This window comes from Saccharicrinis carchari (genome assembly GCF_900182605.1).
GTDB lineage: Bacteria > Bacteroidota > Bacteroidia > Bacteroidales > Marinilabiliaceae > Saccharicrinis > Saccharicrinis carchari.
On sequence record NZ_FXTB01000010.1, the window covers coordinates 57672 to 157048 of the forward strand.

82 protein-coding genes, 11 tRNA genes and 1 other RNA gene (1 of these 94 only partly in view) are annotated in these 99377 nt (G+C 40.1%); 53 read left to right on the top strand and 41 right to left on the bottom strand.

The genetic code is table 11. From position 1 onward, the window contains the following. The 3 genes in view from FN809_RS15065 to FN809_RS15075 are tightly spaced (at most 38 nt apart) and all read left to right on the top strand, a layout consistent with a single transcriptional unit that may run on beyond the window. Nucleotides 1-1554, top strand: partial view of a TonB-dependent receptor gene (locus tag FN809_RS15065; RefSeq protein ID WP_142534367.1) — the 3' portion only. The gene continues 1206 nt to the left of window position 1, outside the view; the window shows 1554 of its 2760 coding nt (coding positions 1207-2760); the start codon falls outside the window, past its left edge; the stop codon is at nucleotides 1552-1554. A gap of 38 nt (nucleotides 1555-1592) precedes the next feature. After that, the gene (locus FN809_RS15070) at nucleotides 1593-2759 is read left to right on the top strand and encodes a DUF4876 domain-containing protein (protein WP_142534368.1); all 1167 of its coding nucleotides are present in this window, start codon (nucleotides 1593-1595) and stop codon (nucleotides 2757-2759) included. A 10-nt stretch (nucleotides 2760-2769) separates the two neighbouring features. Further along, nucleotides 2770-4338 (top strand): DUF6850 family outer membrane beta-barrel protein, encoded by a 1569-nt coding sequence (locus tag FN809_RS15075; RefSeq protein WP_142534369.1) that lies wholly within the window; start codon nucleotides 2770-2772, stop codon nucleotides 4336-4338. Between the two features lie 16 nt (nucleotides 4339-4354). On the opposite strand, the gene FN809_RS15080 is transcribed toward FN809_RS15075, so the two are convergent. Further along, nucleotides 4355-4783 carry a hypothetical protein gene (locus FN809_RS15080; RefSeq protein WP_142534370.1) on the bottom strand — a complete coding sequence of 143 codons (429 nt, stop codon included), beginning with the start codon at nucleotides 4781-4783 and terminating at the stop codon, nucleotides 4355-4357. Nucleotides 4784-5134: 351 nt separating this feature from the next. On the opposite strand from FN809_RS15080, the gene FN809_RS15085 reads away from it, so the two are divergent. Next, on the top strand, nucleotides 5135-6049 hold the full coding sequence (locus FN809_RS15085) for a T9SS type A sorting domain-containing protein (protein WP_142534371.1): 915 nt from the start codon (nucleotides 5135-5137) through the stop codon (nucleotides 6047-6049). A 44-nt stretch (nucleotides 6050-6093) separates the two neighbouring features. On the opposite strand, the gene FN809_RS15090 is transcribed toward FN809_RS15085, so the two are convergent. Further along, nucleotides 6094-7770, bottom strand: coding sequence for an RluA family pseudouridine synthase (locus FN809_RS15090; protein WP_246095612.1), 1677 nt, complete (start codon nucleotides 7768-7770; stop codon nucleotides 6094-6096). A 302-nt stretch (nucleotides 7771-8072) separates the two neighbouring features. On the opposite strand from FN809_RS15090, the gene FN809_RS15095 reads away from it, so the two are divergent. The 3 genes from FN809_RS15095 to FN809_RS15105 all read left to right on the top strand — a co-directional run bounded on the left by FN809_RS15095 (nucleotide 8073) and on the right by FN809_RS15105 (nucleotide 10348). After that, nucleotides 8073-8291, top strand: a complete 219-nt coding sequence (locus FN809_RS15095) for a putative signal transducing protein (protein ID WP_142534373.1) — start codon at nucleotides 8073-8075, stop codon at nucleotides 8289-8291. Between the two features lie 7 nt (nucleotides 8292-8298). Then, entirely contained in the window at nucleotides 8299-8685 is a 387-nt protein-coding gene (locus FN809_RS15100) for a DUF423 domain-containing protein (RefSeq protein WP_142534374.1), read from the top strand. Between the two features lie 154 nt (nucleotides 8686-8839). Continuing rightward, nucleotides 8840-10348, top strand: coding sequence for an IMP dehydrogenase (locus FN809_RS15105; protein ID WP_142534375.1), 1509 nt, complete (start codon nucleotides 8840-8842; stop codon nucleotides 10346-10348). 52 nt (nucleotides 10349-10400) lie between these two features. On the opposite strand, the gene FN809_RS15110 is transcribed toward FN809_RS15105, so the two are convergent. After that, nucleotides 10401-11207 carry an SDR family NAD(P)-dependent oxidoreductase gene (locus FN809_RS15110; protein WP_142534376.1) on the bottom strand — a complete coding sequence of 269 codons (807 nt, stop codon included), beginning with the start codon at nucleotides 11205-11207 and terminating at the stop codon, nucleotides 10401-10403. Nucleotides 11208-11631: 424 nt separating this feature from the next. Here FN809_RS15110 and FN809_RS15115 point away from each other — a divergent pair, with 424 nt between their 5' ends. Beyond that, entirely contained in the window at nucleotides 11632-12942 is a 1311-nt protein-coding gene (locus FN809_RS15115) for a carboxypeptidase-like regulatory domain-containing protein (protein WP_142534377.1), read from the top strand. Nucleotides 12943-13156: 214 nt separating this feature from the next. Continuing rightward, a complete protein-coding gene (locus FN809_RS15120; protein ID WP_221929452.1) occupies nucleotides 13157-14308 on the top strand; it encodes a THUMP domain-containing class I SAM-dependent RNA methyltransferase in 1152 nt (383 codons plus the stop codon). Nucleotides 14309-14430: 122 nt separating this feature from the next. Here FN809_RS15120 and serB read toward each other — a convergent pair whose 3' ends face one another. Both serB and FN809_RS15130 read right to left on the bottom strand, forming a co-directional pair. Further along, nucleotides 14431-15654 carry a phosphoserine phosphatase SerB gene (gene serB / locus FN809_RS15125; protein WP_142534379.1) on the bottom strand — a complete coding sequence of 408 codons (1224 nt, stop codon included), beginning with the start codon at nucleotides 15652-15654 and terminating at the stop codon, nucleotides 14431-14433. Nucleotides 15655-15805: 151 nt separating this feature from the next. After that, nucleotides 15806-16021 carry a DUF3820 family protein gene (locus FN809_RS15130; protein WP_221929453.1) on the bottom strand — a complete coding sequence of 72 codons (216 nt, stop codon included), beginning with the start codon at nucleotides 16019-16021 and terminating at the stop codon, nucleotides 15806-15808. Nucleotides 16022-16164: 143 nt separating this feature from the next. On the opposite strand from FN809_RS15130, the gene FN809_RS15135 reads away from it, so the two are divergent. The 7 genes from FN809_RS15135 to buk all read left to right on the top strand — a co-directional run bounded on the left by FN809_RS15135 (nucleotide 16165) and on the right by buk (nucleotide 25138). Further along, nucleotides 16165-18180: a thioredoxin domain-containing protein gene (locus FN809_RS15135; protein WP_142534380.1), complete on the top strand. Its 2016-nt coding sequence runs from the start codon at nucleotides 16165-16167 to the stop codon at nucleotides 18178-18180. A gap of 436 nt (nucleotides 18181-18616) precedes the next feature. Next, nucleotides 18617-19621 carry a phosphate acetyltransferase gene (gene pta / locus FN809_RS15140; protein WP_142534381.1) on the top strand — a complete coding sequence of 335 codons (1005 nt, stop codon included), beginning with the start codon at nucleotides 18617-18619 and terminating at the stop codon, nucleotides 19619-19621. A gap of 128 nt (nucleotides 19622-19749) precedes the next feature. After that, nucleotides 19750-20709 (top strand): 3-hydroxyacyl-CoA dehydrogenase family protein, encoded by a 960-nt coding sequence (locus tag FN809_RS15145; RefSeq protein WP_142534382.1) that lies wholly within the window; start codon nucleotides 19750-19752, stop codon nucleotides 20707-20709. Between the two features lie 38 nt (nucleotides 20710-20747). Next, nucleotides 20748-21965, top strand: a complete 1218-nt coding sequence (locus FN809_RS15150) for an acetate/propionate family kinase (RefSeq protein ID WP_142534383.1) — start codon at nucleotides 20748-20750, stop codon at nucleotides 21963-21965. Between the two features lie 210 nt (nucleotides 21966-22175). Next, nucleotides 22176-23072, top strand: a complete 897-nt coding sequence (locus FN809_RS15155) for a bifunctional enoyl-CoA hydratase/phosphate acetyltransferase (RefSeq protein ID WP_142534384.1) — start codon at nucleotides 22176-22178, stop codon at nucleotides 23070-23072. Nucleotides 23073-23104: 32 nt separating this feature from the next. Beyond that, nucleotides 23105-24031, top strand: a complete 927-nt coding sequence (locus FN809_RS15160; RefSeq protein ID WP_142534385.1) for a phosphate acyltransferase — start codon at nucleotides 23105-23107, stop codon at nucleotides 24029-24031. Between the two features lie 30 nt (nucleotides 24032-24061). After that, the gene (buk, locus tag FN809_RS15165) at nucleotides 24062-25138 is read left to right on the top strand and encodes a butyrate kinase (protein ID WP_142534386.1); all 1077 of its coding nucleotides are present in this window, start codon (nucleotides 24062-24064) and stop codon (nucleotides 25136-25138) included. 473 nt (nucleotides 25139-25611) lie between these two features. Here buk and FN809_RS15170 read toward each other — a convergent pair whose 3' ends face one another. Next, nucleotides 25612-26103, bottom strand: coding sequence for a mechanosensitive ion channel domain-containing protein (locus FN809_RS15170; protein ID WP_142534387.1), 492 nt, complete (start codon nucleotides 26101-26103; stop codon nucleotides 25612-25614). A 341-nt stretch (nucleotides 26104-26444) separates the two neighbouring features. On the opposite strand from FN809_RS15170, the gene FN809_RS15175 reads away from it, so the two are divergent. The 5 genes from FN809_RS15175 to FN809_RS15195 all read left to right on the top strand — a co-directional run bounded on the left by FN809_RS15175 (nucleotide 26445) and on the right by FN809_RS15195 (nucleotide 34276). Further along, nucleotides 26445-27590 (top strand): universal stress protein, encoded by a 1146-nt coding sequence (locus FN809_RS15175; protein ID WP_142534388.1) that lies wholly within the window; start codon nucleotides 26445-26447, stop codon nucleotides 27588-27590. A 15-nt stretch (nucleotides 27591-27605) separates the two neighbouring features. Beyond that, entirely contained in the window at nucleotides 27606-29705 is a 2100-nt protein-coding gene (locus FN809_RS15180; protein ID WP_246095613.1) for an amino acid permease, read from the top strand. A gap of 240 nt (nucleotides 29706-29945) precedes the next feature. After that, on the top strand, nucleotides 29946-31247 hold the full coding sequence (locus FN809_RS15185; protein WP_185957580.1) for a cation:proton antiporter domain-containing protein: 1302 nt from the start codon (nucleotides 29946-29948) through the stop codon (nucleotides 31245-31247). Next, on the top strand, nucleotides 31231-33432 hold the full coding sequence (locus FN809_RS15190; RefSeq protein ID WP_142534391.1) for a T9SS type A sorting domain-containing protein: 2202 nt from the start codon (nucleotides 31231-31233) through the stop codon (nucleotides 33430-33432). The genes FN809_RS15185 and FN809_RS15190 overlap by 17 nt, the downstream gene beginning before the upstream one ends. A 463-nt stretch (nucleotides 33433-33895) precedes the next feature. Beyond that, nucleotides 33896-34276 (top strand): hypothetical protein, encoded by a 381-nt coding sequence (locus FN809_RS15195; protein ID WP_142534392.1) that lies wholly within the window; start codon nucleotides 33896-33898, stop codon nucleotides 34274-34276. 305 nt (nucleotides 34277-34581) lie between these two features. On the opposite strand, the gene FN809_RS15200 is transcribed toward FN809_RS15195, so the two are convergent. The 5 genes from FN809_RS15200 to FN809_RS15220 form a co-directional block, all read right to left on the bottom strand. Then, on the bottom strand, nucleotides 34582-36246 hold the full coding sequence (locus FN809_RS15200; protein ID WP_142534393.1) for an ATP-binding protein: 1665 nt from the start codon (nucleotides 36244-36246) through the stop codon (nucleotides 34582-34584). A gap of 263 nt (nucleotides 36247-36509) precedes the next feature. Continuing rightward, complete coding sequence (locus FN809_RS15205; protein WP_142534394.1) at nucleotides 36510-37259, bottom strand: shikimate dehydrogenase family protein; 750 nt, start codon at nucleotides 37257-37259, stop codon at nucleotides 36510-36512. 18 nt (nucleotides 37260-37277) lie between these two features. Next, nucleotides 37278-38189, bottom strand: coding sequence for a DUF368 domain-containing protein (locus tag FN809_RS15210; RefSeq protein WP_142534395.1), 912 nt, complete (start codon nucleotides 38187-38189; stop codon nucleotides 37278-37280). Between the two features lie 37 nt (nucleotides 38190-38226). Next, nucleotides 38227-39627 (bottom strand): tetratricopeptide repeat protein, encoded by a 1401-nt coding sequence (locus FN809_RS15215; protein WP_142534396.1) that lies wholly within the window; start codon nucleotides 39625-39627, stop codon nucleotides 38227-38229. 132 nt (nucleotides 39628-39759) lie between these two features. Continuing rightward, a complete protein-coding gene (locus tag FN809_RS15220; protein ID WP_142534397.1) occupies nucleotides 39760-41301 on the bottom strand; it encodes a DUF4301 family protein in 1542 nt (513 codons plus the stop codon). Between the two features lie 227 nt (nucleotides 41302-41528). Here FN809_RS15220 and FN809_RS15225 point away from each other — a divergent pair, with 227 nt between their 5' ends. Beyond that, the gene (locus FN809_RS15225) at nucleotides 41529-42479 is read left to right on the top strand and encodes a TIGR01212 family radical SAM protein (protein ID WP_142534398.1); all 951 of its coding nucleotides are present in this window, start codon (nucleotides 41529-41531) and stop codon (nucleotides 42477-42479) included. Between the two features lie 520 nt (nucleotides 42480-42999). After that, nucleotides 43000-43791, top strand: coding sequence for a hypothetical protein (locus FN809_RS15230; RefSeq protein ID WP_142534399.1), 792 nt, complete (start codon nucleotides 43000-43002; stop codon nucleotides 43789-43791). Nucleotides 43792-44055: 264 nt separating this feature from the next. On the opposite strand, the gene FN809_RS15235 is transcribed toward FN809_RS15230, so the two are convergent. From FN809_RS15235 to FN809_RS15245, 3 genes are all read right to left on the bottom strand, one after another. Further along, nucleotides 44056-44139: transfer RNA gene (locus tag FN809_RS15235), tRNA-Leu, on the bottom strand. A 208-nt stretch (nucleotides 44140-44347) separates the two neighbouring features. Then, nucleotides 44348-45994 carry a dipeptidyl-peptidase 3 family protein gene (locus tag FN809_RS15240; protein ID WP_142534400.1) on the bottom strand — a complete coding sequence of 549 codons (1647 nt, stop codon included), beginning with the start codon at nucleotides 45992-45994 and terminating at the stop codon, nucleotides 44348-44350. Nucleotides 45995-46046: 52 nt separating this feature from the next. Further along, nucleotides 46047-46685 (bottom strand): LysE family translocator, encoded by a 639-nt coding sequence (locus FN809_RS15245; protein ID WP_142534401.1) that lies wholly within the window; start codon nucleotides 46683-46685, stop codon nucleotides 46047-46049. Nucleotides 46686-47052: 367 nt separating this feature from the next. On the opposite strand from FN809_RS15245, the gene FN809_RS15250 reads away from it, so the two are divergent. From FN809_RS15250 to FN809_RS15275, 6 genes are all read left to right on the top strand, one after another. Next, entirely contained in the window at nucleotides 47053-49308 is a 2256-nt protein-coding gene (locus FN809_RS15250) for an inorganic phosphate transporter (RefSeq protein ID WP_142534402.1), read from the top strand. 13 nt (nucleotides 49309-49321) lie between these two features. Continuing rightward, nucleotides 49322-50194 carry a hypothetical protein gene (locus FN809_RS15255; RefSeq protein WP_142534403.1) on the top strand — a complete coding sequence of 291 codons (873 nt, stop codon included), beginning with the start codon at nucleotides 49322-49324 and terminating at the stop codon, nucleotides 50192-50194. Beyond that, the gene (locus tag FN809_RS15260) at nucleotides 50187-50918 is read left to right on the top strand and encodes a DUF4129 domain-containing protein (protein ID WP_142534404.1); all 732 of its coding nucleotides are present in this window, start codon (nucleotides 50187-50189) and stop codon (nucleotides 50916-50918) included. Before FN809_RS15255 ends, FN809_RS15260 begins: the two co-directional genes overlap by 8 nt. A gap of 3 nt (nucleotides 50919-50921) precedes the next feature. Continuing rightward, nucleotides 50922-52112 (top strand): DUF4350 domain-containing protein, encoded by a 1191-nt coding sequence (locus FN809_RS15265; protein WP_142534405.1) that lies wholly within the window; start codon nucleotides 50922-50924, stop codon nucleotides 52110-52112. A 16-nt stretch (nucleotides 52113-52128) separates the two neighbouring features. Next, nucleotides 52129-53109 (top strand): AAA family ATPase, encoded by a 981-nt coding sequence (locus tag FN809_RS15270; RefSeq protein WP_142534406.1) that lies wholly within the window; start codon nucleotides 52129-52131, stop codon nucleotides 53107-53109. Between the two features lie 92 nt (nucleotides 53110-53201). Next, a complete protein-coding gene (locus tag FN809_RS15275) occupies nucleotides 53202-54542 on the top strand; it encodes a DUF58 domain-containing protein (protein ID WP_142534407.1) in 1341 nt (446 codons plus the stop codon). 26 nt (nucleotides 54543-54568) lie between these two features. On the opposite strand, the gene FN809_RS15280 is transcribed toward FN809_RS15275, so the two are convergent. The 10 genes from FN809_RS15280 to ffs all read right to left on the bottom strand — a co-directional run bounded on the left by FN809_RS15280 (nucleotide 54569) and on the right by ffs (nucleotide 56914). Beyond that, nucleotides 54569-55573 carry a tRNA dihydrouridine synthase gene (locus FN809_RS15280; protein ID WP_246095614.1) on the bottom strand — a complete coding sequence of 335 codons (1005 nt, stop codon included), beginning with the start codon at nucleotides 55571-55573 and terminating at the stop codon, nucleotides 54569-54571. 168 nt (nucleotides 55574-55741) lie between these two features. Next, a tRNA-Gly gene (locus tag FN809_RS15285) sits at nucleotides 55742-55817 on the bottom strand. A gap of 129 nt (nucleotides 55818-55946) precedes the next feature. Further along, nucleotides 55947-56023 (bottom strand) — tRNA-OTHER (locus tag FN809_RS15290). A 40-nt stretch (nucleotides 56024-56063) separates the two neighbouring features. Beyond that, nucleotides 56064-56140: transfer RNA gene (locus tag FN809_RS15295), tRNA-OTHER, on the bottom strand. A 40-nt stretch (nucleotides 56141-56180) separates the two neighbouring features. After that, nucleotides 56181-56257: transfer RNA gene (locus FN809_RS17790), tRNA-OTHER, on the bottom strand. 157 nt (nucleotides 56258-56414) lie between these two features. Next, nucleotides 56415-56488: transfer RNA gene (locus tag FN809_RS15300), tRNA-Thr, on the bottom strand. Between the two features lie 7 nt (nucleotides 56489-56495). Beyond that, nucleotides 56496-56578, bottom strand: a tRNA-Tyr gene (locus FN809_RS15305). A 45-nt stretch (nucleotides 56579-56623) separates the two neighbouring features. Beyond that, nucleotides 56624-56700 (bottom strand) — tRNA-OTHER (locus FN809_RS15310). A 40-nt stretch (nucleotides 56701-56740) separates the two neighbouring features. Next, a tRNA-Thr gene (locus FN809_RS15315) sits at nucleotides 56741-56814 on the bottom strand. 1 nt (nucleotide 56815) lies between these two features. Beyond that, nucleotides 56816-56914: signal recognition particle sRNA small type (gene ffs, locus FN809_RS15320), an RNA gene on the bottom strand. A 358-nt stretch (nucleotides 56915-57272) separates the two neighbouring features. Here ffs and FN809_RS15325 point away from each other — a divergent pair. The 3 genes from FN809_RS15325 to FN809_RS15335 are packed head-to-tail and all read left to right on the top strand — an operon-like array spanning nucleotide 57273 to nucleotide 59520. Next, nucleotides 57273-57791 carry a DUF4199 domain-containing protein gene (locus FN809_RS15325; RefSeq protein WP_142534408.1) on the top strand — a complete coding sequence of 173 codons (519 nt, stop codon included), beginning with the start codon at nucleotides 57273-57275 and terminating at the stop codon, nucleotides 57789-57791. Between the two features lie 27 nt (nucleotides 57792-57818). Next, nucleotides 57819-58787, top strand: a complete 969-nt coding sequence (locus tag FN809_RS15330; protein WP_142534409.1) for a glycosyltransferase family 2 protein — start codon at nucleotides 57819-57821, stop codon at nucleotides 58785-58787. Beyond that, the gene (locus FN809_RS15335) at nucleotides 58774-59520 is read left to right on the top strand and encodes a class I SAM-dependent methyltransferase (RefSeq protein ID WP_142534410.1); all 747 of its coding nucleotides are present in this window, start codon (nucleotides 58774-58776) and stop codon (nucleotides 59518-59520) included. Before FN809_RS15330 ends, FN809_RS15335 begins: the two co-directional genes overlap by 14 nt. An 8-nt stretch (nucleotides 59521-59528) precedes the next feature. On the opposite strand, the gene miaA is transcribed toward FN809_RS15335, so the two are convergent. Both miaA and FN809_RS15345 read right to left on the bottom strand, forming a co-directional pair. Further along, on the bottom strand, nucleotides 59529-60470 hold the full coding sequence (gene miaA / locus FN809_RS15340) for a tRNA (adenosine(37)-N6)-dimethylallyltransferase MiaA (RefSeq protein ID WP_142534411.1): 942 nt from the start codon (nucleotides 60468-60470) through the stop codon (nucleotides 59529-59531). 74 nt (nucleotides 60471-60544) lie between these two features. Beyond that, nucleotides 60545-61084: an IS1096 element passenger TnpR family protein gene (locus FN809_RS15345; RefSeq protein ID WP_142534412.1), complete on the bottom strand. Its 540-nt coding sequence runs from the start codon at nucleotides 61082-61084 to the stop codon at nucleotides 60545-60547. 303 nt (nucleotides 61085-61387) lie between these two features. Between FN809_RS15345 and FN809_RS15350 the strand changes: the two genes are divergently transcribed. From FN809_RS15350 to cobA, 10 genes are all read left to right on the top strand, one after another. Continuing rightward, complete coding sequence (locus tag FN809_RS15350; protein WP_142534413.1) at nucleotides 61388-61849, top strand: c-type cytochrome; 462 nt, start codon at nucleotides 61388-61390, stop codon at nucleotides 61847-61849. Between the two features lie 63 nt (nucleotides 61850-61912). Continuing rightward, a complete protein-coding gene (locus tag FN809_RS15355) occupies nucleotides 61913-63154 on the top strand; it encodes a PLP-dependent transferase (protein ID WP_142534414.1) in 1242 nt (413 codons plus the stop codon). A gap of 25 nt (nucleotides 63155-63179) precedes the next feature. Continuing rightward, nucleotides 63180-64382, top strand: a complete 1203-nt coding sequence (locus FN809_RS15360; RefSeq protein WP_142534415.1) for a BamA/TamA family outer membrane protein — start codon at nucleotides 63180-63182, stop codon at nucleotides 64380-64382. A gap of 149 nt (nucleotides 64383-64531) precedes the next feature. Beyond that, complete coding sequence (locus tag FN809_RS15365) at nucleotides 64532-64960, top strand: RrF2 family transcriptional regulator (protein WP_142534416.1); 429 nt, start codon at nucleotides 64532-64534, stop codon at nucleotides 64958-64960. Between the two features lie 215 nt (nucleotides 64961-65175). Then, entirely contained in the window at nucleotides 65176-66093 is a 918-nt protein-coding gene (gene cysK / locus FN809_RS15370) for a cysteine synthase A (RefSeq protein WP_142534417.1), read from the top strand. Between the two features lie 164 nt (nucleotides 66094-66257). After that, complete coding sequence (locus tag FN809_RS15375; RefSeq protein WP_142534418.1) at nucleotides 66258-68051, top strand: assimilatory sulfite reductase (NADPH) flavoprotein subunit; 1794 nt, start codon at nucleotides 66258-66260, stop codon at nucleotides 68049-68051. A gap of 305 nt (nucleotides 68052-68356) precedes the next feature. Further along, entirely contained in the window at nucleotides 68357-70081 is a 1725-nt protein-coding gene (locus FN809_RS15380) for an NADPH-dependent assimilatory sulfite reductase hemoprotein subunit (RefSeq protein ID WP_142534419.1), read from the top strand. 65 nt (nucleotides 70082-70146) lie between these two features. Then, a complete protein-coding gene (locus tag FN809_RS15385; RefSeq protein ID WP_142534420.1) occupies nucleotides 70147-70377 on the top strand; it encodes a DUF2061 domain-containing protein in 231 nt (76 codons plus the stop codon). 10 nt (nucleotides 70378-70387) lie between these two features. After that, on the top strand, nucleotides 70388-70831 hold the full coding sequence (locus FN809_RS15390; RefSeq protein WP_142534421.1) for a precorrin-2 dehydrogenase/sirohydrochlorin ferrochelatase family protein: 444 nt from the start codon (nucleotides 70388-70390) through the stop codon (nucleotides 70829-70831). A gap of 45 nt (nucleotides 70832-70876) precedes the next feature. Beyond that, entirely contained in the window at nucleotides 70877-72637 is a 1761-nt protein-coding gene (cobA, locus tag FN809_RS15395; protein WP_142534422.1) for a uroporphyrinogen-III C-methyltransferase, read from the top strand. A 186-nt stretch (nucleotides 72638-72823) separates the two neighbouring features. Here the strand turns inward: cobA and FN809_RS15400 are convergent, their stop codons facing one another. The 3 genes from FN809_RS15400 to FN809_RS15410 all read right to left on the bottom strand — a co-directional run bounded on the left by FN809_RS15400 (nucleotide 72824) and on the right by FN809_RS15410 (nucleotide 73902). After that, nucleotides 72824-73267 (bottom strand): cold-shock protein, encoded by a 444-nt coding sequence (locus FN809_RS15400; protein ID WP_142534423.1) that lies wholly within the window; start codon nucleotides 73265-73267, stop codon nucleotides 72824-72826. Nucleotides 73268-73713: 446 nt separating this feature from the next. Beyond that, nucleotides 73714-73786, bottom strand: a tRNA-Phe gene (locus tag FN809_RS15405). Nucleotides 73787-73829: 43 nt separating this feature from the next. Next, nucleotides 73830-73902, bottom strand: a tRNA-Phe gene (locus tag FN809_RS15410). A 175-nt stretch (nucleotides 73903-74077) separates the two neighbouring features. On the opposite strand from FN809_RS15410, the gene FN809_RS15415 reads away from it, so the two are divergent. Genes FN809_RS15415 through FN809_RS15425 form a run of 3 tightly spaced genes read left to right on the top strand, consistent with a single transcriptional unit; the run spans nucleotide 74078 to nucleotide 76475 of the window. Further along, nucleotides 74078-75298 carry a M16 family metallopeptidase gene (locus tag FN809_RS15415; protein ID WP_142534424.1) on the top strand — a complete coding sequence of 407 codons (1221 nt, stop codon included), beginning with the start codon at nucleotides 74078-74080 and terminating at the stop codon, nucleotides 75296-75298. 5 nt (nucleotides 75299-75303) lie between these two features. Continuing rightward, nucleotides 75304-75951 (top strand): O-methyltransferase, encoded by a 648-nt coding sequence (locus FN809_RS15420; RefSeq protein WP_142534425.1) that lies wholly within the window; start codon nucleotides 75304-75306, stop codon nucleotides 75949-75951. 44 nt (nucleotides 75952-75995) lie between these two features. After that, complete coding sequence (locus tag FN809_RS15425; RefSeq protein ID WP_142534426.1) at nucleotides 75996-76475, top strand: flavodoxin; 480 nt, start codon at nucleotides 75996-75998, stop codon at nucleotides 76473-76475. Here the strand turns inward: FN809_RS15425 and FN809_RS15430 are convergent. Further along, nucleotides 76449-76736: a ribbon-helix-helix domain-containing protein gene (locus FN809_RS15430; protein ID WP_246095615.1), complete on the bottom strand. Its 288-nt coding sequence runs from the start codon at nucleotides 76734-76736 to the stop codon at nucleotides 76449-76451. The genes FN809_RS15425 and FN809_RS15430 overlap by 27 nt on opposite strands. Before the next feature lie 360 nt (nucleotides 76737-77096). Between FN809_RS15430 and FN809_RS15435 the strand changes: the two genes are divergently transcribed. Next, nucleotides 77097-77795, top strand: coding sequence for a cytidylate kinase-like family protein (locus FN809_RS15435; protein WP_142534427.1), 699 nt, complete (start codon nucleotides 77097-77099; stop codon nucleotides 77793-77795). On the opposite strand, the gene FN809_RS15440 is transcribed toward FN809_RS15435, so the two are convergent. The 3 genes from FN809_RS15440 to dapA form a co-directional block, all read right to left on the bottom strand. After that, a complete protein-coding gene (locus FN809_RS15440; protein ID WP_142534428.1) occupies nucleotides 77788-78639 on the bottom strand; it encodes a fructosamine kinase family protein in 852 nt (283 codons plus the stop codon). The genes FN809_RS15435 and FN809_RS15440 overlap by 8 nt on opposite strands. Beyond that, nucleotides 78632-79111, bottom strand: coding sequence for a low molecular weight protein-tyrosine-phosphatase (locus FN809_RS15445; protein WP_142534429.1), 480 nt, complete (start codon nucleotides 79109-79111; stop codon nucleotides 78632-78634). The genes FN809_RS15440 and FN809_RS15445 overlap by 8 nt, the downstream gene beginning before the upstream one ends. A 350-nt stretch (nucleotides 79112-79461) precedes the next feature. Continuing rightward, nucleotides 79462-80355: a 4-hydroxy-tetrahydrodipicolinate synthase gene (gene dapA / locus FN809_RS15450; protein WP_142534430.1), complete on the bottom strand. Its 894-nt coding sequence runs from the start codon at nucleotides 80353-80355 to the stop codon at nucleotides 79462-79464. 168 nt (nucleotides 80356-80523) lie between these two features. Here dapA and FN809_RS15455 point away from each other — a divergent pair, with 168 nt between their 5' ends. From FN809_RS15455 to FN809_RS15465, 4 genes are all read left to right on the top strand, one after another. Then, complete coding sequence (locus tag FN809_RS15455; protein WP_142534431.1) at nucleotides 80524-81186, top strand: aspartate kinase; 663 nt, start codon at nucleotides 80524-80526, stop codon at nucleotides 81184-81186. Between the two features lie 209 nt (nucleotides 81187-81395). Beyond that, nucleotides 81396-81527 carry a hypothetical protein gene (locus FN809_RS18105; RefSeq protein ID WP_262709431.1) on the top strand — a complete coding sequence of 44 codons (132 nt, stop codon included), beginning with the start codon at nucleotides 81396-81398 and terminating at the stop codon, nucleotides 81525-81527. Between the two features lie 226 nt (nucleotides 81528-81753). Further along, a complete protein-coding gene (gene gap / locus FN809_RS15460) occupies nucleotides 81754-82761 on the top strand; it encodes a type I glyceraldehyde-3-phosphate dehydrogenase (RefSeq protein WP_142534432.1) in 1008 nt (335 codons plus the stop codon). A gap of 197 nt (nucleotides 82762-82958) precedes the next feature. Beyond that, nucleotides 82959-83990, top strand: coding sequence for an acyltransferase family protein (locus FN809_RS15465; RefSeq protein WP_142534433.1), 1032 nt, complete (start codon nucleotides 82959-82961; stop codon nucleotides 83988-83990). On the opposite strand, the gene FN809_RS15470 is transcribed toward FN809_RS15465, so the two are convergent. After that, a complete protein-coding gene (locus FN809_RS15470) occupies nucleotides 83902-85362 on the bottom strand; it encodes a sulfatase-like hydrolase/transferase (protein ID WP_185957581.1) in 1461 nt (486 codons plus the stop codon). The two genes, FN809_RS15465 and FN809_RS15470, sit on opposite strands and share 89 nt — an antisense overlap. A gap of 377 nt (nucleotides 85363-85739) precedes the next feature. On the opposite strand from FN809_RS15470, the gene FN809_RS15475 reads away from it, so the two are divergent. Continuing rightward, entirely contained in the window at nucleotides 85740-86522 is a 783-nt protein-coding gene (locus FN809_RS15475; RefSeq protein ID WP_221929454.1) for a 3-keto-disaccharide hydrolase, read from the top strand. A gap of 208 nt (nucleotides 86523-86730) precedes the next feature. Continuing rightward, entirely contained in the window at nucleotides 86731-88605 is a 1875-nt protein-coding gene (locus tag FN809_RS15480; RefSeq protein WP_142534436.1) for an alpha-amylase family glycosyl hydrolase, read from the top strand. Nucleotides 88606-88755: 150 nt separating this feature from the next. On the opposite strand, the gene FN809_RS15485 is transcribed toward FN809_RS15480, so the two are convergent. From FN809_RS15485 to fbp, 3 genes are all read right to left on the bottom strand, one after another. Beyond that, complete coding sequence (locus FN809_RS15485; RefSeq protein WP_142534437.1) at nucleotides 88756-89730, bottom strand: CAP domain-containing protein; 975 nt, start codon at nucleotides 89728-89730, stop codon at nucleotides 88756-88758. 222 nt (nucleotides 89731-89952) lie between these two features. Then, nucleotides 89953-91323, bottom strand: coding sequence for a sensor histidine kinase (locus FN809_RS15490; protein WP_185957582.1), 1371 nt, complete (start codon nucleotides 91321-91323; stop codon nucleotides 89953-89955). Between the two features lie 118 nt (nucleotides 91324-91441). Beyond that, nucleotides 91442-92455, bottom strand: coding sequence for a class 1 fructose-bisphosphatase (gene fbp, locus FN809_RS15495; RefSeq protein ID WP_142534439.1), 1014 nt, complete (start codon nucleotides 92453-92455; stop codon nucleotides 91442-91444). Between the two features lie 164 nt (nucleotides 92456-92619). Between fbp and FN809_RS15500 the strand changes: the two genes are divergently transcribed. Further along, nucleotides 92620-93888 carry an aspartate kinase gene (locus tag FN809_RS15500; protein WP_142534440.1) on the top strand — a complete coding sequence of 423 codons (1269 nt, stop codon included), beginning with the start codon at nucleotides 92620-92622 and terminating at the stop codon, nucleotides 93886-93888. 204 nt (nucleotides 93889-94092) lie between these two features. On the opposite strand, the gene FN809_RS15505 is transcribed toward FN809_RS15500, so the two are convergent. The 4 genes from FN809_RS15505 to FN809_RS15520 all read right to left on the bottom strand — a co-directional run bounded on the left by FN809_RS15505 (nucleotide 94093) and on the right by FN809_RS15520 (nucleotide 98308). Then, nucleotides 94093-95178, bottom strand: a complete 1086-nt coding sequence (locus tag FN809_RS15505) for an alkene reductase (protein ID WP_142534441.1) — start codon at nucleotides 95176-95178, stop codon at nucleotides 94093-94095. A gap of 267 nt (nucleotides 95179-95445) precedes the next feature. Further along, a complete protein-coding gene (locus tag FN809_RS15510) occupies nucleotides 95446-95934 on the bottom strand; it encodes a hypothetical protein (RefSeq protein ID WP_142534442.1) in 489 nt (162 codons plus the stop codon). Nucleotides 95935-96048: 114 nt separating this feature from the next. Then, complete coding sequence (locus FN809_RS15515) at nucleotides 96049-97386, bottom strand: dihydroorotase (protein WP_142534443.1); 1338 nt, start codon at nucleotides 97384-97386, stop codon at nucleotides 96049-96051. 160 nt (nucleotides 97387-97546) lie between these two features. Beyond that, the gene (locus FN809_RS15520) at nucleotides 97547-98308 is read right to left on the bottom strand and encodes a polyprenol monophosphomannose synthase (RefSeq protein WP_142534444.1); all 762 of its coding nucleotides are present in this window, start codon (nucleotides 98306-98308) and stop codon (nucleotides 97547-97549) included. Nucleotides 98309-99377 lie beyond the last annotated feature (1069 nt).

The following is a 99377-nucleotide window of genomic DNA, read 5'->3' on the forward strand; positions in this document are numbered from 1 at the left end:
CAGAAAAGCTATCGTTCCGGAGAGCTGCAAAAGCTCTCTTTTGCAGTAGAAGAGGGCGAAAATGAGGGGATATATTTACCCGGAGAAAGCCTTACGGAACTTACGATCAAAGGGCTTCCTTTTTCGTTGTACGGACAGGTGTATGCCTCCAAATCGTCGCTGATAGGAAATGCGGGAACGCACAATTTTATTGCGGGGATCGAGTACCGAAGCAGCGGAAATAATGGTGACGGACGTATCTATGACATTAAAAATCCACCCACTATAATTAATAACATAAGCCGTCCCCGATCATTTAAAAACATACCTAAGCAAAATACGCTTAGTGCGTTTTTAGAAGAAAACATATCCTTTGCCATAGGCCAAACCCGGCTGAGCCTGCAAGCCGGTGCCCGTTTTAACAATTTTCAGGCTTTGGGCGTAGTGGAAAGTGGAATAGGGTGGTATACGGAGCCTCGTGCCAATGCTAAATATATGCTCATAAATAAAAGTAATACTTTTATTAAGCACCTGTCGTTTAACGCCGGTATAGGTAAGCATTATAAATCGCCCGCATTGATGTATTTGTATCCCGATAAGGCTTATTTCGATTTAGTAAGTTTGGACCATTATACGGGCAACCCCCAAACTAATATGACGATTTTTGATACACGCCTACTCCCCACGTCCAACCCCGGAATTAAACCATCCGAAAATACAAAAAAAGAAATAGGGCTGGAAGTAAAAATGGGTATTATAAGCGCAAACTTTAGTGTTTACAACGAAAGCCTAACCAGTGGGCTCGGTATGGGCAATAAATACCAATTTATAGAATATAAGCTATACGATGCCCAAGGCGTAAATACAGATGAAAAACCGGTGTTGGCCGATTTGCCCTTTCAAATAAAAGAGTATATTCTTTCCTACTCGCAGCCCATAAATAATAAAAAAACAAAAAAACAAGGCTTTGAATACACCCTTAACTTCGAAAAAATAAAAGGGTTGAATACCCGCATTTCTGTAAACGGTGCCTGGAAAAAGAACCGACAGGTGTTTAGCACCGCACCCATGGCCGAACTGCCTGCTCAATTCGGTAGCGGACAATCTAAATATGTGGCAGTGTATCCAGGGGGAGAAAGCAGAGTCAACGAATCGATGAATACCCGTTTGCGACTGGTAACCCACTCCACAAGATTAAGGTTAATTGTTACCACTAGTATTAACTTTTTGTGGTACAATAAATATTACTATCCCAGGTATAATCAAACCCCGGTTTATTTATTCGGAAAAGAGGAGGATAAAATCCCGTTTACAGAAGATATGGAGCAGGATCCGCTTTACTACAATTATGTAAATGTAAAATCCCCGGCATATTATAAAACCGAGCGTATGCCTTTTTTACCCGTATGTAACGTGCGTATTTCAAAGGAGTTAGGACGAGGCACTTTGTTGAGCTTTTATGCCAATAATTTTATCAATTATCGACCTATGTATCAATATAGCCGCACCGATAAGTATTTGAGACGTAATCCGGCCATCTATTTTGGAGCCGAACTTAAAGTGTCAATTCCTTAACCTACCTAAACCAGTAAGATCTGATTAAAATATATAAAATGAGGTACAGCGTACTATTTACATGTGTTATTGTTTTATTGGCAGGATGTGCCAAAGAACCCATTATCAACAGCTATTCGTTTCGGGTAAGTCTGATCATGCCCCAAGGGGTTTTATTGGATACTTATGAGGGGATAGAGCTAGAGCTGTTGAATATGGAAAAGTCATACACCGTAAAAGCCTTAACCGATGACGAGGCAAATGCACACTGGCAGGGTCTTGAAGCCGGATATTATCAGATGTCGGTTGTACACCAGGTAGTTGTGGACAATCGGGTGCAGACGATGAATGGGATAGGATCGGTAAAATTAACAGGCGATGCTGTAGACACCTTACAGCTTTTTATGGGTAAAGCCGGGCAATTTGTTATACGTGAATTTTACTACAGCGGCAGTGTAACGCCATCAGGCGATAACAGTTATTCGTCCGATCAGTACGTGGAAATTTACAATAACACGGATAAATTATTATATGCCGATGGTTTGTCGATTGTTGAGCACGAGTCAATGGCAACATCACAAAACTACTGGGCATATATGGCGGAGGATTCAATCGTGGTTAAAGCAATATGGACGGTTCCCGGATCCGGAAAGGAGTACCCTGTGTTGCCGGGTAGTGGTTTTATTGTAGCACGCGATGCATTCGACCATCGATCCGATCCTAATGGTAATCCGCTGAGTCCGGTGGATTTGGGAGATGCTCAATTTGAATTCTGGAGCGATGCAACAGTGGATGGCGATATTGATTTTGCAGCAATCAATATGATTGAAAGCTTTTGGGTTTATAAGGGCAAGGACGTGAGTTTTCATTCAAGGGGAGGGAGTGGTATTGCCCTGGTCCGGCTGCCTTCAGATATAGATACATATGTGCTCAATAACCTGGTGCCCAAAGGAAGCTCAAGCCGCAGTAGATACTTTTGTAAGATACCTAACGCGTGGGTAGAAGATGCTGTGGAAGCCATGTGGAGCAACCGTTTGTATAAACGTTTTCATCCCAGCCTGGATGCCGGTTATGTATCGGTTCAGGGGGGCTCTAAATCAGGTTTGGGCATAAGGCGCAAGATTAAGGAGAAAATAAATGGAAGAACGGTTTATATGGATACCAATAACTCTAGCGTAGACTTTAATCATGACGTTGTGCCAGCCCCGGGAAATTATGACTTATAAATTAAAACCGATGAATCGTAATACAAGTGTCGTCAAAATCAGCCTGATATTCTTTCTCATGTCCATGCTGCATGGTGGGGTAGTAGCTCAGATGAAAACTCTTTTAGAGGAGGAGTATTATACACTACTGCCACTGCATTCCCCTGTTTTACAAACCAAAAATCCCGCAGCTCTGGCACTTGCCCGTATTTACAAACACGGTAATGTGCAGCTGGGCTATGCCTATACCAACGGTAATTTTAAACCATCTCTTAATGGCAGCAACAAACGGAAATACTATTTGAATGCCGATCAGTTTTTTGTGTTAAATAAATCCGTTTTTAGGGGTAGTTTTACTTATGCAAATGAAAAGGAGAAAGGAATTCATTATTCAAATATGGCCGATCCGTACCGTCACCTGCCTTACCTTTTTGTGGATAGTGTGGCTGCCAAGGATCATGCTGTACGCGAAACCTACATGTTGCAATCGGAATGGGCTTCGCGCATATCTGATAAAATAAGCATTGGTGCAGCTATTAACTATAAAGCGGGTTTGGCAGCACAGGCTCACGATCCGAGGGCGCAAAATACTATTGCACGCTTTAATGTAAAGCCCGGGCTGATGCTAAAGTTAAACAGGATACAGTTGGGTGGCGATATGTTTTACCGATATTATAATCAGGAAATAGATCTGATAACGGTAAAAACAAATTCCGTACACACTATCTATTCACTTACAGGCCTGGGAACATTTTCAACTCATACTGCAGCTACATTCAGCCGTTTGTATAAAAAACATATATGGGGTGGCCATCTTCAGTTGTTGGCCGCTAACAACATCTTCACCGGCGGAGCAAGTGCTTCTATCGAAACAGTGAAGGATGGACGCAAGGAATCCGGTGCTACGTGGTCGGCCATTAAAAGTGGTTCCAGGCTAAAAGGGTACACATACCATATAGGTGATGTTCTTACGCTGCAAAATGAGCAGCGTATCCACCAAATACGGCTACAAGGTAAAATACGTCAGGCCATTGGAACCGAGATATTGCAAACATTGGAAGCCTCAGAAAAGAACGATACATATAACTGGCTTACCTACAGCGAACAGGATAAATATGAATACATCAATTACCGTGCAGCATTGTCGTATCAGATGGTTCGTTTGCAGTCGCATAATAAAATGCAATACCAATGGTACTTTAAAACGGAACTAAATGGGATAGAAGAGAATTATTATATTCCGAATTCCCAGCTAAGCTTCAGCAACCTGATAACAACGGTAAATTATAGGAGGATTTTTAATATGGGTCACGACAAAATGGAGCTTGGTGCTTCATTTTTGTGTAACAAAAACCTCACGAAAGAAATTAATCTGGCAAGCGATAATGTAATAACCCAAAATATTATCTATCCCGATTATCAATATAATGTATCTGATTTTTGGGGAGCAGGCTTCGGTTTCTGTTATTTCCTGCAACCGGCTTCTGGTAAAATGCCCACGTACCTTAAATGTGATTATAGTTATCGTAGGTCAGCATCAGGCTATTTTAAGGGGCAAGGTAATAGTGGTATTAATTTGGGTGTGGGCTTGGTGTTGTAATTTTGTACGCCGCATTTTATAGTTTCGTATTCTTGTTTTGCTTTTTACACCGTTGTAATTCCGCATTCTTTCTTATAACAGCCAAAATAATACTTATAAATATTACCAGTAACACAATTACCACAACCCAGAATATCGGAAAGGCTTTTTGTTCATCGCTCTCATCTTGTTTTTCTTCACCCTCGTGTTGTGTAATGGTACCAACAGTTATGCCGGATAATTTTTTGAGACTTACTAATTCAGGGAAAGCCGGATAGTTAGATTCTTGCCATAGTCCATAATTATTTAAATGGAACAAATTTGCAGGTTGCCTGGCTTTTAAATTACCCGACATCTGAAATGGAACAACAAGCATCACTGCTATTACACATGCCCGGAATACATACTGTAAGCCATGTATCCTAAAGGTTCTCCGCATCCTGAATCCAAGCTTAATATTTTTCATAACTCTTAGATTTATGTAAGGGTGAAATAGGGCATGAAAATATAATTAGCAATTTATAAAAATAATCTCATAAAAAAAACGTATTATTAAGCTAGCTGAAGATTAGGATTTTATGAGATTATACCATAAGATTACTAATAGTATAGTTGCTCGATCTCCTGTTTGTTAAAAACAGATATAGTTTGATGAAACGATATGGTAGGGATGTTCATAGCATGGTATTTGTATTGAAATAGCGCAATACTTACTTTTATTACTTGCCAAATTCCTTATAACGAGCCGTGTAGGTGGAAATGCTGAATGATAGGTGAGGCATGTAAATGCAATTAAATTGAATTAAACGAACTTGTTATGAAAAAAATTACCCTAATAATTGTGGTATCGCTGATGTTGATGGCTACCCCCACTGCAGGACAGTATTCAGTTAGTTATAGCATTACTTTTACAAGTATTTGGAATGCCGACGACCATAGCAGCATACCGGTAAATGCCCATTGGTCAAAGTTAGTAGGAGCTACTCATCAAACGCCCGATGCATTTTTACAATTTGGTGGTTTGGCCAGCACCGGGATTAAGAACATAGCCGAAACCGGAGATATTGTGGAGTTTAATAGCGAAGTGGACATCGCAATGGCAAATGGCGAAGCAGATCAATTTATAAATGGACCTAATTTGGGAACAGCTACCGGAGATATTTTAATCGCGAATCTGGCAGTAAACAAAGATTTTCCCTTGCTTACCTTAATATCTATGATTGCACCCAGTCCGGACTGGATAGTTGCACTGAGTGGCTTAAATCTATTAGATGCCGAAGGAGAATGGAAGAAATCGCTTCACATGGATATGTTTGCTTACGATGCAGGTACCGATAGTGGTACAGATTACACATCGGCCAATGTGGTTACCAGTCCTTTTCAGCCTGTTTCAATGATAAACGGAGCGCCCATTAATGGAAATAAAATGGGAACCTTAAGTATAATATTGGATACTTCTACCGGGTTAGATGACTTATCGGTTATTAATAAGATAAGGGTATATCCTAACCCGGTAACTAATGGAAAAATATTTATCGGTACCCCGGAGCAGCTCTCTGTTATAAAAGTCGAACTGTTTAATTCGGTAGGTTCGTTGGTTAAATCAATCGATATTAAGCAATCGCAAAACAAGATGGATATAAATGTATCTGGTATGCCTCAGGGAATATATATGCTTAAAATCACCACAAAAAAGCATGGAACTACAACGCAAAAATTGATAATTAAATAAGGCAAGGGCCGTGCACATCCCAGCTCAGTATGGAGTGCCTTGCTTTAAAAATCAGGGTTTGCCATAACTTTAATGGCCTTATCCGAAACGGGATGCCTAAACGCCAGGTATTCTGCATGTAAAAAAAGACGTGTGTTTTTGTTACCGTATAAATCATCACCTACAATGGGTGTGCCGAGACCTTGCGGATGGGCTGCATGAACCCGCAATTGGTGCGTACGGCCGGTGATAGGGAAAAAATGGATCTTGGTTTTGCCCTCGATGTGCCCAATTACCTTGAATTTAGTTTTAGCTGCCTTGCCATGTTGGTAGCAAACCAGCTGGCGGGGGCGATCCTGTAAATCCACACGTAGAGGTAAGTCTATGAATCCTTCGTCCCTTGCTATTATACCATCCAGAAGAGCCACATATCGTTTTTGCACAGTTCTTTCTAAAAATTGTTGCTGCAAATTTTTGTGTATGTCCTTGTCCTTGGCCATAAGAATAAGTCCCGATGTGGACATATCCAAGCGGTGCACCAGTAGAGGTCCGGTAGCATGAGGGAATTTTTTCTGCATGCGTAAATACACAGAATCTTCAGTTGCTTTCCCCGGAACAGATAAAAACCCGGCAGGTTTGTTTATAACCGCAATGTATTCATCTTCAAAAATAATCTTCAAATCATCATCCTTGGCAGTGGGTGATTTTATGGGGTTTTCGTCCATAGTTATGCCGGCAAGCATATGGCCAAGGATGGGTTCGCACTTGCCGCGGCATGATGGATAAAAGTTTTTGTGGCGTCTTATCTCCGACCTGGGCGATTGCCCCCACCAAAACTCGGCCAGCGCCAGGGGCTTAAGTTGGTTTGTAAAAGCAAATTGTAACAACTTGGGAGCTGCACAATCGCCGGCACCCGCCGGGGGAACTTTTTGTGTTGTACGCGCAAATATTTCGCCTACGCCGATGGTTTCGCCCTTTTTATTTAAAAATTGATACTGGTCGAAAAGCTTTTGCTGCAAGGCTGCCGATCTTACTTTGCGCTCTTCTTTGAGTACCTTTATTTTTTCATTAAAGCCGTCAAGTTTCTTTTGGTTGTGATTAAGCTTTTCGTTCCAATGTTTACGCAGCACCTTGTAATCGAATTGTTGCTTTAGGCTTTCCTGTTTTAGTTTTTCAGCCAGTAGGTCAAAATCGCTTTGCCCCATTTTATGCAGGGCTGTGTTTCGGCGTTGTTTACGTTCGTTTTTAGCGGTTTTCATAAGCTGTCGGTATGCTTTGAGTTCCTTTTCGCATTGCGATTTATCCCTGATGCATTTTTGTTTCCAGATCAAGAAATCTGTTTCGTTTTCCAGTGCTTCGATTTGCTGGTTGATGCAGCTTATGCGGTCTTCTTCTTTTCTGAAAAAACCATCCTTTTTCAGTAAATCATATATCGGAGGAACAAAACCCGGAAGGTGGTTTGTGTCTGCCAGCTTACCACTAAAGGCCGAAAGGAAACCCAACTCGCCATTTTGTTTCTGAACCACAAGCACACCGAACATTTTACCAATATTGGTGCCTTCCACATAATGGTCTAAACCAAAATCGTGCTGCCAATCTGTTTGCGTTAACAGATGATGTTGAAGCTGATTAGCCGCCAAAACACAAAGCGGATGAGGCTCGTAATAAAATGGGTAGGTAAACTTCTGAGGCAATTCTATATGCGCAGTATTTTCCGTGAAATACGTAAAGCAATTTGCCATGGATTGATAAGCATGCATAAAACGTTATTGCTAAAACAAAGCCAAAAGTACAAAGCTTTTGTATATTTCGTAAAATTGGTATAACTTAATTTGCAATTCATTGTTATGCGTAAAAGGAAACAGAGCGGAATTTGAATAATTATATAATTTCACTTTAACGCTTTAAAATATGAAACGAACCCCCAAAAAGTCGGGACAGGCTAATGGTAGTATCCTCTCACGCAAGGGAGGCACTATAGATAAGTTCTCCCGATACATTGGAGCCTATTCTAAATCAGTAATTATAATAAGATCGTTAGTATATGAAAAAGTTAGTTTATGGCCATATTGTGGATATTGAAATTTATAAGGATTTACTTTTCAAGGCAGGTGTTGAATGCTTAGTGAAAAATGAATTTGAACAAGCGTCGCGGGCTGGTTTTGGTGCCGGATTACCAGGTAATGCCGACTTGTATGTGGATGAATCAGATTTTGAGAAGGCCAGAGAGATTGTAAATGCATATAAAGAAACCAACCAATAGTATCTTAATGAAGAAAATAGTTTTGTTGGTGGGAGCCTGCTATGGATTGTTGTCCGTTGTATTGGGTGCTTTTGGTGCACACGCCCTAAAAAAAATATTGAGTGCGCAAGCCTTACAGAGTTTCGAAACAGGGGTTAAATATCAGATGTACCACGCCTTGGTGTTGTTGCTCATCGGTTTTTATTTTTCGTTTTCGTCAAAAATAGAAAGTTACATGGCATGGGCATTTATACTGGGTACTTTTTTGTTTTCGGTAAGTATTTACTTTTTGGCCTTAGGTACAACCCGCGATTGGACACTTGGTTGGCTGGGGCCGATAACACCTTTAGGTGGTTTATTCTTAATTATAGCCTGGGTACTGCTCATAGTAAATATTTATAACGGTATGAAATAATGAGTGTAGCGTGGTTTTATATTTTTTATGCTGCAAGCTTTAGCTTTTAATTCCTGACATAGTTTTTTTGTGCAAGGTCAATTTTATCCATCTTATTGCTTTAACCAATACAGTTTTTTTATGTATCTTTGCACAATTTTTTATTTGAACAGCTATGGCAATTATCATCAACGAAGTTTCAAGAACCTTTAACGAATACCTGATTATACCGGGTTTAACCACCAAGCAGCATACGCCCGACATTGTTGATATGAAGGCACCGTTAGTGCGCTTTAAAAAAGGCGAAGAATCAGCAATCACCTTAAATATACCCTTTGTATCTTCTATCATGCAGTCGGTTTCCGATAGCGGTATGGCCAAAGCATTGGCCAAAGAAGGAGGAATTTCCTTTATTTACGGCTCGCAATCCATCGAGGATCAGTGTAGAATGGTGCGTGAGGTGAAAAATTACAAAGCGGGCTTCGTGGAGAGCAGAGCTAACATAACGCCCGAATCAACCCTCAAAGATGTAATTGCCCTAAAACAAAAAACAGGATTTTCAACGATTGGTGTAACGGAGGACGGAAGCCCAACAGGTGTTTTTTGCGGACTGATTACCGGACGCGATTACAGAGAAAACAGGGATAGTCCGGATAAAAAGGTCAAAGATTTTATGACACCTATTGATGATCTTATCTATGCCAAAAATGGAATCACCCTTACCGAAGCCAATGATATTGTTTGGGACCATAAATTAAATACACTACCCATACTCGATGAGGATAAACGATTGGCCTACTTTGTTTTCCGTAAGGATTATGATAGTCATAAATTAAACCCCAATGAACTTTCGGATGCCCATAAGCGACTGATAGTAGGTGCAGGAATTAATTCAAGGGATTATGCCGAGAGAGTACCTGCGCTGGTGGAGGCCGGGGTGGATGTGCTTTGTATCGATTCGTCGGACGGTTATTCTGAGTGGCAGAAAGAAACTATAGAGTATATAAAAAATAACATCGGTAAAAATGTGCTGGTAGGTGCCGGTAATGTGGTAGATAAAGAAGGTTTTTTGTATTTGGTAAAAGCAGGGGCCGACTTTGTAAAAGTAGGTGTAGGCGGCGGTTCCATTTGTATTACCCGCGAGCAAAAAGGTATTGGCAGAGGACAGGCCACCGCACTTATTGAAGTGGCCGGAGCTCGTAATGAATACTTTAAGTCTACAGGAGAGTATATTCCCATATGTTCCGATGGAGGTATCGTTCAGGATTATCATATGACACTGGCCTTGGCAATGGGTGCCGACTTTTTGATGATGGGGCGCTATTTTGCTCGTTTCGACGAAAGCCCTACACGTAAACTCCTGGTTGGTGGTAACTACGTTAAGGAATATTGGGGCGAAGGCTCAAACAGGGCCCGTAACTGGCAACGTTACGACATGGGTGACAATAACAATAATAACAACAGCCTTAAGTTTGAAGAAGGCGTGGATAGTTACGTACCGTATGCCGGCAAGTTAAAAGATAACTTGGAAATAACCCTCGGAAAAATTAAATCCACAATGTGCAGTTGCGGGGTCAGCTCCTTAAAACAGTTGCAGTCTGATGCCAAACTCACCCTGGTATCTTCCACAAGTATTATCGAAGGAGGAGCCCACGATGTTATTGTAAAAGATGCGAAGAACTAAAAATAGCGATGTGCCCGGCGTTTAATTAGCGTGAACCAATTACTATTTGTATCTATTTTTTGCTGTGTAAAAACATATCCGAATTATGGGCAGCCAGCTTGTAGTAAATAGAATTAGGAATCACCTTCGAAAATAAATATATAATTCGATTGAGTAATCCCGGTATACAAATAACTTTTGACTTACGCAGCGCCTTAAGGCTTTTGTTCACAACCTGTTGGGGCGATTTCCATAATAATTTCAGTTGCAAGTAATTGCCTGAATGCACTATGCCCTGTCGGCTGTGGAATTCGGTATGGGTAAAACCGGGACAAAGTGCCTGAACTTTTATGTTATGCGATTTTAAATCGATATGCATACATTCTGAAAATGTAACCATAAAGGCTTTGGTGGAGCAGTAGAAATAGCTGTTTGGTGCCGGGAAAAAGGCCGATAGGGAAGCGACATTGATAATGGCACCTTTACCGCGTTTTATCATCTTGGGGACTGCATGATGCACAATGCGTGTGCATGCCGTAATATGTACATCGAGCATTTGCTGCTGAATGCTGTATTTACTTTTAAAGTAATCACCAGAAGAACCAAATCCGGCATTGTTAATCAGCAATTCTATGCCGGGGCTGTGGTCGATAACGCTTAAAAGATGTTCCAAATCTTCATTTACCGAAAGATCAGCAACTAATATCTGTATATTCACCTTATGGTGTAATTGTATCTCCTGTTTTAGCTTTGTCAGTCTTTCGTTTCTACGACCTACTACTATTAAACCCCACCCTTCTTTGGCAAGCGTTTTGGCATATACAGTGCCAATGCCACTTGAAGCACCGGTAATTAAGGCAGTTCTGTTTGTATTTATCATGTTAGCTTCCAGATTGTTTGTTTGGGAAAAGTTATTGTAACGAATCGTATTTTTATGTAAATATAAGGATGAACTTTGATATTCCTAACAAGCTCAGGCTAAAATCAAAAAGGTTTTTAGCAAGAATGCCTTAATGGTTACAAGTCGTAAAAGTTCAGGTTTATCAGTGCCTGTAAATAATGGCCGCAGTTTTGCTTAAAATACACATCTCGTCCGAAGTAAAGCGCTGATTATCAGCTTTTGCAGGGTGGGTGACTTTCGCCTTACTACCTGTTCGTTTATAATGAAATAAATTTCTAAAAGTTTAGCATTGATAAAACAATTCAGTTGCAGAAACCTTACATTTTTACTCCTATGGATAAGGGTAAATGTTTGCTTATATTGTCCTTAATCAGAAACAGTAATCTCATTAAATTCAAGAGTCATGAGAAAGTCCAATATTTATCTCCACATGAAGATGCTTGCACTTTTTGTTATTGTGCTGAGTATCGTTCCAAACTTTGTTAATGCTACCCCGCTTTCGCTGTACAGCGAAGACGATATGCCGGATACCCTGAACACCGTGCAGTATCGCGGAAGAATAACCGATAGTCAATCGAACGAAGCCTTGGTGTTTGCAACGGTATCAATAGTGGGAACCAATATTGCCACTGTATCCAATTCCGAAGGTTACTTTTTGCTCAAAGCGCCAAAGGATTTACCGGTTACTACCCCAATTCATTTTTCTTATTTAGGGTATCGGGAAAAAACAGTACCCCTGGCACAATTGCAATCGGACAAAAATAAGATTAAGCTCGATCTACTTTCCATATCCCTGTCGGAAGTAAATGTGGCTCCTAAGGATGCACACCAAATTATCAGGGAGGTAATCAGCCGAAAGCACGACAACTATATGCAGGAACCCATGCGCATGACCACCTTTTATAGGGAAACCATAAAACGGAGACGTAGCTACGTTTCTTTGGCAGAAGCAGTTATTGACGTGCACAAGCAACCCTATTCCAGTTATCGTTTAGATGGTTTAAAACTTTATAAAGCGCGTAAAGATGCCGATTACAGCAAGATGGATACCATTACCTTTAAATTGCAAGGTGGGCCTTACTCCACCCTAATGCTCGATATAATGAAGGATCCGTACAGTATTTTGACCGTGGAAGAGATGGATTATTATGATTTTTCTTTGGACAATATAACTATGGTGAATGAAAAAATAATCTACGTGATCTACTTTAAGCAAAAACCGTATATTAACGATCCCTTGTTTTATGGTAAGTTGTATATTGATGTGGAAACCATGGCCATAACAAGTGCCAACTACAGTATCAATATAGAAGATAAAAATAAAGCTTCGGCCATGTTTATCAAGCGTAAACCTGCGGGGGCGAAAGTATATCCCACCGAAGCCAGCTATTTGGTGAACTATAGGAAACAAGGCGATAAATATTTTTACAGTTACTCGAGGGGCGTAATAACGTTTAAAATAAATTGGAGGAAAAGACTGTTTAACACTTCTTATACTTCCACCATCGAAATGGCCGTAACCGATTGGCAAAAAGCTAAAGAACGTCCATTTAAAGCAAGTGAAAGGATTAAGCATAACATTGTTTTACAAGATAAAGTTCAGGGTTTTGAAGATCCACAATTTTGGGGCGATTACAATGTTATTGAACCCGAGTCGTCAATTGAATCTGTCATTAAAAAGATAAAAAAACGATTGGAAAAAAACCGGAGGTAGGTCGATATAACATCAGTGGTAAGATGCCCTTCTCTACTATTCTGGCAAAATAGTAGAGAAAGGCACTAAGTTTTTGCAAGTATAAGCCATTTTACTTTTATTGTTTGAGGAAAAAAATAAAGTAGATTTTTGCAAAATAAGAGGTATTATTTACCTTCGCAACCAAAATGGTACCAAACGATGGTGCCGCATATCTAAATAAATACTTACTATATTGAAACTGATTGCAAAAACATTCCACGGTCTCGAAGATGTCCTGGCCGGGGAGTTGAAAGAAATTGGAGCTCAGCAAATAAAAACGGTAAACAGAGCCGTAGAGTTTGAAGGTGATCAAGAATTATTGTACAAAGCCAACCTACTATTACGTACGGCAATCAGAATATTAATCCCCATACATCATTTTACAGCTACAAATGATCAGGAATTGTACGATGGCGTAAAGCAGTTCGATTGGTCCGGCATCATGAATGTGGATCAAACACTGGCTATCGATCCGGTCGTGTTTTCCGAGGCTTTTACTCATTCACTTTATGTGGCCTTAAAAACCAAAGATGCGATTGTAGATCAGTTTCGTGAAAAAGAGGGAAAAAGACCATCGGTGGATGTGGAAAACCCCAACATGCGCTTGGTCATTCACCTGTCAAACGATAAAGCCACTATCTCCATGGACAGTTCCGGCGAATCGCTGCATAAAAGAGGCTACCGTGTAGGTATGCACAAAGCCCCGTTAAACGAAGTGTTGGCTGCTGGTATGGTTATGCTTTCGGGGTGGGACAAGAAGCAGCCCCTGATAGACCCCATGTGTGGCTCCGGCACTATTTTGATGGAAGCCGTGATGTATGCACGGAACTATCCACCGGGCTTGCATAAAAAAACATTCGGATTTATGGGTTGGAACGATTACGACCCCGCACTGTGGAATAAGATAGTGGAACAAGCCAAAGAAGGCATTACCCAGCCGCGCTTGAAAATTTTTGGTAGCGATTCCGACATAAAAGCCATAGATATAGCCCGTGAATCGGCTTTGCAGTTCCGTTTAAACCGCGATATAAATTTCTCACTGTCGAGCTTTGAACGCCTCGAGCCCCATTATCCAAAGGGCATGATTATAATGAACCCCCCTTACGGTGAGCGCTTGATGAAGGATAAAGATATAATTGATTTTTATAGGATGATAGGTAATCGGCTTAAGCGTACTTTTACCGGTTACGATGCCTGGGTACTTACATCCAATAAGGAAGCCTTAAAAAATGTGGGTCTTAAACCACTTGAGAAATTAAAATTGTTTAACGGCTCCCTCGAGTGCGGTTTTCATAAATTTAACCTGTACGACGGTACCATAAAAAAAATTATAAAATTCAGGTAAGATGGGCTAATAGCTGATGGTCAACAGCCATCAGCTAATGGTCAATTGTGCTCCTTATCTCCAATAGATAAATTAGTAACTAATGGTTAAAAATCAAACATATAGTTGCTAACAGCCGGCACTTACTTATTAATTTCCCTGTCCCTAAAGCCCAACATATACAAAATGGCATCGAGCCCAATGTTAGATATGGCATTGTCGGCACCGGCTTTTACCTTAGGTTTGGCATGAAATGCAATACCCAAACCGGCCAATTGCAGCATGGGCAAATCGTTGGAACCATCGCCAATGGCAATCACCTGATCGAGATGGATATCTTCTTTAAAAGCCAGCAGTTTTAACAATTCTGCTTTGCGTTTGCCGTCAACAATGTCGCCGATATGTTTACCGGTGAGCTGGCCTTGTTTTATTTCCAATTCGTTCGAAAACACATAATCAACACCCAATTTGGCTTTTAAAAAGTTACCAAAGTAGTTGAAGCCGCCCGATAGGATAGCTGTTTTGTAACCGTATTTGTTTAAAGTTTTCATCAGCCGTTCGGCACCCTCGGTAATGGGCAGGCTTTCGGCCACCTCTTTAAGGGCACTTTCGCTGAGCCCTTTGAGCAACGATACCCGTTGAATAAAACTCTCGTTAAAATCTATTTCTCCGCACATGGCGGCTTCGGTAATCTTTTTAACCTTGTCGCCTACGCCTGCTTTTTCGGCCAGCTCGTCTATCACCTCGGTTTGTATAAGCGTAGAGTCCATATCAAAACATACTAAACGTCGGTTTCTGCGGAATATATTGTCCTCCTGAAAAGCGATATCGATACTTATTTTTCCTGCCAAATCCATAAAGTCGCTCTTCATAATCTCCACATCTATAGGCATGCCCCTAACCGAAAACTCTACCACAGCCTTGTTTTGCTTCGAGTTGGAGTTTAAATCCACCCTTCCCGACAAACGGGTGATGGTATCGATATTTAACTGTTGCGACGAAATAATACGGGTTACCTTGGCCAGATGTTCGGCCGTTATTTTACGTGCAAGCAAAGTTATGATGTAACGTTCTTTTCCTTGGTGCGAAACCCATTCGGCATAACGTTTTTCGGAGATGGGCGTAAACTTTATTTTTACACCTATTTCGTACGACTTAAAAAGCAAGTCTTTTAAAATAGGAGCCGACTCATATGCCTGTGGTACTTCAAATAAAATACCCAAGCCCAAATCCTCATGGATAACGGCCTGACCGATATCCAGTATTTGAACATTGTAATGGGAGAGTATTTCGGCTAGCGAAGAGGTTAAACCCGGTTTGTCATTGCCGGAAATATTTAAAAGAATTATTTCTCTGTTGTTGGGCATGATGTAAAAATAAATTAGGATAGCAAATGTACTAAATGATTGTGTGGAAAGTTAATTACGCAACGATAGTATGATTTATTTCATGTTTTTTAACATTGAAGGTACAGCTGCTAAATAATAAAAAGTGTGTTATGGAAACTAAGGTTGCAACTCACATTTTTCTGATTTCGCGAAGCAGATATTCCAATCCGTTTAGTTTGATTTCGTACAAGGTGGACAAGAGCATGCCCAGCCGGCCTGCCGGAAATCCCTTTTGATGGTACCAGGCCAAGTAAAATTCCGGAATGTCGCACAATATGCTGCCTTTGTATTTGCCATAGGGCATGCGTGTTTGTACTAACTCAAGTAATATTTTTTTATCTATCATGTACGGTTACGAATGTGTGTAGGTTCCACTTATAGTGTTGTTGGCTTTGATCACCAAAGGTATTTGTTTCTTTTTAAATTGAACAATTTAAGTTAAACTTTACAAAGCATTTGTATGTTAGTGGAGTAGTAAACTTTTTATATATGAATACAAAAAACTACACGAACGCCCTTGCAAAGGAAACGAGCCCTTATTTATTGATGCATGCCCATAACCCTGTTTATTGGTATCCCTGGCGGCGCGAGGCATTGAGCATGGCAAAAGAACAAAATAAATTAATGGTGATTTCCATAGGATATGCGGCTTGCCATTGGTGTCATGTGATGGAGGAGGAGAGCTTTAGCGATAAAGAGGTGGCCGCTGTGATGAATAAGAACTTTATTTCAATTAAGATAGACCGTGAGGAACGTCCCGATCTGGATCAGCTGTTTATGGATGTGGCACATTTAACAACCGGAAAAGGAGGATGGCCTTTAAATATTATTGCCCTGCCCGACGGACGACCTATTTTTGCGGGTACTTATTTTCAAAAACGGCAGTGGACTAACCTTTTGCGCGAAATACATCTGTTGTTTAAAAAATCACCCGAAAGATTAAATCAACTCGCCCTGGAAATAAAGCAAGGGATAGAGCGTATGGACTTGGTTGGTCTTGTAAAAGAATCGGTATTGTTTACGGCCGAAACGATGGATAAAATTATAGATGCGTGGAAAAGCAACTTCGACTTGGAATGGGGTGGAAACAAAGGAGCACCAAAATTTCCTATGCCGGTAGAATATAAGTTTCTGCTGTCGTATTTATTTAAAAAGTCGGATGATGATGTAGGCAGATACATCGATCTGTCGCTCACCAGAATGGCCTGGGGGGGCATTTACGACCAGGTAGGCGGTGGATTTTCGCGATATGCCGTAGATACCTATTGGAAAATACCGCATTTTGAAAAAATGCTCTACGACCAAGGCCAGCTCTTAGAGGTGTATGCCAATGCCTATCAGCTTACCCAAAACCCTTTATTTAAAAAAGTGATTGAGCAAACAGTTGATTTCGTAAACAGGGAGTTGAAATCGCCGGAGGGTGGATATTATGCTTCTTTAGATGCGGATAGCGAAGGGGTGGAAGGCAAGTATTATGTTTGGACTAAGAAGGAAGTGGAAGAACTCCTCGGGTCGGATGGTGGTTTGTTCTGCTTGTTTTTTAACATAAGCAACGAAGGCAATTGGGAGGATGGAAAAAATGTATTGTTCCAAACCATTTCCGAAGACGAGTTTTGTGAGCGCCACCAGATGGAACGGGAAAGCCTGGATAGTGTGATAAAAACCGGCAAGCAGAAGTTATTTGATGCCCGAAACCGAAGAGTACGACCTACCCTCGACGATAAAATATTAACTTCCTGGAATGCCATAATCATAAAAGGTTTGGTGCATGCATACAGAGCGACGGGAAATAAATCATATTTACAAAATGCGATCCATGCTTCATTGTTTGTAAAAGAGAAAGCGATAAAAGAGGACGGCGGTTTGTGGCGTAGCCTTAAAGGAAAAGGTAGCATTAATGCATTTTTAGATGATTATGCCCTGTTAATAGATGCATGGATTGACTTGTATCAAGTTACTTTTGACGACCAATGGTTATTGGAAGCCCATGCCTTGAGCGAATATGCTACTTGCCATTTCTTTAACGAAGATAACCAGTTGTTTTATTACACCTCGGTACTCGATGATCCCTTAATGATTCGTAAATCGGAGCTGTCCGATAATGTTATACCGGCGTCCAACTCGGTTATGGCTATCAATCATTTTCGACTTAGTAAGTATTTTTTAAATAAGGAGGGCTATCAAACTTCGCTTCAGATGCTTAAAAACGTATCGGGTAAAATAGACAGCCATGGTAAATATTATGCCAATTGGCAACGATTAAAGCTGTATTTCATACACGAAAACTACGAATTAGTTATTTCCGGTAAGGGAAAAGAAAAGGCGCGTGATGAGTTTTTGGTTGATTTTAATCCTTATGTTTTTGTTGCAGGCCAAAGTGAGCTTATTCCTGTGGCAAGAAACAAGAATTGCAAGGAGCTTACCTTTTATCTTTGCAAAAACAATTCCTGCAGTTTACCAATCCATTCAATCTTAGGATTAAAAAGAATGATGCGGCAGGAATAGGTGGTAATATTTGCAGGTGGCTAAATGGATTCTGCAAATCATGTACAATGTGTATGCTAAGTAAATAGTAATTACAAGCTACTATGCCGTTTGGCAGCTTGTAAAATTTTCATTGCTAAAATTCAAACCTGTTTTTTCTTTAATCCGATAATTTCCCTTTACTTTGTAAACTCTTACTTCATAAGCTTTGGCAAGCATGTTTTTTCTGCGTAAATTATTCCTCTTGAATGTAATCGGATTGTCTGCAATCTGCTACCGGATTGTAAAAGATACCGAAGGTGGAAATAATTCGTTAAGTATTAGGGTTAAAAATAAATTACCGGCGCATTAAACCATACTTATACACGCGATAGGGCTTTGTGTGATAAAAAGCATGGTGTTTAATTGTGTTATTAACTAATTTTGCAATGATTAATTTTATATATAAGCAATCCAAATGGAATTTATAAACAAACTAAAAGCCAAGGCTCGGGTGGATATAAAGCGTATCGTATTACCTGAAGGTCTGGAAGAGAGAACACTAAAAGCTGCCGATACTATTCTTGCTGAAGGATTTGCTCAGATTATTTTAATAGGCGAACCCGGAGCAATTGCCAGAAAAGCAAAACGACTTGAACTAAGCCATATTAATAAGGCTACAATTGTTGACCCCGCGCATCACGACAAAAAAGAGACGTATATCAGTTTGCTGTTGCAACTACGCAAAAGCAAAGGACTTACCCGTGAGCAGGCTCAGGAGTTGGTGCTCAATCCCTTGTATCTTTCCACTTTAATGATAAAAAATGGAGATGCCGATGGCGAGGTCGCCGGAGCCCAGAATTCAACGGGCGATGTGCTGCGTCCCGCATTTCAAATTGTAAAAACTTTACCGGGCATAAGCGTTGTGTCGGGCGCTTTTATTATGATATTACCCAACAATGAGTTTGGTGATAATGGAATGCTGGTATTTGCCGACTGTGCTGTACACCCCAATCCTACGGCGGCCGAATTGGCCGAAATAGCCGTGGTAACCGGAAAAACAACACAGTCTATTGCAGGTATCGAACCCCGTGTGGCCATGCTCAGCTTCTCCACCAAAGGAAGCGCCAGGCACGAAATGGTTGACAAAGTGGTAGAAGCCACCCGTTTGGCTAAAGAGTTGGATCCAACTTTAAAGATAGATGGCGAGCTACAGGCCGATGCAGCCATTGTGGAAGCCATTGGTGCACAAAAGGCACCCGGAAGTTCCATTGCCGGAAAAGCCAATGTACTGGTGTTTCCCACTTTAGAAACGGGCAATATTTCGTATAAACTGGTTCAGCGAATGGCGCATGCCGAAGCCATTGGCCCCGTTTTACAAGGTATGGCGGCACCTATCAACGATTTGTCCAGAGGTTGTTCCGTGAGTGATATTGTTAATCTGGTAGCCATTACGGCCAATCAAGCCGCGGGTAAGGTATAGAAATAACTTGTTGCTCTTATCAACAGGCAGAGATGCCGTAGGGCAATTAAATTACATGTAGCTAAAGGTTTACATTGATTTGACTGCGAAAGCAAAGTTTACATTATAAAAAAACAAATACAATATAGATGGCTGAAATTTTAGTTGAACCTATTGAAGGTTATGCGCTAAGTAAAGGCAAGAAAAGAGGTGCAACCCTGTTTTCTAAAATTGGAGTTATAGGTTGCGGTAAGGAAGGACAAAGTATTTCCCGTATTGCCAGCTGGCATGGTTTGGATGTGGTTTTTTTAGAGCTTTCCAACGAAAAAATAGCACGTGCACTCGATAATATCGGAAAGGAGCTCGATAGCCGTATCGAAAACTGGGGACTTACGCCCAGCGAAAAAAAGGCCATCATGAGCCGTATAAAAGGGACGCTCGATTACAAGGAACTGGCCGATTGTGATTTTGTGATCGAAGCCATTCGTTCCGATTCGGCCGCACATCGAAGCATAGATGAGCGTAAGGCTGTATTTAAAAAGATTGAGGAGATTGTACGCGAGGATACTATTATTGCTACAAACTCCACTACCATTATCATCACCGAGCTGGCCTCCGAAATGAAAAAGCCCGAAAGGTGTATTAGCCTCCACTTTTTTGTTACCTCCCCCGAGGCTAAGCTTATTGAAGTGGTTAAAGGTTTATATACTTCCGAAAAAGTGTACGAAAGGGTTTGCACCTTTGTAAAGCTGATCAATCGCGAAGTAATTCCGGTAGAGGAGTCCGCAGGCTTAATAAGCGTCCGTTTATACGTTACCCTTTTAAACGAGGCGTGTCAGGTGCTAATGGAAGGGGTGGCCACGATGGCTGATATCGACAAAACGATGAAGGTAGGTTTAGGTATGAGGTTCGGACCGTTTAGAACAGCAGATATTATTGGTTTAAATAAAATTTCGAAATGGATGGATAATCTCTACGAAGAGTTTGGTAACTCAAAGTATAAGCCAAACCCAATGATTAAGAGGTTGGTGAGAGCCAAGCATTTAGGAATGCAAACCGGACAGGGTTTTTATAAGTATGATGATAACGGTGTACTGGTTACGGAATAAAACGTTTAATTAATAACGCAAAGATTTAAATCAATAATATGAAGATATTAGTTCTGAATTGTGGTAGCTCCTCAATAAAGTATCAACTGATCGATATGAATGACAATGGTCATAAAGTATTGGGCAAGGGGGGAGTCGAAAAAGTTAGCCTAAAAGGGTCTTTCTTAAAACACGAAAAAGAAAACGGTGAAAAAGTCCTGCTCGAAGGTGAAATATTAGATCATCAAACAGGTATCGATTATATTTTAGGTGTGCTCTCCAGTAAAAAACATGGCTGCATTGCTAATTTGGAAGAGATAGATGCCGTTGGACATAGGGTGGTACATGGGGGCGAAACATTTAACTCCAGCGTTTTTATCACCAACCATGTGATTGAAAAAATGAATGAGTGTATCGATCTGGCTCCCCTGCATAATCCACCAAATTTGAGCGGTATATATGCCGTTGAGCATTTAATGCCCAATGTGCCGCAGGTGGGGGTCTTCGACACGGCATTTCATCAAACCATGCCCAAGCATGCTTATATGTATGCCATACCTTATTCCTTATATCAAAAATATGGTGTACGCCGATATGGCTTTCATGGTACCAGCCATAAATATGTGGCCGAGAGGGGCTGTGAGATGCTAGGATCCGATTACAAAAAAACAAAAATAATCTCTTGTCATCTCGGAAATGGAGCCTCAATTGCGGCCATCCAAAATGGGCAATCGGTGGATACCTCCATGGGATTTACGCCTCTTGAAGGTTTAATGATGGGTACGCGCGCTGGTGATCTGGATATAGGTGCGGCAACTTACATCATGGATAAAGAGTTGATTGGGACAAAGTCGGCCAGTGTGCTTTTTAACAAACAAAGCGGTTTGCTCGGCATAACGGGTATTTCGTCCGATATGCGCGAAATAAGGGCCGCCGCCGAAGAAGGAAATGAAATGGCGCAAATGGGCTTAGACATGTATGCCTACCGAATTAAAAAGTATATCGGATCCTACGCTGCCGCAATGGGAGGGGTAGATGCGATCCTATTTACAGGCGGTATAGGCGAAAATGCGTTTACCGTGCGAGAGCAGGTCTGCTCAGGATTAGAGTATATGGGCATAGAGATGGATGGACAGAAAAATAGCACTGTCTTTGGTCAGGAAGCCATTATAAGTAAATCGGGTAGTAAAGTAAAAATTTTGGTAGTGCCCACCGATGAGGAATTGGTAATTGCCCGTGATACTAAACGTATTGTAGAAGAGTTGGCCAATAGGTAAACCATTTTAGGCTGGTTCTGCAAGCGCGGGCTGCCGGATATAATCATTTATTTTACAGATAGAAAAAACAAATAATCTATCAAAACCTTGCTATTTAAAGGCGCAGCACTATTTTGTAAAAAAATAGTTGTTGCGCCTTTTTTACGTATAAAAATCATATTTATATTGATGTATGCGATGTATTTTAGAACATTGAAAAAATAGAGGTCTATGTACAAAAAACTATCGGATTTAGAGCGTTTGGTTAGCAATAAAAAAGAGCGTAAAATATTGGTGCTGGCTGTTTCGCAAGATGCTTTTTCGCTCAATGCCGTTTATAAAGGCTATGTAGCAGGGTATATTATGCCGGTTTTGATTGGCGATAAGGCATTGACCGAGGCTATTATTAACGAAAATAAATTTGATTTTAAAGATGTCCGTATCATTGACGAACCCAATCCCGAAAAATGTGTGGAGCTGGCTGTGAAGATGGCACATGATGACGAAGTGCAGATACTAATGAAGGGTAATGTGCCTACCCCGGTGCTTTTAAAAGGGGTGTTAAATAAAAGTTGGGGCTTACGGACCAATACATTACTCTCACATTTTGCCTTATTTGAGGTTGAAACATATCATAAATTCATTGCTATCACCGATGTGGCCATGAACATTGCTCCCAACCTGAAAGATAAGATAGCTATTGTAAACAACTCAGTGGGCTATTTAAATAAGATGGGCATTGCCAATCCTAAAGTAGCTGTACTAGGTGCTATTGAAATGGTAAACGAGAGTATGCAGGCTACTTTAGATGCAGCCTTACTATCAAAAATGAATCAGCGCGATCAAATTAAAAACTGTACTATTGATGGGCCATTGGCCTTTGATAACGCCATAAGTTTTGAAAGTGCCAAGCATAAAAAAATAAAAAGCGCAGTAGCCGGAGATACCGATTTATTATTGGTGCCTGATATTGAGGTGGGTAATGTATTATATAAAACACTGGTGTTTTTTGCTAAAGCGAAAGTAGCCTCTGTTATTTTGGGTGCAAAAGTACCTATTGTGCTTACCTCACGCAGCGATTCCGAAGAATCGAAGTATTACAGCATTGTTTTAGCTGCCATAGGATGATTTTTTATTTTATAGTAATATTTTAAAGCTGTATGGACCATCCAACAACAAAATTAGCACAAATACCCGAATTTGTTATTGGCTTAAAAAAACGATTCAGAGCAGCCGTTGTTGCACCTGAAGACACTCACACCTTGGAGGCGGTTGTAAAATCATCCCGGGATGGGTTTATATATCCTATTTTAATAGGTGACAGTGCCATCATTTCAAATTTATTACCCGCATCTTTTGCACAGGATAATAGCCGGTTTGAAATAGTAGCATGTACAGATAAAGCCGAAGCTGCCAAGCTTGCTGTTGCAATGGTAAAACGTGGAGAGGCCGATATTGTAATGAAGGGTCTTATCCGTACCGACTTATTACTAAAAGCTGTTTTAGATAAAAAAAAGGGTTTGATGAAACCGCAAGGTGTATTAAGCTACGTTTGTGCCATGGAAATACCAGCCTACCCTAAACTGTTGCTAATCACCGACCCTGCTGTATTACCTTTCCCCAACCTGCAACAAAAAGTAGCAATGGCTAAGTATGCCGTTGAAATGGCTCATAACATAGGCATAACAAAACCTAAAATAGCCCTGATGAGCGCTTCGGAAAAAGTATCTCCTCATTTTCCTAATTCGCAAGAGTACCAAACGATGTGTAAGATGACGAATGAAGGGGAAATCGGAAATTGCATCATGGACGGCCCGTTAGATTTATTTTTAGCCTGCAACCCGGCCAGCGTAGCACTTAAAGGTAGCCATACCCCTGTGGCTGGAGATGCTGATATACTGCTGTTTCCTTCTTTAGAAGCAAGTAATCCTTTTTATAAAAGTTTAATGCTGTTTGGAGGTGCTGAGTTGGCCGGACTAATAAGCGGAACCACTCATCCGGTGGTTGTAATGAGCCGCAGCGATAGTTTTAAAACTAAATATTATTGCTTGGCACTGGCCTGCTTACTGGTTGAAAAAAGTTGTTAATCATAATTGTTAATAATTGAAAAATAAACTATGGAAATTTTTAGAGTATTGGTCATTAATCCGGGTTCTACCTCTACCAAAATTGCGGTTTACGACAACGAAAAATCTATTTTTTTAAAGAATATCAAACATCCGGCCCACGAGCTGGAACCCTTTAAAACTATTGCCGATCAGTACGAGTTTAGGAAGGAGGTAATACTAAACGAGCTGATTAACGCCGACATAGATATTGAACGGATAGATGGTGTTATGGCACGAGGTGGGCTCGTAAAACCCATTTCATCTGGTGTTTACGAGGTCAATGAAGCCTTAAAGCGCGACTTGCGTATAGGTATATTAGGTCAGCATGCCAGTAATCTGGGCGGATTAATAGCCGACGATATTGCCAAGTCCTTGCCTCATGCCAGAGCTTTTATTGCCGACCCGGTAGTGGTGGACGAGTTGGAAGAAGTAGCGCGAATTACCGGATGCCCCAGCATGCCGCGCCGATCCATATTTCATGCTCTTAACCAAAAAGCCGTAGGTCGTTTGTTTGCTCGAACCCGTGGGTTTGTTTATGAAGAGTTAAACCTGATAGTGGCTCATATGGGTGGTGGTGTTTCAATTGGTGCACACAGGCAGGGTAAGGTAATCGATGTAAATAATGCCATCGACGGCTACGGACCTTTTTCGCCGGAGCGTGCCGGCACATTGCCCAGTGGTGCTTTGGTGGATGCATGCTTTAGTGGTAAATATACTTACGACGAGATGAAAAAGATAGTTACCGGAAACGGGGGCTTGGTAGCTCATCTGGGTACAAATCAGGCTTACGAAGTGGAAAAAAGAGTGAAAGCAGGTGACGAACATGCCAAGCTTATTCTGAGTGCAATGTGTTATCAAATAGCCAAAACAATTGGAGGATGTGCAGCAGTGTTAAAAGGTAAAGTAAACGGTATTATTCTTACCGGCGGTATTGCTCACGACAATTTTGTAATCAATTATATCAAAGAAATGGTCGATTTTATTGCTCCCGTAGCCGTTTATCCCGGCGAGGACGAAATGACAGCACTTATGCAGAACGGCCTAATGGTACTGCGTAACCAGGTGGAGTGCAAAGTGTATGCGTAATGTTGTATCCGTATTAACCCCGGCTTTTGCAAACCTAAACTAATAAATATTTACAAGTTAATAATGCATGAATAGTCAAGGGTGATTCTTTATCCGCAGTATGCCTCTTAGGCCGATGTTTGATTCTTGTATGCTGTTTGGCAGATAGCTAGTCGATTATATTTTTAAATATTACTCGGCTTCGAGTGCTTGCTTTGCTAAATCCGGAAGCTTCCGGTTTGTTTGGAGCTCCCACGCCGGGCACAGGCAGTGCAAAACAGCTGGTAATATTTTCTGCGGGCAGCTCTCCATACTTCGGGGATAGAAGCGCAGTACCTGGGCTGTCTTTGCTGGCGCCCTTCCGCTTCAATATGAGAAGAGAAATTGGATCATCCATATCATTATCGCTTGCAGGGTAGTGTTCCGGCAGAGCCTGCGCCATAGCATTACGTAAGTACATTTTTACAGCAGAAAGCCTGAATGGTTTGCGGACATCACTTGTTCTTCTTTATCATTTTTTGCATAAAAACCGAACTTGGTATGGTTACGTATTCACCATCTGTAGTTTTAATGATAATAAAAAATATACGTATGTCGCTGATTTGCCCTTCCATGTTATAGTCTTTATCAAGGATGGTTATTCGTTCACCAATACGTATCGGATGACTAAAAAAGATGATGAGCGTGGATGTAATATTGGAAAGTAACGACCACTGTGCAACAAAAGCGATGCCTACAATGGTCAGTAAGGATGATATAAACAGAAACAGATCCGACTGATCGATACCCCAAATAATAAATACAAATCCTAAAGCCACAGAAAACAGAAGCAAGGAGATCAGTTTGCTGACTATCTTTATACGGGGCTTGTGATATTCAAATTTTAACGATACCTTTTTAATAAGTTTGTTAATCAAAAATTTAAGCAGTAAAAATAAAACTGCTACAACCACCGATTGAATTAATTTGATTTTATATTCGTCCATTTGCTTTTAATATAGGGTTTTATAAAAAACATACGCTTGTAATCTTTTGTTCTTATAGGTGTAATAGAAACGGGCGAATCTAATAAATTTATTGGTTTTTTTGCTGCTTTATTGTACAATACGATAAACAAAATAAGTATAGAAAAAAGCTATGGATATTATATATTTATTTAGCATTATGCTATCAATATATCAGAACCAAAGACCTTTAGTTTTGTTTATATAGAACAATTGTCACAGGAGGTAATAAATTATAACAATTAATTTTTTGCCTGAATGCTGGCATCTTTATGTCGTAAAAAGGCCTTGTATATTTTATAAGAACCCAAAATTATGATCATATGAAACTACTGGAAAAAATATTAGTAGCTGTTGATGTCAATAAAGATGTAACGGATCAGATAGATGTAGCAATTAATATTGCCCGGACGTACAATTCACAAATAATTATCGTTTATGTAATCCCAAAGGAAGTATTGCATCCCGATATAAGTGATATTGTAATTAAAGCGGTAAAAAAATCATTGCTTGATGTGAAAGAAACACTTGAAAATGCCGGGGTAGATGTGGTCGATCCCATCATCGAAAACGGCAAGCCCGGCGAAAGGCTGCTTCAGGTGTCCGCCGATCACAATGTTAACCTTATTCTTGTAGGATCCGGGGGGAGCAGTAACAACAATTTTAAACTGGGCATCACAGCCCATAAACTCATCCAGCTATCGGATAAACCGGTTTGGATAGTAAAAGCGGGAGGAGAAACTAAATTTAGCAATATCCTTTGTCCGGTAGATTTTTCCGACCCATCGAGGCGAGCCTTGAAAAATGCCATTTTACTTACTAAAAAATTCAGGGCAATGCTCAGGATACTGAACGTATATAAACCTTTTACCAATATTACGCCACGCATACAGGTGGATATGGAAAAAGAAAATGCCGATTTGTTATTGCAGCAAGAGTATTATATGGACGAGTTTTTAAAAGAATTCGACCTCAGCGATATAGCTTTTAAGGTGGATGTGAAACCCGGATCGGTGCACGAAATAATATTGCAAACCATAAAAAAACAGGGTCACGATTTGTTGGTTATGGGTACCAATGGACGCTCGGGGTTTAACCGATTTATGATGGGTAGCGTTACGGAACGTGTTGTACGAGAAATGCCTTGTTCGTTTGTAACCACAAAAACCCACGATATGTTTCAATTGAAGTTTGATACCGAAATAAAGGAAATTGAAGTACATCTCCAAAATGCCCGGGTGTTACTTCAAAAAGGGCTGTATAAAGAAGCCATAGGGCAATATCAGATGTGTTTGCAAATTAATGATATGCATATACCCTCCATGTACAAGTTGGCCAATATATATAGAAAGATAGGGGAGGAGAAGAGAGCTATCCATTACGATAATATGGGCAAAGACCTATTGAGCAAACTGTGGGATGAAAAGATAGAGATTGAAATTAGGAATCATTATAAATCAGGTATATAAGGCAGCATCGTAATTATGAAACTAAAAAAAGAACTGGGCTTATTTGATGTTTTTGCCGTGAGCACGGGTGCCATGTTTAGTTCGGGTTTTTTTCTGTTGCCCGGCCTGGCATCGCAATATACCGGACCATCGGTTATCCTGGCCTACCTGGTGGCCGGGGTGCTTATATTGCCTGCCATGTTCAGTATTGCCGAAATATCTACCGCACTACCACGTTCCGGGGGAGCTTATTTTTTCTTGGATCGTAGTTTAGGTCCTATGATGGGTACCATTGGTGGTATTGGCACCTATGCGGCTTTATTGTTAAAAACTGCTTTTGCACTGGTAGGAATAGGGGCTTATGCCTCAATATTTTTTGACATACCCATTAAGGAAACGGCTGTGGTTTTTGCCGTAGTATTTACTCTTTTAAATATTTTGGGTGCTAAAAAAACGTCGGGTATTCAAAAAGTTTTTGTTATTGTATTGCTATTGGTGCTCACCGCTTTTATTGTGGATGGTGTGTACCATATTTTCTGGGCAGAACAATCCGCAGTAACTTTTCAGAAAAGGGAATTGGTTCCGTTTTTTACAGGTGGGGCCGAGGGCTTTATCTTTACAATAGGTTTTGTTTTTGTGTCGTACCTGGGGCTTACACAGATAGCCAGTGTGGCCGAAGAAATAAAAAATCCTGATAGAAATATTCCTTTGGGAATGGCTTTGTCGTTGCTGGTTACCGCCTTAATATATGGCTTGGGCGTTTTTATTATGGTGGCCGTAATTCCAAATGATGCGCTCGCCATCGATCTGGCACCGGCAGCAACCGCAGTACAGCAGTTGTTCACTTGGCTTCCTCCACGCACGGGATTGTATATCATTGTTTTAGCCGCCTTGTTTGCCTTTGCCTCAACAGGTAATGCCGGTATGCTGTCCACTTCGCGCTTTCCCCTGGCTATGGGCAGAGACAAGTTGTTTTCGGAAAAATTTACCAGCATAAGTCGCTTTGGTACGCCTGTGCCCGCAATATTGCTCACAGCAGGACTTATCGTATTGTTTATCGTTGTTCTTTCCGAAGAGGGTATTGTTAAATTAGCCAGTACCTTTCAATTGTTTATTTTTGTTGCGATCAACTTTTCTGTAATCGTATTTCGCAATAGTAAAATTGCCTCCTACGATCCCGGATTTAATTCGCCACTGTACCCATGGATGCAAATTTTCGGTATACTAACTTCCTTGATGCTGATATCCTTCATGGGATGGGTGCCTATCTCATTCACTATATTTATAATTTTATTAGCCTACCTGTGGTATGTTTTTTTTGTGCGTAGCAAGGTAAAACGCGAAGGCGCCATCTTTCATTGGTTCGCTTTGCTCGGCAAACATCAGCACGACGACCTGGAGGGCGAGTTTTTGACTATTTTGCGTGAGAAAGGAATGCGACAGGACGATCCTTTTAACCAGACTATCGTGCGGGCAAAAATTCATGAGGTCGATCAGCAAAAGAAATTTAAAGATATTGTAAAGCTTGTTGCGGATGCTTCGTCAGAGGAAATAAATACCGATAAAAAGCTTATTCAACAGGAGTTTTTTAAATCAAATCCTTTCGATGCTGCCCTAATGATTCCGGAAGTGATGCTGCTCAATGCCCAAATACCAAATATTGATCACCCGGTATTACATATTGTTCTCTCAAAAAATGGTACTACTCAAACGATTGAAATAAACAACAAAAAACATAAGAATACCATAAAAGTATTTTTCTTTTTGATTAACGATGCTGAGCAAACCAAACAACAACTGCGCATGCTCACAGGCATATGGGATATTGCAGAACGTGACTATTTTGTGCAAGATATACTTGCACTTGAAAATAAAGGCAAAATAATAGAATATCTGTTGCACAGTAAGCAATACATCACTTTTAAACTCACAAAAGATTCCGCTGCTGCAGAGTTTATCAATAAAAAATTAATTGATGTAAAATTGCCCCCCGATGTACTGGTGGTTTTTATTGAGCGAGGTATCCATTCCTTTGCCCCACATGGTAAAACTGTGCTTCACGAAAATGATATCCTCACCATCATTGGCGAAACAAGTTCGATAAATAATCTTTATGACCGGTATGTTTTAAAATAAAGCTTACGGTTTTGAATGTAAGGTTCCTGAAAAACCATTGTACCCTATAAAAATTGGGATAGAGGCCTTGTGCAGCAAAATGAGCATTCGCCTTGGAATTCCATTCTGGACCAATTAAAAACCCCAAACCAGCCCATATTATACCTGTCATTCATATGCATGTCAGCCAAAGGTAATGTAATGGCAACTTTTTTATTTATCATTGTACTCTCTAAATTTTAGCAAGCAAATATGGAATTATTGTCGATACAAAATGTAGTAAACGGAGATAACATGGCTTATTTTCTGATTATTGGAGCCACCCTAATTATTATTCTATCGTACATGTTTTCCATTATTTCCCAAAAAACGGCGGTGCCCAGCGTTATCCTGTTGATATTACTCGGTTTTTTCAGTAAAAAAATATTCAATATTGGTATTGAGGATGTGAATTGGGTTTTCCCCTTGGAGATATTGGGTATAGTGGGATTGATGCTTATTGTGTTGGAAGGTGCATTGGATTTAAAGCTAAGCAGAGAAAGATGGCCCATGATATGGAAATCTGGGTTAATAGCACTTGTTGCCTTATTTGTTAATGTATTCATCTTTACCTTCGGTATTCAGCTTATTATTGGCAACCTCGATTTCCTGACGGCTTTTATCTATGCCATACCACTCTCCATTATTAGTAGCGCAATAGTTATACCCAGTGTAAATCAGTTGGAGGAGGAGAAAAAAGAATTTTTAATCTACGAAAGCACGCTGTCCGATATATTTGGCCTGATATTATTTTATGCCGTAGTAAACAATGTACATACCACCGAAGCAACAACCATCGGTATAAATGTGGTTGCCAATTTGGCCGGTACATTAGTTTTGTCGGTGGTGGTTGGGTATTTTATGATTATCTTTTTTCAACGAATCAACACCCAGGTAAAACTCTTTTTGTTTATTTCCGTATTACTATTGTTATATGCGGTGGGTAAGGTGTTTCATTTGTCGTCGTTGCTTATTATATTGGTTTTTGGATTGATACTCGAGAATAGACACATCTTTTTTTTCGGGCCGATAAAAAAGTTTTTACGCGAGAATCAGGTAACACAGGTATTAAACGATTTTAAGCTATTGACCGCGGAAAGTGCCTTTGTGGTGCGCACCTTTTTCTTTTTTGTGTTTGGTCTTAGCATAACCATTGCGGGTATATTTCATACTTCGGTAATGTTGGGTTCACTTGTTTTCTTGGTTCTTATTTTTGTGGTGCGATGGGGGCTCTTTAAGCTGATAGTGAAAAAGAATTTTATGCCCGAAGTGTTTATTGCACCGCGGGGCTTGATTTCCGTACTGCTTTACTTTGCCATACCAGAGGAGTTTGTAATCAACGATTTTAATACCGGTATCTTATTGTTTATCATCCTGGGCACAAGTATAACCATGGCCTGGAGCCTGGTGCATTATAAATTGGGTAAGGGTGGACGTATGAAAAAACTGGCCGAAGTGCGGAGCTCATTTTTAAAAGGACATAAAACAGAGGAAACAGATAGTGAAAATGAAGACAAGGAATAATCAACTGCAGGTATCATTCAAAAGCAGAAAGTTTGGTGTTATTTTGCTTTTAACCATAATAACATCTGTTGCAGCAGTTAAAGCACAAATAAGCGCACCGGGCAGTCCGGCATTCAGTCTGGATGTGAATGAGCTGTTAAAAAATGTCGAGGAACTTCCATATACACCCGGCAAGGCACAACTTAAAGAAGCACGCATAATAAATAAAGATGAGCCATTAAAATTTGCGCATCAGTTTACCGTTAATTATACGCCGGATAACTCGGGTACATGGACACAACTGGATAACGGCACAAAAGTATGGCGCTTGCTTATCAGCTCACCCAATGCCTATAGTATCAATGTAATTTTCGACAGGTATGTGCTTCCCCCGGGAGCCAAGCTGTTTATCTACAATACGGACAAAAGCGATATAAAAGGTGCATTTACCGATGCCAATAATCAGCCTTCCGGTATCCTGGCTACGGTTCCTGTCCGCGGCGATCAGGTGATTGTGGAATATCAGGAGCCGGCAAAGGTTCAATTTAAAGCAGAACTGATGATTGGAGCAGTAAATCACGATTTTTTGGGGATACACAACTTAAAAAGTACAACTTCGTTTAATAGTTCCGGATATTGTAATGTGGATGTTTCGTGTTTTGATCAGGATAATAACCTGGATGTGCGACGTGCAGTGGTTAAAATAATTATCGATGGACAAGAGCTATGTACCGGAACCATGATTAATAGTGCGGGCAGCGAAGCAAAACCATATTTAATCACTTCGGCTCATTGCTATAAGCTGGATGCCAGTGCCAATACCACCCTGTTGTATTTTAATTATGATGTGCCTTATTGCTCAGATATAATTGAAGCCTACCCGGAGCATACCCTTTCGGGTGGGGAAGCCAGAGTAATGGTTAATGAATTGGATATTGCTCTGGTTGAAATGTTTAACATGCCGCCTGCATATTATCGCCCGTATTTTGCCGGGTGGACTTTAAACCCGGAGCCCACCGGATTGTTTAAAGCCATTCATCATCCGTGGGGCGACGTAAAAAAAATAGCCACCTTTGACGGAACAATTGAGGCAAGCAGTTTTAATTCGTACTTTAACCGTCCGTATGCGCAAGTTGATAACTTTCATTGGCGGGTGGCACAGTGGTCAACAGGAACCACTGAGCCCGGTTCGTCGGGAGGCCCTTTGTTCGATGGCAATAATAATTTTGTCGGTGCCTTATCGGGTGGTGCTGCTACCTGTTCATCGCCCGTAAACGATTATTATTGGCAATTTTATAAGGCGTGGGATCAGAAAACGGAAAGTAACCAACAATACAAAGCCTGGTTAGATCCGCTGAACTCCGGGGTGCAAAGTTTAAATGGTGCCAACCCCTATGAACAACAAGCCTTTGTGAGGTTAAGTAACATCGAAAAGGGTGATAGACCTGCCAATTCAACTCTAATTGGGGGGGGATACCTGAGTGGGCACAATGGAATTAAAACAACGGCCTATGCCGAACGCTTCGACGGAATAAAGAAGGCAACAATAAAAGGGATTTACCTGATGCCCGGCAAATCACCGCAGAGCTCGTCTCAAACGTTTAATATATCGCTTTGGCAAGGCACTAATGAGCCTGAAACTATGCTTGTAAAAAAAGAAGACATAGCGCTTAATTCGCTGCGGGCAAATCGGGAGGGATACCTGGAGTTTGATACCCCGATAACGGTGAATGGGAGCTTTTTTGTGTCTTATGAAATCAACTATAACAATACGCCCATCGATACTTTGGCCGTTTATTATGCGGCACGAACGCAAAAAAGCAATAATACCATGCTGGCATATCATCAGTCCACCGGATGGAAATATGCATCGGAATTGCACGAAAATAAAAACTACAGCCTATGGTTGGATGTGCTGGCCGAGGCCGTGGTGTATGGCGATACGCAAATCATTCCTGATACCCGATCCGAAGTAGTTATTTATCCGGTGCCCACAAAAGGAAACACCTTATTTATAAATTCCGGAGGATATTTTATTCAAACTGTTGAGGTTAGGGATGTGCTGGGGCGCTTGTGGTCGGTAGCGACGGTAAACCAGGCCGGCGAAAACCTGCCCATTGAAATAGGGGTATTGCCCAATGGTGTTTATATTCTTAAAATACGTACAAAAAATAATTGGCTAAGCAAAAAGTTTATGGTAGAGTAGGGAGCTTGTGTTCAACAACATCTTACACCTAAAGCGCAACAGTGCATAAAATGTGGGTTAACCTATTCTTCGTTGCTGGAAGAAACGGATGTGATTTATGATAGTGACGCTGATTTTATGTGCCTTTTTATACTCGTTTAAAGGTCTTTGACGGGAGGATCCATGCGCTTAACAGAATGGATATCCTATTGGGGAATTGCAGGTTTGTTGCGGGTTAAACTGGGCGCAATGGTTTTGATACAACTTTTAATGGATGGTTGATAGGGTGGGGATATGTACAAACTAAAAGTCAAATTTATCAAATAGTCCATACCTGCAGCCAGAGGCTTTGCCCCATCCTTCACTTCGTTGATCATAAAATAGGTCCACTTATCCCTGTATAGGTTTCTTAGCCCCAATCTTTTTGATGGGTAGAAATGCGCAACTATATTTGGACATCATTAATCAATTAAAAAAATAAGACATGAAAAATGTATGGATGATTATTGCCACTGTAACACTAATGGTTGTTAGCATGAATGTAAAAGCAAAAGAGGCCGGCAAGAGTGACAAGGGCATATTGGGTACCTGGAAGTTTGAAGTGAACGAAGCTCCTTATGATTATCAGCGTGGAAAAACAACTTTTTATCAAGAGGATAGTCTAGTGAGGGTAAAAATAGCTTTTAAATACGAAACCATAACGGGCAGTAAACTTAAAATAGACGGTGACAAGGTAAGCTTTAATGTGAAAGTTCAAGGTGAACTGGTTAATGTTGCTCTAAAGTTGGAGAACGATGCGTTAATCGGTAAAGCTGTAACATGGGAAGGGGAGCTGCCTCTGGTGATGAAAAGAGAGGTAAAGTAAAGTAAAGTAATGGATTAAGGGAGTACTAAAAAACCTTTTTGTGCGTAGGCGAAAGCCAAAGGACAGGTTATAACGCAGCTAAATAAAAAGATAGTATTGTATCAATTCTTATAGAAGGGGAGGGCGTGGGAGTGTAAACTGAATTTAATTCCTCCCGGGGCGAATCGACCTCCCTTCATTATACTGGGCACTTGTCCCGGGCTATTACCCGGACAGGTTGTTCCGAACTTGAATAGGAAGGCTTTGATACCCCGCCTGGTGGCAGAATGGTTATACTTAGATGCTTACATCTCAATATCTGAAACTTACCCTACCCTTTCGTGGTTGGGGATACGAACATAAAAGGTGGTGCCCTTTTGCGGTTCAGATTCAACCCTGATTGCGCCATCCAACAGATCTACATATCCCTTTGTAATGGATAGCCCCAGTCCGGAACCTTCGTAAGCTCTCGAATAAGCCCCTTCACCCTGTTCAAACTGATTGAAAATTGACGCTTGTTTGTGCTGTGCAATACCTATGCCCGTATCGCTCACCCAAAATTCAGCAAAATCTTTACCAATATGGTAGGTCACCTTTACATAGCCCTCGCTGGTAAATTTTATGGCATTCTTTATTAGGTTGGTGAGTATGGAGTTTAGTTTATGTTCGTCTGAAACAAACGGCTGAGCGGAAGTCGTTTCTTTTTCCTCCAGAATAAGTTGAATTTCTTTTACTTTTGCTTCGCGGATGAAAAAATCATGCAGTTCAATCAACATATGTTTAATGTTCATTTCTTTGTGTTGAGCTTGCTCAATGCCCGATTCCAGTTTAGAAACATCGATAATGTTGTTAATGGTTTCTAACATTCGGTTTCCGCTTTGTTCAATAACCTGTATAAATTGCTCTTGTTCCTGTGACGAGTAATCCGCCGTTCGTAATAGTTCGGTAAAACCCAGAATGCCGTTCATGGGAGTTCTAATTTCGTGACTCATATTCGCTAAAAAGGCCGATTTCATCCTGTCACTTTCTTCTGCCTTATTTTTTTGCTCTTCCAGTTCTTTCATTATTTCAGAATTCACTTCCAGTTGATGCTGAAGGTCTTTGGTTTTACTTCGAATCCTCGTTTTTAAAACATAGTTTGCGGTTAAAAGAAACAGGGATAGAACAGAAATAATAATTCCGGACAATAAAAAATATTTATAATAACTCTGCCAGGGGTTACTCCTTTTAGCGTATGGTTCAATCCACTTGTTGTAAATTTGTTGGTATTGGCCGTTGGCCAGGATCACTTCTAATCCGTTATTTAAAATTTCAGCAAGTTCGGGCGATGATTTTGCCACCTTAAAGCCCATGCTACGTTCTAATAGTTGATGATTTAATGAATGGATGTAGTCTTTGCCAAGTTTTGTGGCGTAGTACATAGCTGCCACCTTTTGGGCTACAATGCAGGTAACATCTTTTCTGTCGAGTGCCATCACCAGTTTTTCGTAGTCATTCACAAAAATGAATTCTGCCGTTGGGTTAATGGAGTGCACATAGCGTATCAGTACATCGTTTTGCCATAAGGCCACAAGTGGTTTTTTTAAAGATCTGAAATACTCAAGCGAAAATTTATTTTTGTAATTGCCGTTGTATAAAAAGCAGTGTGAAGTGTTTATGGTTGATCGGGTGTAGATGTAATCGTTATCGGGACTTCCCGGATAATGGGTGCCGGCAATGGCGTGTATTTTTCCATTGTTCAGTTCCTCATTAATCGAATACCATTCACCCCCCTGTAGGTTTATGTCGGTGTCGTAGATATCCTGGATGGCATTGAGGATGTCAACATTAAATCCAACCAAGTCCTCCTCTTCGTTAACAAAGTTATACGGAGGATAGCTGTTGCTAAGCTTAATTTCGTATTGAGCCTGTAGGCTTTTCGAAACAAGTGCCGCCAATAGTATGAAGAGTGCAACGGTATGACGCATTGAGAGATTAAATTTTGCTCTCAAATGTATAAATTTTTAAATAAAATTGGTGTAAAGTCCAGTCATATCTTCTGAAAAGTATCTGCCGGATGGTAGCGCATGAAATAAGATATAGTTTACATGAACGCCAATCTCCCTTATGGTCGAATAAGTTATTCGGCATAAGCGGATTAAAGGTTTACCGCAGTCATTAAGCTATAGTGTCCGTGTTGGCTTTTTCTTCAACTGTTAATAAACATAAGTAAAGGTAAGAATCGGAAGAGAAATAGGGTAGTATTAGCTGCCAGTTATTCCCTGTTCCAAATCTCCCAGGCTGCTTCGGCCTGGAGGTGCAGCATTTCCAGTCCGTTTTTAACGCTGGCACCTTGATCTTGTCCTGCTTTTAAAAAGGCGCTTAGTGTAGGGTTGTAAATTAAATCGAAAAACAGATGTTGCTTGCTGGTATATTGATAAGGTATATCGGGTTTGGCCTCCATATCGCCATACATACCCAGGGGAGTTGTATTAATAATGATGGTATTTTGAGCCATGGTTTCTGCATTCAGGGCTTCATAAATGGTCTGGTTTTGGCCCTGAGGACTTCGGGAGACAAACTGGTAGGCGATATCCATTTTTTCCAGCGCAAAACCCACGGCCTTGGCCGCTCCTCCCGTTCCCAGGATAAGGGCGTTTTTGTGCTGCGCTTTCAGCAATGGTTTTATCGATTCGCTAAAACCGATGATATCCGTATTAAAGCCTTTTAATTTCGGCCTGGAAGCATGGCTCCAATCCAACTTTACCACGTTTACCGCACCGGCCTCTTCGGCCATGGGGTCTATCTCGGTTAAATAATCCATTACTTTTTCTTTGTATGGAATGGTAACATTGAGTCCGCCAATGTACGGATGTTTTGCAAGTAGCTGTGGCAGTTCGTCAATAGAGGCAATAGGGAAATTCAGATAGCGGGCTGCTATGGATTCATTTTTAAATTTATCACTAAAATATTTTTGCGAAAAAGATTGGGATAAAGGATATCCAATTAAACCGTATGTTTTCATCTTGTAAAATAAATATTGCTACTTCTCCTGTAATTTTTTCGAACCCAGCGACTCGGTAAGCCAGATGGCAGCTATACCTGCGATAATAAAAACAACAGCCACAAAAAAGGAAGTATCAATGGTGGGTAAAAACCAGTCGTAGCCAATTGTTTTAATTTTATCTCCAAATACTTCTGTATTTTCAGTTTTCCAAGGCCATAAAATGCCCAGCGATCCCATAATAAAACCGGTGAGTATGGCGATGGTAGGGTTATGATATTTTTTGAGCAACCACGATAAAAAATGAGAAAAACCAATAAGGCCAACGCCTGCGCCAATAGCCACGGGTAGCAATATATTAAGGTTTAAATCGCTAACCGCATTTATCATTACCAGTTGGTAATTGCCCATTAAAATCAACACAAAAGAGCCCGACAAACCGGGTATTATCATGCTGCAAATGGCTACTATACCGCAAATAAAAAGGTAGGGTATCGAACTGTCTTCGGAAGCCGGAGTAAGCACACTGATAGAAACAGCCATAGCTGTGCCTACAACAAAAGAAGCGATACTGGCAAAGTTCCATCGACTCACCCTTTTGCCCACAAAAAATATACTGGCCATAACCAAGCCAAAAAAGAAAGCCCAAATATAAACCGGATGGGCCACAAAAAGATACTTAAATAATTGTGCCAGGCTAAGCACAGCAATACCAATACCAACAAATAATCCGATTAAAAACCACAGGTCGATATGTTTTATCAAGCTTTTTATATCACCTTTAATCAATAGTTTTACTGCTTTTACATCAAACGATTTAATAGCATTAATCAATCTTTCGAACACACCGGTTATCAACGCGATGGTGCCACCGGATACGCCTGGAATAACGTTGGCTGCCCCCATGGCCATGCCTTTAAAAATTAGCTGCAAAAATATTCTTGTATTCATAATATTTTTTAATATTATCTGCTTTTGAGGTGCTCTCTTAAATGGAGTTAAGATATTCTGCTATCTTGGGCATTGAAACCAAGGATGGGTATTCGTTTAAAACAATTTCCAAATCATTGGGTAAAAGCTGTCGGGCGATGACCAAATGCTTTAAGGCATCTTCGTTGTTGTTATTTTTATTATAGATTACGGCAGCCAGGTAATGCAAGGCACCATTGGTGTGGTCTTTGCTTAACACCCGTTTTAAAAAAGCCGTAGCATTAAAATTTTTTTCGTTCTCTTCCATAAACTGGAACATTTCAATCCAGCTGTATGTGTCTTGATCCTCCGTAAGGAGTGCTTTTTTCAAACATCTTTTTGCTTCGCTGGGTTTATTCATTTTTTTGTAAGCTTTGCCCAGCGATAACCATGCGTCGGCCGAATCCGGGTCGATATGCAACGCCTTTTCAAAAGCAGCAACACTTGTTGGGTAATCCTGCACATGGTACGATGTGCGGCCCAGCGATAGGAGCGCATCTGTATTCTCAGGATCATTATCGATGGCCAACTTATAAAAGCGGGATGCCAAATCATAGTTTCCTAAATTTTCGTGGCAATCACCCATATAATAATAGGTCAGGGGCGAAGGGAAACTGTACGACATATATTCGGCGTAGGCGCTAAGGGCTTCGGCATATTCGCCTATTTGTGCCAGGCTGTTGGCTTTGTTAAAGTAGGCTTCTGACAGATCAGGTGCAAGCGCAATGGTTATGTTATAAGCCTCAATGGCTTGCTGAAATTTTTCCTGTTTACTTAAAAGAATGCCCATGTTGTACCAGGCGTTCTCCAAATAAGGGTTCAAATCCAGCAGTTTATTATATACGGCTATCCCTTGCTCTATCTCATCGAGTTTATCGTGTGCATAGGCCAGCTCAAATAACATGTTTTCGTTATTGGGGTAGCGTGGCTGATACTTGGCGAGCAGCTTACGAGCCTCCAGGTTATAATCGTCCAGATTCAGGTTAAACCCTATCTCAAAAATAAAACTTTCCAGCTCTTCGCCATCGGCAAATTTAATGGCACTGGTATAATACTCCAGCGCCAGTTCCCTTTTATGCCAACGGGTGTAAATAATACCAAGGTTAAGGAAAACTTCTGAATTGTTGGTTTCAACCAGTTTTAGATAATTCAATATCTTTAACGATTCTTCGTCTTGATGTTGTTCCAGGAGAAGGGTACTGTATTTTAATTGCAGCGCAGTGGAATCCGGATGTTGGCGCAGACCCATCTGTAAAACGGAAGTGGCCTTGTCCGTCATGTTCTGCTCGTTATAAAAATCAAAAATAGATTCTATTTGAGACACATCAAAATAGGACTCTTTGTTGCGATGAACCAACTCTTCAAATTTTTCTACAGCTTCTCGTGTCCCGTCATGATTTGCGTGAGAGTATCCTTGCATATGATATCATTGATTTACAACGGTCAAAATTACCACATTTTTAGTCAATAACAATAGGGTAAGTCCCTAAAAAAGGGCATTGTTGAAAAGTTGTTAACAATGCCCATGTTTATTTTAAATAAGCTATCGTATTTATTTTGTGTTTTCAGGCTGATGCTGTGGGCGCAACAGGTCGTTTACTGTTTTTACCGGGTTAAAAGTACTGATGGGCACTTCTACAAACAAAGTGATCCAGTCACTCATGGCTCCATTCCATAGTCCTGGCAATTCAAGGGCTTTGAGTACTCTTCCGCCAACCGATTTATCAGAAATGAATCCTGTTTTGGGATCCACATACTCCAACAGATCAAACTTATTACCCTTGTAATCCTTGGTTCCACATACCAAATCCACCGGGTTAAAGTGGGTACTTTTCTTTACCAAATTTTTCTTTTCCGGATTTTCCATGTCAATTTGCGAGCCTTCCACTATTTGCAATGACGTTTCTCCATATTTTCCAATGCCCCAGAAGGGGCCCCCACCAGGCTCTCCCTCGTTTTTTACCATACCACAAACCCGGATGGGCCTGTTTAGTTTGGAAATAATATAAAGTCGTTTTTCGGCAAGTGGATATTCCGCTATACCTTCGGGCAGAGCTATAAATAGTTGATCTTGCATAAAATCAAGGATTTCTTCCAGTAACGGTAAGTTTTCTTTATCGCTCGATAGCTGTTGAAGATAATCAAATATTTTTTGCTGATACTGATACAAAACACCCGCCAGCGCTTCTTTGTGCTGGATGGTGTCTTTTAAGCGATACTCAGGAATTACGTTGTCGATATTTTTGATAAAGATGATGTCGGCTTCCAGGTCGTTTAGGTTTTCGATAAGTGCTCCGTGACCGCCAGGACGAAACAGGAGTTTACCGTCCTCAGTACGGAAAGGGCTGTTGTCGGGGTTTACGGCAATGGTATCGGTGTGTTCCTTTTGTTCCGAAAAACTGATGTTAAACTTCACGTCGTACTTGGCCTCGTAATAGGGTATGTTTTTGTTAACCACTTCTTGAAAAAGCGCTTTGTGATCGCCCGAAACCGTAAAATGAATGTTTACATTTCCTTCGTTGTCTTGTCCATAGGTGGCACCTTCGCACAAGTGTTCTTCAATGGGCGTGGTGGCTCTGTCGCCTTCTAAATGGAATTTTAAAACCCCTTTGGGGTGGTTTCCGTAGTTTAAACCGTTGGACAATAGTAATTTTTCAACAATTAAAACGGCATTATCCATCACGGCTTTTTTATCGGAAAAATCAATCCCACTTACTTTTGCCAATTCCTGCGAAAACGCAAAATGATTGATATGAGATAGAAAATCCTGAACAGGCCCTTGTTTTTTTAATTCCTCTTGCTTGGCTTTGTCGGCATTTATAAAAGTAAACATATCTTTAAACATCCTTGTGGCTGCACCCGAAGCAGGTACAAATTTAATCACGGAGCAACCCTGATCGATACCGGCTCTGTACTGGTCGGTAAACATCAACTTTTCCTCTTCGTCCAATACAATAATTCCTTTGCCGGTAGAGGCAGGCTTTTGTATGTCCATAAAAGCAAAGCCTTTTTCAAATTGCTTTAGCTGTTTGTTTACGCTTTCGGTCGTGATGCCTTTACTTTTTAAAAGCGAAATGTCTTTGTCTGTAATCATGGTATGTTATTTTTTAAGGATGTAATAAGCTGAATTAAAATTCTACAAAATGTAAATATACGAAACAATTTTGCGATTGATAGAACAAACAGTTATTGATAAGTGGATTTTAATAATTACTACGCAAGCACAACATAGGTATAATCAAAGGGATAGTAATGCGATTTTTTTTATAGCGCACAGAGGCATTTTTTATACATTTGCCATGTACTTTTTAAAATAAATAAATGGAATATGCATGGGGGCATGCCCGACGCTTTAACGATTACAGCTCTTACCTGAAAAGGATGTTTGATCAGCGGGTACAGAAAATTTCGGTGGATGCAGGTTTTACCTGTCCCAATCGTGACGGCGCTAAAGGCAAAGGCGGCTGCACCTTTTGCAACAACAACACCTTTAACCCTGCTTATTGCAGTCCGCAGGATAGCATCACTAGCCAGATAGAAAAGGGGATCAATTTTTTTGCCCCCAAGTATAAAACGCAATATTATTTGGCATACTTCCAGGCTTACAGTAATACTTACGATAGCATTGAAATACTCAAAAAACGCTACAACGAGGCCTTGGTACATCCCCAGGTAATTGGTTTGGTAATAGGCACAAGACCCGATTGTGTGAGCAATGAGTTATTGACTTTTTTATCAGAGTTAAATCGTCATTATCATGTTATCATTGAGTATGGTATTGAATCCACTTTAAACAAAACCTTAAACACGATAAACCGTGGGCACGATTATGAGAGTGGGGTAGAGGCCATTCAAAAAACTTCCGATGCAGGGATTAATGTGGGGGCACACCTTATCCTGGGGCTTCCGGGCGAATCGAGGGAAGAGATACTGCAGCATGCCGTAAAGATATCGGCCTTGCCGTTGAATTATTTAAAACTTCATCAGCTGCAATTGGTGCGAGGTTCAAAAATGGGTCGCGAGTACCTGAAAAAGCCGGACTCGGTTAAACTGTATGAGGAGGATGAATATATTGAACTGGTAGTCGATTTTTTGGAGCTTCTCAATCCCAATATCGTATTGGAACGTTTTGTGAGTCAATCGCCAAAGGATTTGTTGATTGCTCCCAAATGGGGTTCTAAAAATTTTGAGTTTGTGGCCAAAGTGGATAAAAGATTAAAACAAAGAGATACCTGGCAGGGAAAGCTGTTTATGGAGCGTTTTTTAAGATGAGCGTTTTCTCTCACCACTTGTCCCGCCCAGGCGCAAGGGGAATGATTATAATGGCGAGTGCCCCCGATGAAAAATCGGGGCAGACCATATGGCAAAAGAAATCAATTAATTGAGGATGGTGGGTGTACACCGGTCCCTGTTTATTTGGTATGCAATTGCTTATCTTTTCAATTAGCCTCAGTTGCCTGGCGACCTCCGAAGCAAAAGTAAACCGCGTAGTTGCCGATGCGCTTACTCCTAAAGCTATAATTAATATCTTTATGGTAAATACAAAAAAGTTTGGTCGCCTGTTCTTTTCTCCCGGAAATATTCTGTATTATTGTCAAAAGAATATGTTGTCTATTGTCAATAAGGTGCTGGCTGTCAACAAGTAAGATTTTGTTTAAGTTGTCAATAGTGTGAATGTCAAAATATCAATCATTCAATAATGTATTTGGTTATTATTGCATACAATTATCAAATTTGTAGCAACATAACATAGTATTAAGGATATTTTAATGATTAAATGGTGAGGTAAATTATGAGTACAGGTATAGGTAATATTAGTTGGGTAGTCCTTGTGTTTATCTGTTTTATCTCGTGCAGTACTGATGAGTTAACTAACGAATTGGACAATATAAAAAATAATAAGCAAACACTTATAGACGATATGAAATTGCCTCACGAGGGGCTTCCACATGGTGTGCCCGAACATTTCGATTGGCAAGCGAAACCACGTGTTGGTTATGGAAATAATTTACCTAAGGGTTGGAGTGCTATAATTCCATGGGGGCAGGTGTACTTCGATATTGATCAGATAATGGTAAAAAATACGGCCGTGTATTTGCGGCATCTACAGGTGTGGTATTTAAGTAAGTCCACACAAAAGTGGATTCAAGTTCAATTATCTTCTAATATTAATGGGGCTTATTATGTTGAAGATTTTCAAGGAGATGTAAGTCAACCTGCTGATATCTTTAAAGAGAATACAGGTGTTAGTGTTCAATTAATTAAAGATCATAACTTCCATTTCTGGCCCGAAGAAGGGCGGTGTGAAATACAAGCTGACGATATTGATGGTGTTTGGGTAAGTATGCAAGGGCGGCTTAAACAAGTGGATGATAAAAAGGTGGACGATCGCTCAAAAGCTCGGTTGTTACTTTCTGTAGGGGCTGATTACTGGTTGTCAAAAAATGCAACTTGGGATCAATGGAAAACGAATGGCGACGTGGGTATTGGTCGATTTAAATATTTAAACGCGCAATGGCAATGGTTTAATATGCACACCTTAACAGATAGGCAACTTGATGAAAATCCGCCACCATTTCAATAGAATAGTGTCCTAATTCAAAATAGTAATATTACTTCATTAATTTGTATTCATCCTACTATAATACTCCTTGGCTTTTCCTTTTTAACCACATAGCAGCTTATCCGTCTCATGGTATATAGTTATTTAAGGAAGTCAGAATTGGACTCGATTCAATCCCTTTTATACCCCCTGTTTTAAAGATTTTATTTGGAATTTTAACAAAACAAAAAAGCGCCTAAAACATTATTTTTAAGCGCTTTTAACGATTTTTGAAGTGTGTGCGTGTGCCCAGAACAGGACTCGAACCTGCACGTCATTGCTGACACTGGTCCCTGAAACCAGCGCGTCTACCAATTTCGCCACCTGGGCCAATAAAGTTGAGTGCTGCTGAAAAATCAACAGGGTTGCAAAGATAAATACTTAATTATTTTCTGCAAGAAGAATCACTAAATTAAATGTAGTTATACTCAACTTTTTTGAAACTCTGGCTCACCTCTGTGCAAGGATCGGGAATGATTTCCCTCAACATCCCCTTTCTAATAAATATATGATATTGAAGGAATCCAGGCACCAATGGTTAAATATCAAGCATTTCCAGCCCCTGCTCAAAAACAATATCACGCGGAATGCCGGCATCGCGAATTTTATCCAGGTCGGATTGCAGTTCAGGCTTTATAAGTCCCATTTTCGTAATCATTTCGTTCGCTTTTTGATAGTCGCCATCCCCCTGCATTATTAAAATCTCTTTTGACAGGTCGATCATGGCCTGACGCATCTTTACCATATCCACTTTATATTTACCCGTTGTAGCATCTTTGGTAAAAGCTTCTTTATCTTTAAAATAATTAAAACGTATCATATTAGCCTTGCCATGCGAGCTGGAAGCACCAAAGCGAATGGAGCGAAACAGTCCGGCCATAAATGTTACATAATTATCCATCAACTCCTGCTTATCGCCCAGTTCATTCATTTTGGTGAGCATGTCAACCATGTACAGGCCAAGAATATCTGCTTTGCCTTCTTCAATAGCGGTTGAGGTTTCTTTAAGCGCTTCGCGGACTGTGCCTGCACCATCGAGCGTGTTTTTAATGCCCAGCCCATGTGCCACCTCATGGAACATGGTGTTTTGAAAAAAGGCATCAAAGGTCACATTAGCAAGTTGTTCATCGACAATGAGCAGCTCAGCAATGGGCATCAGTATCTTATCGAACTTAGCTTTCATAGTGTTTTTAAGTTGTAGTTTACGGCTGCCCTTTTTTAATTGTACCTGTGGGTCGTTAGGAAGGTTGATGGCAATGGTTTTGCTGCCGGCATTGCAATCGCCCGCATAAAAAACCACATCGTAGGCACCTAAATCCGAATCGCTTCCCGGCACTTCGGCCTTGTACTTATCCTCTACCGGCAAGCCGCTTTGAAGTTGGGGTAATAATGTTGCAAAGTGTGCCAACCTGGCCGACCACACGGTATCTTTTATTAAGATGTACGATTCGAAAGCTGTTTTTGCACCAAGCAGTGCATCTTCATAGTTTTCGATGGGGCCAATAACAAAGTCAATTTTATTGTCCTTCATGCTCATCCAGGCCATATCACTTTCAAAATATTCGCTATTCAGCAAGGCCTTGGCTCTTTTTGTCAGGTAGTCTCTGAATCCATCATCCTCTGCCAAGGTGGCGGCTTGGTTGAGTAAGTCTGCGGCTTTTTGTAATTCCCGGCTATATTCTACATGATAGGGTATTACTTTTAACTTGCCGTTTTGGTCGCGTCGGATAACGGTATAAAGGCCTTTCTTATTTTCATCCTCCAGCGCCTCAAACTCGTCTATGGTCATATCTACAGGATAAAACTGTGCTCCATCCGGCTTTTTACCAATACCTTTTACAAACGGCTGATTGCCATTCAGCCTCTCCCAGGGGCCATAATTGATATGCAGGAATTTTGCCAGGTACGGATCATCCACATTAGACAATAGCTCATCTTTGTCTCCCCAGGCCTGTTTCCAGAAAAGGTCGTCCATTATTTCAGCTGCATCGAACAATAAAGGCAACATCTTTTTTTGCTTATCAGATAGATAGGATATATCGGCGGTTAATTGAACCGGCACAAATTCCTCTACTTTTTCTTTGATGTTTGGCACCGAAGCACTGTATTTGTCTGCTTGTTGTTTCGATTGACACGAAAACAAGAATAACACAAGACCTAAAATATATGTACAACTATTTTTCATTGATAAACGGTTTATGGTTACATACAAGGATTAAACATTCAAATATAAATAATTATTTTATGGCGTCGCTAAATAAAAATACTACAAAACCAATCACCACGAGTATAACGATGGCTGCACCGGTTATTTTATTTAGCCACCACAGGCGGCGTAGGTTTATTTTGGAACGGAACAAACTGATCAGGGACGATAGTATAAACCACCACAACGAAGCACCCGCAAGCACGCCGGCTATTAAAATAAAATGATTGGATGCATCATCACCGGGTTTAACTGCACCAAAACTGGCAAAGAAGGCCAGAAATAAAAAAATGGCCAATGGATTTGAAATGGTGACAATGAAAGTAGAAATGAAATCCTGAAATAAATTACTCTTACCCTTTCGTTGCTTGCGGAGCTGGACGGCAGGATTGCTGTAAAAAATATGGATACCAAGCAAAATAAGTAAAAGGGCACCAAATATTTGAATATACAAAAGTTGCTGTTCGATAAAATTAACGATATAAGATAAGCTAAAGCCTGCCAGTATGGCGTAAATTGTATCGCTAAATGCAGCTCCCAGTCCGGAAATAAAACCCGACAGGCGACCTTTGTTTAAGGTACGTTGTATACATAGCACCCCAATTGGACCTAAAGGAACAGATGCCGAAAACCCTATGATTATGCCGTCGATTAAATAGTTTAGTAACATCAATTGATTTTAATATCGCTTTTATCGTTCTGTATATTAAAAATTATCCATTTGTTAATTGGGCCATCTTTACCCTAAATAACAAAACCTAAAGCACTCCGTCGTAATACAATTTGCGGGGTGTTCGGTAATTTTTGCGGTGAACAACTAAGCATTATGGTAGTACTATGAAATATTAAGCCTAACAAAAATGTTAACCTTTACAGTGAAGGCCAAAAATAGCAGAAAAATAACCAGATTAAAAATTAAGATGTACCCGGCCATATCTCCCTCAATCTTTTAACATTGTTTTAACATTGTTTTAACATTGAACGTTTCAATAGTCCCTATTTTAGCCCCGTAATCATGACGTAACGAAATACGGATAATGGAAAATATTTATGTTGTACTGGTAGTTGTGCTTTTTGCACTGGCTATTTCAGATTTAATCGTAGGAGTCAGCAACGATGCTGTAAACTTTTTAAATTCGGCCCTGGGAGCCAAAGTAGCTCCATTTAAGGTGATTATGAGTATAGCTGCCTTGGGTATTTTTATTGGGGCCACCTTCTCGAGTGGCATGATGGAGGTAGCGCGAAAGGGTATTTTTAACCCCCAGCACTTTTATTTCTCCGAAATCATGGTCATCTTTTTGGCGGTAATGATAACCGATGTGCTGTTGTTAGATGTTTTCAACACCTTTGGTATGCCCACCTCAACAACCGTTTCTGTTGTGTTTGAATTGCTGGGGGGAGCTATAGCCGTGTCTGTGATAAAGATTGCTAAAACAGGCGATATGCCTTTGAGCGATTATATTAACACCGCCAAAGCGCTGGCTATTATAACCGGAATATTACTATCGGTGGTGGTGGCCTTTTCGGTAGGAGCCGCAGTACAGTTTGTTACACGCTTGTTTTTTTCGTTTAATTACGATAAAAGATTAAAGTATATGGCCGCTATATGGGGTGGGGTTGCCATAACGGCCATCACTTATTTCATAGTTATTAAAGGACTAAAAGATGCCGCCTTTATGGATGATGCAATGAAGGATTACATTCAGCATAACACCTTTAAAATATTGGCAGTTTGCTTTCTGGGTTTTACTATTTTGCTGCAACTAATGCGCATGATTTTTAAAATTGATATTTTAAAGCTAACCGTGTTAGCAGGTACTTTTGCCCTGGCCGTAGCATTTGCCGGCAACGACCTGGTTAACTTTATTGGTGTTCCACTAGCCGGTTTGGAATCGTTTAAGGTGTATAGGGATTCCGGTATGGCAGCCGACAGCATATTAATGGGGTCGTTGGCTGGTGCTGTAAAAACGGACACTTTACTGCTGGTGATTGCGGGATTGATCATGGTAGTCACCCTTTGGACATCTAAAAAAGCCCGTAAAGTGGTAAAAACATCACTCGACTTATCCCGTCAGCAGGAAGGTGAGGAAAGGTTCGGGTCATCCTATCTGTCGCGAGCCATCGTACACGGATCGGTAAACGCCACTGCTGTTGCCAATTTTTTAATTCCTAAACGGGTTAAAAAATTCGTCAAAAAGCAATTCGACTCAACGGAGTACGATGAAAGGCGAAATGCTTTGGGCGACGAAGCACCGGCCTTTGATATGATCAGAGCTTCGGTAAATTTGGTTGTGGCCAGCTTACTTATTTCCTTGGCCACCTCCTACAAACTACCCCTATCCACTACCTACGTTACTTTTATGGTGGCCATGGGCACCTCGCTTACCGATGGCGCCTGGGGACGCGACAGCGCTGTATATCGTATAACCGGCGTACTATCGGTGATTGGTGGATGGTTCCTGACGGCTTTTTCAGCCTTTACCGTTTCCTTTATTATTGCCACCATCATATATTTTGGAGGTACCTTTGCCGTGTTTGGGCTCGTTGCAGTGGCTATGGTGTTAATTTACAGAACACATGTGTTAAGTAAAAAACGTACCGCTATTGAACTGGCATCAAAAGACATGGAGCTGGAAGAAGTGGAGGAAAAAGCTTTGGCAAAAGCATTGTTTAATAAATGTACCAAAAACGTTACCGCTTCACTCAACGAAATGTCGGGTCACTTTTCATCTGCGCTAACTTGCTTTCAGGCCGAGAATAGGAAGGATTTGAAAGCTAAGGTTAAAGACATTAATCGTATTAACAAAACCATCAAAAAATATAAGGACAACATATATAAAACGGTTAAAAAATTGCAAGAATCGGATATCGATTCGAGTTTACACTATGTTCAGGTGATTGACTACCTTCGAGAGTCGGCTCATTCGCTCACCTATATAGCCAAACCGCTTTATAACCATTTAGATAATAACCATTCGCCATTTACGGCGGATCAGTTTAAAGAAATAAGCGTTTTACAAGGTGAGGTACAGGTAATTATTAATAAGGTGGTTAGGATGATCAATAAGGGATCGTACCATAATCTGGAGAGTTTACAGGAGAATTTGGCGGCTACGGTAGATCACCTTAAAGATTTACGGAAAAAACAGTTGCGACGCATCAAAAAGGAAAAATCGAGCACCCATACCAGTATGTTGTATTTAAACTTTTTGCACGAAACACAAAATTTGATTCTACATATCGGCAATGTGCTAAAAGCCCAACGTGACTTTGGAAATTACAACAACTCGTAAATAATTATATCCTATGCTAAATCAGAAAGTAGAACTGCAAAAGAAAAGAGAATTTGGTGATGTGCTCAATGCCTCGTTTGCTTTTATAAAACAGGAATACAAAGGTCTTGGACGTGTTTTGTTGTTGTATGCCGGTATACCTGTTTTGGTTCAGGCTATTCTGAGCACCGTTTATGTAGACACTTCGCTGGCCGATGCTTTAAGGAACCTAACCAACCCGGAAGCATCACAGGACGTGGTGAGAGCTATGCCCGGTAAAGCCTTCTTATTTAATTTGATAAATGTAATTGTGCAGGTTTTTTTATCCGGATTGGCCTACTGCTACATTGTTTTATATGCAAAAAAGGGAGATCAGCAGGTTGACATTAAGGAAGTGTGGCATAAGTTCACTTCTTTTTTTGGGGCCTTTTTAGGATATAACATCCTTACCGGATTAATATTGGTGGTGGCTTTTTTGGCATTGATCCTACCCGGTTTATATATCATGGTGCCCCTATCCATCATATTAATTGTTAAGGTAGCCGAAGATCAGGGCTATGGCGCTTCCTTTTCGCGATGCTTTTATCTCATAAAAAATCATTGGTGGCAAACATTTGGTTTGTTAATTATAGCATCCATTATTTTACTAATACTGAGTAGTCTTTTTGGGGTGCCTGCCGGAATTGTGGCCGGAACGCAAGGTATATTGAACCCCGACGCCAATCTGCTGTCTTTTCCGTTTATGCTCACCGCTTTTGTTTCAACCATTGGTACTGCCATTGTAACGCCAATACCAGCCATAATATTAAGCTTTCAATATTATAGCCTGGTCGAACACAAAGACAATACGGCGTTACTTTATAAAATTGATAAAATCAACGAAAACGGCGGTATGCACAATGATTAACAGATGGCTCTTTATTTTTGTAGTTGTTCTCATAGGCTTGTTTGGGGCAGATGCTAACGCGTTGGATTCAATAAAAACGGTAGTCCAGGACAACTCAGCCGTACATTATAGACCTGTTTCGGCAGATAAAATGGAGAGCTATAAACAAATGAAAGCCTATAATTATGAGCGATTTCAAAAACCCGAATCGCAATGGGCCAAATTTAAACGTTGGCTCTGGAGTAAACTAAGCTATGGTGGCGTAAGTCACAAAATAATTGTCTACCTTATCATAGGCCTCGCTGTTATAATATTGCTGTTTGTAATATTAAAATTACTAGATGTAGAGCTCACCGGATTATTTATTCTGGCGAATAAGCACCACATTTCTAAAAGCTTTTATTCACAAAAGCATCCTGATATTTATAGTCGCAACATCGATGATAGGCTGGCTATGGCAATTAAGAATAAAGATTTTAGGCAAGCTGTGCGATTCATGTACTTATTGAGCCTGCGCCAACTTGACACCTTAGGACTTATACAATGGCAACCCTGGAAAACAAACAAAGAGTATTGTCATGAATTAACTTCGCCCGGCCACAAACAAAGTTTTACCTATCTACAACTTAGTTACGAATATATTTGGTACGGTCAGTTTACCGTTGAAGAAGAACAATTTAACAAAGTAAGGACACAGTTTAAGGACTTTAATAGGGCGATAGGTAATAAACAAATACAAGTTTAGGCCATGGCAAAGCACTTAAACAATAAGCATTTAATTATTGCTGTGCTTGCTGCATTTGCCCTTTATTTTTGTGCTTTAATTTTGGCACCTCAACCAATCGATTGGCGCCTTAGTTTCTCAAAAAAAGATAAGATACCTTTTGGAAATAGCATTTTGTTTGACGAGTTAAAGCAACTTGTCTCCCAGGATTCCATTAGTACAATGCACTCACCCATCTATAGTTTTTTACAGCAGAATGATTTACAAAACTCGGGCTGGATATTTATAAATGATTTTTTTTATCCCGACGAATTGGATACAGACAAAATGCTTGGTGCAGTAGAACAGGGCAGTCATGTTTTTTTGGCTGCCACAAGCTTTTCGGAAGACTTGTACAAAACGCTTCGCTTTAAGCTAAACGAAGATTTTACACTTACCTCTGCACAAAACGATTCCACCATTTTAAATTTAAGCAACCCGCTTCTTCGATCGAACCGGGGATACATTTATAAACGAGCTTTTAATAAAGTGTATTTCCAAAGTTTCGACACCCTTAATACAACCGTATTGGGAATTGGAGATAAAGGGGTAGCTAATTTTATAAAAATAAAATACGGTACCGGCAGTTTTTTTATCAATCTCAACCCTTTGGCTTTCACCAACTACAATTTACTGATTGGCCAAAATTACGAATATGCCTTTAAGTGTTTGTCTTATTTGCCCAATACTTCGGTTATATGGGACGAACATTACAAGCAGCAATCGCCTGTTTCCGGTTCTGCATTCAGGTATATTCTTTCGCAAAAAGCACTGCGCAATGCGTGGTACATGCTGTTGTTGGGTATAATTATATATATGGTTTTTGCTGCTAAACGGCGGCAAAGGGCAATACCCATTGTACAAGCTCCGCAAAACACCTCTTTATCTTTTGTAGAAACCATAGGTCGCTTATATTTTAGCCGCAAAAACCATTTGGATATTGCCCTAAAAAGATACACTTATTTTTTGGCGTTTTTACGACGCAAATATTATATCGATACCGATAACTTACATGCAGATAGCTATAAGGAGATTTCAGAGAAACTAAATGTACCCGGTTATATGGTTAAGCAACTGTTTAACATGGCACAGCGCTTTAAAAAAGTGAAAAGCATAACGCAGGAGGAGCTGGAGCAGTTTAGTAAAAAGATAGACTTTTTTTATGAGTTGAAGTAGTATAAAATACAGCAATATGGAAGAGCAAACACCTTTTACAAATCGGGTTGATTTAGCAGAACTGAGCCAAATTACCCAAAACATAAAAAATGAGATAAGCCGGGTTATCGTAGGTCAGGACAAAACCATTGAACTTATGCTGACCGCTCTGCTGGCCAATGGACATGTTTTATTAGAGGGGGTGCCGGGAGTGGCCAAAACCTTACTGGCTAAACTAATGGCAAAAAGTATTTCAACCAACTTTGCCCGTGTTCAATTCACGCCCGACTTAATGCCTTCTGACGTGCTGGGAACCAGCATTTTTAACATGGGCACCTCCCGATTTGAGTTTAAAGCAGGTCCCATATTTTCTAATCTGGTGTTGATAGACGAAATAAACCGTGCCCCCGCTAAAACGCAAGCCGCCTTATTTGAGGTGATGGAAGAGCGACAGGTGACCATGGACGGAAAATGCCGTAAGATGGATGCCCCCTTTATTGTATTGGCCACACAAAACCCGGTGGAACACGAAGGAACCTACCGTCTGCCCGAAGCCCAGATGGATCGTTTTCTGTTTAAAATAGAATTAAACTACCCCTCACTGGATGAGGAGATTACTTTGCTCTCCAATGCACAGGGAAGAGGCGTTAGGCCTGAATTGTCGCTGATAAACCCCGTGGCCAATTCACAACAAATTGTAGCGTTGCAAGCCTTGGTAACACAAGTATTAGTAGAACCCGAACTCATACGCTATATCGCCCAAACGGTAGAGAAAACACGAAATTCCAATGCTTTGTATTTAGGGGCAAGTCCACGGGCTTCACTGGCCATTTTAAACGGGTCTAAGGCCTATGCCGCCATACAAGGTCGCGATTTTGTTACTCCCGAAGATATTAAATTTGTGATGGTGCCTGTTTTAACGCATCGCGTTATCCTTACTCCCGAAAAGGAAATGGAAGGTGTACAAACCCATACCGTTATACAGCAAATTATTGATTCTATCGAAATACCCCGATAGCTTATTCGCGAATCATAGAAGGCATCTGTTGGAGAAATCGGGAATACGCGAACCTTGTTTCAAATTACTGATTATTAAATGTATCGTCTTAAATGCGCAAACGCTGGAAATCAATATTTATCACGTACCGTTTTTATATTTCGCTGGCCTTAATAATAGTACTCATGCTATTGGGACAATACTTCCCGGTGTTTTACGTGGCGGCACAATTAACTTTTTGGCTTTTTGTATTGTTGCTGGTGGTAGATGCCCTGCTGCTTTACGGTGCCAGAAATAAACAAAACCTGCAAGCCAAGAGGATTTTACCCACTCGTTTTAGCAACGGCGATAAGAATAGGGTGGAGCTGCACTTTACAAGTCGTTTCAGCTGTAAAGCTAAAATTACACTTATAGATGAACTACCGGTTCAGTTTCAGATGAGAGATTTTGAAGAGAAGTTTACGTTGCAACCCGGACAGGAAAAAACCTTTTGCTACCAACTTGTTCCGGTTGAGCGTGGTGAGTATTATTTTGGTGCTTTACATCTTTTTATCTGTTCCCCTATTGCTTTTATATCGCGACGATATAGTTTTAACCAGAATGCCATGGTTAAAGTGTATCCCGGTTTAATTGAGATGCGCAGATTTGAGCTGATGGCTATTTCCAATCGCCTTACCGAGATAGGGGTAAAAAAAATTCGCAGGATAGGTCATCAAATGGAGTTTGACCAGATAAGGGATTATATCACCGGCGATGATTACCGTACCCTCAACTGGAAAGCTACAGCTCGCAAAAATCGTTTGATGGTGAACCAGTATCAGGACGAAAAATCACAGCAAATATACAGCCTTATCGACATGGGACGCACTATGCAAATGCCCTTCAATGGGATGTCCTTGCTCGATTATGCCATCAACACCTCGCTGGTAATATCTAATATAGCTATGCTCAAACACGATAAAGCCGGGTTGTTTACCTATAGCGATACCTTACATTCCATTGTGCCTGCAGCTAGTAATGGGCGGCATTTGCAGCATATTATGGAGGTGTTGTACAATCAACATACCAACTATAAAGAACCTAACCTGGAATTACTTTATGCTCAAATAAAACGAAGGGTGCACCAGCGCAGCTTAATGGTACTATACACAAATTTTGAAAGCCTTATTTCGGCACGCAGACAGCTTCCCTTTCTGCAACGTTTAGCCAAAAGTCATTTGTTGGTGGTTGTATTCTTCGAAAATACCGAGGTACATCAACTCGCTCAGCAAAGAACCCAAAGTACAGAAGATATTTATATAAAAACCATTGCCGAAAAGTTCGTATTCGATAAAAAACGTATTGTTCGTGAATTGAAACAACATGGCATACATGCCGTTTTAAGTGCGCCGAGCGACCTGACTGTAAACACTATAAATAAGTATCTTGAAATAAAAGCGCGAGGTTTACTGTAAGGGTTCTTTTATCTGATTCTGTTAATCTAGCTTACAATTTTTGATAAAGTGTTTTCAATCACCCTCCGTGCTTCTGTAATGCTATTGGTTTCCATTAATTCCTTACGAATTTCGGAAGCGCCTCTAAAATCCGAAACGTAAATCTTAAAAAAACGCTTTAAAACAGGAAATGGCCTTGATCGCCCCCACGCCGATTCGTATAGTTGTAAATGGCTAAAGAGGGTTGCAAGTCTCTTTTCTGTATTAATTTCCGCTAAAGGTGACTGGAACATCCATGGATTTTTAAAAATACCACGTCCAATCATCGCTCCATCTGTACCATACTTAGTTATACGTTCGTGCATGTCTTCAACACTAAACACATCTCCATTACCAATGAGGGGGATGTCAGGCGCTACCTTATTTCTAATAGCTACCGCTTTGGCAATCTCCTCCCAGTTGGCTTCACCTTCCGACATCTGCTTCTGAATTCTGCCATGCAGAATAAGCCCCTCAAGCGGCTGCTTAAATAGAAAGTTTATCCAGCGTTCGGTATCCACTTTCTTTAAGCCTATCCTTGTTTTTACACTTACCGGTAGGCTTGTAGCTTCTCGGGTGGCCTGTATTATTTCTTTTGCCAACGGTTCATTTTCAATTAAAGCAGAGCAACTCCCTTGCGCTACTACATTACGCACAGGGCAACCCATATTAATATCAATCCCGTCAAAACGGTAATTTTCGTCAATATATTTGGTGGCCTTAAAAAACTTCTCCGGATTATTGCCCCATATCTGGGCTACAATCTTCACGCCTTTTTCGATTAATAGTTGTTGCTCTGTTTTAGAAATAACGAGTCGCTGCGCAACATTCTCACGTCCCTTAGGATGGCATAAACCATCGGTAGAAGCGAATTCAGTAAATACCACATCCAGATGACCGGGGATGGTGTTATGTAAAACCAGTTCGCGAAACGCGGTGTCAGTAACATCTTCCATAGGAGCAAGCATCACTAATGGTCTCTTTGAAGTATTCCAAAAATTATTCTTATCCATGGACATGCTTATTTTTATTGTAAACTCATATATGGTAGCCGTGATATACCGTTTCACGGAACTACCTTAAAAAGCATCTTTTTTTGAATTCGTGTTTTTAGAAACACAAGAAAAGATACAATTTTAGGTATAAAAAAAACCGACTGAATACGCTTCAATCGGTTTGCATGGAGCGAAAGACGGGGATCAAACCCGCGACCCTTAGCTTGGAAGGCTAATGCTCTATCAGCTGAGCTACTTTCGCATTAAATATATGAACCAATAGAGGGACTCGAACCCACGACTTTCCCGTGTTACACAACGGGATGCTCGAGGCAGGGAATCTATATCGGCAATACTTTGATTCAGTTTCCTATATTTCGGAAACATAATGAGCCAATAGAGGGACTCGAACCCACGACCTTCCCGTGTTACACAACGGGATGCTCTAGGCAGGGAATCTATATCGGCAATACTTTGATTCAGTTCCCTACGTTTCGGAAACATAATGAGCCAATAGAGGGACTCGAACCCACGACCTTCCCGTGTTACACAACGGGATGCTCTAGGCAGGGAATCTATATTGGCAATATTTTGATTCAGTTTCCTACATTTCGGAAACATAATGAGCCAATAGAGGGACTCGAACCCACGACCTTCCCGTGTTACACAACGGGATGCTCGAGGCAGGGAATCTATATTGGCAATATTTTGATTCAGTTTCCTACATTTCGGAAACATAATGAGCCAATAGAGCGACTCGAACCCACGACTTTCCCGTGTTACACAACGGGATGCTCGAGGCAGGGAATCTATATCGGCAATACTTTGATTCAGTTTCCTACATTTCGGAAACATAATGAGCCAATAGAGGGACTCGAACCCACGACCTGCTGATTACAAATCAGCTGCTCTAGCCAACTGAGCTATATTGGCACTATTGTGGGGAGAGCAGGATTCGAACCTACGAAGTCGTAAGACAGCAGAGTTACAGTCTGCCCCAGTTGGCCGCTTTGGTATCTCCCCAATAAATATTTTTTAAAAAGCTTTCAACGTTTTTGAAAACTTATGAGCCAATAGAGGGACTCGAACCCACGACCTTCCCGTGTTACACAACGGGATGCTCTAGGCAGGGAATCTATATCGGCAATACTTTGATTCAGTTTCCTACGTTTTGGAAACATAATGAGCCAATAGAGGGACTCGAACCCACGACCTGCTGATTACAAATCAGCTGCTCTAGCCAACTGAGCTATATTGGCGGGTGGGTAAGCTACCTGCATCGCACCGCTCAACCATCTACCCTTGCTGCCGTCAGGCCCTGGGGGAATTCAACAGGAGCTGGTCGTACAGGACTTACCCGTGCGTTAGCGGATGCAAAAATAGACAAAAACATATACCCCGCAATACCAAAACCGAAAAAAAACAAACTATTTTTTGCTCTTGCAATTAAAGTCTTTGGTATCAGAGGCTTGGTGTTTGAAATTATTTTGCAATACGATAGCTTAGGATTCCCACAGTCCACGGTGTCCGATTTGTACAATTTTTTTACATTTTCGTGCTTATTGGCGTAAAAATAGCTACTGTTTATTAAGGCTATGGAAACAACTCCTTAATATTTTATACACTATGTATCATTTTTTACTCCTTTTATGAGTAACAATTTATCTCAAATCTTATCTTTGACAAAATTCTATACTTAACTTTAAAATCTTACATTATGGAACAATCGGCTTCAAAATCGTCAACAGTTTATACTTATGGTCTTTATCTGGGTATTGCTGCTATTGTGTTTAGTTTAATTACCTACTACGGTGGTATGCTTGGAAATACTTATTTCGGCTATCTAGGTTTCGTTATAAGTATTGTGTTTATTTATTTAGGACTTAAGGCCTATAAAGAAAATGAGAATGGCGGATATTTAAAATACGGACAAGGCGTTGGTATAGGGGTACTCATTTCGTTGGTAGGTGGTATTGTATCGAGCATTTTTACTTTTGTGTTTTTTGCTTTTATCGATCCTGCAAAGCATACCGAAATGATGGCGATAGTGCAAGAGCAACAATTGGAAGCCGGCGTACCTGCGGCTCAGCTGGAACAAATGGATGGAATGATGAGTGCCATGATGAGCCCAACTGCAATGGCTATATATGGAGTAATAGGTTCTGTGATAGGTGGACTTATCATCTCCCTGATAATAGCTGCTATACTTAAAAAAGATCCGGAGCCTGAATTTTAATCAGCCTGGAATAAAATTATTATTGTAATGAATTTATCCATCGTAGTGCCTCTTTTTAACGAAGAAGAATCGTTAGATGAGCTATATAATTGGGTAAGGGGAGTCTTGACTCCCCTTAATATTTCCTTTGAGGTTATTTTTATCGATGACGGGAGTAACGATACCTCCTGGCAAGTAATTGAAAAGTTGAGCGCAGAACACCAAGCAGTAAAAGGGATAAAGTTTCGACGAAATTATGGCAAGTCGGCTGCCTTGTACGTTGGTTTTGAAGCGGCGGTGGGAGAGGTGGTGATAACTATGGATGCCGATCTGCAGGATAACCCCGACGAACTACCCGAGTTGTACCGTATGGTTAAAGAAGAAGGCTACGATTTAGTAAGTGGATGGAAAAAGAAAAGGCACGACCCGCTTGGAAAAACCATACCCAGTAAATTCTTTAACTGGACTGCCCGGCATATCTCCGGTATCAATCTGCACGATTTTAACTGTGGCTTAAAAGCCTACCGTAGCGAAGTAGTAAAAAGTATTGAGGTATATGGCGAAATGCACCGCTATATCCCCATCTTGGCCAAAAGAAATGGTTTTAGCAGGATAGGTGAAAAGGTGGTGGTACATCGCGAAAGGCAATATGGTGTTTCAAAGTTTGGAATAGAGCGATTTTTGAAAGGTTTTTTAGATTTGTTATCCCTAACCTTCATTTCTAAATTTGGTAAACGCCCCATGCATTTGTTCGGTAGTTTGGGTACATTAATGTTCGCTGTTGGTTTTTTTGCAGCGTTGTATCTTGGTATTCATAAGCTGTACGCAGTTTACCATCATATTAATCAGGCATTGGTAACAACGAGCCCCTATTTTTATATTGCTTTAACGAGTATGATAATCGGAACTCAATTATTTTTGGCGGGTTTTTTAGCCGAGTTGGTTTCACGCAACAATACGGAGCGAAATAAGTATCAAATAGAAAAAAAAGTAAATAAACAAGATGACATTTTATAGTTCGATTGCAAAAGCCTACGACCAGATTTTTCCCTTGAACAAAGCACAAAGTGATTTTATGGAGGCATTATTCCCTACCTTGATGGATAAAAAAGTTTTGGACTGTGGCTGTGGAACGGGCAGTTTGGCTATTGAGTTGGGAAGAAGAAATGCAAGCGTGGAAGCTTTTGACCTGGATGAGGCCATGATAACTAAAGCAATAAAGAAGTGCCCACAGGCTTTAAATGTGCGCTTTACAACTAATGATTTGCTTAGCTTTGCAACTGATTATAAACCGGATAGTTTTAATTTGGTTTATTGTTTAGGTAATACCTTGCCTCATTTGCCATCACTGAAAGACGTTGCACACTATTTTAACGAGGTGTTGCAGGTTTTAAAAACAGATGGTTATCTGGTAATGCAAATAGTTAACTACGATAGGGTCTTAAATGATAAGGTGGTTGAATTACCTACCATTGAAACAGAAGATTACTCATTTGAGCGTAATTACATTCCTGAACCCAACGGCGTAATTCAGTTTTCAACGGTGCTGAGGGATAAGCAGCGCGATGAATCTTTTACGCAATCCGTACCTCTTATACCTATATTAAAAGAGGAAATTAAAAATATGCTATCAAAATATTTTACAGACATACAGTTTTTTGCCTCCTTTAAAAAGGATGCCTGGCGTAAAGATTCGTTTCATACTATTGCGGTGGCCAAAAAAGCACCGGGCCACACTTGTAAACCGTGAGGAATGAATTAAATCGATTTGCCCGGTGCTCCTGTTTTTTGTTCTATAAAGCTAATCATTTTATTTAACTCGCGCGGATTAAACCAAGTAATTTCTTTATCGCGCTTAAACCACGATAGTTGTTTTTTGGCATAACGGCGTGTGTTTCTTTTTATAAGCTCAATGGCTTTTGCTTCATCGTGCTTGCCATCAAAACAATCAAATAGTTCTTTGTAGCCTACCGTATTTAGTGAGTTGAGATTTTTATATGGATATAAGCTTCGTGCTTCACTTATGAGGCCTATTTGTATCATCTTATCCACCCGTTTGTTGATGCGCTCGTAAATTTCTTCTCGTTCAGTAGCTAAGCCTATCTTTGCTATATTAAATGGTCTTTTTTTTATCGTATTGGTGCGCAACTTGCTATAGGGTTTACCGGTCATCAGGCATATCTCCACAGCATGTATAAGCCTTTTGTGGTTCATTAGGTCTACTTCTGTGTAAAAAACAGGATCCAACTGTTTTAGTTGCCTTCTGATAGATTCAATTCCTTCGTTCTGATATTGATTTTTCAACTGCTCACGAAGCTCTTCGTCAATGGTAGGTAAATCGTCGATACCCTTGCAAACGGCATCAACGTACATCATTGATCCTCCGGTCATTACCACTTGGTTATGCGCGGCGAACAAGCTTTCGCAGAGAGCCAGCGCATCTTGCTCAAATTCCCATGCGCTATAATATTGATGTATAGAATGTGTACCTATGTTATGATGCTTGGCAGACGCCAGCTCTTGGGGTGTCGGTGTAGCAGTGCCAATGCTGAGTTCCTTGAATATCTGCCTCGAGTCGGCCGATATAATCTCGGTGTTAAAGTGATTGGCAATGGCTATGCTGCTTGTGGTTTTGCCAATTCCCGTGGGGCCAATAATAACGATAAGTGTTTTTTCAGATGGAGTATTATTGTGCGCCATTTAATATATAGTTTTTATATGCAATAGTTGGTGCCCTAATTATATAATTTACGAATAGGGTAAGTTAAATATTTTTAGTAATCGTCCAGGTCGTCGGTATAGGATATTAAAGGATCATTAAAGTCATCGTCGTCACCAAAATCATCATCATAAGGGAGGTTTTTTTTAGTTGCTGAGGATTCGCCCATCGTTGCCTCCAGTAAACTGCTCATATCCAATTGTTCCGGAGCATTACCTTTTTCCTGGGTGCATTTGGGTTTGGGACATTCTGAGTGGGAGATTTTATCCATTTCGATAAACAGGTTACGATCGTTAAAAAAATCAAAGGTGTAAATCATTCTTTGCTTTTTATCCGATAGCAATTGCTTTAGTGTGGTTTCCGACATAATAAGGGAAGCGTCCGATTCCTCGATGGCCATGTCCATTAGTGTAATTTCCTTATCCTTGTGCCACGCATCATCGGTAGTGAAAAATGAAGCCATCTGGCTGGGGTCAAAATTTAATGTTTTCTGAATAAAATGATGCAGTTCTAAAAATGTTGCGTCTCCGCTTATTTCTATTTCTCGTAAAAAATCGTCGTCTTCTGCCGATATTATTCTTAACCTAATTGTCATTCTTGTTTTTTTGGGTTGGCAAATCTATAAAAATTCGAATCTAATTGTAATGTAAACCCAAACCGTATTATATTGCCGAATATTTATTGCTGATTTTATTATTGTTGGCTAAAAAACATTTTTCTTTGCCTAATGTTTATTGGCTACTGTTCTGGTACAAAAAGCACCATAAATGTTAAGCAGGTGTTTCAATGCAATACGCTGTATTTATCGTAGCTTTTCTGTGGATATAACGGTGGTAGAAATAAAAAGTTATAAATAGGTTTATATTGTTTGGCATTTTTATAAAAATTTAAATATTCTATGAAATTTTTGACTTTTATTAGTGTTCTAATTTTATTTATCGGTTCAATTGCTTGTAAGCAGAATACAAACGATACAAATTCTTCAGATGCCGGAAATACACTTGGTACAAGTCCTGCCTCCTCAATAAAAAACAGAAATAGCCGTTTTGATGCAGGTAAATTGGTTTACGACAGAAACTGCAAAGTATGTCATCAGGCAAATAGGATGGGGATGCCCCGGGTTTATCCGCCGCTAAAAAATACGAAGAGAGTTAATGGCGATAAAGACTATTTGATAGATATTATGCTCAATGGCATGAGTGGCGAAATAATCGTAGAGGGTATCAAATACAATGGGGTTATGGCCGCGTATCGTAACCTGAGCAATCAGCAGATTGCTGATGTACTTAACTACATAAGAAGCGATGGACAGGCTGCCAATGATTTGGTGACACCCGCGGATGTAAAGCAAAAAAGATAAGGTGAAAAATCATGACAGGGATGCACTATATTGTATACATCCTTGCGCAAAAAAGAATAGATAATGGCAAAAAAACAAGGATATACCACAAGCTCTGTGCATACTCCATTTGTTAAAGATGATGCCTACAGCGCCTTGCACATGCCCATTTATGATGGGGTGGCGTATGAGTTTGAATCGTCGTTGGAAATGGAAAAAGTATTTACCGGTCAAAAGGTGGCACATGTCTACAGTAGAACCTCCAACCCAACCGTGGGGTATTTTGAGGAAAAATTAAAAAGGATTTCAGGAGCAAAAAATGCAATGTCTTTTTCGTCCGGTATGGCGGCAATAACTACCACTTTGCTATCTATTGTGCCACCGGGTGGTAATATTGTTTCTTCCAATCAGCTCTTTGGGCACACTTATGCCTTTTTAAAAAGCACCATTCAAAGATGGAATATTCAGGTTAAGTTTGTCGATATGAATAACCTGGCCCAGGTCGCAGCAGCTATCGACAAGCAAACAGGACTTTTGTTTTTCGAGACTATCACTAATCCACAACTGGAAATATTTGACATTGAAGCATTGGCAGCTTTAGCGCACAGCAACAATATACCATTGGTAGCCGATTCCACGCTTACTCCGCCCTATGTTTTTAACTCATTGGATGCCGGCGTTGATGTGGAGGTGATATCTACCACCAAATTTATTTCGGGTGGGGCGGCGGCTGTGGGGGGTGCCATATTAGACAACGGTAGCTTTGATTGGTCCAATTCTTTGGCATTGAAGGAGTGGGATACCAACTTTCCGGGAAATGCCCTTATGGCCAGGATACGAAAAGAAATGTTTCGTCACTTGGGAGGCAGCATGACAGCTCACACAGCTCATTTCTTAATCTTAGGACTGGATACTTTAGCTTTAAGAGTAGATAGATGCGTGGAGAATTGTATGGCCCTGGGTAAGTATTTTGAACAACATACGAAGGTTGTAGCGGTGAATTATCCAGGATTAAAATCAAGTGTGGGATATGCCAGGAGCAAGAAGTATTTTTCGGGAAAACCCGGAGCTGTTATGACCATCGACTTAAAAACGAAGGAAAGTTGCTATCAATTTATGGATGGGCTGAAAATGGTGCGCAGGGCAACCAATTTAAATGATAACAAAACGCTCATCATACATCCCTCGTCAACCATCTATGCCGAGTTTTCTGATACGGATCGGGAAAATATGGCCCTTCGCGATACAATGTTAAGGCTGTCGGTGGGCATAGAAGATGTGCAGGATTTAATAGAAGATTTTAAACAGGCCTTTTATATAGTGTGAGCTCGAAAGCCTAAATCAAGGAAGTATGAAATTGACCGGCTATTTGGTAATTAAAAAAAAGGCGCTTGTTCTCGGATGTTTATTTGGGTTGTTAAAATTTACAGTAAACGCGCAGACGGACACTTTAAGCCATGCCGATAGGACCGGTATAATGCAGAGGGTAGCCAATTTTGCGGATTGGGGCGTTGACTTGATTACTTTCAAAAAAGAAAACTATACTTTTTTTTTGCTGCCTGTTATGGCCTATGAAGAGCGCACAAAGTTGGCAATTGGTGTAATGCCTGTGTGGCGCTTTTATCTGGGAAAAGGCAAAGCTGGCCGGCATCATGAGGGCTTGTACTACAGGCCTTCCAATGTTTCACCTTCTTTAGTTACATCCACTACCGGAATGTATCAGTTTGAATTTAATTCGGACTTCTATTTTATAAAAGATTGGTATATTCAAAGTAAATGGATTTACCAATGGATGCCCGATAAATACTATCCCGTGGGCAACGATGTGGATAAAACCTTGTATTCGGATGTAGATATAAAAAAAATTGAGTTTGCGGGCAGGTTGATGAAAGGGCTTAACAAAGAGGTTTTTGTGGGGCTGAATTATGATGTGGGTTTTTACGATGTAAAAAATAAATATGCTAACAACTTAACTGCGGATATAGCAGGTTTTAATGGGCAAAACGTGGTGGGGGGTGGACTCGTAGTTAGTTACGATAGTAGAAACAGTATTGTGTACTCCAATACCGGCAGTTTTGTAAGCGTGGCTCACCTTTGGTATCCCAAAAAATTAGGTGATTTTGCTTTTTCTACATTAACGTTTGACGCGCGTCATTTCTTTAAATTGGGTTCCCGGGGTAAAGTATTGGGTGCCCAGTTGTATATTAAATCAGCTACAGGTAATATACCTTTTTATCGTATGCCGGTGCTTGGCGGAAAAAATCTTTTCCGAGGAATTGCCCAGCCCTATAAATATATGGATAAAAACAGTATGTACTTGCAGGCTGCCTATCGCTCGCCTATATGGTGGCGATTGGGCTACGAGGTGTTTGCCGGTGCCGGTAGGGTGCACTCCCAATGGGATGGCTCCTTGTTGAAGCATATGCACCTAATGGGAGGCCTGGGTTTAAGAGTAAAAGTTTTGGAAGAAGAAGGGCTAAGTGTCCGATTTGACTATGGTATGTCTACCACTGGTGATACAGGATTGTTTTTTACGTTAGGCGAAGCCTTTTAAGAAAGTAAGACCGGTTTCATAATCATACTTAAATAGTATCCTATTGTGCATGGGTATTGTATTGTTAGCTTCTATTTTGTTGAACTTTATACGATTATTTAGGTTTTAAGACATATAGCTTATGTATGTGTTAATTAAAAAAGACTGTTATGAAATTTTCCAAAAAAACAGAATACGGATTGCGATTTCTGCTTTCGTTGTCCGAATTGGGTGATGATAAATTCATGGGAATTTACCATATTTCCTTACGTCATGCAATTCCGATGAAGTTTTTAGAGGCCATTGCCGTACTACTTAAAAAGGCCGGATTGTTGGAAGTGAAAAAAGGTGCCGGGGGAGGTTACAAGTTAAAACACAGTCCGGAAGAAATCTCCCTGTTAATGGTCTTTGAATGTCTGGAAGATACCTATAAAAACGAGCTCAACGTTTCTGGTGATATGAGCAACAATCAAAAAGCCGTTACCTTGGTACTCAATCAAACGATTACTGATGTAAAGGCCTTGCTGGCGCAACGAACCTTGGCGGATATCCAAAAGGAATACAAAGATTTGAATGCAAGTTTGATGTACTACATTTAGCCTATTGGTAAAGTAGGAATAAAAAATAGCAAAGGATTGCATTCGGTATGTGCAGATATTCAGAGAATTATGACTATTGAGGGTTTTTAATCCCGGCTTAAACATACTAATTTAGTAGCTTAAAGTAGCGCTTAGCCCTTGTTTAGTTAACAATCAAACAATAGGTTTGTAGCCATAAATAAATAATCTATCGCAAATCATTAAATTTATTAACCATGAGTAAAATTGCCAACAGTATAGTCGAATTAATAGGAAAAACACCATTGGTACAAATAAATCGTTTAAATGAAGGTGGAGCTCAAATTGTTGCCAAACTTGAGTATTTTAATCCGGCCAGTTCGGTTAAAGACCGCATTGCACTTGCCATGATTGAAGATGCCGAGCGCAGCGGAAAGCTCGATAAGGATACGGTTATCGTAGAGCCTACCAGTGGAAATACAGGTGTGGGCTTAGCCTTTGTGGCAGCAGTAAAAGGCTACAGGCTTATTTTAACTATGCCCGAAAGCATGAGCATGGAGCGCCGAAAGCTGTTAAAGAAGTTTGGAGCCGAATTGGTTCTGACCCCGGCGGCTCAAGGTATGAAAGGTGCCATTTCGCAGGCTCAGGGAATTGCCGATGAATACGGAAAGGCTTTTATCCCACAGCAATTTAATAACCCGGCCAATCCATCGATACATAGATGTACAACAGCACATGAAATCTGGAACGATACAGATGGTAATATCGACGTTTTTGTTGCAGGGGTAGGTACGGGTGGTACCATAACCGGTGTGGGAGAAGAGTTGAAGGCGAAAAATTCATCTATCAAAATTGTGGCGGTAGAACCGGTAGATTCAGCGGTAATTTCAGGTGGAAAGCCCGGACCGCATAAAATACAGGGTATTGGAGCCGGTTTTATTCCCCCCAATCTAAACACCGAGGTTATCGACGAAGTAGTACAGGTAAGCAACGAAGATGCCCTAAACACCTCGCATCGTGCAGCTAAAGAGGATGGGCTTTTGTGCGGTTACTCATCTGGTGCGGCACTGTGGGCAGCAAACGAAATATCAAAACGTCCGGAGTATTCCGGTAAGCGTATTGTTGTGTTGTTGCCTGATACAGGCGAAAGATACCTCAGTAGTTTCGAAATATAAAAATCAAAAAGGATTAAATAACTTGTCTTTAAAAGCATGGGCATCCATAGCAGCGTTTGTTCGTGCTTTTTTAAAATTCAATTGTTAAATCGTTGTTATTTAAATAATTGGCTTGTCGCAGATGAGCTGAAATGTAATTGTTATGTGAATTTTTTAATGAAGATATGATTCAAGGGTTAAATAATATTTTTACGGAGGAGCAAATTAACAATGCTAAAAAACTGTTGGACTCCTTAAATACCGAACAAAGGCTTTATCTGTCGGGTTATTTGGCAGGTTTAAATCAATCCGGCGCCTTATCGGAAGGTTTTTCTGCAAATATCAACCAATCAAATCCGGATAAGGAGGAGGTAAAAACTACTCAACTTACCATACTTTATGGTACACATACGGGAAATTCGAAATTGTTGGCAGAACAAGCGCAGGGTTTAGCTCAAGCTAAGGGGATTGAGGTTAGCGCAATAAGTTTGCAAGAGTATCGTGTACGAAAACTTAAGGACGAAACCAACCTGCTGGTTATAGTATCTACGCATGGCGAAGGGGATCCGCCGGTTTCGGCTGAAGCATTTTATGCCTATATATTCGGTAAAAAGGCACCTAAATCAAATAACCTAAACTTTGCGGTAATTGGATTGGGCGATAGTAGTTATGCTAAATTTTGTCAAACAGGAAAAGATATTTTTAAACAGCTAAATGCGCTTGGTGGCAATGCTGTACACGACTTTATTGGGCTTGATGTGGATTTTAAGGATACCATAGCCGATGTATTACCTCAGGTAGTTGCTAAGTTCGGTGGTAGTAAAGGAAATGGCAAGGCAGCTGTTTCAGCATCCGTAGTACAAAACGACCTGGCCAGCGATGCATGGGTAGAAGTTGAAGTGCTGGAAAAAATACTGCTGAACGGAAAGGGATCGGACAAGGAGACTTACCATATAGAGTTAGATATAGAAGGAACCGGACTAAGCTATCATCCAGGAGATGCGCTGGAGGTACAGGCCAAAAATAACCCAACCCTGGTAAGGGATATCCTGGCTAAATTAAATATCGACGAAAACGATATAGTGGATATTGCTGGTGTACAAATGTCCATAAAGGATGCTTTAACTTCCAGTTTTGAGTTAACGGTGGTTACTGCTCCGGTTATTAAAAAATATGCCGAAAAGGCAAAAAGCCAGGTCTTGGATAATTTGGTAACCAATGATCCGATGCTACAAGACTATTTGTATGGTGCCGATTTTTTGGATGTGATTACGGATTATCCTGCCCGGCTTGATGCAAGCGAATTAGCAACTCTTCTCCGAAAACTACCCACCCGCCTGTATTCTATTTCGTCAAGCTATGCTTATAACCCCGACGAAGTTCATATTACGGTGGGTGCAGTTCGCTATCAGCTTAATCACCGGGAGCACCTGGGTGTCTGCTCAGGTTATTTGGCCGACACAATCAACGAAGGCGATATGTTAATAGTACGTGTTAAACCCAACATGGGCTTTAAACTTCCGGTGGATAATGATGTGCGTATGGTAATGGTTGGCCCAGGAACGGGTATCGCACCGTTTAGGTCCTTCCTGCAAGAACGTGAAGCAAAGGATGCTGGAGGTAAAAACTGGCTTTTCTTTGGCGATCAGCATTTTGAAACAGATTTTTTGTATCAGACCGAATTGCTTAATTATCGTAAAAAAGGCGTTGTAGCCAAGCTTGATGTAGCTTTTTCGCGCGATCAGCAAGAAAAGGTATACGTGCAAGATCGCATGCGCGAAAATGGGGAAGAACTTTATCGTTGGCTGAACGAAGGAGCACACTTTTACTTGTGTGGTGATATGAAAAGGATGGCCAAAGACGTAAAAGAAACTTTATTGCATATTGTAAAAAAATATGGACAACTAACGGATGAGCAGGCCCTGGAGTACTTTACAAACTTGAAACTGAAAGGTCGTTTCCAGGAAGATGTTTATTAATCCAAGCTCGGTTATGTCTGTTTTTTTTGACGGTAAAAGAAAGTAAAAGCCGCTCTAGCTCTAGGCGTACCAAGGCGGCTTAAGAAAGGGATATCTAATCTACCTGCATACGGCTCATGCCCATACTCAGGGGTTTTAATGTGCGCCACGAGTTCAATAGTAACACAACCTAAAGTATTAGTAGTAGAGAAGCGGAGGCCCAGTGTCCATGCTAAAACTTAGGCGCACAAATTGGGCTTTTCCTATCAGGGTACATGGTAACTTACTTTAGTTTAAAAAGTATATCCAAAAATTATAAAAATAATATGGCAGAAATAAATAACAACGAAATATTTCCCACCTGGAACCTGTCCGAAGTGGAGGGAATTAAAACAAAAAGCAATTATCTGAGGGGTACCCTGAAAAAAAGCTTGGACGACATGGCTACAGGTGCACTAGCCGAAGATGACACACAACTGATAAAATTTCATGGAAGCTACCAGCAAACCGATAGGGATATGGAAGCGGAGCGAAAGCGCAAGAAGCTTGAGCCTTTGTATAGTTTTATGATTCGGACTCGTATCCCGGGAGGAGTGGCAAGTGCCGGTCAATGGGCAATATTAGATGAGCTGGCGACAACACATGCCAATAACACTTTAAAGCTTACCACACGTCAGGCATTTCAACTTCATGGTGTTATCAAACGAAAACTTAAAGAAACCATGCAGCAAATAAACGAATCGCTGTTGGATTCAATTGCAGCCTGTGGCGATGTAAATCGTAACGTGATGTGTACTACCAATGAGGCACTCTCTCCTTTGGTTCCGGCAGCCTACCAATTGGCAAAGGACATTAGTGCGCATCTGTTGCCAAAAACCAGTGCTTATCACGAGATATGGCTCGACAAAAAGCTCCTGGTAAGCGGTAAAGAAGATGAGGAACCTATTTACGGCAAAACGTATCTGCCTCGAAAATTCAAAATTGCAATTGCCATACCGCCTTATAACGATACGGATATTTTCTCCAATGATTTGGGTTTAATTGCGATAGGAGATAAAGATAAGCTCGAAGGATTTAATGTGGCTATTGGTGGTGGATTAGGAATGAGCTTTTCCGAGCCCGGAACCTATCCAAGATTAGGTGATGTAATTGGTTATGTGCCTTACGATAAGGCAATTGCAGTAATTGAAGAGGTGGTTAAGCTGCAAAGAGATTATGGCAACCGCGAAAATAGACGAAAAGCAAGGTTAAAATATACCATGGACAGTATTGGGCCTGAAAAATTTAAGGCTTTGTTAGAGAAGCGCCTTGGTTATACGTTAGACAAAACCAGAAAGTTTAAATTTAAAAGCAACGGCGATTTTTTTGGCTGGAAGAAGGCCAAAAGCGGAAAATGGTTTCTTGGTTTGTACATAGAGCACGGAAGGGTAAAAGATGAACCGGAATATCGTTTAAAAACAGGGTTAAGAAAAATTGCAGACCTCAATAAATGCGATTTTAGGCTAACCGGAAATCAAGGCCTGGTATTAGGAGCAATTAAAGAAGAAGATAAAAAAGAAATAGCTGCCCTTTTAAAGGAATACAATATTTGGCCTAAGGAAAATATCAGTGGAGCAAGGCAGCATGCCATAGCCTGTGTAGCACTCAACACTTGTGCCATGGCTTTTGCCGAAGCAGAGCGGTACCTGCCTTCGCTGATGGAAAAGATAGAGCTAATATTGGCTCAGTGTAACCTGACACATGACGACCTGCTGATACGAATGACGGGGTGTCCTAATGGCTGCGGACGTCCTTTCTTGGGAGAGATAGGACTTGTAGGACGTTCTTTAGGAAAATACAACATGTATCTTGGGGCAGGTTTTGCCGGCGACAGACTCAATACATTGTACAAGCAAACACTGGGTGAACAGGAAATATTGGAGGAGCTGAAAGTGCTGCTGCCCCGCTATGCCCAAGAAAGAAACGATGGTGAAAGGTTTGGCGATTTCGTGGTTAGGGCAGGAATCGTAAAGCCCGAAAAAGAAATTAATTTCATAGTCCCTTTTCAATAATATACTGTCATTTACGCTAACGTTTGAGTGAAATAGTAATTAAATAAAACTTTATATGATTTCAGATGAAAGAAAAACGATATAGAACCTTACTAAAAACAATTTCGTGGAGGTTGACCGGAACCATGGATACCTTTTTAATTTCTTACTTAATTACAGGCAAAGTAGGATTGGCACTTTCTATTAGTGGGGTAGAGGTGTTTACCAAAATGATATTGTATTATTTTCACGAAAGGACATGGAACAGAGTAAAATACGGAAAAGAAAAACTCTCCCGTCCTGAATATTATATTTAAACTTATAATCATGATGTTTCTACCATTATCCATAAGCGTTAGCGGCCAGCAAATACTGATTGTGGGAGGCGGAAAGGTGGCCCTTAACAAAGTAAGGAGGCTTAAGCGTTTTGTAAATAATTTTAAAGTTATTGCCCCGGAAATAGCTGAAGAGCTAAAAAATATGGAAGGTGTTGTTTGCATCGAGAGGAAATATAGCCATAAAGACTTATCGGATCACCTGCTGGTTTATGCAGCTACCAACAACCATAAGTTAAACCACCAAATACAAGCAGATGCTAAAAGGTACCGGTGCCTGGTCAATGTGGTTGATGACCCGGGTTACAGCGATTTTGTTTCTCCTGCCATATACCAAATGGGTGAAATGACAGTGGCAGTTGGTTCAAACGGTAAAAACGTAGATGCGTCCATTCTTTTACGTGATAAAATTAAAGCTTTCTTACAGCACAATTGAGCGGAATTTAATGGCGTGTTTCGTCATATCTAAAAATTAAAAACAATGGCAGAGATTAGGATAATAATAGACCACAAACATCATAAGCATATTTGCATGGGTGATATTAGCGAAGCGCTAGTACAAAATGGGATTAATGCAAGATTCAACTTTACGGATGTGGAAGGAGGTCGAGTTTCCCATGTGATGGAGCAGATCCTTATTTCGGATAAGGCAGAAGCTTATGTATTACCTGCAAAAAAAATACCTTACCCCCTGAATACCCAACTGGAAGTACTGGCCTTGTTGCCTATTACGGAAAAGCAGAACAAAACAGATTATCCTTTATTCGAAAATGATTTGAAAAAAAATCCGCTTGAGGATTATTTGGCTGTAGTGGGTAAAAAGGGAATGCCTGAAATAAAAAAATGCTTGGAGCAAATGGATGTTAGAGCCAGATGGGGTAAGGTGATATTGGCTGGGTTTGGGCCCGGTGATCATGATCTAATTACAAAAAAGGCCGCCTTCCATCTGGAGTGTTGCGATGTTATTTTTTACGACGACTTGGTTGACGAGGTTTTTTTACATGGATTTGAAGCCGAAAAAATTTATGTGGGTAAACGAAAGGGTAAGCATAAGTTCGATCAGGAGATAATTAATGAATGGATGTACCAGGAGGCGATTAAAGGCAAAAATGTGGTGCGGGTTAAAGGAGGCGATCCTTTAATTTTTGGCAGAGGTGCCGAGGAGTATCATTATTTGCAGAGCCGATTAGTGCAAGCCACTATAATACCGGGCATATCAAGTGCGTTTGCAGCCGCTGCACAGGCCGTGATCCCTTTTACCGAGCGTTCCTTGTCCTCATCGGTGGCTTTGCTTTCGGGGCACGATATGCACAAGCTAAAAATACCCAAGGCAGATACGCTGGTATTTTATATGGGTGCTTCCAATCAAAAGGAATTAGCACAGGAAATCATCGCGCAAGGCTGGTCGGAAGGTACACCTGTGGGTGTGGTATATAATGTGAGTAACCCCAATCAGCAAATTTACCGCGGAACACTGGGGGATATGATGATTAATGGTTCAGGTTTGCCTTCGCCGGCCATTATTATTGTAGGGAGAACTGCCGGCACCTATTCAAGCCCCAATCAAAAATGGCTGTACACAGGGGCTGCGCTGGAAGAAACGAATTTAAAACCGGATATGATCCATACCCCCTTGATTTCCATAGTATCTAATCCGATGGATGTAGATATTAAATGGTGTTTGGCTCATATTTCATCTTACAATAGAATAATTTTCACAAGTAGATATGCCGTCCGTCATTTTTACGACAAATTGTGCCACGCAGGCAAAGATGTGCGCGACTTACATGGTGTCCGGATTGATTCCATAGGGAAAACCACCTCAAAAGCTTTAAAAGAAATAGGGCTAATGGTTAAACCGTTATCGGTAAATGAGTCGATTGAAGGGATGTTGAAGGTTTATCGTGAAACAGGACTCACAGCCGAAAATGTTCTTCTACCCGGTTCTAAGCAATCTACAGGGCTGCTTCAAAAAGAATTGTGCCGTTTAGGTAATAAAGCGCATGCCCTTAAGGTGTACAAAGTGGTGAAAAACAAAGCTATTATCAGGCAAAATTTGATGCGCTTCCATGGCATAGTGTTTTCATCACCTGCAACAGTAGAAGCTTTTATCGCGATATATGGTAGTATACCCTCACATTTGCAACTTAAATGCATTGGCCAACAAACAAAAGATATGCTTCGAAAATCACAGATGGGGGAAGTTAAAATAGAAGTAGAAAAAAGGGGCTGTGCAGTATAAAACCCTAAAAAGCCAGCGGTATAATACAAAAGGTGCAAACAAGCGTTGCACCTTTTGTATTCATATCTTAAACCCAAACAAATAAATGTGGTTTGAATTAGCATGCAATACCATCTAACTATACAAGTATCAAACGGATTGTAAGCTCTATTGGGTTACGAACGATCCGGCATTCACTGCTCCATATTAAACCTTCTTCACACGTACGGCATTCATTCCTTTCAATCCTCTTTCAAGCTCAAAGTTTACTTTGTTGCCTTCTTCTATCTTATCCAGTAGGCCATGCACATGTACAAAGAATTTTTCCTGTGTATCCAAATCTTTAATAAATCCGTATCCTTTGTCGTCATTGAAAAACTCAACCCGTCCGGTACGGATAGGCTCTTCGATATCCTCTTTTTTAGGAACCGAAATTTCTATGTTTTCTGCTTTAATCTTTGTTTTCTTGGTTAAATCGGGTGGTGTGTCAACAATGCGTCCGTTTTCGTCCACGTAGGCAATCATCGAATCTAAGCTTCCATCCGAGGTGCTGGATTTTCGCATGTCCTTGCGCTTCGCCTTATCCTGGCGTTTTTTCATTCTTTTTTGTTCTTTTTCTTTTTTGCCAAAGGTTTCTTGAGATCTCCCCATTCATATAATTTTAATGATAATTACTACAATAACCAGAAACAAATACGCTGAATAAAGTGGACAAACAAGCGCCTGAAGGTGATGATGATTGAACAGAGTATTACTTGAGTAGAGTATTCGTTGCCTATTACCAGCACAAAAGTAATAATAATAAAGGACTTTTAGAAAGGTTTTTTTTTATTGGCATAAAATATTGAACTATCTTGGTTGATTAGCAAAATTTACAATGCAATAAAAGAAACGTAATTTATTGTTTATCCATTTTTTATATCAAAAACAATGCATTATAAGCTCTGACTATTTATCTAATCGTTTATTATTTATACTAACATTTAGCGTATAATCTCTACATTATTAGTTACCCCTTTTAGTTATTGTGTAAATTCGGGGTGTGGCGGGGGGGGTATAAAAAAAGCCGACAGAATATTTCTATCGGCTTTTAAGGGTGGTACCACCTGGGATCGAACCAGGGACACATGGATTTTCAGTCCATTGCTCTACCTACTGAGCTATGGTACCCCTTTTTTGTGAGGGCTGTTGTAGCAGCATTGTATTTTGAAGGTGGTACCACCTGGGATCGAACCAGGGACACATGGATTTTCAGTCCATTGCTCTACCTACTGAGCTATGGTACCCTCAATTTGCTGTAGATTCTATTGCTTTCAATAGAAGCACCTTTTGTTTAAGGCGGTGCAAATATACACAAAGATTTTTTTCTGCAAAACCAATTTCAAAAAATCTTGTTTTATTTTGATGCCCCGTATTTAAATACATTGTACTTTAGTACTTTTGCACTCCAATATTTTTTTCATGGAATTTTTCACTCACACCTTAGATAACGGGATACGGATTATTCACAAGCCGGAGGCAGGCGAAGTATCGTACAGTGGTATAATTATAAATGCTGGTTCGCGCGACGAAGAGGAGCATGAGCACGGTATGGCTCATTTTATTGAGCATGTTGTTTTTAAAGGCACCTTGAAACGTCGGGCTTTTCATGTACTCAGTAGACTCGAAGATGTAGGCGGCGAATTAAATGCCTACACCACCAAAGAAGAAACCTGTATATATGCTACTTTTTTAAAGGAAGATTACCAACGCTCCATGGAGCTTATTGCCGATATAACTTTCCACTCTACCTTTCCCGAAAAAGAGTTGGTTAAGGAAAAGGAAGTTATTATGGACGAAATAAATTCGTACAAAGATTCGCCGGCAGACCTTATTTTCGACGACTTTGAGGAGCTCCTTTATCCCAACCATCCTATCGGACGCAATATTTTAGGAACACCGGAAATGCTCAAAACCTTTACACGCAAAGATATCTATCGCTTTATTCAAAATAACTACCATACCGATCAAATGGTGTATTGCTCCGTAGGACAGCAGGATTTTAAGCGCGTAGTAAAATTGGCAGAAAAATATTTTGGTTCAATTCCTGAAAATAAACGGCAAGTTAAACGCAGCCCTATCGCCAAAAGTGAACCAAAGGTGGTGGTGATAGATAAGGAAACTTACCAAAGCCATATTATGCTGGGAGGCATAGCCTACGATTACAACCACCCTAAACGATTAGGGCTGCACCTGCTGAATAACTTGCTCGGTGGCCCGGGGATGAATAGCCGTCTGAACATGTCGCTGCGCGAAAAAAAAGGAATAGCATACAATATTGAATCGTCGTATTCGGCATTTTATGGTACGGGCGTTTTTTCCGTTTACCTGGGCACCGATCGTAAAAACGTAGATAAAAGTCTGAAAATAGTGTATGCCGAACTGAATAAGTTGCGCAATAATAGTTTGGGTAGCATGCAATTGCACAAAGCAAAAAAGCAACTTAAAGGCCAAATAGCCATATCCTCCGAAAATAAAGAGAGTTTGATGCTTAATATAGGCAAGAGCTTTTTATTGTATAACAAGGTGGATTCGCTACCGCATATCTACAATAAAATTGACGAATTGAGCGCTTCGGATTTGTTGCACATAGCCAACGAATGCATGAATCCCGATAATATGTCGCAATTAATTTATTTGTAAATACCATGTTCACACAAAATATCGACCTCGAAGCTTACATTCTTGAGCATATCGATAAAGAAGATGAGCTGCTCTACGACCTCAATCGTAAAACACATATCCACATTCTTCGTTCCCGGATGTTATCGGGCCACTGGCAAGGCCAGATTCTAAAAATGATATGCCGGATGATACAACCAGCAAATATTTTGGAAATCGGCACTTTTACGGGCTATTCGAGCCTCTGCATGGCGCAAAGCATGCCGCACGATGGATTTATTGATACTATTGACATTGACGACGAAATGCAAGCTTTTACACAATCATTTTTCGATAGGTCGGGATTAGCTCATAAAATAAAAATGCACCTGGGCGATGCCTTGAATATCATGCCTGCCTTGAAAAAAAAATATGACCTGATTTTTATTGATGGCGATAAAAGACAGTATCCGGATTATTACCACCAGGCAAGGGAATTGCTGAAGCCCGGTGGTTTTATGTTGGTGGATAATGTTTTGTGGGATGGAAAAGTAATTGAACCCGTAGAAACAGATGACGAATATACGCTGGGAATTCAGAAGTTTAATAAGCTGGTTAAAGAAGACAAAGGAGTGGAGAAAGTGATTTTTCCGATCAGGGACGGTATCTTTGTGATACGTAAAAAAACAGATTAAACATTATTTGGATATAAGGTGTTAACTCTACCAAACTTTACACTATGACTGGAATTTTTTATGGCTCATCCGTGGGCAATACGCGTTTTGTTGCAGAAAAACTGGCTTTATTGCTCCCCGGTTCGGAACTGAACCCTGTAGAAACAGCAACGCAAGAAGATATTGAGAAATACGATTTTTTAATACTGGGTACTTCAACTTGGGGAGTGGGCAATTTGCAAGACGATTTTGAAACCTTTGTTGATACCTTATTAACCAGTAACTTAAATGGAAAAACGATTGCCCTTTTTGGCCTTGGCGACCAGTTTACCTATCCGGATACATTTTGCAACGGCATGGGCCGGCTTTACGAACTGATCAAAGATAAAGGCTGTGATTTTGTCGGTAAATGGCCAAGCGACGATTATGATTTTTCGGATTCGTTAGCAGTAGTGGATGGCGAATTTGTTGGGCTGGCGCTGGATGAGGACAATGAACCCGACTTAACGGATTATAGGTTAGGCGAATGGACTAAGGGGTTTTGAGGTAACTTTTATCTTGTCCATATCCTCCTTATCAAACAAAGTAGGATAATCTGTTAAAAACGTATCCATTACCTGGCGGATTATGGTTTCGCGAATGAATTTAGACTTATTCGTGATATTATACTTTTTGCAGTACGAATCAATGGCCTCTTTTTCTTTTTCGTTTAATAAAACAGTAACCTGATGCGTTCGGCGTAAAAAAGAAGATGATATTGTTCTGTCACCGGACTTTTTATCTTTTTTATGTTTTTTCTTGGCCATTCATTTAATTGCTATGTATTTGTGGCAAAAATAGTAAAAAAAGGAGGGTGCTGAAATTTTCATATTGTAAAAACTCTATAGGCATCCAATAAAACTACGAAAATCCTATTTTTACCTTAACAATAAGGTATGTGGGTGGATTCAGCTTAACGGAAAAACGACTTAACAAGCTTTAACTTATTTTGATTTTACTTTATGGGAGTTTGGCTTAAATTTGCAGTGTAGATTTTTTTTCATAGATTTAGATTAACAAAGTTGATTTTAAGGGTTAAGGATAGATGTTTTGCATCTATCCTTTTTTTGTTTAATATATTCTCACTATATTTTGCATGTAAAACAGACTATATAAACCAAGACAACATGGAAAATGTATTTTTAAAATATATGCTACGCAGGGAGGGTAAAGCCGAAGTAAATCAGCCCCCCCTGGCCGATGGCCCCGTATTTACCATCTCACGTGAGTACGGCTGTCCGGGAAAAAGAATTGCAAAACATTTATCCGAAGTACTCAATAAAAAACTCAATCACGAAGGCAGAACCGAGAAATGGCGATGGTTGAGCAAAGAAATTATTGATGAATCGGCAAGAGAACTTAAACTTTCACCCACCTTAGTTAAGAATCTTTCGGAGTATAAAAATAGAAGTTTTTTAGATAATCTGGCTTTGTTCTTTTCAGATACTTACTATCCAAGCGATGCCAAAATAAACAATACTATTGCCAATTTTATTCATACTGCCGCTTCACAGGGAAATGTTATCATTGTGGGTAGAGCGGCTGAGGCTATCACTAAAAATTTTAAAAAGTCGTTTCACTTAAAGCTCATGGCACCGTTGAACTGGAGAGCCGAAAAAATCAGTACTGATCTCGGTATTTCTATGTCTGAGGCCAAACGAGAGTGTCAGGAAATGGATAAACGCAGGTTTATGTTCAGATCCTATTTCGAAAAAGGGGTGCCAGATGTTGAGTTTTACGATGCAAGCTTCAATTGCAAGGAAATGACCGACGATGAAATAGTTGAACTGATGGTCATCATTGCGGAAACCCGGGGTTTTATCTAATATAAAAATCCATCAGATTAATAGTCTGTGAATAATACCCCGTTCCAAACAGGTTCAGGTGATTCCAAACGTGATATAGCAGATAAATATTTTCGCGGTATTCGTAACCGCTCTTAAGCGGAAAAGTTGAGTTATAACCTTGGTAAAACTCGGGCGAGAACCCGCCAAAAAGCTTTGTCATGGCTATATCTGCCTCCCTGTGACCATAATAAACTGCCGGATCAATCAATACGCCTTTTCCGTTTTTGTTTATTAAATAATTCCCTGCCCACAGATCACCGTGTAATAAGGAAGGTTTTTCTTCACTATCCTGTAAAATGCGATGAAAAACTTTTTCGAGTGCTATAAATTTACTTTGTAATTCAGGGGTAAGACTGCCCTTGCGTTTGGATAGTTGGTATTGGTATTTGAGGCGCTTGTTAAAATAAAAATCGGCCCAACTATCCGACATGGTGTTAATTTGTGGGTTGCCACCGATAAAATTATCCTCGTAAAAACCATAACGTGCAGCCGTAAATTGATGCATACGAGCCAGGTCACATCCCAGATCAAACAGTGTTTCGCTGGTTTTAGGTCCTTGCTCAATGTAGTCCAGTAGCAAAAAATCATTATCCACGCCTACCACTTTTGGGGTAAGTATAGTGTTTGATAGCGCTATCTCCCTGAGACCGTTGGCCTCGTTTACAAACATGTTGCTGGTACCACCTTGTTTAAGAAAATATTTCATACCCGTAGAAGTGGTTATTATCCGGGAATCGGCAATGCAGCCACCACCATGTGGCTGATTGCCCACAATATCTTCATGAAGTAAAGTTGATACTTTGCTTAATACAAGCTCACTCATCTTCCAGTTTTTTTATAAGTCCATCACAAGCATCTTCCAATAAATCCAATACCAGTTCAAAACCTTCTGCACCGCCATAATACGGATCAGGAACTTCGTTGTATGTAAAACGGGAACTGTAATCTGTCATTTTGTGTAGTTTGCTCAATTGCTCATCATTGGTAGCCATTGCCCTTAAGTCACTCATGTTTTGATCATCCATACCAATGATATAATCAAAATTTGCAAAATCGTTGGGTGTTTTAAAAGGCCTGCTGATGCTGGTCAGCTTATAATTACGTTGAGCGGCATGTTGTTGCATGCGATGGTCTGCGGCACCGCCTTCGTGGTAATCCGTAATACCTGCAGAATCCACCATATAATGTTCTGATAAATCCAGCTCTTTTAGTTTTGCCGTCATTACCGCTTCGGCACTTGGGGAGCGGCAAATATTACCGAGGCATACAAATAGAATTTTTTTTTTGCTCATCATCAAAAAGTTTTTATGTGTTTTGCTGTGTCATAGGTAGAAATAAATGCAGTATTGTTTGTGCTATGGTTATGGCTTGATCTGTAAACTAAAAGAAACGCATGGGTGTAATTTATTAAAGCGAAAAAGGCCTCTACTTGGGGGAGTAAGGCCTTTTCATCTTTAACTAACACAACACACAAAATTCATTTGTTACAAACACAACACAAACAAATGAACTGCTTAAATTCTTACAGCAAGTTAATCATTAATCTATTAAATAGCAATAGCTAAATCTTAAGTAAACTGTAATTAGAACAGAACAATCAAAAGTTTGTTCAATAATCTAATCCTAATTCCCCGAATTCTTATCTCTACTTTTCGATAAGTTTTAGGTTTTTCATTTCGTTTAATAGGAGTTGTCTGTTTTCAGGAGTGATTTTACACAGGGGTTGTCTGTAAAATTCTTTTATAAATCCCATTTCTGCCAACGCTGTTTTAACAGGTATGGGATTTGATTCCACAAAACACAATTCCATTAACTTTTTGTATTTGTAAAAACTTTTCCGGGTAGCAATGGCATCGCCTTGTAATGACACCTTCATTAGCTGCTGAAATTCGGCAGGGATTATATTGGCAACAACAGAAATACATCCATGGGCACCTAATAGGTTAGCGGAGGAGGCCAGGAAATCATCACCACTATAAACCAAAAACGTTTTAGGGGCAGAGGCAATGATTTGTGTAAAATACGATAAATCTCCGGAGGCTTCTTTTGTTGCCACTATGTTGTCAAAATCCTTTGCTAAACGAATAACGGTTTCGGGTAAAATGGAAGTACCCGTGCGAGAGGGAACATTGTATAATATAATAGGGATGTCCACCGATTGAGCCACCGTACTAAAATGATTGTATATGCCGGTTTCCGTAGGTTTATTGTAGTAGGGCACCACCACCAGTGCAGCATCGGCACCTAAATTCTTAGCCTTCTGTGTTTTTCTTATGGCTGTTTGCGTACAATTGCTTCCGCTTCCGGCAATAACAGGGATTCTGCCCTTGATCTTTTCCACAGCACGGGCAATAACTGCTTCATCCTCCTCATCGGTTAAAGTAGGTGTTTCGCCGGTGGTGCCACAAACCACAATGCCATCGGTCTTGCTATCTATATGCCAGTCAATTAGTTTATCAAATGAATCCCAGTCTATTTCTCCTGACTCTAAAAAAGGAGTTACAATAGCAACTATTGCACCTTTCAATGTAAATGCCATATTATTTAGATGAATAAAGTACGTAATTTTTAAAGCGTAAAAGTAAAGTTTAAAACTATAAAAATAACGGTAGAAAAATAAATTGTGTAATTTAAATTGCAAATAAAACTAATTTATAACACTTTGTTATATTTTTAACGTTTTTAATTTTGTTTAATTAGCAATTCTATGATTACTATACCGCAAGCTGTTGAATCAGTAGTTAAAGCACAGCCTTTTATATCGGAAGCATTGTTTGAAGGCTTAATTAATGTATCGTCCCTGGCTCGTAAAATTAAGCCCGATATAGACAGGATTTTGTTGAAGGATGCCAAGCACGGTGCTATTGTTATGGCTTTAAACAGGCTTAGTCCACAGGTGGATATAAGCTTGCAACGTGGTATCAATAAAATGATAAACATGCTGGGCGATATAATTGTACGTTCAGATTTGGTAGACTATACTTTTAAAAACTCGGATACTTTAATAAAATGTCACAGTCGTGTTTTTGAATCGCTGAGCCATCACCGGGATACATTTTATACTATGGTGCGCGGTATGAATGAATCTAATATAGTTATCAGTGGTATTTATGCCAACTTAGTAGATGAAAATTTTAATGAAGAAGAATTGCAGGTAAAAACAGAAAATCTGTCGGCCATAACTTTAAAACTGCACGAAAGTAATACACAGGTACCTGGTTTTTATTATTATATTTTAAAAGCTGTTGCATGGGAGGGGATCAATATTGTTGAAGTAATATCTACTACTAACGAATTTACGGTTTTGGTTAACGACGAGGATGTAGACAGGGCCTTTTCTGTACTCAAAAATTTAAAAAAGAAGAAATAAAAAAGGGTATAAGGCCTTTTACGAGAATAATCGTATTTTTATATCGTTAAAATACTTATGAATGGTACATGCTTTAATTGGTCATTTATTTTTAGATGTTTATCAGAAAATGTGAATATTTTGTAACTAAAACGGACGTAATCCGTTTCTAACGATATAAAATAAAAGATTATACAACTAACATTAATTTATATAGTAATACGCTGGATATGAAAAAAATCGTTTTAATTATGGCTGTGGCCGGGTTGTTTATTGCGTTAGGAATGAGTTCTTGCAAAAGTACTGAGGACTGCCCTGCTTATAGCAAAGTAATTGTTGAAAAGGACACAGAAAATGCATAGACCAAGTTTTATGGTGGAAAAGGACAATTTTTTAAATTGTCCTTTTTTTTTGTTCCTACTCAACGTTTTCTTCTTATAATCCTTTTTATGGCGGCATTTCACATTTTTTAATACAGTATTTGATAAAAACGTGAGCTGTTTACTTGACCCTTTCTTAATGATTTTATACTTTTGTACCTCATTTTGAATACGATTGTAAATTACATTTTTAAATAAAAACTATAAAATGTCAAAAATTAAAATTGGTATTAACGGATTTGGCCGTATCGGTCGTTTCGTATTTCGTCAGGCTGTTGCCAAAGGAACTTTAGAAGTGGTAGCTATCAACGACCTTATCGACGTTGACTATATGGCTTACATGTTAAAGTATGATTCAACTCATGGTAGATTCGACGGTACGGTTGAAGTGAAAAATGGAAAACTTGTTGTTAACGGATCTGAGATTCGTGTTACTGCGGAAAGAAATCCAGCCGACATTAACTGGGGTGCAGTTAATGCTGAATATGTGGTTGAGTCAACAGGTATATTCCTTACCAAAGAGTCGGCCAAAGGACATATCGACGCCGGTGCTAAAAAGGTAGTAATGTCTGCTCCTTCAAAGGACGATACTCCTATGTTTGTAATGGGTGTAAACAACAAGACATATACAAAGGATATGGACTATGTTTCTAACGCTTCATGTACTACCAACTGTTTGGCTCCTATTGCAAAAGTATTGAACGACAAATTCGGTATCGTTGAAGGTTTAATGACAACTGTACACGCTACTACGGCTACACAAAAAACTGTTGACGGTCCTTCAATGAAAGACTGGAGAGGTGGACGTGGTGCTGGTCAAAATATTATCCCTTCTTCTACTGGTGCCGCCAAAGCTGTAGGTAAAGTTATTCCTGAGCTTAATGGCAAACTTACCGGTATGGCTTTCCGTGTTCCTACGCCCGATGTATCTGTTGTTGACTTAACGGTTCGTTTGGATAAAGGTGCAACTTACGATGAAATTTGCGCTGCTATGAAAGAAGCTTCAGAAGGTGAATTAGCTGGTGTTTTAGGTTATACTGAAGACATGGTTGTTTCCAACGACTTTATCGGCGACACACGTACTTCAATCTTTGATGCTAAAGCAGGTATCTCTTTATCTGATAACTTTGCTAAAGTAGTTTCTTGGTACGATAACGAAATGGGATACTCTTCATCCATATGTGAATTGATTAGGTACATGGATTCTGTAAAATAATTGCAGTTCTAAAATATTTTTTAAAGGCTCGCCAATTTTGGCGAGCCTTTTTTGATAGTGATTTATAGGGGAGAACAGTTTTGCAGGCAAAAGTTGATTTGTAGCCGGCAGGTAAGCGCTTCTAGACGTGGAATTTGAAAAAGTAGATAGAGGTCGTGTACTTTATTAAGTTATTTATTTTATTTTTATAGCAATATATGAAACGATTGCAGTTTATAGATGTACTGAGGATTACTGCCATTTTCATGGTTGTTTATCAGCATAATGAATTAGATTCATCGATTAGTATTTATTTTGAATCATTTTCGGTATCACTTTTTTTTATGGTTTCAGGATTCGTTAGTAGTCCGAAAAGTCATCTGCCATTTCTTAAGGTGCTAAAGAAATATATTAAACATTTACTTGCTCCCTATTTTCTGATCAGTGGGTTACTTTATCTTTTTTGGTTTTTTGTAGGTCGGCATTATGGATATAAAGCAACTGTAACGCACGATCCCCTACTAAATTTTATAGGAATATTTTATGCACAGGGAGGTGCAGATTTTATGAGCTGGGGAATTCCTATGTGGTTTCTTCCGACTCTTTTTAATGTGGTTATGCTGGATTATTTTGTCTCTAAATTAAAACTTCCATTGCAAATTATTGCATTGTTGCTGTTTCCTGTAATTGGACTTTGGCTTTTCCAACATATTGGTTTCCATCTTCCCTGGAGTTTTGATATTGCCTTGGTTGTTTATCTGTTTTATTTTGTGGGACGTGTATTTAAAAAGATAGATTTGGTAAAAATTATCCAAGGCAAGGAATTGTTGGTTTTTATAATTTGTTTTAGTTTGCATTTATATACTTTTCGTTTTAATGGGATTGTTGAAGTGTATTATGGGCATTATGGCGATTTTTTGGGATTGATGTATTTTAATGCAATACTGGCGTTTGTTTGGCTGTTTGCTTTATTGAAAGTGTTGCCTAATTGGAAAATAGTGTCGTGGCTTGGTCGCAACACTTTGCCTATACTGGCCTTTCATTTGTTAATGATGACCTTTGTTAAAGGGGTGGCTCTTTTTATTTTTGATTATAAAATCGAGATTACACCACTCAATGCTATCTTTTACACACTATTACAAATCATTTTGCTTATACCGCTTATTCATTTTGTGAATCGCTATTTGCCTTTTTTGGTTGGAATTGATCGGAAAAAAGATTCCAGGATGGTTCAATCCAAGGCGACTTAATGGCACTGCCATCGATAATGGTATGAAACAAAAAGGCGGTATCAACTACCTTTTCCCGGTTTTTAATGAATTGGCTTACTTTTTCGGCAAACTGAATTTTGTATTTATCAGAAAACCAGAAAAAGCAGGCCGGATTTTGTTCCGTGGGTGCACCATTAGCGTGTAACCATTTACCATTTTCGCCAAACGATTGCCCATGGTCGGCAAGAAAAATAACCATTGCTTTTTTATTTTCTAACTCATTTATAAACTGTTCAATCACTGAATCTACAAAAAGTGTAACGTTATCATAGGAGTTTATCATTCGCTCTTTATTGTCGTTCGATAGCACCTTATTTTCTAAAATAGGAGTAAATTGTATATATTCCTCCGGAAGGTTTTTATTGTAATACCAATGATTGCCAGCAAGGTGAACCATTAGTAATTGTCGTGGATGGTGCTGGTTAATTAAATTGGTAAAAGGTTCAATAAGATCGGAGTCATATTTTGGGGTATTGCTGTAATCCGAGAATTGTGGCTTATTAATAAATATAGTATCGTTTTCGTTAATGAAATAGCGGAGTGCAGCCAAGGGGTTTTGATTGGCTATCCATGCCGTACGGAAGGAGCAGCGTTTAAAAATGTCGATAAAAGAACTTTCCGTGTACATAGGATCAAGCATGCCGGGTGCGGCTCTGGTAAGAAAATACCTTAGGCTGGCCGCCGTGTAGGTGTAGGGGGAGTGCACATGGGGTAAAAATAGGGCCCCTTTTTGTTCTGCTTTAGGCATTGTAACACGAAAATAACCATTGGTTTGAATATGATCGGCACGTAAGGCTTCGCCAATAATTAAAAGTGTGATAATTGAGTCTGACTCCACATGTGCATCTTCACCCAATAAGCGTCTTTCGCTGTCCATTTCCTTTACATTACTCTTGTAATCTTGATAAGCAATATAATACGAAAAAGGAGCCCTCATCAGTAATGTGTTTCTACGTAATTTATTGGTGAAAGTGAAAATTACAATACCCATCAAAGCCAATGATAAAATGAGAATGAACTCTCTTTTTTTGAAGGTAATGCTGAAACGATAAATAATTAGTAATACGGTAATGCCTATGGATGCAATTAAAGTACCAAGTATAGGCAACGAAAGGTAGTTGCTTATTTCGGCGGTGTCGGTCAGGAATATGGATTCGATGAGTGCCGTATTGATTGAGATGTCCAATTGCCATGTGAAATATGCTGTAGCGGCCGATATAAAAGTAAAAATTGGGAAGACAATGGTAAACAAGTATCGGTTAAGACTCATAATGACAATAAGAACCAGTACGCCCCATGCTGATAGTGCCCAATGTGAAATGACCTCTAAAATACTTTTAACATCCGACATGGGATAGTGACGGTAGTTTGCAGTTAAAAAAAATACAGAGCAGCTTAGTGTAGTTATCAGAATGAAAGTAACAAGTGGAAAACGCCTAAAAAAAGAATGCATACAAATGAGCGATAAAAAGTGATGGGTACTGAATCCTATTTGATGGCATCAAAATTACTTTATTATTTATTATACACCAATGAATGGTGGGATTGTTTTGTATATCTTTGAGTAAGAAAAATTAATGGGGTATAACTGGTTTTCAGGATCTTTATTCATCCATGAACTAAAATATGGAAAAAAGTTAAACCTGGCTTACATTTAGTGAAAGAAAGTAAATAATTCAATTTTTTTAATAATACGATATGAATGTTTTAATAATTAATATGCTTATAATGAGTGTTTTATATCTCGCGGGCTGTGTTAATAAAAGTACTAATACAAGCCGTAAGGATGTTGATCAATGGATTTCGCTTTTTAATGGGAAAAATTTAGACAACTGGGTCGTGAAAATTCATCACCACAATTTTGGAGATAATTATGCCAATACTTTTCGTGTAATAGATGGTAAGATACAAGTGAATTACGATGGTTATAATAAGTTCGACGAGCGTTTTGGGCACCTGTTTTATCATCAACCTTTTTCGTCGTATCATCTAAGGTTTAAATATCGATTTACCGATCAGTGGATGGAAGATGCGCCCATCTTCACATTCCGAAACAGCGGAGTTATGTTTCATTCGCAGGATCCTAAAAGTATATTGAAAGGGCAGGATTGGCCTATTTCGGTAGAATACCAAATTTTAGCTGAAGAAACTGAAGGAACAGCTCGACCAACCGGTAATGTTTGCTCTCCCGGAACGGAGGTGTACTACAATGGGGAAATAGATCCACGCCACTGCATCAGTTCCACGTCGTCGACCTATACATGGGATAAGTGGATGAGCGGTGAACTTATTGTACGAGGTGATAGCATTGTGCATAAGGTTAATGGTAAGGTGGTGCTTAAGTATAGTAAGCCAACCATTGGTGGGGGTGTTGTAACTGGATTCGACCCTGCTGTTAAGCGTGACGGTAAACTGCTTACGGAGGGGTATATAGCATTACAATCAGAAGGACAAGGAATAGAATTTAAAGACATAGAAATAAAAATATTGGGGGAAATTGCAGGTCGGTGAAATTGTGCTTTGTTGACCTATCAACTTAAGTTTACATCGCATCGCACCGTACAAAACTACCCGCATTCTCATAAATACATAAGTTGTCAAAAATATTCAAATTTGCTCGTGCTCTTGTAATTTACGGTTGATTTTGGTTCAGGGTATAGCATCATGTTTCTAATAAAAAAAACACATATCTTGCACCAAACAAAAAAATATCATTGAGATGAAGAAACTTATTTACATTCTATTTATTATTACCATGTTAGCTAGCTGCACAAGCCATCAAAACCGGCAAAAGCAATCTTTCGAAACTGCCGGATCGGGCAAAATAGTAGTTTATCAGGTTTTTACGCGTTTGTTTGGAAACACCGATACCATTAATAAACCCTGGGGAACCATAGAGGAGAATGGTGTGGGTAAATTCAACGATTTTACCGAAAAGGCCTTAAAGGAAATAAAAAGTATGGGAGTTAGCCATATTTGGTACACCGGAATTCCGCATCATGCAACGGTAACCGATTATACCCAATACGGCATATCCAACGACGACCCGGATGTAGTGAAAGGCCGTGCAGGATCGCCCTATGCAGTAAAAGACTATTATCAGGTAGATCCGGATATGGCGGTAGATCCTGCCAAACGAATGGAAGAGTTTGAAGCGCTGATTCAACGAACGCATCAACAAGGGATGAAGGTAATTATAGATATTGTACCCAACCATGTAGCCCGTCATTATCAAGGTCTTAACAATCCGGAGGGTGTCAGTGATTTTGGTGCTGATGATGATACTTCGCTGGTGTACGCACGCAATAACAACTTTTATTACATCCCCGGAAAAGCTTTTAGTGTGCCAGCGCCTAAAGATGGTTACAAGCCGTTGGGAGGAAGCAAGCATCCGCTGGCCGATGGCAAGTTTGATGAGAATCCTGCTAAATGGACGGGCAATGGTTCGCGTTTAGCACAACCCAATTTTTACGATTGGTACGAAACGGTAAAGGTAAATTATGGCGTGCGTCCGGATGGAGAGTATGATTTTGATACTTTGCCCGATAGTTATAAAAGCAAAACTTACAAGGAGCATTATGCTTTCTGGAAAGAAAAAGAGGTGCCGGATTCTTGGATTAAATTCCGGGATATAGCTCTTTTTTGGATGGATAAAGGGGTGGATGGTTTTAGATACGATATGGCGGAAATGGTTCCGGTGGAGTTTTGGAGCTTCTTAAATTCATCTGTCAAAATAAAAAATCCGGAGGCTTTTTTATTGGCCGAGGTGTATCAGCCCGACTTGTACCGGGATTACATCCACAAAGGCAAGATGGATTACCTTTACGATAAGGTAGATTTGTACGATACCCTAAAGCACATTATGCAAGGACACGGCTCTACCGATAATATTGCCCCCATACTACACAAACTGGCGGACATTGAGCATCACATGCTTCACTTTCTCGAAAATCATGATGAGCAGCGCATTGCCTCGCCTGAATTTGCCGGCGATGCCAAAAAGGGAATGCCGGCCATGGTTGTATCGGCCACCTTGAGCACTTCGCCCACAATGCTTTATTTTGGACAGGAGGTAGGGGAGCCGGGTGCAGAAAATGCAGGTTTCGGTGCGCCTTCGCGTACTTCTATCTTCGATTATATTGGTGTGCCGCATCATCAGCGCTGGATGAACAAAGGAAAGTTTGATGGAGGCCAGTTAAATGATGAGGAAAAGAAATTGCGCAGTTTTTATAAAAGGCTGTTGAGTTTTACTGCAAATAGTGAAGCCCTAATGGGCCATTATGCCGACATACATTCTTTTAACAGGAGCCGGACAGACGATTATACGGACAAAGTTTATTCATTTGTTCGTTGGAACAACAAAGAAAAGCTGATTATAGTTTCTAATTTTAGTGCTGCGAACAGCTTTGCTTTTGAACTTCAAATTCCGGCTGATATTATGGGTAAGATGGAGGTTACAGATGGTAACTTTATTGCTGCTGATCAATTGTTTGGTAAAAAAACCACTTCCTTAAATGTAAAGGATGGTTTGGGCACCATAGATATTCAGCTGGCACCCTTGCAGTCGTATATTTTTAAAATAAAGTCAAACTAAGAGAAGCTAACTTTGCAGTCCGGCTGCAACTGTATGCGTTTTGTACATGCCACGCCCAAACTGAATTCTATTTGTTAAGGTAAATGATAAATGAGTTGAAACCACTCTGCTTTATGTGTCCTCCTTCATTCGGGGGAGTTACAGGGGGCTTTACTTTACCTCAATCACCACTCCCGAGGCCTGTACTTTATTTTTGGTGGATGCCGGGCCTGTTATAAAAGGCTCGTCATCCAGGTAGATTTGTATATAATACAAACCTTTTTTCTGAAAAGTAAACGCTAAGGGTATAAATCCCTGATCATTAATTACAGGTAAATCCCAGGGTAGTATTTTGTGAGCCAACTCATCACTATAGTCATTGTAACTCATCTGCCGGTTAATGGCATCGGCATTCATTTGAGCCGGAAACTTTTCGTAATATGCCAATGCCATATGTAGATGTTTTCCTTTTTGCGGTTGAACGGGGAGCAATACTTTTGAGTTCACTTTTACTGTGGCATTAAAGTCATCGAACTTTAGATATCGGTCTAAAAACTCTTCGTAATATCTGAATTGATTTTTATGAAGGTAAAAGCCAATGCCTATATAATTGTGATGAGGGTGGATACAGTTTAGTTTATGGCCATCGTTAGGCGCACGTTCCGCCATAAAGGCATTGTGTGCCTGCTGCATGTAGCTTGCAATATGTTCCGGCTTAGAGGGTAAAAACTCGGTTGAAGAGAGCGCAGAGGCATTTTCTGTTACGTGTGCTGTGCCTCCGGCAAGCGCATAACGGTAATAAGGCGATTCGCCCTTTAAGTTATAATGCCCCATAAAATTGTTGGTGGCTGCCTCTCGGGCTATTTTATTGGCAACACGTGAGGCCAAAATATCCAATTCTACCATGGGTTGGTGGTGCTTTTTTCGCGAAGCATTGATGTGAGCCAACTGGTTTAACTTAAGGAGGAGTGCATTTTTGTCGTCTTTGTACGCTATTAATCTGTTTTCCTTGTGATTAAGGTTTTCGTATTTTTTAACTTCCGATTCAGATAGATCATACTTAATTATATCCTTCGCATAAACAAGTGTGTTTGCAAAAAGTGCTACCACAAAAACCAATAACGTTAAAATGTATCTTATAAACATGTTCTCTTTTTATTTATAAACGATGAATAAAGAGCTTTGTTTTGTAACAATGCTATTCTGCTCTTTCCGCTTACTGCTTTCCTCTTTCCGCTCACACACTTCCCATTCACAGACATTACACCTTTGCTTTACATGCTGCTATTCCCACTCGGAGCACAATTCCTTCTGATCCAAATCAGTCGAATTCCCCTATTCCAGGCGCTTTACGTTGTGTGGTTTACGCTATACGCTATCTGCCACGTGCGTAACACGCATCTCAGGATATATTGGTAAAACAAAGAAAAACTTACTGCCCACATTTCTCTTGCTTTCTATTTGCATTTTGCTGTTATGTTTTTTTAGTATGTCGTTGCATATAATCAGGCCTATTCCGGCACCTTTTTCGCTATGCGTACCTTTTTTTACATGATGAATTGTGGGGTTTAGTACTTTGTCAATGTCTTTATCGTGCATGCCAATGCCATTGTCTTTAACGGCAATTTCTATTTCGTTTTCGCCTATTTGCCTGGCGCTTAAATGAATCTCGCCACGCGACCTCGTAAATTTAATAGCGTTAAAAATCAGATTACGTATAATGGTGGCTATCATTTCTTTATTGCAATATACCATTGCATTTCTGGGGTAGGAATGTGTAATTTTTATTCCCTTTTGCGAAGCAATTTCGCGATATAGCGATCGATTCTCAGCAAATATAGGGCCTAATTTATAACGTTTGGGTTTGTGTTCGTACTCGTTAAGTTGTGTTTTGCTCCAGTTTAATAAATTGTTCAATAAGTTGTAGGTTCTACGTACATGCAAATAAATCTTTTCAATATCATCTTTCCTGACCTTAAATTCTTTGCCGTCGTTACGAAGTAAAATATCAAAATAGCCTATGAGCGAGGTAAAGGGACTGCGTAAATCGTGTGAAATAATACTAAAAAAACGATCCTTGGTTTCATTGAGGTTTTCCAGAGTATCTTTTTGATCGCTTATTTTTACTATTTCCTTTGTTATATTCTTTTGGGCACAAAACAACTTAAATAAAAAGCGGTCGATTACTAAACCTGCCATTGTAAATAATCCTGAAGCTACAATTACATAGGTGCTCGACCTTACAAACAAATGAGAGTTATAGGTAGGTAACTCGTGTACAAAAACCGAAATCAATATAAATAAAATAGCCGATAGGGCAATGTATAGGTTGATTAACAGTACCTTGCTCATGGATAAGCCAAGCATAGCCAATGATATAACCAGAATTGTGTAATACGAATCTAAGGTGTCATAGCCAAGTATGTGGTATGCGTAGGTAAGTGTAATGTTAAGGCTAACTCCCAAAAAAGCCGTTGCATTGATTGTTCGGATATAGGGTACACATTTATCAATAAATGTACATACATAAGCGGCTATCAGTAAGGGTAGGCCTGCAAAAAAGCTTAGACTTGCTAAGGTGCTGAATGGCTTTGATGTGCCATAGCTGTGTAAAACGGCAAATATAGGGTACAAGCTCATGTACATTAGTAATAAATTACGAATGTATTGCTTGTTGTTCTCAAACAGCCATCGCGTGTATTTACGCGTAATCTCTCTCCTCTTTCTACTACAATTCATAATACTTTTTCTCCTACAAAAAAACTGCATATTTTTAGTTGGTAACTAAAATATACAGTTTATTGATTTGTGATAGTAATTTGGTTTTTTGCTGTGCTTCCCAATAGGTACGGTACACTTATCCAAATACTTGAATAAATTCTTCAACTTTATTTACCATGTTGGATGAGCCACAGAAAAACGGTGTACGTTGGTGAAGGGATAATGGTTTCGTTTCCATGATACGATTTTTTCCATCCGTTGCCCTTCCACCGGCTTGCTCAATAATAAAGGCGATGGGATTGCACTCGTAAAGTAGACGCAATTTGCCGTGTGGTGCGTTGTCAATTACAGGATACATAAAAATACCGCCCTTTAGTAAGTTCCGATGGATGTCCGACACCAATGAACCGATATAGCGCGAAGAATACGGGCGGTGGCTCTTCTCGTCCTTCTCCTGGCAATATTTAATATACTGCTTAACCCCTGCCGGAAATTTCAGGTAATTGCCCTCATTGATAGAATATATAGTGCCGTTTTCAGGTGTCTTTATTAAAGTATTCGAAAGGCAATACTCTCCAATGGATGGATCCAGCGTAAAACCGTTGATGCCCTGCCCCGTGGTATAAACCAGCATTGTAGACGATCCGTATAATATATACCCTGCCGCTACCTGTTCGGTTCCCGGCTGTAGAAAATCGTCCATGGTAGCCTTTTCACCAATCGGGGATTTTCGTTTGTAGATTGAGAAAATTGTGCCGATGGAAACGTTGACATCAATATTGGATGAGCCATCCAGGGGATCCATCAAAAATACATATTTTCCCTTGCGTGCAACATCATCATCGAACAGGATAAAGCTTTCGTTTTCTTCCGAGGCAATGGCACATACTTCGCCACACGAATGGAGCGAATTGATAAAGTGGTCGTTGGCAAATACATCCAGTTTTTTTTGATCTTCGCCCTGAATGTTGGAAGTTCCCATCTCGCCCAGGATATCAACCAAACCCGCTTTGTTTACTTCGCGGTTCACTATTTTTGCCGCTGTGCCCACATGGTGGAGCAGATGTGTCAGGTCGCCTTCGGCATCCGGAAATTGTGCCTGACTGTTAAGGATAAACTCATTGAGGGTGGTAACTTTAAATGGATTCATAATATAAATTTTTAGCTGTAAATATAGATTGGATTTATTTTAAGGATAATTTACGGTAGATATGCTTTCCCACTACTGATAAAAATCACCTGTTATCATTAACATGGGCAGAATATTTAAAAGCTTTGTTTACTATCTTTGTCTTTAAGGTTAAAATAATATGTATGGTTCAAATTTATAAGTTTGGTGGAGCATCGGTTAAAGATGCTGCTGGTATTAAAAATGTATGTAATATTATTAAAAGTGGCACAAAGCCCCTGGTTGTTGTTATCTCCGCTATGGGAAAAACAACCAATGCGATGGAGGAAATAATAGAGGCTTATGTTGCACAAAATCAAGAACAATTAAAATTAGCTTACCAGGCTGTTATCGATTATCATAACCCCATAGTAGTAGATTTGTTTGGCGACCAACACCCTTTTTTTAACATTTATAACAAACTGTTAAACGAGTTGTGGCAACGCTTGCAGCTTCGGCCTACGGGAAGGTACGACCTGGATTACGATCAGATTGTACCTTTTGGCGAACTCATTTCAACACATATCGTTAGTGCATATGCCAATAGCATACACATCCAAAACCAATGGATGGATGCACGAAATATAATAAGAACCGACAAGAATTATCGTAATGCAGAAATCAATTGGGGGCTGAGTGCACAGCTTGTGCGTAAATCAATTGATTTTCAGAAGCAATCGATTTATATTACCCAAGGGTTTATTGGTGCTACTCTTAGTGATATGAGTACCACTTTGGGGCGCGAAGGTTCCGATTACTCGGGTGCGGTGCTTGCCCATATTTTAAATGCCCAAAGCCTGACTATCTGGAAGGATGTGCCCGGTGTGCTCAATGCCGATCCGCGCTGGTATCCGTTGGCACAAAAACTCAACGAAATATCGTACCCCGAAGCCATCGAACTGGCTTATTACGGCGCGCAGGTAATTCATCCTAAAACCTTAAAACCCCTGCAAAACAAAGATATCCCATTGTATGTAAAGTCGTTTTTGGATGCTGGCCTGTCCGGGACTGTTATAAAATCCTTGAAAGGGGCAGTTGATATACCGGTTTACATTCTCAAAAAAGAGCAGCTCTTTATTACCATATCGCCCAAAGATTTTTCGTTTATTATGGAAGATAACCTTAGTGCCATATTTGCTATATTCAGCCAACATAAAATCAAGGTAAACCTGATGCAGAACTCGGCACTTAATTTTTCGGTATGCATAAATGAACCGCGCGATATGGGCAGTCTGTTAAAAGCTTTGCAAACGGACTTCACAGTCCGTTACAACGATCACGTAGAATTGGTTACCATCCGGAATTATACCCCTGAAGCCATAGCGCTTGTCACTAAACAAAAACAAATTATTGGCACCCAGTTAAGCCGCAATACCGCACGTTATGTTTTAAAAGAAAGTGAGTGGATGTTTTAACCGACTAAATATTAGCGGTTAGAACGTTTAACTTACCTTTTAAAATACGAAAGGGTTTTAGTTTGATAACTCACTCCGTAACTCATTCGCATCACAATTGTTAATTAACCTTGTTTTACTAATAGCTCAAATTTAACGCTTGTAAATTAAGTTTTATAGTCAATTATAAACAAAACCTGGCAGCTAAATATGCCAAAGGTAACGCTATCCGTTCTTTATAATATAAGGATAATCGGTATATCCTTTTTCGCCAGGAGTGTATAAAGTATTGAAATCAGCTGTCTGCAGTGCAATATTGTTCTTCATCCTGTATACCAGATCGGGGTTGGATACAAAGGGGCGACCAAAAGCTATCAAATCGCTCATGCCGGAAACAAGCGCTTTATTGGCTGATTGAGCGTCAAATCCACCACTAGCAATGATGGTTCCACCAAAGGCAATCTTAATTTTATCTTTAACTGATGTTGGCACCTCGGGTGCGCCCATATCCGATTGATCCACAATATGGATGTATGCCAGTTGTAATTTCTTCAGCTCTTTTGCCAGATATTCATATGCATCCTCCAAACCATCAAAAGCCACCATATCATTAAAAGCACCATACGGCGAAACGCGTATGCCGGTTTTGCAGGCACCTATGGCGGCGGCAACTTTTTGTGCTGTTTCTATAACAAAGCGGCTACGGTTTTCAAGGGATTTACCGTATTCATCTGCACGCTGATTTGTACATGGGTTGATAAACTGATCCAATAAATAGCCGTTGGCAGCGTGCAGTTCTACCCCGTCGAACCCTGCTTCTATGGCATTTTTTGCAGCCTGCACAAATTCTTCCTGTGTTTGTTTAATATCGGTAAGTGTCATGGCCTGTGGGGTGGGGTAGGGCTGTAGACCATTTTTATCGCTGTATATTTCGCCCGTCATCCCTATAGATGAGGGAGCCAGCACTTTTGTTCCTACGGGCATATTATCCGGATGGGAAACACGACCCGTATGCATTAGTTGCACAAATATTTTAGCCTTGTAGGTGTGTACCGTTTCTGTTATCTGTTTCCATGCTTCCGTTTGCGCCTTATTATAAATGCCCGGAATGCGGGGGTAACCCACTCCATTAGCCGAAGGGGAAGTGCCCTCGGTAATAATCAAGCCGGCACCGGATCGCTGGCCGTAGTATTCTGCCATCAACTTGTTGGGAATATGGTCAGCGGTGGCTCTGTTACGGGTCATGGGAGCCATAACCACTCTGTTTTTTAATGAAAGTGGGCCTAAGTTGTAGGTATCGTATAATAACATGCTAAGTGTTTTTTGTGATAAATTGGGATTTAAGAGCAGAATGATCTTTTGTAGCATCTATCCTATAATTCCTTTTTCCTCAACAAACAGCAACTCATGTAAAAAGTTCGTCAGAACTTCAACTTTCCACTCGCAATGCGTGTCGTATTTTTACATGTTGTTATGTTCGTTAGAGCTGCATATTCTTATACGTTGTTGTCACACGGGCTTCAATGCTGTAAATCATAACTCGCTGCCATCGCCCCCGGCTTATCATCGTTGCACAGCTTACAACTTTATATAAAAAGCAGCCTTATAGCCTCTTAGTTCGTTGGCCTCATTGTACAGTTCGTAGGCCAATAATATGGAGTGTATTTGTTTTTTTAATATTAAGTTGTTTTTATTGTAGCGCCATGTTTCGGTAAACTGCAACTTGCCTATTCTATTGCGGGTATAGCGCTCATCTGCTTCCATCGCTTTGATATCCTCGATGGACAATGCTTTGTTGGTATAATAATGATATGCTTTTTTTTTGCCCGAATAAATCATATCAAATAAATCATCTACCATTTTTTTATGTTGCACATCTTTAACTTTAGTTGTTGCCCATTCATCCAGGGGGTTTGGATTGCTGATTAGCACCTCATAAATAATGGTATCGGCCCAAGCTGTGCTGTTCATATCTCCTGAGGATACCTCCTGCTTCTTGTCTTCACAGCCAAGCAAACACAAAAGCAATACGGCCATTATCCCCAAAAATTTTAATGCTGGTTTCATAATCAATACTATCCGTGATCTTATCTAATTGTGTGGCGTATTCTCCTTTCCACTAACTAAGTTCCCTTTTTATTTTACATTGTTGTTACGCTTCCCATTGCACCTTGCATCATGCTACGCAAATATTAGTCTCTCCCCTTTTTTATTTTCGTTAAAAACACCATTGTTATATGCCAGATGACCGTTTACAAAAGTGTGGCTCACGGCATGGGCAAACGCTTGCTGTTCAAAAGGACTCCAGGCACATTTCGAGAAAATATTGTCCGTAGAGACAGTCCATTTTTTATTGGGATCCACAATAACCAAGTCGGCTTTATATCCTTTTCGTATAAATCCGCGCTCCTTTACCCGGAACAATTTGGCAGGCGCATGGCACATTTTATCCGCTACTTGTTCATAAGTAAAAACTCCTTGATTCACCATTTCGAGCATAGCCACTAAAGCATGTTGTACCAGAGGACCTCCGGATGGAGCTTTAAAATACGATCCTTTTTTTTCCTCTTTTGTATGCGGGGCATGGTCGGTAGCCACCACATCCAGTGTCCCATTCTTTAATGCCTCTCTCAAAGCGTCACGGTCTTTTCGGGTTTTAATGGCAGGATTCCATTTAATGTTGGCACCATAATTTTTGTAGTCCTCATTGGTAAACCAAAGGTGATGCACACATGCCTCGCCCGTTATTTTTTTATCTTCAATAGGCATATCCTTATCCAATAAAGCCAGTTCTTTGGCTGTTGTTAAGTGCAATATATGTAGGCGTGCACCATGCTTTCGCGCCAGAGTTGAGGCCTTAAGCGACGATTTATAGCAAGCCTCTTCCGAACGGATTAAATGATGCATCTCAAAAGGAACCTCCTCGCCATACTTATCTTTGTAAGCCCTTAAATTGGCCTGTATCGTATCTTCGTCTTCGCAATGCGTAGCAATTAAAGTGGGTGCTTTGGCAAAAATGGCCGACAGTGTTGCTTCGTTATCTACCAACATGTTACCTGTGGATGATCCCATAAAAACCTTTATACCACAAACTTTTTTAGGATCAGTCTTTAATAGTTCGTTCAGATTATCGTTGGTAGCACCGATATAAAAGGAGTAATTGGCCAGCGATTTCTCCGAGGCCAGCTTGTATTTTCTCTCCAGCACCTCATGCGTGGTAGCCTGCGGAATGGTGTTGGGCATCTCCATAAAGGATGTAATCCCCCCGGCTACAGCGGCTCGTGCCTCGGTATATATATCAGCTTTGTGTGTCAGTCCGGGCTCACGAAAATGCACCTGATCGTCAATAATGCCTGGAAACAACAATTTACCTTTGCCATCAATACGCATGTTCGCTTCGGGCAAAGCATCCCCCTCTCCATAAACTTCTTTAATTCTATCGCCCTCAATCAACACGCTGCCCACAAATAATTTACCTTCGTTAACTATGCTTATATTCTCAATCAATAACAAACCCATAACTTAAAAAATAATTACAATTAATAAATGTACAATTTCTGGTTCTTGCCACAGTGCAATAACCGTCTGTACCCCCCCCTCAATATCACCCTGCGTCACACCCAAAACGCACGGAGTGTGCTTTTTCATCATCCTTTCTATTGAGGGCACGGGGCATCTATTATTTCCCTCCATTTGGAGCAAGCCGGGCGGGCTTCTCATACTTCTTAAACCAACTGCCCACCTTCATTTTTATCACGCCCCACACGGCCTCATTAAAAATTCCGCCACTCATTTTCGACGTCCCTTTTTGTCGGTCAGTAAAAACAATAGGTACTTCTACAATTTCAAAACCATATTTCCAGGTCGTAAACTTCATTTCTATCTGAAAAGCATAACCTCTCAGCTTAATCTTATCCAACGGAATGGTCTCCAAAGTGTTACGTCGATAGCATTTAAACCCCGCTGTGGTATCCATAATTTTCATGCCCGTAACCATGCGTACATATACCGAAGCAAAGTACGACATTAACACCCTCCCCATAGGCCAGTTCACCACGTTAACTCCCGATTTATATCGCGAACCAATAGCCAAATCGGCCCCATTTTTACAAGCATCGTATAAGGCAAGCAGTTTTTCTGGGGGATGCGAGAAGTCAGCATCCATCTCAAAAATAAATTCGTATTTTCTCTCTATCCCCCATTTAAAGCCAGTCAGGTAGGCCGTCCCCAAACCAAGCTTTCCTTTGCGTTCCAAAATATGAAGGCTACCCTCATATTTTTCCTTTTGAAGTCTTTTCACAATAGCTGCAGTACCATCCGGCGAATTATCTTCTATAATCAGCACATGAAATTCTTTGGGTAAATTGAACACTACGCCCAAAATATCCTCGATATTTTCTTTTTCGTTGTAGGTAGGAATAATTACTAAACTATCGCTCACGATACTATATTTTTATAAAATTAAGCCACGAATATACAACAACCCACAAATTTTAATATGCTTTCACTTAAAAATCTTTTCGTGGGCGTTCCCCTCCGTGCAATATTTCTTTTAATATTGCGGTTTGTGCTGTCGGGTCGGGCTTTCCGCTATAATCTTTTTGCTCGTACCACACAAAAAGGATTTCCGCTGCAATCCCTAACGCAATGAGGTTCCGGTCTGCTAACCCTACCTTACGCTGTCGGGTGTATTCATATCTGCAAAAGACAAAGCTCCAACCTCTAATCCCTAACTCCTAACTTCCAACCTCTAACTTCTAACTTCTAACTTCCAACCTCCAACCTCCAACCTCCAACCTCTAATCCCTAATGTCTCGTCGCTCAATTCCGGTAAATATTTTTTTTCTTACGCTAACCATTTGGCGTGTTAGCTTTTAAGTGATATGTTACTCTTCTGCTTAAAAAAAACTTGCGATTAATATTTGGAGGTTAAAAAATAAAGCAGTTATTTTGCATCCGCTTTTGGGAAACACGATGGGTTAACGAGCCTGTTTCGCTCCCTAAAAAAACGCCTCACTTTTTTGCAACATAAGAAGATGGCAGGTGCTTAGGAAGGCAGCGCGTTAAAAAGCAGTTATAACAACATGTTGAGAGGGCCAAAACCGTTTTATGGCGGTATTGCTTTGGAGTAAAAAAGTGACAAAAAAACTTCCATTTATTTCAAAAAAACATTTGGAACTTAAAAATTAAAAACGTTATCTTTGCAGCCGCAAATGACAGAGTTAATTTAATGAAATAGCTCACAGCATCCCCCGGATGGAATGCATTACTTTTTTTAAGAAAAGAAAATGCTTAGGTTAAACGGGAAAACGCAAGTGTTTAAAGCGAATAACAAGATTTAGAATTGGGCCACGGCTCAAGACGAAATAAAAAGAAGTCAGATGTTAACTGTTCACTGTTAACTGTTTACTGTTCACTGTTCACTGACACAAAAGTTCTTTGAAAATATTGGAATGCACAAAAGGAAAAAAAAGTAGAGTGATTCTTTGAGCAAAACTCTTGTAAAGAAT

What these genes read in the sequence shown, in the direction of transcription:
- FN809_RS15375 (WP_142534418.1), top strand. Translation starts at nt 66,258, where the DNA reads ATGATTCAAGGGTTAAATAATATTTTTACGGAGGAGCAAATTAACAAT.
- FN809_RS15080 (WP_142534370.1), bottom strand. Translation starts at nt 4,783, where the DNA reads ATGAAAAATATTAAGCTTGGATTCAGGATGCGGAGAACCTTTAGGATA.
- FN809_RS15190 (WP_142534391.1), top strand. Translation starts at nt 31,231, where the DNA reads ATGAAGACAAGGAATAATCAACTGCAGGTATCATTCAAAAGCAGAAAG.
- FN809_RS15155 (WP_142534384.1), top strand. Translation starts at nt 22,176, where the DNA reads ATGTACAAAAAACTATCGGATTTAGAGCGTTTGGTTAGCAATAAAAAA.
- FN809_RS15420 (WP_142534425.1), top strand. Translation starts at nt 75,304, where the DNA reads ATGTTCACACAAAATATCGACCTCGAAGCTTACATTCTTGAGCATATC.
- FN809_RS15070 (WP_142534368.1), top strand. Translation starts at nt 1,593, where the DNA reads ATGAGGTACAGCGTACTATTTACATGTGTTATTGTTTTATTGGCAGGA.
- FN809_RS15465 (WP_142534433.1), top strand. Translation starts at nt 82,959, where the DNA reads ATGAAACGATTGCAGTTTATAGATGTACTGAGGATTACTGCCATTTTC.
- FN809_RS18105 (WP_262709431.1), top strand. Translation starts at nt 81,396, where the DNA reads ATGAAAAAAATCGTTTTAATTATGGCTGTGGCCGGGTTGTTTATTGCG.
- FN809_RS15445 (WP_142534429.1), bottom strand. Translation starts at nt 79,111, where the DNA reads ATGATGAGCAAAAAAAAAATTCTATTTGTATGCCTCGGTAATATTTGC.
- FN809_RS15170 (WP_142534387.1), bottom strand. Translation starts at nt 26,103, where the DNA reads ATGGACGAATATAAAATCAAATTAATTCAATCGGTGGTTGTAGCAGTT.
- FN809_RS15400 (WP_142534423.1), bottom strand. Translation starts at nt 73,267, where the DNA reads ATGGGGAGATCTCAAGAAACCTTTGGCAAAAAAGAAAAAGAACAAAAA.
- FN809_RS15115 (WP_142534377.1), top strand. Translation starts at nt 11,632, where the DNA reads ATGAGAAAGTCCAATATTTATCTCCACATGAAGATGCTTGCACTTTTT.
- FN809_RS15145 (WP_142534382.1), top strand. Translation starts at nt 19,750, where the DNA reads ATGGCTGAAATTTTAGTTGAACCTATTGAAGGTTATGCGCTAAGTAAA.
- FN809_RS15220 (WP_142534397.1), bottom strand. Translation starts at nt 41,301, where the DNA reads ATGATTACAGACAAAGACATTTCGCTTTTAAAAAGTAAAGGCATCACG.
- pta (WP_142534381.1), top strand. Translation starts at nt 18,617, where the DNA reads ATGGAATTTATAAACAAACTAAAAGCCAAGGCTCGGGTGGATATAAAG.
- buk (WP_142534386.1), top strand. Translation starts at nt 24,062, where the DNA reads ATGGAAATTTTTAGAGTATTGGTCATTAATCCGGGTTCTACCTCTACC.
- FN809_RS15430 (WP_246095615.1), bottom strand. Translation starts at nt 76,736, where the DNA reads ATGGCCAAGAAAAAACATAAAAAAGATAAAAAGTCCGGTGACAGAACA.
- FN809_RS15385 (WP_142534420.1), top strand. Translation starts at nt 70,147, where the DNA reads ATGAAAGAAAAACGATATAGAACCTTACTAAAAACAATTTCGTGGAGG.
- FN809_RS15275 (WP_142534407.1), top strand. Translation starts at nt 53,202, where the DNA reads ATGCGCAAACGCTGGAAATCAATATTTATCACGTACCGTTTTTATATT.
- FN809_RS15325 (WP_142534408.1), top strand. Translation starts at nt 57,273, where the DNA reads ATGGAACAATCGGCTTCAAAATCGTCAACAGTTTATACTTATGGTCTT.
- FN809_RS15195 (WP_142534392.1), top strand. Translation starts at nt 33,896, where the DNA reads ATGAAAAATGTATGGATGATTATTGCCACTGTAACACTAATGGTTGTT.
- FN809_RS15110 (WP_142534376.1), bottom strand. Translation starts at nt 11,207, where the DNA reads ATGATAAATACAAACAGAACTGCCTTAATTACCGGTGCTTCAAGTGGC.
- FN809_RS15100 (WP_142534374.1), top strand. Translation starts at nt 8,299, where the DNA reads ATGAAGAAAATAGTTTTGTTGGTGGGAGCCTGCTATGGATTGTTGTCC.
- FN809_RS15355 (WP_142534414.1), top strand. Translation starts at nt 61,913, where the DNA reads ATGGCAAAAAAACAAGGATATACCACAAGCTCTGTGCATACTCCATTT.
- FN809_RS15350 (WP_142534413.1), top strand. Translation starts at nt 61,388, where the DNA reads ATGAAATTTTTGACTTTTATTAGTGTTCTAATTTTATTTATCGGTTCA.
- cobA (WP_142534422.1), top strand. Translation starts at nt 70,877, where the DNA reads ATGGCAGAGATTAGGATAATAATAGACCACAAACATCATAAGCATATT.
- FN809_RS15085 (WP_142534371.1), top strand. Translation starts at nt 5,135, where the DNA reads ATGAAAAAAATTACCCTAATAATTGTGGTATCGCTGATGTTGATGGCT.
- FN809_RS15435 (WP_142534427.1), top strand. Translation starts at nt 77,097, where the DNA reads ATGGAAAATGTATTTTTAAAATATATGCTACGCAGGGAGGGTAAAGCC.
- FN809_RS15330 (WP_142534409.1), top strand. Translation starts at nt 57,819, where the DNA reads ATGAATTTATCCATCGTAGTGCCTCTTTTTAACGAAGAAGAATCGTTA.
- FN809_RS15360 (WP_142534415.1), top strand. Translation starts at nt 63,180, where the DNA reads ATGAAATTGACCGGCTATTTGGTAATTAAAAAAAAGGCGCTTGTTCTC.
- FN809_RS15510 (WP_142534442.1), bottom strand. Translation starts at nt 95,934, where the DNA reads ATGAAACCAGCATTAAAATTTTTGGGGATAATGGCCGTATTGCTTTTG.
- FN809_RS15500 (WP_142534440.1), top strand. Translation starts at nt 92,620, where the DNA reads ATGGTTCAAATTTATAAGTTTGGTGGAGCATCGGTTAAAGATGCTGCT.
- fbp (WP_142534439.1), bottom strand. Translation starts at nt 92,455, where the DNA reads ATGAATCCATTTAAAGTTACCACCCTCAATGAGTTTATCCTTAACAGT.
- FN809_RS15150 (WP_142534383.1), top strand. Translation starts at nt 20,748, where the DNA reads ATGAAGATATTAGTTCTGAATTGTGGTAGCTCCTCAATAAAGTATCAA.
- FN809_RS15095 (WP_142534373.1), top strand. Translation starts at nt 8,073, where the DNA reads ATGAAAAAGTTAGTTTATGGCCATATTGTGGATATTGAAATTTATAAG.
- FN809_RS15345 (WP_142534412.1), bottom strand. Translation starts at nt 61,084, where the DNA reads ATGACAATTAGGTTAAGAATAATATCGGCAGAAGACGACGATTTTTTA.
- FN809_RS15255 (WP_142534403.1), top strand. Translation starts at nt 49,322, where the DNA reads ATGCTAAATCAGAAAGTAGAACTGCAAAAGAAAAGAGAATTTGGTGAT.
- FN809_RS15490 (WP_185957582.1), bottom strand. Translation starts at nt 91,323, where the DNA reads ATGAATTGTAGTAGAAAGAGGAGAGAGATTACGCGTAAATACACGCGA.
- FN809_RS15180 (WP_246095613.1), top strand. Translation starts at nt 27,606, where the DNA reads ATGAAACTAAAAAAAGAACTGGGCTTATTTGATGTTTTTGCCGTGAGC.
- FN809_RS15390 (WP_142534421.1), top strand. Translation starts at nt 70,388, where the DNA reads ATGATGTTTCTACCATTATCCATAAGCGTTAGCGGCCAGCAAATACTG.
- FN809_RS15240 (WP_142534400.1), bottom strand. Translation starts at nt 45,994, where the DNA reads ATGAAAAATAGTTGTACATATATTTTAGGTCTTGTGTTATTCTTGTTT.
- FN809_RS15210 (WP_142534395.1), bottom strand. Translation starts at nt 38,189, where the DNA reads ATGAATACAAGAATATTTTTGCAGCTAATTTTTAAAGGCATGGCCATG.
- miaA (WP_142534411.1), bottom strand. Translation starts at nt 60,470, where the DNA reads ATGGCGCACAATAATACTCCATCTGAAAAAACACTTATCGTTATTATT.
- FN809_RS15175 (WP_142534388.1), top strand. Translation starts at nt 26,445, where the DNA reads ATGAAACTACTGGAAAAAATATTAGTAGCTGTTGATGTCAATAAAGAT.
- FN809_RS15075 (WP_142534369.1), top strand. Translation starts at nt 2,770, where the DNA reads ATGAATCGTAATACAAGTGTCGTCAAAATCAGCCTGATATTCTTTCTC.
- gap (WP_142534432.1), top strand. Translation starts at nt 81,754, where the DNA reads ATGTCAAAAATTAAAATTGGTATTAACGGATTTGGCCGTATCGGTCGT.
- FN809_RS15425 (WP_142534426.1), top strand. Translation starts at nt 75,996, where the DNA reads ATGACTGGAATTTTTTATGGCTCATCCGTGGGCAATACGCGTTTTGTT.
- FN809_RS15225 (WP_142534398.1), top strand. Translation starts at nt 41,529, where the DNA reads ATGGAATATGCATGGGGGCATGCCCGACGCTTTAACGATTACAGCTCT.
- cysK (WP_142534417.1), top strand. Translation starts at nt 65,176, where the DNA reads ATGAGTAAAATTGCCAACAGTATAGTCGAATTAATAGGAAAAACACCA.
- FN809_RS15505 (WP_142534441.1), bottom strand. Translation starts at nt 95,178, where the DNA reads ATGTTATTATACGATACCTACAACTTAGGCCCACTTTCATTAAAAAAC.
- FN809_RS15515 (WP_142534443.1), bottom strand. Translation starts at nt 97,386, where the DNA reads ATGGGTTTGTTATTGATTGAGAATATAAGCATAGTTAACGAAGGTAAA.
- FN809_RS15090 (WP_246095612.1), bottom strand. Translation starts at nt 7,770, where the DNA reads ATGGCAAATTGCTTTACGTATTTCACGGAAAATACTGCGCATATAGAA.
- serB (WP_142534379.1), bottom strand. Translation starts at nt 15,654, where the DNA reads ATGCCCAACAACAGAGAAATAATTCTTTTAAATATTTCCGGCAATGAC.
- FN809_RS15160 (WP_142534385.1), top strand. Translation starts at nt 23,105, where the DNA reads ATGGACCATCCAACAACAAAATTAGCACAAATACCCGAATTTGTTATT.
- FN809_RS15135 (WP_142534380.1), top strand. Translation starts at nt 16,165, where the DNA reads ATGAATACAAAAAACTACACGAACGCCCTTGCAAAGGAAACGAGCCCT.
- FN809_RS15455 (WP_142534431.1), top strand. Translation starts at nt 80,524, where the DNA reads ATGATTACTATACCGCAAGCTGTTGAATCAGTAGTTAAAGCACAGCCT.
- FN809_RS15215 (WP_142534396.1), bottom strand. Translation starts at nt 39,627, where the DNA reads ATGCAAGGATACTCTCACGCAAATCATGACGGGACACGAGAAGCTGTA.
- FN809_RS15270 (WP_142534406.1), top strand. Translation starts at nt 52,129, where the DNA reads ATGGAAGAGCAAACACCTTTTACAAATCGGGTTGATTTAGCAGAACTG.
- FN809_RS15335 (WP_142534410.1), top strand. Translation starts at nt 58,774, where the DNA reads ATGACATTTTATAGTTCGATTGCAAAAGCCTACGACCAGATTTTTCCC.
- FN809_RS15205 (WP_142534394.1), bottom strand. Translation starts at nt 37,259, where the DNA reads ATGAAAACATACGGTTTAATTGGATATCCTTTATCCCAATCTTTTTCG.
- FN809_RS15440 (WP_142534428.1), bottom strand. Translation starts at nt 78,639, where the DNA reads ATGAGTGAGCTTGTATTAAGCAAAGTATCAACTTTACTTCATGAAGAT.
- FN809_RS15130 (WP_221929453.1), bottom strand. Translation starts at nt 16,021, where the DNA reads ATGATAGATAAAAAAATATTACTTGAGTTAGTACAAACACGCATGCCC.
- dapA (WP_142534430.1), bottom strand. Translation starts at nt 80,355, where the DNA reads ATGGCATTTACATTGAAAGGTGCAATAGTTGCTATTGTAACTCCTTTT.
- FN809_RS15380 (WP_142534419.1), top strand. Translation starts at nt 68,357, where the DNA reads ATGGCAGAAATAAATAACAACGAAATATTTCCCACCTGGAACCTGTCC.
- FN809_RS15260 (WP_142534404.1), top strand. Translation starts at nt 50,187, where the DNA reads ATGATTAACAGATGGCTCTTTATTTTTGTAGTTGTTCTCATAGGCTTG.
- FN809_RS15365 (WP_142534416.1), top strand. Translation starts at nt 64,532, where the DNA reads ATGAAATTTTCCAAAAAAACAGAATACGGATTGCGATTTCTGCTTTCG.
- FN809_RS15485 (WP_142534437.1), bottom strand. Translation starts at nt 89,730, where the DNA reads ATGTTTATAAGATACATTTTAACGTTATTGGTTTTTGTGGTAGCACTT.
- FN809_RS15415 (WP_142534424.1), top strand. Translation starts at nt 74,078, where the DNA reads ATGGAATTTTTCACTCACACCTTAGATAACGGGATACGGATTATTCAC.
- FN809_RS15475 (WP_221929454.1), top strand. Translation starts at nt 85,740, where the DNA reads ATGAGTGTTTTATATCTCGCGGGCTGTGTTAATAAAAGTACTAATACA.
- FN809_RS15470 (WP_185957581.1), bottom strand. Translation starts at nt 85,362, where the DNA reads ATGTCGGATGTTAAAAGTATTTTAGAGGTCATTTCACATTGGGCACTA.
- FN809_RS15245 (WP_142534401.1), bottom strand. Translation starts at nt 46,685, where the DNA reads ATGTTACTAAACTATTTAATCGACGGCATAATCATAGGGTTTTCGGCA.
- FN809_RS15265 (WP_142534405.1), top strand. Translation starts at nt 50,922, where the DNA reads ATGGCAAAGCACTTAAACAATAAGCATTTAATTATTGCTGTGCTTGCT.
- FN809_RS15480 (WP_142534436.1), top strand. Translation starts at nt 86,731, where the DNA reads ATGAAGAAACTTATTTACATTCTATTTATTATTACCATGTTAGCTAGC.
- FN809_RS15105 (WP_142534375.1), top strand. Translation starts at nt 8,840, where the DNA reads ATGGCAATTATCATCAACGAAGTTTCAAGAACCTTTAACGAATACCTG.
- FN809_RS15250 (WP_142534402.1), top strand. Translation starts at nt 47,053, where the DNA reads ATGGAAAATATTTATGTTGTACTGGTAGTTGTGCTTTTTGCACTGGCT.
- FN809_RS15280 (WP_246095614.1), bottom strand. Translation starts at nt 55,573, where the DNA reads ATGGATAAGAATAATTTTTGGAATACTTCAAAGAGACCATTAGTGATG.
- FN809_RS15230 (WP_142534399.1), top strand. Translation starts at nt 43,000, where the DNA reads ATGAGTACAGGTATAGGTAATATTAGTTGGGTAGTCCTTGTGTTTATC.